Here is a 115343-nt window from a genome sequence, read left to right as displayed (position 1 = left end):
TTTTAATGCTGTCCACGGCCTCGACCTTGTCGGCAATATCCATCGCGTGGATATAAAGAATCCGATTATCTTCCGATACTTCAACGACAAGTGTTCCTGGTGTCAGGGTAATTAGATTCGATAGTATCGTAATTTCCCAATCCTTGGTCAGCACGGTTTCAAATGCAAATATGCCGGGTCTCATATCCAGGTTCGGTTTAAGCACGGCCTTAAGGACGCTAATGTTGGAAAGTATGAGTTCCCTTGCGAATATGAGCAGCAATATAAAGACGGCATTCACCCTTTTCAAGTAAAAACGATCATTGAAAAAATGACGGAAGACGAACATGATGCCGAGCCCCAATATATATCCGATGATAAAAGTGCTCCCGTTAAACTCATTTTTCAAAAACATCCAGATAACCGCAAGGAACACATTCAGTAAAATTTGGAATGACATCAGGCACTACTCCTTTAAAACCGCTTTGTTATAGATTTCGGGATTCATTAATGAATCTACAGCTTGCGTTATGAATGGGTATATTGATTCTGTTCCTACTCCGAATAAAACGGAAATGATGACAAGGAGTACGGCAGGAACCAGCATTTTATTTACCGTTTTATTAGTTAAGGCATAATCAGCTTTTGGAGTTCCCCAAAAGCCATTCATGAATATTTTCATGACGGAATATAGGACCATCAAGCTCGAAAGCAAGACAACGGCCATTCCTAAGTAGGCCCCATTTTCTGCTGCTCCCTGAAGAATCAGGAGCTTGCCGGCAAAACCGCTGAACGGCGGAATTCCCGCCAATGATATGGCAGCTATGAAGAAGGTCCATGCGACGGCCGGGTATTGCTTGATCAGGCCGCCCATGTTCCGTAGATCATCCGATCCGCTGATTTTGATCATGATGCCAACCAGCAGGAAGAGTGCAGCCTTGATCAGCATGTCATGAATGATATATAGAATGGATCCCGATAAAGCCTGTTCATTCATGACGGAGATGCCGAATAGGATAACCCCGACTGCGATGATGATATTGTAAATGATGATTTTTTTTACATCCCAATAGGCTACCGCACCAATGACACCGATGATGATGGTCAAGATAGCAAGTATCGCAAGGAAAGTATGGGTGAAATCCTGGTCATGATAAAACATGAGTGTATAGGTCCTGAAGATGGAATAGATCCCGACCTTTGTCAGCAATGCCCCGAATAGGGCCATCACTGGAATGGGCGGAGCATAATAGGAACCTGGAAGCCATTGGAAGAGCGGGAAAATGGCTCCCTTCAAACCGAATACGATCAGAAACCCAATCGCTATCACCGAGATGATACCAGGCTGGTTGACTTCCGCTATCCTCTGGCTGATGTCAGCCATGTTCAATGTGCCTAGAACTGAATAAAGATACGCCACCATAATGACGAAAAAGGAAGAGGATAGTACATTGACGATGATATACTTCAATGATTCCCTCAGCTGGATTTTCGTACCTCCCAGTACCAGCAGCACGTAGGAAGCCATCAGCATGACTTCGAAAAATACGAATAGATTGAAAAGATCCCCCGTTAGGAAGGCACCGTTCACTCCAATCAGTAAAAATTGAAATACAGGATAATAATAATGTCTTTCACGTTCTTCCCCTATGGAGTAAAACGAGTAAAGCAGTATTGCAAATCCAATGACATTCGTGGTCAGTACGAGCAGCGAAGAAAGCATATCTGCGACGATCACGATCCCGAATGGCGCATCCCAGCTGCCGACACCTAAAGTCAGGATCCCTTGAGTATGGACCGTAAATACTAGATATAGGGAAATCACAATCCCGATAAGAGAGGAAGTAAGGGATATCCCTCTTTGCAGCTTGATTTTTTTGGCAAAGAAAATGAGAAGGATGCCTGTGAAAAGCGGCCATAAAACAGGCAGGAAAGTAAGATTATTCATTAGCTTCCGTACCTCTCATTTCTTCCATGTCATCCGTACCGAGTTCCTGGTAGGTCCGATAAGCAAGTACCAGCAGAAATGATGTGACTCCGAAACTGATGACGATCGCCGTCAAGATAAGCGCTTGCGGAAGCGGGTCGACATAGGATGCAGCTTCATCACTTAGCAATGGAACGGAACCGCCTTTCAAACCGCCCATCGTCAAAATCAAAAGGTGGGCGCCGTGACTTAGAAGCCCTGTACCGATTATGATTCTTAATATGCTTTTGGAAAGCATTAAATAGGTCGCACACATAAATAGTATTCCAATGACAATGGCCATTAAAAGTTCCATTATTCACTCTCCCCTATCGTTTGAATAATGGTCATCGTTACACCAACAACCACAAGATAAACACCAAGATCAAAAAGTACCGCGGTATGAAGCGAGATATGCCCAAGAAGCGGTAAATCAACATAATGATAAACATGTGTCATGAGGGGCACCCCGAACACCAGCCCGCCGGCCACGGTCAGGCTTGATATGAACAAGCCTGACCCGATCATTAATTTATAGTCAATCGGCAAGATGCCGGTGACGGTTTTAATGTCGAAAGCGAGCAACAGCAGGACTATGGCGGCTGAAGTCATTAAACCGCCGACAAACCCGCCACCTGGCGAATAATGCCCGCCTAAAAAGATGGCCACCGCAAACAGCAAGATAACAAAGGCGGCGACTTTCGTAACCGTTTGGAGAATCAGGTCATTTTGCTTCATGATTTATCTTTCCCCCCTGTCAAACGCAATTTGATCATCGCGAATATCCCGAGCGCAGCGATGGAAAGGACACTGATTTCAAACATCGTATCAAGTCCGCGGAAGTCAACGAGAATGACATTTACGACGTTTTTCCCGCCTGCTTCCTTATAAGCATTTTCAAGATAGTAACTGGAGATGGAATCAAATAGTTTATTGCTATGTGCCGATAAGGCAATCAATGTCACGATGACTCCTACACCAATGGATATCAGGGCATTATTCAACTTGAATGTCATCCGTTCTTCCTTTCTGCTTGCCATTAACGGAAGGTGGAAGAAACAGAGCAAAAACAGCGATACCGAAATCGTTTCGATGACTAGTTGAGTCAAGGCTAAATCCGGTGCCCGCAGCAAAACGAAAAATAGGGAAATCGTATAACCGACGGCTCCTAAGATGATAATGGAAGTTAAACGGGATTTTGCAAACAGAATGGCGATCGAGCCAATCACGATGATCGCAGCTAATATCAATTCATATATGCCGATCGGGGCAAAATTCCCTGTATCCAATTTAAATGCATCCTTCCGATAGAGCGAAAAGCCCAAGGAAAGAATGAAGAAAAGGAAGATTGAAAGCAGATAAGTCCGAATCGAACCTGTCATTAACACTTTCATGACGATGGAAGCTGAGCGTTCGAGCCCTCTAACCCCGTTATCATACAACGCATTCAGGGATATACGTTCAGGAATCCACTGGGTGATCTTTTGCCACTTCGGAAGCGTTTTGTATAAAAGGATTCCAAATGCTATGATGCCGATGGTCATCCATACTTCAGGTTGGAATCCATGCCAGAAGGCGATATGGACTTGGAAGTCCGGTCCCGCCAAGCTTGGCTGTATGCCGGCTACCGCAGGTTTAATGATTGATGAAGATAGCAAGTTTGGAAAAATACCGAAAACGATGACCAACGAAGCAAGGATGATCGGGGATATCAGCATCCCGATCGGCGCCTCGTGGGGCTTCTTGTCCAATAGTTGTAACTGAAGTTTGCCTGTAAAGGGTTTGAGCACGACGATCATGCTATAAATAAAAGTGAATACACTGGCTACCCATGCCACCACAGGGAACAGGACCCCCCATGTCTCCATATTGAAGATATTCAATTCCAATACATTCACCATGCTGGCCAAGAACATTTCCTTGCTCAAAAAACCATTGAAGGGCGGAAGTCCAGCCATTGAAAAAGCACCTATGACAGCGACGGTGAAAGTGATCGGCATCAACTGCATCAATCCGCCTAGCTTTCTGATATCACGTGTACCGGTTTCATGATCAATGATGCCTGCAACCATGAAAAGGCTGCCTTTGAAGGTCGCATGATTAATCAAGTGGAATACTGCTGCAACAGTAGCTGCCAAGTATATATTTTCCCCTAAAGATTCATAGTGAAGGGCCGCCGCACCAAGTCCCAAAAGCGACATGATCAATCCGAGCTGACTGATGGTGGAAAAAGCGAGAATCCCCTTTAAATCAGTCTGCTTGATAGCAGAGAATGAACCCCAGAACAGGGTGATCAATCCGGCGATCGAAACGAGCCAGAACCATAATCCTGATTCTGCAAAAACAGGGCTTAATCGGGCAACCAAATAAATTCCGGCCTTGACCATTGTGGCGGAATGAAGGTAAGCACTGACCGGTGTCGGGGCTTCCATAGCGTCAGGAAGCCAGATATGGAAAGGAAACTGTGCGGATTTAGTGAACGCGCCAAGCAGCACAAGCAAAAGTGCAGGAACGAAGAGCGAGTGGTCCATAAGTTCCCCGCTTTGGGCAATCAATTCACGTATGCTGAATGTGTTCCCCATAACGGAAAGGAGAATGATGCCACCAAGCATGCTTAAGCCTCCAAGCACAGTGATCAGCAGGGATTTCTGCGCTCCATAACGTGAACGCTCCCTTTCATTCCAATATCCTATCAATAGAAAAGATGATAAACTCGTGAATTCCCAAAACGAATAAAGGACAATTAGGTTATCGGATAGGACGACACCAAGCATTGCTCCCATGAAAAGTAAAAGGAAGACGTAAAATTGGTTCAGCTTTTCTTTCTCTTTCGATAAATAGAAAATTGAATACAGAACGACGAGTGAACCTATACCTGTAATGAGCAAGGCGAACAAAAGCCCTAGTCCATCTACATAGAAATCAACATGAATTCCGAGAGAAGGAATCCATGTTGCCCTTTCCATAATGATATCCCCTTGTTTGGTCAAGGAAATGAACCTTGAAAAATAGGTGAAAAGGAGAATCGGTAAAATCAAAACAAACCATCCTGTATGTATTTGTCGAAATAGTTTGTACAATATCGGTACAATAAGTGCTAATAGAAACGGTGATAATACCGCCCAATGAAGTAAAGACATAAACTCCCCCCTTTTTTAAAACGAAGTCAGTCGTCTTATTATGCTTTTTTCGCGCAATCCTAGACGTTAGGAAATCTTCGTTGAATATGTATTTTATTATCGAATGCTTGTCTCGCTTAAAAGTATAACGCAATTTATGTGGGTTTGCATGGCATTAAAAACGGTGAAGGCCAACTTGAATGATGTTTTATATATAGGTAGAAAAGGAGGGGAAACCGACCTGAAAAATTTATTGAAAAAAGTTTTTCCAGGGTGAATTAGTAGAGTATCCATTGTGAAATGATGGATTATCTTGCATAATATAGGATAAAAGACGCGTGGATGGAGAAATCATGAAAAACACATATTTACTTAGCTATTTACCAATCATTTCAATTCTACTATTCAGCCTCTCCTTTGCCATTTATGGGGAAATGCAAATGCTCTCTTTATTTGGGAATTTGGGAATCTACCAAGGGATGCTGGAGTTTTTTTCTGAAACGGGCATTAAGCTGGCGCTGCTGATCGTATTGCTCTTATTATTCTTTATGGTTTTTGCCGCATTGAAGCTGATCTCAGATACGATATTGGAGCTGTCTTTATTATTCTTTTCCAAGGATTCTGAAGGTAAAGCCCTGAACAGTTTAAGAAAGGGGTCTGTCATATATGTGATTGGCGGTGCCTGTTCATTGTTCAGTGTTCAGTTCATCATCGGGCTTGGGTCCATCTTTATCGCAACGAATGTCGTTGCTTTAATTTATTTTGTCAATAAGTTAAGCCCGAGCCTGAACTTGTCGAGGTTAGTTGGATTGGTTTTCTTTCCAATCTTCGTTTGGACGGCACTGATTTCAATAGTCACTTATGCAGGATTGAAGCTTTATAACAGCGTCATTGCAAGCATTCCCATATAGCCATAAAAAAGAAGGTGCCATTGCGGCACCTTCTTTTTTCACTCGGCAGTCTGGCTGATATCTTTCCAAATCAATACATGGGGTGTATGTGAATAAATGGATTGTAGATTGGATGGCTTGTCCCTTCCAATCCAAACCCCCGTTGTATAGTTTGCTGTCAGGCCGACAAACCACATGTCTTTCACATCATTGGTCGTACCGGTTTTACCGCCGACATATTCTGTAGGAAAGTAGGCTTTGCGGGCTGTCCCGGAAATGATCGTTTCATGGAGCAGCTGCCGCATCTTGGCTACGGTGCTTTGGCTCCAAATCTCCTTGGGGCGCTCTTTCCATTTATAAAGGACTTTACCTTCTTGATCGGTGACTTTAATAATGGCGCGGGCCGGCTGATAGTTTCCGTCATTGAAGGAAGTATAGGCATTTGTCAGTTCAAGGGGACTCATGCCATATTCGAATCCGCCTATGGCCGAACTCGTATGGTGGTCTTTTTTGCTCACCTTTTTAAAGTCTAAAGCATCGAGGTACTTGAAACTCGTTTCCACCCCCGTCTTTTCAAAAATTCTAATGGCAGGTGTATTATAGGACTGAGCGAAGGCAGTTCTTAGTGTGACCATCCCATAGCTGTCACCGCTATAATTCTTTGGACAATAGCTATTGCTGCAATAGCTTGCACCGCTAACTAGCTGATTGATGTCAGCATCCGTTTCCTCCAAATAGGGAGCATAATCGAGAAGCGGCTTAATGGCTGATCCTGGCTGCCTATAGCTTTGGTATGCACGGTTGAAAGAATTTTTTTTATAATCTTTTCCCCCAATCAAAGAGACAAGCTCGTGCGTATGATGCTGTATAACCACTAAAGCTCCCTCGATATCATTGACACCGATTTTTGATTGTAAGGCAGTCTTTGACTGTGATTGCAGCTTGGTATCGAGTGCGGTATGGATGGTTACACCGGAATTCAAAAGCTTTTTGACCTTTTTATCCAGCTCAGCTTCCGCTTTCTTACGGATGGCGACTTCAGGGCTTTGCAGAGATTTATCAAGACCCTCGGAGGATGCCACCAGGTTTTTCAATTCCTGATGAACATATGTCACATAATCGGGATATAAGTCGACCGGGGTGGACAAGTCTAATTTAATCGTACTTTTGATAAGCTTCTCGTACTCGGCCTGTTCTAAATCACCTTCGGCCACCATTTGTTTCAGTAATCTTTCCTGGCGCTTTTTCGTCGCATCGAAATGTTTAAGAGGGTTATAGTTTTCCGGATTATTAGGGATTGCGGCCAGGAAGGCAAGTTCCGCCTTGGATAACTCTTCAGTAGCTTTACTGAAATAATATTGGGAAGCAGCTTCGATTCCATAAGCTCCATTACTAAAATATATGGCATTCAAATACAGCTCCATGATTTCCGGTTTTGATTTTTTTCGCTCTATCTGATAGGCGTAAATGAGTTCACTGAGTTTTCGGTTATACGTCCTATCATGTGAAAGATAAACATTCCTGGCCAGTTGCTGGGTAATGGTACTGCCGCCTTGTTCGATTGTTTTATTTTGCGAATTGATAAGAAGCGCCCTGCTTATGCCGGATAGGTCAACGCCTGCATGATCATAAAATTTCTGATCCTCTGTAACGATGAATAGATTTTCCAGGAATAGGGGGATGTCTTCAAGTTTAAGGTAAGTCCGTTTCTCACCAGTGGAAATTTCACTGATGACCTTTCCATTTGCGGCCTTTATGTAACTATCCTGAGCCAGTTCTATCGATTCAATGGGAATTCGCTCGTCGAGTACATGATAGGGAGATTGCGCTAAGGACCACTCCTGATAGGAAAGGAAAATGAAAAGGATCAAGACGGGAATCAAGAGGGAAATCGTGATATAACCAAGATACGTGCGCATAGTTCAACTTCCTAACTAATATATTTTTAGTATGTCCTAGGATTGAAGGAATGAAAAAATGGTACTTTTGATTCATTCATCCATCATAATCCAAATAAGGTAGACAATAAAGAGTTTTGGATAAATTAGGTATGACGGCAATAGCTATCCGGATGGTGTGTTACGAAAAACTTTCTAAATCTTCTGTTATAATAGTCTATGAGAAAAAAAACCATTTTTTGTTTATATGTTGATGTCACGAATATGAAGGGGGTCATAAAAATGGAGGAACAACAGCAATATGTATTCATTGATTTTGAATTTACGATGCCGGAAGGAAAAGCCAACCCAGTAGGGTTTTATCCGGAAATCATTGAGGTGGGCTTAGTCACCGTCATTAATGAGACCATTCAGGAACAATTCTCATCTTTTGTTAACCCAATGAAATTTCCAGTCTTAACGGGAAGATGCAAAAAGTTCTTGAACATTACCCAGGATCAGGTGGACCAGGGGATTTCATTTGAAGAGTTGGTTAATTTATTGAAGAAAATAGATGAGAAGCACCCGACGACGATTGTTACCTGGGGAAATATGGATATGAAGGTACTTCGCCAGAACTGTCAGAAAGCAGGATTGGATTTCCCTTTTTCAGGGAAACAAAGTGATCTGTGCCTGGAGTATAAACGCTTTTTCGGGGATCAAAATCAAACCGGGCTTTGGAAGGCTGTACAGGCCTATGGCAAAGAAGGGACAGGCAAGCATCACCGGGCGCTGGATGATGCGATTACGACATATAATATCTTTAAGTTAGTGGAGAAAGATAAAAGTTATATGAAAAATCATGAACCGACGACAATTGGCGATCGCATTGATTTATCAAAAGTATTGAATCATTTAGCGTTATAAAAGCCAAATCATATACTACTGATTTGGCTTTTATCATGCTTTATTTAAAATAATCCGTCTCTAGATCTTCAAGCAACTGTAAGCTTTTATCATTCCATTCTGTTTGGACTTCGCTTAAAGTGCCTTTCATTTTCTCAACAGCTTCTCTTAAGGATTCCTTATACTCAGGAATCTCCTCATTAAAGTTCCTGACCATATTCTTTGGTACATTGGTTTGCTCCCGGTAAGCTAGAGCACGCCGCTGATGGAACATGGACACTTCCGTTTGCTTCGGGTTATGAAGATCTCCCTGCATGGGATGCTTCAAGACAGCCAACACTTTAACAAGATATGCAGCAGGTCTGATATCGGTGACTTCCCCGATGTATTTTCCAGTTTTATATATGGCGGTAACCTTATCGCCGATTTTAAAATCCTGTTCTGACATTTCCCTACCACCTTTCTTTTAACTTCCTTCATGATACATAAGAACGACGATTTTTCACAGCGAATTTGTTCAATTTCGTAAAGATGCTTTTTTTATGAAAATCGTGTAAAGTGTACAAATGAAGATGAAAAATGGTGTTTCATGCCATTTAATTTTAAAAAGAAAGAGGTTATGAACAATGACAAACTTTCCACAATTAACAAGTGAAGTTTTGGAAAATGAAAAAGCGGTCATCATGCAAACGACGATGGGCGATATTAAAATTAAACTATTCCCTGAACTGGCTCCGAAGACAGTGGAGAATTTCTTGACACATGCTGAAAACGGTTATTACGAAGGAATCATCTTTCACCGTGTCATCAAGGATTTCATGCTACAAGGCGGAGATCCGACAGGCACTGGAATGGGTGGAGAAAGTATCTGGGGAACTCCATTTGAGGACGAGTTCTCCATGCAATTATTCAATTTGCGCGGAGCTCTTTCCATGGCAAATGCAGGCCCGGGAACAAACGGCAGCCAATTCTTCGTCGTACAAGCCCAGCATGTAGACAGCAGGATGGGTGAGCAAATGAAGCAAGCCGGTTATCCGGAAGAAATCATCAGTGCTTATATGGAGCAAGGCGGCACACCATGGCTGGATCATAAACACTCTGTCTTTGGACAAGTGGTCGAAGGCATGGACGTTGTTGATACGATTGCTAACGTAGAGACAGTTGCGGGAGACAAGCCTGCAGTGGACGTGGTCATAAAAGGGATCACCATTTTATAAATAAAAGAGAAGCGAGGGGCTCAGTGCCTCTCTTTTTTTTCGGGGTTTAGTGGATTAAGCCCACTAGTGGATTGTTCTGGTAATTGATATAATGGGATAATGCAGTTTAATTCCCTATCAGGAAGGATGTATCGGATGGATTTTCTCAATCATGCTTTACTAGGTTTGTTTCTTTACTTTCCGGAAGACAAGACTGAATATATCTCAGCTGGTATAACTTGCTTCATTTTTTTAGTGGCAGCCGTTTTTACGATGAGGGCAATTATAAGATATTCAAAGAAGGAAGAAATGAAAACGAAGCAATTCGAAGATGAGGTCACCAAAAGGAACCAGCGTTTAAAGGATGATACCATCTCTTGAACCCGGAAGATGCCGTGCATCACTAGGGTGCCCCGTTTTTGAATATTGATTATCTGAATATGAATGGTATTATGTTTTGTTAGAAGGGCGTAAAGAATTAAATGTTCCCTTATCAGCATAAGCATTTTATACTATAAGCATAGAGAGAAATTTTGGGGGCGTAATTGGTTATGCAAATCGTAGCTAAAAGAATGATTGCGGCAGATACGGTCAAGGATTTTTTCATTCAGCACTGGGAGACGACCCAAGTCGTTTTTTCAAGAGGCTTGTTTCATTATGCGGAACTTGAGGGCTTTGGGGTAATGGACGAGAATGAAAAAATCACGGGGTTGGGAACTTACAAATTATCCGACCATGTATGTCAGATCATCTCTTTGAACAGTGAGCATGAGAATCAAGGTGTTGGCTCATCATTGCTTTATGTGATGGAAAATATCGCTAAGGAAAAAAATTGCCATACTATTAAAGCGATTACAACGAACGATAATTTAAAGGCATTGAAGTTTTTTCAAAAGCGTGGTTATGTCATATCGGAAGTCGTTAAAAATGCCGTGGAAGAATCACGGAAAATCAAGCCGGAGATTCCATTTTACAGTTTTGATGGAATTCCGATCCGAGACGAGATAATACTGGAGAAATACTTATAAAAAGGTGTAATTCACCTGGATATTGATAGGGGGAATAGGGATGTTCAAGAAAATGGCGGCAGATGCCCTTGGTCTTAGTGATATTGGAAGTGTGATTAGTCCTGCTGATTATGACAAGGTAGATGCAGATGACTATATCATGCATGAAGATGGGGAAAAAATTTATTTCCTGATTAAATCAAAAACGGATGAGTACTGTTTCACGAATCAAGCGTTCATACATTTGGACGGCACTAGTGCGATAAGCAAAAAGCGTACACTTACAAGATATAGCTACAGCCAGTATACTATATCAAATGCCACGCTTGAAACCGCAGGGACCGTGGATTTGGATGCGGAAATTAAATTTTCGATCGGTGCAAAGACTTTCTCCATTGATGTTCATAAGAAATTCATAGAAGAATTAAAGGACTTGTTCAAATCACTCGTGAAAATATCGGAAATTTGCCATGAGAATGAGTTTGCCCTTCAATATGCCCAACAAAGCGTAAACCTTGCTTCTTCCACTTTGAACCAGGTTCGCACTGATGGAAGCCAAATGGCTGCAAGCTTCAAGGAAATTAATTCCGCAGCTTTCGAATGGTTGATGGATAGCCGGAAAAAGTACCATGTGAAAGATTTTGGCTTTGTTTTTGAAAAATATATCAATAATTAAAAAAGAAGGCGAACACAGTATGATGTGTCCGCCTTCTTTTTTAATTGTTCAAATCACTCAAGCCAGGGCTATGTTCATTTGGCATATCCGGCATTTCAGGTACCGGGAATCCTTTTGGCGGCTCTGTAACAGCAAGGTTTCCGCCATTTCGGCTCGGTGTTTCCCCTTTGAAAATATCGCCGATTTGAGTTGGGTCCAATCTGAAATTGAATTGGGCATTATGGTAGCCTAAATCCACATATTTGCGGCATTCAGGATATTTGTTCAAATCATAATTAGGTACAGGGAAGATTTTCCCCCAGTCGACCCCAAGTGTTTCCAATGCCTTGGCAAATGCATTTTGGTGGGCATTGTCGCGAACCATTAAAAATGCCAGTGTTTCGCGCATTGTTTTATTGGAACTCATTTCATAAATCCTGGACTTTTGCAGGACACCAGTAGATTCAAGCATGACATTGTTCAAAAGGTTTGCCACAAGATTACCGTGATCATAAACCCATGATCCATTCCATGGATTGCCGCCAGCATCGACAGGTAGGGAAGCTTTTGCTCCGATGATGAAATGGTGAGGGTTTGCGCCGCCTTTGATGACTTCATCCAATGGGGCGCCGTCGGTAGCGACATCTCCAGGCATATCCCCGCCAGCACCATTCAGCAGCTGGTTGATGGTTGATTGGACAAGTTCAACGTGGCTGATTTCTTCCAAGAAAACACCACGGAGTAAATCACGATATTGTTTAGCCTTGCCACGGAAATTGGCGCTTTGGAAAGAATACTGCATCATCGTCCGCATTTCACCGAATTGCCCTCCAAGTGTTTCCTGAAGTACTTTTGCTGCATTCGGATCAGGCTTATCGGGAACGATCATATTGATTAAATCTTCCTTATAGAAATACAAATGGAAGTCCTCCTTGAAATTAAAATTTCTAATTTAGCTTCTGTTATCTGAATTAAATTATTCCTAAGGTAAAAAGTACCTTTATGGAATGGCGGGAAGAGAGAAATACTAGAGGGAAGAACGATTTGAAAGGATGTTGCACATGCTATCCAATCAGCAGCTTAAAGAATTTCAACAGCAATTGCAGCAAACGAAGCAAGAGTTGGAAGAGCGATTAAATGATTCAGGCAACTATGATTTAAGAAGAAGCCTGGAGGATTCGACTGGTGAGTTATCGAGTTACGATAATCATCCCGGAGATGAAGGAACCGAGTTATATGAACGGGAAAAGGATTTGGCCCTTTCCGAGCATGATCGGGATGAAATAAGGGATATTGAAAGGGCGCTTTCTGCCATCAAGACAGGTGATTATGGAAAATGCCAGGTTTGTTCAAAGGAAATACCTCTTGAACGTTTGAACGCCATCCCTACTACGACTTATTGTGTCGAGCATACCCCATCACAGGAAACTTCGGACAATCGGCCGGTCGAAGAGGAAGTTTTGGGACCGCCGTTTGGAAGGTTTGATTTTGACGACCGTCACGAATCGGTTGCGTACGACGCGGAGGATTCTTGGCAGGATGTTGCCAGTTATGGAACATCTGAATCGCCTTCCGATTTTGTAAATCCGCCAAACGATTATGAAGATATGTATGTGGAGTCCGAGGAAAATGTCGGCTATGTCGAAAATTATGAAAATTTCGTTGGTGTGGATATATACGGTAAAGAGATAACGGTTTATCCGAACTCGCAATATGAAGAATTGAAGGAAGAACTTTTTGAAGAAAATATCCAAACCTCATTTGGGGATTTGCCCCGATATGAGCATGATCCTTATGTGGGTGAAGAAAAAGATTGAAAAAGAAGAACCAGGATTCTAAGCCTGGTTCTTTTTTTATTTAAGAAAAAGCCAATTTCAAACGGTTTAGCCCATCCATCAGAACGCTGCGTGAACAACCGAGATTCATTCTGACGAAACCTTCTCCGCCAGGTCCGTATTTAGAACCAGGCTCCAATGCGAGCTTCCCTTGATGGATAAGTCGATCCTTGATTTCCTTGTCGGTCAATCCAAGGTCACGGCAGTCAATCCATAAAAGGTAAGAGGCATCCGGATGCATGACATGCAGTGAAGGAATTTCGGCTGCAATGAATTCCTCTGCCACTTTTATATTCTCCTCAATGTAGCCAATCATGTCTTCAAGCCATTCCAAGCCCTCCCGATACGCAGCTTCCATTGCTGTTAAGGCAAAGATGTTAAGACCATGGAAGGCCAGTTTCGTTTGAGCCTTTTGCAAAAGCTTCTGCAATTTTTCATTACTTGTGATCAGGAATGAAGCCTGAAGGCCGGCAATATTGAATGTTTTGCTTGGCGCCATCAATGTAACGGTTATGTCCGCTAATTTTTCTGAAAGCGAGCCGATCGGATAATGCTTTGATGTTGTATGGAATAAATCAGCATGTATCTCATCACTGACGATGACTACATCATATTTTTCACATAGCTCCCCGATCCGTAAGAGTTCATCCTTTGTCCAAACGCGTCCGCCGGGGTTATGCGGACTGCAAAAAAGGAATAGTTTCACTCCGCTTTTCAGCTTGTCCTCAAAATCAGTGAAATCGATCTCAAAGCGGTCATTTTCAATGATAAGGGGACTATTGACCACTTCCCGGTCATTATTTTTGATCATATCAAAAAATGGTGTATAAACGGGAGATTGTAACAATATTTTATCGCCCGGGTTCGTGAATGCTTGGATCGTTGTACCGATTGCGGAAACTACGCCGGAGCTGAATGAAATCCAATCTTTATCGATTTGCCAGGAGTGCCGGTCTCTAAGCCAGCTTTGAATTTCAGTGAAGACCGTTTCAGAAGGGACGGTATAACCGAAAATCGGATGATTCAAGCGTTCCATCAATGCCTTTTGAATGCCCTCAGGAGATGGGAAGTCCAAATCGGCAACCCACATTGGCAGAACATCCTCGCGACCATATAAGGATGTGAGGAAGTTTTTATCCCATTTTGCAGACCCTGAATTTTCCCTGTTGATTTGTTCTTCAAATATTGACTTGTTCAAAATATCCACCACCGAATAAAATTTGTCGTCTTCGCGAAAAGCCTGTTGTTATGATACTATGATATCATGTTCTTTGAAAATATTGAGCAGGTGATGATTTTATGGATACACAGCAAATGAATTTAGCATTGGTTGCCGTTTTGCAAGAATGGGACCCTTTCAAGATAGGATGGGATCTATATGAGCCGGAAATTGCCGATACGGTCGTAGCAATCCGGAATATAGATGATCCAAAGGAACTGGCGGAAAAGATAAAATCCATTTACGAGTTCTCGTTCGATGAATCCGTTCAGATGGATAAGTGCCTGGAAATTGCTCAAAAGCTGCTGATCATTAAGAATGATGCCAGCTGTTCGATCTAAAGGTGACAAAGGGTGTACCCAGAAATCAGGGGCACCTTTTTTACGGTTTTTTTTGCTCTTTACTCGAGAGTTTTGCTGTTTTACTCGTGAGTTTACGTTGGGGTGGCCACCCCAAGAAACCCCTTAATTAGTTGATACACTTCTTCCGGTTTCTCCTCTGGAAGAAGGTGCCCGGAATCCTCAATGACAACAAGCTCGGAATTAGGAAGGTCTTCATGGAGCCTTTCGCCAATACTCAAAGGCACCACTCGGTCATGCCTTCCCCAAATAAGCAGGCATGGCGTATGAATACCACTAAGGTCCTCCTTCAACAAATCGATTTCCTTATCTCGAAGCATCCTCCCCAATGCCCGGAAAATATCATGCTTCTTAATGAATGGCCCTAGGTATCCCTGCCGCATTTCATCGTCAATCATCGCCGGGTCATGGACGACATTTTTCAAGTTCTTTTCGATACCTGACTTTTGCAGATACCGTTTTATCCCGTATGAAAAGAAAGGCAGGTAACTGACCATCTTCATTTTTTCCGAATAGCCGGGCTGATAGCCTGAACCGGCAAGTAGAATGGCATGGTCTGCAAGATCAGGATATGACTTGATGAGCTGCAGGGAAATCTGCCCGCCCATGGAATGGCCGATGATACTGAATTTCCTGATGCCTTTTCCCTCCAAGAATAGAACGACGGATTTAGCGATGTTTCGGAATGAATATATATATCGATAATCTTTTCCGCTTTGCCCGAATGGCGGGAGGTCGATGGAGATCACATTGTATTCCTTGATTAAATAGGGGACTAATTTACGGAAACTGAAGCTCGATGACAAAAATCCGTGAAGCAGGACAAGGGTGGGGAGAGAATCATCGATTCGGTCATATTCAAAATAGATTTCGATATCACCCACCCGTTCGACACCTTTGATTGTATGACTTTCCAAAAAAAGCTCCTCCTCCGTTATTGGTCAATGATAAAAACCCATGTTAACCTGAATATTCCAAAAAAGGTCCTTTAATACTGTTGCATAACAGTAATTGTAATAATAACGATGAAAAAATACAATTACTATAACAGGTCACCAGCCAATTTTGATATAATAGTGTAAGTTTATCCTGACAGCATAGGACTTATTAAATTATATTGTCATATAGGTTTTTTAAAAAGTCTAATAAGGTAATTCGTGAGACTATCTGCCAGCCAAACCATCACAGCTAAATTAGTGAATTCCAAAAGGGGGGTTTTCCAATGCACTTGAATGAAGAGGAATTGGAAGTCTTGAGAATCATTGAAAATAACAGCCGGATTGATCTGAAGGATTTGGCTAAAATGACCGATCAATCAGAATCGGACATTGAAATAACATTGAAGAAATTAGAAGATATGCGGGTCATTGTACGTTACTTAACAGTCATTAACTGGGCTAAAGTGGATGAATACCATGGTGTCACAGCGATGATCGATGTAAAAGTCACTCCAAAACGCGGCGTCGGTTTCGATGATGTTGCAAAAAGGATTTACAAGTTCAAAGAAGTCGAGTCCGTTTATTTAATGTCTGGGGCTTATGATCTTTCAGTCATTGTCGAAGGACGTTCGATGAACGAAGTGGCAAGCTTTGTTTCGGAAAAACTTTCGACACTGGATTCCGTCATTTCTACGACGACTCACTTCATTATGAAAAAGTACAAGCATGATGGCACCATTTTTGATCAAACTGAAGAAGATAAGCGGATAGTGGTGTCACCATGATTAAAACGAGTTATGTTTCAAAAACGATTGCAGAGCTTAAACCATCAGGCATCCGCCGCTTTTTCGACTTGGCAGCCAATTTGGAAGGGGTCGTCTCGCTTGGTGTGGGTGAACCGGATTTCGTTACATCTTGGGCAGTAAGGGAAGCGGCGATCAACTCCTTGGAGGAAGGATATACCTCATATACGGCCAATGCCGGATTATTTGAATTAAGGTCGGAAATCAGCCGGTATATGGAGAAGCAGTTCCATGTTTCGTATAGACCGGACGATCAAATCATTGTCACGGTTGGAGCAAGCCAGGCCCTGGATATTGCCCTGAGGACCATCTTGAATCCAGGTGAAGAAGTCGTTGTCGTCGAACCTTGTTTCGTCGCCTATGCACCGCTTGTGACCATGGCAGGGGGAATACCGGTCACAGTCCAAACATCCAAGGAAGAAGACTTTAAGTTGACTCCCCAACAACTCGAAGCGGCTATCACACCTAAAACGAAGGCCGTTTTAATCTGTTCACCGAATAACCCGACGGGAACCCAGCTTGGGCAGGAAGAATTAGTGATGCTTGCTGACATCGTTAAAAAGCATGACTTGCTGGTGATTTCCGATGAAATCTATGCCGAACTTGCTTATGATGAGGAATTCACTTCTTTTGCTGCCATTGACGGCATGCTTGAGCGGACAATCGTCATCAATGGGTTTTCGAAAGGGTTTGCGATGACTGGATGGCGTCTTGGGTTCGTTTGTGCACCTAAGGAAATTTCGGAAGCGATGCTTAAGCTTCACCAATATGCGATGATGTGTGCGCCGACCGTTGCGCAGCATGCTGCATTGGAAGCGTTAAGGAACGGTATGCAGGATGTGGAAGAAATGCGTCGCAGTTATCGGAGAAGACGAAATTATATCGTGAAATCATTTAACGATATGGGGTTGGATTGCCATAATCCTGGCGGGGCTTTTTATGCTTTTCCATCAATCGAGAAGACGGGGATGACTTCGATGGAATTTGCTGAAAAACTTCTGACGGAAGAACTTGTTGCCGTTGTACCGGGAGATGTGTTCGGGGAAAGCGGTGAAGGCCATATCCGCTGTTCTTATGCATCCTCGATGGAACAGCTTCAAGAGGCGCTTCGAAGAATGGAACGTTTCATGAAGAATCATTGTCAATAAAAGCAAAAAAATAGGGATCCGGCCTTTAGCAGCCGGATCCCTTTCCATAGGGGGAATTAGAAAAAAGAGTTAATCTAATGGATTAACATAGAAAGTGTTAATCATAGTATATCCAGTACCCTGAAAAAAAATACACATACTACGACCCATTTTTTGAATTAAGCTTGTGTATTATATAAAGTATGCATAACTTTCAGAATTTGTTCTTCGCTAAAGTCCTTAGCTGTTCTTAGAATGAGCTCCGCTTTTTTGGTTCCGATTTCTTCAATCAGTTTTTTTATGTCCTCGTCGATACCAGCTGGGTTACCGGTTTGGGCATCTTTCAGGAATTCTGAAGCCGGAATGTCAAGAACGGTGGAAAGCCGTAAAATGGTTTGTGTATCAGGAACCGATTCACCTGATTCATACTTTTCGATTTTCTTCGTGCCGATGCGCAATTTCAAAGCCAGTTCCTGTTGAGTGAGGTTGTGATCTTCTCGGTATTGCCGGATATTCTTCGCGATATTTGACATGGTCAGACACTCCTTTTTCAGGAAATATATTTTTATTATGTAATTATTTTACCATATTATTACTTAGGGGAAGTAACGGAATATGTAGGTTTTGTGAAAAAAATGCCGCATCGATAAATATCGAAACGGCATGTTGAATGTTAAATGAGATTAGTTGACTTAAGGAATACGAGTATGATCATAATCGGCACGATGTAGCGAATCAGGAAGTACCAAAGTTTAAAAAGTGATCGTCCGGAATCAGCGCCTGATTCGAACTCCTTTTGTACCTCGATCCTTTTCATTTGATAGCCGATGAAAAGGGATATGAACAAGGCGCCGACTGGCAGCGCGATATTGCTTGTCAGATAATCAGCGAAATCAAATATGGATAAATTGAAAATCTTCACATCCGAAAGCACCCCGAATGATAATGCGCTTGGAATCCCAATTAAGAAAACTGTGATACCAGCTATCCAAGAAGCCTTCTTACGCTTTGCAGCATCACCCTTTATCATGGCGGCAACGACGATTTCGAGAATGGAGAATGCCGTCGTAAGGGTGGCAAATAATAATAATATGAAGAAAATGAACATGAAGATCCCACCAAGAGCCATTTCATTGAAAACGGCTGGCAACACGACAAATACCAGTCCAGGCCCGCTCGAAGGGCTGAAGCCTAGTGCAAAAACAGCAGGGAAGATGACTAAACCAGCCAGCAAGGAAATGAAGATATTCAGTCCAACTACCGAAAAGGCCGATTTTGTAATATCTTCTTTTTTGCTTAAATAGGACGCGTAGGTTACCATCACGGAAACACCGACACTTAGTGCAAAGAAGGATTGGCCCAGTGCCAATAGGATCGTTTCCCCTGTTAATGCGGAAAAGTCCGGCTTCAAGAAGAATTTAACACCCTCCATCGCTCCATCCAGAGTCAAGGAACGGATAAGAAGAATGATGAAAAGGATGAACAAGGAAGGCATCATATATTTATTCGCTTTTTCAATTCCCTTGGAAACGCCGCCTTGCACGACCCAAATGGTAAAGACCATGAATAATAACTGAGCGATGACCGTTTCATAAGGATTACTGATTATCTTATTGAAGAAGTTTCCATATTCTTCTTGAGTCAAGTTTGAGAGGGAACCTGTAAAGCTTCTCGCTAAATAAGAGATGATCCAGCCTCCAACAACACTGAAGAAGGAAAGCAGAATGATGGAAGCGACGACACCGCCATATCCGATCAATGCCCAAGGCTTCCCCGGGGCGATATGTTTATATGCGCTAATGGCATCTTTCTGTGCATTGCGGCCAATCGTGAATTCCGCTATTAATATCGGTGCACCGATAAGCAGGGTGAATAAAATGAAGAGTAGGAAAAAGACCCCTCCTCCATTTAGCCCAGTCATATATGGGAGCTTCCAAATGGCACCCAATCCAATAGCGGATCCCGCGGCTGCCAGGATGAACCCGAGTTTTGAAGTCCATTGATCTTGTTTTGACATGATGGAAAATCTCCTTTAGATGTAAAAAAAATATCTAGCTGCATATTACTAAATTTTTAAAACATTTTCTCATCTTACTATGATTATGCGGAATTGAATAGTGTTTTAATATTACAATCTTTAGAAAAATAAGTGAATAAATTAAGGGAAATAGAGGTTATTTGCAAATTATTAGGATAAGTTATAAATAAAGATCTTATAATATTTATTATTTCCAAAAAACAAACATTTTTAATGAGTAAAATCCTAAAAAGTATGGTATACTTAACTTTGATTATTTTCCAATTATGTGATATAATTTTTTATTGCGTGAAAAGACGAAAAAATATATATAAAATAGGAGTGTTACCATGTCTGAAAAATTCGAAATTGGTGCGGTAGTTGCTGGTAAAGTAACTGGTATTCAACCATACGGTGCATTTGTTGCTCTAGACGATTCAACTCAAGGTTTAGTTCATATTTCTGAAATTACTCACGGCTTCGTTAAAGATATCAACGAACATTTAAAAGTGGGCGATGAAGTGAAAGTTAAAGTACTTTCCATCGATTCAGCTGCTGGAAAAATCGGCTTATCGATCCGCGCTACAGAAGAAGCTCCTGAGCGTACTGAAGCTCCGAAAAAAGCTCCGAAAAAACGCCAAGCATCTGTTAAAGCGACATCTCACATCGAATCTACTGAAGGTTTCAACACATTGAAAGACAAACTTCAAGAGTGGATTGAACAATCTCAACGCGAAGACTTAATCAAAAAATAATTTTTTTTGAACCGGCCGATCCTTAGATCAGCCGGTTTTTTTTGTCCATTGTCATGGCTGGTAGCGGGGCATATGAATGAAATAAAGCCGGGTCATGTGTTTATCCATGGTCCGGCTTTATTTTATCGAACAGAGACATTGTCCATTGTCATGATCTCAACGAGTCGGTTTGGTTTCAGGCTCTCTGGAAATTTCAGGACTTGGTTTGAAGAGAAGACCAAGATTAATGAGACCGGCAATTCCAACCAATCCATAAACGATACGGGCCAATCCAGCATCTTGCCCTCCGAAAATCGAAGCGACTAAGTCAAATTGGAAAAAACCTATTAAACCCCAGTTGATTGCCCCAATTATTGTAAGAACAAGTGCAGTTCTTTGTATTCCACTCATTGTACAGCCTCCTTTTTTTGAAAAAATCAGTTCTTTACTTATCATGCTTTTCCATCATGTAAATATACATCTACTCAAAAGTTGCGGGCGGATATTTTGTATTTAAATGGAACATTGGTCATAATGAATAAAAGAAAAACTAGCACTTGGCACTGTCGACAATTCAAAAACGGAGTCAATGTGTCATAAAGGAGAGATATCCATTGGAGAATTTCACTTATAAAAATCCTACTAAAGTAATCTTCGGGAAAGGTCAGCTTGAAAGCCTTAAAGCTGAAATTCCTGCGTATGGCGATAAAGTCTTACTTGTATACGGCGGGGGAAGCATAAAGAAAAATGGCTTATATGAAAAAGTGGTCAATGTCTTGAAAGAAATCGATGCAGAGGTGCACGAACTTTCCGGAGTTGAACCGAATCCACGCATCTCAACAGTCCGTAAAGGTGTTGACCTTTGTAAAGAATATGGTATCGACTTTGTCCTTGCCGTTGGAGGAGGAAGCGTCATAGACGCTACAAAGGCCATCGTTGCAGGTGCTAAATATGAGGGAGATCCATGGGATCTTGTCATCAAGAAGGCGCCAGTCGAAGAGGCCCTTCCATTCGGAACGGTACTGACTTTAGCTGCAACCGGCTCTGAAGCGAATTCCGGATCTGTCATAACAAACTGGGAAACGAAAGAGAAATATGGATGGGGAAGTCCGTTGGTATTTCCGCAATTCTCCATTTTGGATCCTGAAAACACTTTTTCGGTACCGAAAGATCAAACGGTATACGGAATGGTCGATATGATGTCACATGTATTCGAAACGTACTTCCATCCGGAAACGCATGCGCCGCTTCAAGACCGTTTTTGTGAATCGCTGTTATCGACGGTGATTGAAACCGCCCCTAAGTTATTGGAAAACCTGGAAGATTACGAGCACCGGGCCACTATCCTATATGCTGGAAATCTAGCCTTGAATGGGTCGCTTGGGGTTGGTTACAGCGGTGATTGGGCAACGCATAACATTGAACATGCCGTTTCAGCTGTTTATGACATCCCGCATGCAGGAGGATTGGCCATCTTATTCCCTAATTGGATGAAGCATGTGCTCCATGAAAATGTCGCACGCTTTAAACAAGTTGCAGTCCGTGTTTTCCATGTAGATCCGGAAGGTAAAACGGATGAGGAGGCGGCCCTTGAAGGCATTGGAAGACTTAGGACATTTTGGAGCAGCTTAGGGGCGCCGACCAATCTTTCGGACTATGGCATCGATGACTCACAATTGGAAGTCATGGCTGATAAAGCGATGAACAGAGGGGAGTTTGGACGATTCAAAGTCCTGAACCGTGAAGATGTCCTTGCCATTTTACGGGCTTCATTATAAAAAAGTGATATGATCCTTTCTCCCGCCTTGCCAGGTGGGAGATTACTTTATAGTCATAATTCGTTATTTACTTGATCGATTTCTTGATTATGAGAATTACATCAGATAAAGTGAAAGGGAAACTAAAGAATCCAAGGAGGAATTTGAATGGCCCATATTCGTTTCGATTATTCAAAAGCCCTGCCGTTTTTCGGGGAGCATGAGATTACCTATTTACAGGATGCTGTAAAAGTGGCACACCATTCCCTGCATGAGCAGACAGGGGCAGGCAATGAATATCTTGGCTGGCTTGATTTACCCGCCAATTATGATAAAGAAGAGTTTTCAAGGATCAAGGAAGCGGCAGCGAAAATAAAAGAAGATTCAGATGTGTTGCTGGTTATCGGTATCGGCGGATCATACCTGGGAGCACGAGCGGCAGTTGAAATGCTTCAACATAGTTTTTATAACATTTTACCGTCGGATAAAAGAAATGCACCGCAAATTTTATTTGTGGGTAATAATATAAGCTCTACATATATGCAGGACGTAATGGACCTATTGGAAAATAGGGATTTCTCGATCAATGTCATCTCTAAATCCGGTACGACCACGGAGCCTGCACTGGCATTCAGGATTTTCCGGAAACTGCTGGAGCAAAAATACGGTGTTGAAGAAGCTAAGAGCCGCATTTATGCGACCACTGATAAAGAAAAGGGCGCATTAAAAACGGTAGCAACGGAGGAAGGTTTCCAAACTTTCGTCATTCCTGATGATGTTGGCGGACGTTACTCGGTCTTAACGGCTGTAGGTCTGCTTCCGATTGCGGTCAGCGGGGCGGATCTCGATCAAATCATGGAGGGAGCCGAGCGTGCTAGGACGGACTTCAGTTCTTCCGAGCTAGGTGAGAATCAGGCATACCAATATGCGGCGGTTCGGAATATCCTTTACAATAAAGGGAAAACGATTGAAATGCTGATAAACTATGAGCCTGGACTTCAATACTTCTCTGAGTGGTGGAAACAATTATTTGGAGAAAGTGAAGGAAAGGATCAAAAAGGGATATTCCCTTCATCGGCCAACTTTTCGACTGACCTGCATTCATTAGGGCAGTATGTTCAGGAAGGACGGCGTGACCTTTTTGAAACAGTCATCAAAGTGGACAAGGCCCGTCATGAAATCTTGATTGAAGAAGCGGAAAATGATTTGGATGGCCTGAATTACCTTACAGGTGAATCGGTGCAATTCGTGAATAATAAAGCATTTGAGGGTACGCTGTTAGCCCATACGGACGGTGGCGTTCCAAACCTGATCGTAACGGTTCCGCAACTCGATGCTTATACTTTTGGCTACCTTGTATATTTCTTCGAGAAAGCTTGTGCGATGAGCGGATACTTATTGGGTGTAAATCCATTTGATCAGCCTGGAGTGGAAGCCTATAAGGTGAACATGTTTGCTCTTTTAGGCAAGCCTGGATATGAAAAGAAAAAAGCTGAGCTCGAACAGCGCTTATAATAAAAAAGGCATCAAGCTGGAATTGCATCCAGATGATGCCTTTTTTTCTGTTTGAAAAGCAAAAGCAGTGTCAGGTGAAGAGAAGGAAACTTCACAAAAGCGTAAGGATAGCTTGGAACGCCCATTCCTTTTTCCAATTGAAGGAACAATAAGGCCAGGTTTTTTTTATGGCACTTTGGTTAAGCTAATAGAAAATTAGCGAAAGAGGTTTTATACAATGATTAAAATTTCTTCTCAATTGGAAGGGAAAACATTCGGTTTGTTCGATCTGGAGACAAAGTTAAAACCGGAAGGATATGTGATAGGCGGAGGATGGGATTATGACCACGGGTCTTTTGATTATAAGATTGATGACAGTGATGGCTACCAATTCTTACGGGTCCCTTTCAAGGCTGTTGATGGTTCACTCGATCAGGACGGGGTAATGGTCGAACTCTTACAGCCGTTTTTGTTATCTCATAAGTACGAGGACGGGATTGATGATGAAGGAAATATTGGAAACCTCTCCGCTTCCTTCAATCAGTTTGCCGAGCCTGAAAATCCGGATGCCGAATTTCCGGAAAACTATATCTCATTAGGAAAGACGCTTGTCCGGGATTTAGAAAAGCTTTTATTACATTAATCATCAATGATGAGCAGGGTGTCATCACGTTGTATGATTACATCTCCGGGGGGCTTGATTAAGGTCTTGCCTCCTGAAATGATGCCGACCAATAAAATGTCTTGATCGAATAGCTTAACGTTCAGCTGTTTGAACGTCAATTCCACCCATTCATCCTGGATGGGCAGCTGTTTGAGGCTCAATCCATCCCGCTCATTTTGTTCTCTGGCTTCCGTTATGATCCCCTTCGATAAGCAATCCTGCATATATTCACTCGCGAATTTATTCGTTTCGACTATACCGTCCGCTCCAGCCCGTAAAGCATTTTCCTTTTGTTCATGCGTCAATATTTCCACAAGACAATACACATGCGGATTCAGCCCTTTGACGGCCAGTAACGTTAAAATCGAGAACATATCCGTTTGCAGCTCGTCTTGCTTAAGGTCAGCCGTAATAAGGACGCGTATGGCTTGTGTAATATTGGCTTTCTGCAAAACGGAATCCAATGTTGCTTTTCCTTGGATAAAGTGGATATTGGTTCTTGGAAGCGGGTGCTTTTGCAGTGTATCATCGATAAGGACAATGGATTGATGGTGCTTACGATCATGAATGTTTTGGATGATTCTCTTGGAACGGCCATTCCAGCCCACAATGATAATATGTCCGCCGCCGCCGAATACTTTCTTTCCTGTTAGAAATTGCTGTTCATTGGATATGGAAATTTTAGCGATGTACGCAAAATAAGAAGTAATCAGGCCGGCCCCTGACAAAATGAGGACCATCCCAATGATTTTGCCAAGATTGGTCACGGGAGTGAAATCTCCATAGCCGACCGTTGACATCGTCACGATTGCCCACCAGATGCCATCAAGTAAGGTGGGGAATCTCTTTGGCTCCACAATGTGGATCAAGACCCCGAATGAAAGTAAAAATAATGCGATGATAGAAAGCAATCTGATGAAACGCGGAAATCTGGGAACGGTGCTGATGTATGGACCGATTCGAATCATTTTTTTCACACCCTTTGAGCTGTTCCTTATAGTATGGTCAAAAAAGGCTTGGCTCATAAGGGTCCGGACAGACAAACTTTGAAAGATGAATATCGGCATCTTGCCTATCGAATTACGATAAATGATAAAAGCCCTCCGGAAGATGTCGGAAGGCTTTTGGTGCTGAGTCACGTATCCTGAATGGACTTCATGCTCGATGATTGATAATATGCCCGTTTGAGCTTCGGTATTCCTATATCTTTTGTTATACCCTTCTCCGTACGTTGAAGTTATCACTGATGAGCAGCCAGTTTTGGGGGAAGGCTAAGCCGAGCTTCCAATAACTCATTCCCCTTAAGTTCAATTCTTTGAGTAAATCGAATTTTGCCTGAATCGATCTGGCATCTTCAAACCACACCTCATGCTTCCTATCCTCAATATCGGTATAATTGAAGTGCGGGGCCTGTGCGGTTTCATCATACTCGATGGAAACATCATTGTCCGCCGCAATCTGGATGGCCTGCTGCGGACTCACGGCCCTGGCAGTGGATCCCTGTACAAAAGGCAGGGTCCAATCATAGCCATATAGATTTTGCCCCATCATGATCTTGTTGGAAGGAATATCGGTGACGGCATATTCGAGAACATCCCGAACAGGTCCAATTGGTGACACTGCCATTGGGGGTCCGCCGCTATATCCCCATTCATATGTCATAATGATGACAAAGTCGACGATTTCACCATGTGCTTTATAGTCATGGGCCTCATACCAACGGCCTTTTTGCTCAGCACTTGTTTTAGGGGCCAGTGCCGTGGAAATGAACCATCCTTCCTTCTTGAAGCGATCCCTGGCTTTTCGGAGAAATTGATTATAGGCTTCTCTGTCGGCTGGGCGTAAATACTCAAAGTCAAAGTGGATATCGCGGAAACCATATTTCTTTGCCGTTGTAACGATATTGTTCAGGAACTTATTCTGAACGGAAGTATTCGTTAAGATGATTCGCCCGAGCTCATCGCTGAATTGGTCATTCTCCTGATTCGTGATCACCATCATCAGGACATTTTTATTTTCTCTGGCGATGGCAGGGAATTCATTGAGCAATGGCTCTTTTAAGGAGCCGTCTCGTAGCGCCTGGAAGCTAAAAGGGGCTAAGTAGGTTAAATAGGGTGCGGCTTCCCTGGCGGCCGTTTCAAGGGCCGGTGCAACCGTCGTACCCCTCGGCTCGACATAGCCGTTGAATTCGGCGGTCCTTTTCCTCCGAGCCGGAATATAGAGCCGGTATCCAACGGATAGGATTTGATTTTCGGAAATGCCATTTATATTTGCCAATTCTTGAACAGGGACATCAACCCTTTGGGAAATGGAATAAAGACTATCACCCGGTTGAACGAAATAATAACTGCCGACGATTGGAATGACAAGGGCCTGCCCCGAAACAAGATTATTTGGGTTAGGGATCTTATTTGATTCAACGAGCCTGTCAACGGTTACGCTGTATGTCTGGGCGATGCCATATAACGTCTGGCCTGGCCTAACCACATGTATTTGCAATTCTTTTCCCTCCTACTGAAAGTTTCCTAACAGTTTATGAGCATAAAATGGAATTCATGATAAAGAGCTAAGGATTGTGAGAAACACAGATGAAAAAATACAATAAATTGGCAATAATAATTTAAGCCTAAAATGCTAATTAATATAAGTAGGAGGTGAAAACACATGGCAAACAACAATAACAGCAATCAACTAGTAGTAGCTGGTGCAGAGCAAGCTCTACAACAAATGAAGAATGAAATCGCTAGTGAATTTGGTGTAAACCTAGGTGCTGACACTACTTCTCGCGCTAACGGATCTGTTGGTGGGGAAATCACAAAACGTTTAGTGCAAATGGCTGAGCAACAATTAGGCGGATATTCTCGTTAATTAACTGAATAAAAATGGATTAGAAAGAGAAGGAGCATCGCTCCTTCTCTTTCGCATTGTTCAGCTAGTTGCCTGCCTTGCCTTTAAAATCTTGATTGCCCTTTCAGGGAAATCGGTCATGATGACGTCGACACCCAACTCTGCGAGCCTGACGATGTCGGCTTCATCATTGGCGACCCAAGGACGGATTTTATATCCAAGCTTTTTCGCTTTTTCATTAACTGCTGGAGTCAGGCTGTTTTTATCTGGATGGAAACCCAATTCTTTTTTATCACGTAAGATTTCTTCGAAGTTTTCAGGAAGCCCCTCGAACAATAATGCACGTTCAAGGTCTGGGGCAAGCATCTTCACTTTTTCAATGGATTGATGGTTGAAGGAAGAGAGGATCACCCGATTTTCCATTCCATATTGACGAATTGAATCAATGATCTTCTGTTCAATTCCTTTGTAAGCGAGTTTATCCGTTTTGATTTCGACATTCATCAATAAAGCATTTCCCATAGCCCAGTCGAAAACGTCCATTAAAAAAGGAATCCGCTCCCCAAGGAATTCATTGGAAAATTTGCTCCCGGCATCAGCCGTTTTCAGTTTTTGTGCCGAATGATCTTTTACATAACCAGTAAGGGTGGTCGTTCGATCAAGTGTTTCGTCATGGATGATGACCAATTCCCCGTCAGAACTGAGGTGGACATCGAACTCGATCCCCTCGGCCCCGATTTCTGCCGCCTTTTGAAATGCTGCCATGGTATTTTCAGGATGCGTACCCTTGGACCCTCTATGGGCGAAAATCAATATGTTTTGCAAAATCATCACTTCCCCTTTAAACTTTATCTTGAACCCTATCATACATGTACGCTTGAATTGTTTCAGCAATGTTTAATAGACAATATTTTAAACAACGAGTAAAATACATATGATATTTCCATAAATAGGTGTTCGAATTATGAGGTGAATAAAATGAATATGTGGGAAATTTTTGTTGCAGTTATCCTTGGTCTTGTAGAAGGATTAACTGAATTTGCTCCTGTATCGTCTACAGGGCATATGATTATCGTTGATGATTTATGGCTGAATTCGAAAGAACTTTTCGGGAGTGAAGTGGCCAATGCCTTCAAGGTGGTCATCCAGCTTGGTTCGATACTCGCCGTTGTCGTGCTCTTCTGGGGACGATTCATGGACTTGCTTGGTTTAAGGAAGCTGAAAGGCACATCGGCTGTGAACGGCCAAAAGCTTAACCTATTGCAGATCATTGTCGGATTGTTGCCGGCGGGCGTTTTAGGTCTATTATTCGAAGATTATATTGATGATCATTTATTTACGATGAAGACGGTTATCGTCGGATTGTTCTTAGGCGCATTTTTGATGATTGCTGCGGATAAATTCCGTCCAAAGCTGACTGCAGAGACGGTTGACCAAATCACTTATAAACAGGCCTTTGGTGTAGGGTTAATTCAATGTTTGTCACTATGGCCGGGATTCTCACGTTCAGGCTCGACCATTTCAGGTGGAGTGCTTTTGGGTATGAGCTATCGGGCGGCTTCCGATTTCACATTCATCATGGCAGTGCCGATCATGGCTGGTGCCAGCTTGTTGAAAATCGTGAAATACTGGGAAAGCTTCACACCTGAAGTTCTGCCGTTCTTTATTGCAGGTTTCATCAGTGCATTTATCTTTGCATTATTCTGTATCCGCTTCTTCTTGATTTTAATCAATAAAGTTAAATTGACTCCTTTTGCCATTTACCGGATCGTCTTGGCGGTTGTGCTTCTATTCATTATTTGGTAATACGAAATGAAGCTTGAAAGAGGAGAGGGACCACCCCGTCGATGCGGGGTGGTTTTTTTGTGTGTCCGAAAATAGGCAGGATTCCCATGGAATTCATAACGAATGATAATTGGGTTTTTGAGTTTTTAATTCGTTATTATTGAGTTTAATATCAATAATTCCTTTTATAATAAAAAAATATTCGGTTTTTAGTGTAGTTCCAGACATAATTAGTAAAAAAAATATAAATGTAATAAAGCTCCCTGAGCGTAATGGTACCAACGTGTTTGAGTATTTTTTGTAATATTCAAATGATTACATAAACTATTTCCATATAATTTATATGATATAATTTTAGTATAAATAAAGTACATGTGTACACCTGGGGAGGACAACATGGGAAATGACCAATTGAAGAAAACGATTGGCTTTTGGGTTGGAACATCTATTGTAGTTGGAACAGTTATCGGTTCTGGTATTTTTATGAGACCTGGTGACGTGCTTGAGTTAAGCGGTAATTCAACCATGGCTTTGTTAGCTTGGCTGATAGGCGGTCTGATTACCCTTGCAAGCGGGTTGACGATTGCAGAAGTGAGTACACGGATTCCTAAAACGGGCGGCTTATATGTCTATATGGAAGAAGTGTACGGTAAAGCATGGGGATTCCTATGCGGCTGGGTTCAGACATTGGTATACGGACCTGCAGTCATGGGCGCACTCAGTTTATACTTCGGGTTATTAGTTGCAGGAATATTTAAGATCGCTTCAAGCTACTCTTTGGCGATAGGGATTCTTACGATCGTATTCATAGCAGGCATGAACTTGCTGGGTACAAAATACGGCGGTATCATCCAAACCTTATCAACCGTTGCTAAATTGATCCCAATTATTTTCATAGCGGTGTTCGGTATCGTACAAGGTGATATGCCTGTATTCAATGTCGATAGCGAAAGTTCAATGAAAATCAGTATGGCCGGTGCGATTTTGGCTACGCTCTGGGCGTATGATGGCTGGATGAATGTCGGCTTCATGGCAGGGGAAATGAAAAATCCGCAGAAAACGCTGCCGCGGGCAATCATAACGGGATTGGTCGTGGTCATGGTCGCTTACTTGGGTGTGAATCTTGCCATGCTTTCTGTATTGGGGGCGGAGGGAGTCATAGCGCATGGTACGAATGCAGCGAATGTTGCGGCAACGCTTTTATTCGGTGAATTTGGCGGGAAATTGATATCGATCGGAATTGCGATTTCAATCTTCGGTTGCTTGAACGGAAAGCTTTTGACCTTTCCACGCATTACCTTGGCGATGGCGACTGATAAAATGATGCCAGGCCATAAACAAATCGGAAAAATATCGCCCAAGTTCAAAACGCCTATAAATGCGACGGTATTGCAAGTGATCATTGCAATCATCATGATGGTTGCAACAGACCCTGACAAACTTACCAATATGGCCGTATTCTCTGTCTTCTGTTTTTATGGATTAGCTTTCTTTGCGGTCTTCATCTTACGCAGGAAAGATCCGGATGCAAAAACGTATAAAGTGCCGTTTTACCCATTCATCCCCATCGTGGCGATTGCTGGCGCAATATACATTGTTTTAAGCACATTAATCCAAACACCTTTAAATGCCCTGTACTCGGTGATCATCCTCATTATAGGTATGCCAGTGTATTGGCTCCTTAATAAAAGTGAGCGGGATGGTAAACGTTCATATTAATGAAAAACCCTTCACTGCGTGCAGTGGAGGGTTTTTGTGATTAGCTGGAACATAACTTTCCCTTTGGACAAAAGTGACGAAATAGACAACTCGGGAAGTTCGTATTAACATAGGGGGAAAGTTAAATAGTGAAGGGTCTGAACAAAAGTGAATTATATCGAGCCTGCTGGTAAATCATTCAGGAAAACAATCTTGGCTTTATTTCTTGGTAGCTTTGTAACGTTTGCGGATCTGTATAGTACCCAACCGGTCATTCCAGTTTTCGCAAAGCAATTCGGAGTCTCTCCTGCAATGGCAAGCCTTACATTATCTTTCGCAACAGGAACGCTTGCACTCTGTTTATTGCTTGTTTCTTTTTTCTCAGAAAATATCGATAGGAAAAAAATAATGGGGACGGCGCTCACCTTGTCTGCATTGTTATCCATATGTGTCAGCTTCATCCAGGATGATCTATACATCCTAATTGCGATACGGGCGATTCAAGGAGCCGTGCTTGCAGGTTTCCCGGCAATTGCGATGGCCTATATCAATGAAGAATTTCATCCGAAAAGCCTTGGCTATGTGATGGGAATCTATGTGAGCGGTTCGAGTATCGGGGGATTGGCTGGCAGGCTGATTGTCGGCGTGCTGACCGACCATTTCTCGTGGAACATAGCGATTGGAAGCCTTGGGGCTTTAAGTTTAATCATCAGTCTGGCCTTTTGGTGGATGCTTCCGCCTTCACAGCATGCCGTCCGCGCAGGAGTCTCTTTGTCGAGAATCAAAACCTCCCTGATCAATAACTTAAGGAATAGCGGACTAGTACTCTTATTCGGCATGGCCTTCCTATTAATGGGCTCGTTCGTTACCGTTTATAACTTTGTGGGTATACCTTTAATGGGACCGCCATATCATTTATCACAAACATTGATTGGCTTCATTTTCATAATCTATCTTGTGGGGACATTTAGTTCAACATGGATGGGAAAGCTCGCCGATCAATATACTCGAAGGATTGTACTTCTTACCGGAATCGCTATTATGCTGATGGGCGCCCTTTTAACCCTATTGGATCCGCTTTTGCTGAAAATAATGGGGCTTGCACTGTTTACATTTGGCTTTTTTGGAGCACATTCAATTGCGAGCAGCTGGGTCGGAAGCTTGGCTGATAAGAGTGAAAAGGCACAAGCATCCGCTTTATATCTCCTGTTTTACTATGCGGGATCAAGTATAGTGGGGGCATCAGGCGGTATATTCCTGATGAAGTTCGGCTGGGGTGGGGTCATCTCGGCTGTCTCGATCCTGATCATCCTGGCTGCCGCTTGTGTGGTGATGGTTGAAAAGAGAATCGTTAAATAAAATGATCTTTTCTATCATGTTTTTTCGGAATGCTGAATATAATCTAGTGAAAATGGATATTGAATAATAGATTGATAAGAGAAGAGGGTAATAGATAGAGTGAATCGAAAAGCAGTAATTCTCATTGGGTTAATAGCCGTTTTAATTATATTATTCGTTGTATACTTAACAAGTCCGGGCAGATTGGAAAAGGTGGAGATTGTTGAAAAATACTATCCTCATTTCTCCGATGGCAAGGCAGTCGGTTTTAAGACGAACGAAGTCATTGATGTTACGGAAACCGAAGAGGGATCCAATTGCGCAATGAAATTCAGCAATGGGAAAACGTTGGAAATTGATTGTGACCGTTATTTAACATACAAAATTGATGAAACAGTCTATATTACCACTGAAGGAAACCATGTGAAGGAAATCCGGAGAAAAAGGTAGTGGCTTTTCAATAGTTAATGACGGGAGAGCTGAGATTGCTTAATACAACAAACTCAGCACTTTTATTTTATCCAATGAAAAAACCCAGACCATTTTGGACTGGGTTTTTTCATTTTTTATCTTTGCTTTTACTTTTAGCCTTTTTATTACGCCGTAGTACATCCAAGATTCTGCGGCTGTTATTTTTACTGTTTATGAGTTCTACTAAATCGCTCATGTTTTCAGATTCGAAGTCTTGTTGATCTTTTTTCATGATAATCCCTCCAAGTCATATATCATAATACCCTTATAAAAAAAAGGGTAAACGTCTATTATCATATTGGTAATAGAAGGATTTTATATCCTTAACCATTAATTATTTGATAAAATGTGATAAAAGCCCTGTATGGGAGGTCTACATGGAAGAATTAAGAATGATCGGTGAAAAAATTGAAAAATTTAAATATATCTTAGTGGAGCATATCGAGTTGTTTGAAGAAGAGGAACCGCTCTATGATTTTGAAACCAGTAAAGAGGTACGGTCAAAGCTTATTCAAATTCATGCAGATGCCTTGATTCATGGAAAGGCACAGGCAATGGAAAGTATGAAAATAACGGGTATGGAAATAGGTAAGCGCATCGTGGATATGGGCATTCCTTTAGATAAGAATATTGAGGAAGCTCAAGCGATGCGTAACCTTTTCTGGAGTTTCATTGAAGAAGAAGTAAGCAATCGCTATTACTCGATTGAAATTCTGCTAAAGGCAAGCTCGATAATTGATGCAATCCTGGACCAGTTCATACACTGTGTGAGTATCAGTTACGTGAATCATTATAAAGAAATGGCGAAAATGGCAAACGATTCTTTGCAGAAGATAAAAGAAAACCAAGAAGTCATGGAAGAATTGTCCACCCCGATCGTTCAGACCGTATTAAAGGATGTGCTGCTCCTACCGTTGATCGGACGAATTGACGATTGGAGAATGGAGTCGATGCAATCGACGGTACTGCAAAAATGTGCAGATCTGCATGCGGAAGTACTGATCATGGATTTCTCCGGAATTAACTTTACGAAGGAAAGCAATATGCTCTCCCTGTTGGATCAATTAGTGGGGGCACTGGCGTTGATGGGTACGGAAACGATGTTTGTCGGCTTTAACCCTGATGCCGTGAAAGAGATCGTCAAACTTGATTTCGCAAATCAGGTAAAAGCCTTCCTATCATTCAGGCAGGCACTGGAATATCTGTTTAAACAAAGAGGGCTGGCTCTTCAGCCAGTATGATGGAGGTACCCTATTTTAGGGTATCTTTTTCTATGTCATGTAGTTCCCAGGAAGCTTTCATACTTTATCGTCCATCGATATTTCTTCATGATATAGTTAATGGCGTAAGGGCATGTTGATTTTCATTTAAGTAAAGTGAATAATGTAAAGCGTGTAAGGAAGGTGGACGAAGAGTGTTTTTTAAGAAAAATGAAGAACCTGATCATAACGAAAAATGGTATTGTGTAGGAATCATGACGGATAAAGGGTTGGAGGACGAAGAATATGATATTTTGTCCAAACGCATCCTCGAATCGGTCCAAAATGTCTCGGTCATATCGGACTTGGTAAGGGCCGAATGGGATCGGGATAAATTGCGAGCCTTGAACGAGCGTTTTCGGGACCCCTCATTTTCCGACCCATGTTTTATCATTAATGAATTCATACCAGAGGATATAAAAAAGGAAAGAAAACTTCTCGAGAAAACTCATAAATGGAAGAGGCTACTTGGTCTTCTTTCCGTGATTGAATACATGGAAGCCGAGACGAAGGCGGCCCATGACTTTGATAAAGCTCTCTTTTATACAGACGATGCAGATAAAGTCATTGAATACATTATTGCAAATAGCTAGAATTCCCTGCCACATCGATACATTGTATCGGTGTTTTTGCATTTGATTTAATGTTTATCGGAGCAATTTCGCGGTAGAAATTCGACCTTGCCCAGGAAAAATTCGTCCTTGAACCTTTCCAGCCTTACTGAAATAAAAAGAGAGAATGTAATGATGTTGGTAGGAAAGATGGGTGGAAACGCGGAATATCTTAAATAGAAAGAAAGAGAGTTTTATGGGGAGAGAGAGGGAGATGAATCGATGGAAGTTGCCGTACCTCAGCAAAAGCCAAAACGGAAGTGGAGAAAGCGGGTGCTATGGAGTTTTGGAATCATGATGATACTTTTGCTGTCTGTCTTGATTGCTGCAAATGTATTTCTTTCAAGATCCTTGCCGGAAACGAAGGGGGAAATATCGCTTCCAGGTCTTTTGAAACCGGTTACGGTGGTGAGGGATTCAAGTGGGGTCCCGCATATCAACGCAGCGAATGAACATGATTTGTATTTAGCCCAAGGGTATATCCAAGCACAGGATCGTTTATTTCAAATGGATTTAAGCAGGCGTCAGGCTTCAGGAAGATTGAGTGAAGTGATTGGTGAGAAAACCGTCAAAAACGATAAGTATTTCCGTACACTTGGGTTGAGGCGGGCGGCTGAAGCCTCTTATGCAGCGTATTCAAGTGACGGGAAAGATGCCTTGGATGTGTTTGCCGAGGGAGTAAATCTTTATATCAATGAATTGAAGGAGAATGGGAAATGGCCGGCGGAGTTCACTCTGCTTGGATACGAACCAGAGCCGTGGACACCCGTCGATTCGCTGACCATCGGTAAATATATGGCCTTTGATTTAGGCGGGAACTGGGAGGATCAGGCGTTTAGGCAGTATTTGCTGCAAACGTTCCCCAAGGAAAAAGCATATGATTTATTCCCTAATTATCCAAAGAGCGCTCCATATATCATCAGCAAGGAAGAACTGGATATTGAAAAAAGTTTTGCCGGGGCCGTTATTCCTTATGAATTCAACGGCAGCAATAACTGGGTAGTTTCAGGCAAGAAAACGGATTCCGGTCAGCCGTTATTGGCCGATGACCCCCATCTGGGATTAGCTACACCGTCCGTTTGGTATCAAATGCACTTGGAGGCCCCGTCGGTCAATGTGAGCGGTGTTATTTTTGCCGGGATTCCGGGAATCATCCTCGGTCATAACGAAAAGGTGGCTTGGGGTGTGACCAATACCGGTCCGGATGTACAGGATCTGTATATTGAGAGGAGAAACCCGGAAAACGAGAAAGAATTCTCCTACAAAGGCAACTGGGAAAAAGCTGAAATCTTGGACGAACCCATAAAGGTGAAGGGTGGTAAAACACTCGACTATAAAGTGACGGTTACCCGCCATGGACCGGTTGTCTCCGAGTTTGCTGGGAAAAGCGGAAAAGATACCGTGCTTGCATTAAGGTGGACGGCACTTGATCCATCTGCCGAGCTTGAAGCGGTACTGAATATGAATAAAGCGGGAAGCTGGAAAGAATTCGAAAAGGCCCTCTTGCAATTCGAAACGCCGGCCCAGAATTTTGTCTTTGCCTCAGTCGACGGGACCATTGCCTATAAGGCGAATGGGAAAATCCCAATCAGGAAAAAAGGCGATAGTATGCTGCCTGTACCTGGCTGGACGGATGAATTTGAGTGGAAAGGCTATATCCCCTTTGATGAACTTCCAAAAACGGTGAATCCGGAAGAGGGATTCATTTCGACAGCGAATAATAAAGTCATCTCAGATGATTATCCTTACCACATCAGTAATAACTGGGCACAGCCGTACCGTCAGATGAGGATACAGGAGTTTTTAAAAGCCAATAAAAAGCTTACGGCCGAGGATATGCAAAGCCTGCAGATGGATACAGTGAATTTGCAAGCTAAGGAGTTTGTTCCTCAATTCGTGGAGGTATTGAAAGGTCCATCTGGGAAAAAGGAAGACCAGGCACTAACGATTCTGAAAAAATGGAATCATATTGATTCCGTTGATGAAGCGGCACCGATGATCTTTAATGTCTGGATGCGAAAAATAGGTGATGTTCTGCTTAAGGAAGAAATACCGGAGGAAACCCTCAACCTCTTTAATGGAAGGCGGTCGGCCGTCGATGAACTACTAAGGCGGGCACTGGACGGTAAGCCGGGCCCTTGGATTGATGAGGCGGGCGGACTTGAGCAGGTGCTTGCCAAGTCGCTGCAGGAGACATTAACGGAACTGGGAGAATCACAAGGTGACGATATAGCTGATTGGGAATGGGGAGACTATCATCAGGTCAGGTTTAACCACCCGCTCTCGAGTGTCGCCCCATTAAATTATGTATTTAACAGCGGCGGCGGAATGCCGGTAGGCGGCAGCAGTGTCACCGTACAGGCGGCGGCATTTTTAGATGATGGAACCGTTAATCATGGCGGGTCCTGGAGATTTGTCATCGACCTGGCCGATATGAATCAAGGATATCACCTTGTTGGCCCTGGTCAATCAGGTAACGTGAAAAGTGAGTGGTACCACGATCAGCTTGACGATTGGGCAGAAGGTACTTATCATAAAACCACTTTAGACGACCCAAAAGGTGATACGCTGACATTGAAACCATCATACTGATATTCAGAAAAAAGTACCAAGCCCAGCATCCTTGCTCTGGACTTGGTACTTTTTCATTGTTTTTGCTTAGTAAGGAATTCTGCAAGAAACTCCTCAAAATTAGGGGCCTCGATTGCTGCGATTTTTTCATATGATTCAATGATCTTAAGTTTAATTTCTTGCTCCAGATCATTCCGGTCTTGATAGTTCGTGTTTTTTAACGATTTTTTTATTTTAGGATTCAAAGAGTCGATTAGATCCATTAATTCTTCTTTTGACAGTTTTTTATCCACAATGGCTTTTCTCCTTTCTAACATATACCTCATCCATATAGTGCTTTCGAAGTTTTTTTAGAGCTTGTTTACGGATGCTTGAGATATTCTGTGGCGACTCATGGAAATAGGCAGCAATTTCCTTGTTGGATAGGCCGTAGGAAAAGTTCATGGTCAGCACCAGGTTTTGTTTGGCTGTTAACTTCTGCAAGGCTTTTATCATCTCTTCATCACTTATGTGTGAAGCGAGTTCATTCGTTTCCCCCATCTTTTCAAGGTGAACGTCCAAAGTGCCGATTAGATCGATCAATCCGCCAGTATCCCTTGGTGTCGCATCAAGTACCATTCGATAGCGTTCCCGCTGCTTCCGTGCCCTTTTATCAAAGTCAACAGAGAAAAAGTAAATTAAGGAGCACATGTATTTGTATACTTTAGCCCGGTAATAGAAAATTTTGAAAGTCTCGTTGAGATGGCAAATGTTGTGGGGAGAAGGGGAATCAAGAGTTTCAGTGAAAATCTTTAAATGCTCTGGGTTCTGTAAAAATACTTGAATGATCGGTTGCTCAAAGAAAGATGAGTACTGTTGCTGCAGAAACTCCAATGAATGAGAAAAAAAATGAGAAGTTAATTGGTTCATTGTTATCCCTCCTTTAATTAATAAAGTGATAGACAAGGGGAATAAATCAATTATATACGAACATTCGTTCTTTTTTCCATGAATCAATAGTGCTAGATTGATTTTTTTAAACAAGTTTCACTTTAGATATCAGATACAAGAAAAGGGGTGAAGAGGATGATGATTGAGGATGCTACTATGTGGGTTTCATTAGTTAGTGAATTTGGCTATCCACTCGTCGTTTCTATGTTTTTGCTCTTCCGCTTCGGTAAACAATTAAAAGAACTGACAACGGACGTAGAGAACTTAAAAAAGTCCGCTCATAAAACGAAAAAACGATAACCTCAGGACGTATGTGCCAGGTGATAAACACCGAATTTCGGATTCTATTCTAATAAGGGTCCGGAATTCGGGATAAAAAGAAATCGGTACTATCTGAAAATCAAGACTGTATTACATCCCTCCCTAAAACTCAAATAAAAAAATGATAAACCATTATTTGGAATATAGCACAAAATAGGTAAAAAATAATCCTCAAATGGAATCATTTTACTACTATAATTCATCCGTCAATGGAATTAGATAGGAAATCCTCCCCTCGTACGATTTTAGTTTTATGGATTAAAGTGAAAATACTTTTAAAAAAACAACATTCATCAATAAACTTATAGAAGTATGCGGCATCCGAGTAAAAGGGTGCTGCTTTTCTTATTGTTTGGTAATAAACTGATAATATGGAAAAGGGGTGGGGAAAATGAAGAGTCAACAGCTAGAAGATATTCGGATCCTGCAGCATGAATGTGAACTGGAAGGTTTTACTTTAAAGCTGAACTGGGAAACGCTTCGCAGTCGAAATGGTGTGAATAAGAATGACTTTTTTCACTATGAAGGATTGAAGCTTGTTGGTTTTCTCGGTCTATACGATTTTGGAAACAAAGTGGAGATGTGCGGAATGGTGCATCCTGATTACCGTAGGCAAGGCGTTTTTACAAAGCTGATGGAAGAGGCCATAAGGAGTGCCGCGGAGCGCAACTATAAGTTGATTCTCTTGAACTCACCTGCTCAATCCCATTCAGGGACAGGATTTTTGAAGCAGCTCAATTGTGAGTTTGCTTTTTCTGAGTTTCAAATGAAATGGTCCGAAACGGTGCTTGATGATTATGATGATGCAGTCGTTCGCCCTTCGCGGAGAGGGGATGAGGAAACGGAAATTCAGCTGGATATTCAATGTTTCCAATTTACGAAACAAGAGGCGAAGGATTATTATCAGCGCATCCTCAATGAGGATACTCTGAAAACCATGATGATTGAAAAGGGTGGCCGAGCGGTCGGTAAGATCCGTGTTGATCACTCTGGCCGGGAAGCTTGGATTTATGGATTTTCCATTTTGCCAAAATACCAGGGAAAAGGACTTGGCAGAAAGGCATTGAAAAAGGTCGTAGCCGAACAATGCCAGCTGGGATATGATATTTTTCTCGAGGTAGAGGCGACTAATGAGCATGCTTTAAGACTCTATGAATCTTGTGGATTCAAAACCATTCAAAGACAGGATTATTATCAATACAAAGGCTGAAGGATACTTCGATGACATTAAGTGTGAGGGGGATGGGGTGGATGTTGATCTTATTCAATTATAATTGGCAGGTCCGAAATGAGTGGCTCAAGTGGTGCCGGTCCTTACCGAATGAGGAGCTGAAACGGCAGCGCATAGGAGGGCTGGGGAATATATTGAGGACACTCGCCCATATTATCGATGTCGAATGCAGCTGGATCAGGGCCATACAAGGGAAGCCTGATGTCGCGATCGATTTGGAAGCTTATGATACGATCGAAAAAGTGGAGGATTTATCTATCCGTTATCATTCTGAGGTCATTGACTATTTGAACTCGCATTCCATTGAAGATGAGAATGGAATGATTCAACCAGCTTGGATGGAGGGGACATACGAAAAAGGCAGGATACTGCGCCATCTGATAGCGCACGAAATTCACCATATAGGCCAGCTATCCATCTGGTCGAGGGAGATGGGCATCGATCCGGTATCCGCCAGTTTAATAGATCGGGATTTATAGGCTTTATGTTTTAAAAACTGGTAATGCAATTTGCTTTACCAGTTTTTTATTTTAAAGGAATTCCGCAGGTTTTTTCAAAAAAAAAGGGATTATGGAAGGAGGACAAGCAGGGAATCCATATTGGATATAATGGTCGCTTCACAGGAAAACTCCTTGGTCTGGATGGGACAGGTCAATTCATGATATAAGGAATTTTTCGTCTTAACGCAGTAGGTTATAACATATTAAATAAAAAGGATTAGCGTATTAGCTTAATCCTTTTTATTTATTTGTCATATATATTAATATTTACGCACTCAAACTTTTGTTAATTTTGGCTTTTGTGTCGCTGGTTTAATGTATTTAGTTAATAACCAGCGTGAGATTGGTCCAACAATCAGTAACTGTGATGGTAGCGCCACGATAAAGTTTAGACCAACTGTTTTAAGGTAAGCTATGAAGATTGAACCCTCAATCCCAATCATTAAACTAGTTAAAATAAGCCCATATACTGACATAATAAGGACCATTACAGGGACCATGCAAAAGGCAATTGCAATAATAAAGTTGGATTCTTTCGATTTATCATAAGGCAGTGATAATGCAAGTTTACGCGCCTTCGGTTCAACTATTGACTCTGCAATAAAAGCGACGATAAATGTTACCGCAAATTGAATTACTGCACCCCCTACGGTAAACGATGACAAGCCGTGTAAAGCTGTGTTGTAAACTGACATAATAAGGACCATACCAAAACACATAAAAAGTCCAAAGATTATGCCTTCCTTTTTATTACTAGGCAAATAAAAACATCCTTTCTTTTAAGCGTAAATGTAATTATATATGCCGAAAAATTTTTACATAAGTGACATTTTTATGACTTTTATTTTGAGTTACGTTAAATTACACTTTTGTTTTGATGAAACCTTGTTTATAGAGGCTTGGCAAAAAAACGAATGAGAAAAATCAATAGATGAAGAAAACGATAAAGAATAGTAACGAATTTAATTTGTTTCAATGGTTTAGATGATTTATTGGATTCTTCAGTAAGCATTTCATTAAGCAGGTTGGCTCATGTGCATGGGCCAGCCTTTATATATATTTGAAGGAAAAAAGGTCCGTGTTCACTGAATGGAAATAGGTAAAAAGTACCGTTTATTCAAAATTAGTAATATTAAGGTAAATTTTGGCGTTTATTCAACAAAATCATGATATATTATTCTAGCATTTTACAAAAATAGAAGGGTTGTGAAGTATGTCGTTCAAAATGCATGTTAATAAGATGCTCGCCCCGATTCTTGCTGTGAGTTTGATTACAGCCCCATTTGCCGTGCCGGGGGAGACATCCGCCAAAGAGTCTAATAAGAAACCGGCCAAGACTGAACCATTTACGATTTCAGCTCCTACTGTTAATTACTCAAAAGGCACCAAAGCGACTGTAACGGTCACACCGAAAAAAGGGAACAAAGGAAATGAAACCGTTGTCTTTCAATTAATGAATGGGACGAAGGTCATTTCACAGTCAGCCATTGAGGCGGATATTAAATCGGCCCAAAAGTTCTCTGCGTACTTCAACTCGTACAAATCGGGTTATTGGATCAAAGTATCGGTTGTCTCCAAGTATAACGGCAATACGAGTAACTTCGGCAACAGCCTGGCAGCCTCCGTTTCGGATGCACCTTTTGAACTAAGGATCATGGAAACGACAGATATACACACTAATCTGGTGAGCTATGATTATTATAAGGATGCCGTATCGGACTCTGTCGGCTTTTCCCGCACGGCTTCTTTAATCAAACAGGCACGAAAAGAAGTGAAAAATAGCGTTTTAGTGGATAACGGCGACCTTATTCAAGGGACGCCGCTAGGTACGTACAAAGCGAAAATAGCGCCGCTGAAAAAGGGTGAAGTCCATCCTGTCTACAAAGCGATGAACTTGCTAGACTATGATGTGGCCACATTCGGCAATCATGAATTCAATTATGGTTTAGCTTATTTGGAAGAGGCCATCAATGATGCGAACTTCCCTTATGTCAATGCCAATGTTTATAAAAAAGATAAAGACAATGATTCAAAGAATGATAAAAATAAATATACTCCTTATAAAATCGTCACAAAGAAAGTAAAGGACATCAATGGAAAAGAAAAATCAGTAAAAATAGGCTACATTGGATTTGCCCCTCCGCAAATCATGGATTGGGATAAAACGAACCTTGAAGGTAAGGTCATTACAAAAGAAATCATCACGACTGCAAAAAAATATGTACCTGAAATGAAGAAAAAGGGCGCGGATGTCATCGTGGCGCTCACGCATTCCGGATTTAATGGCGATACCAAGAATACCGAGGATGTCATCTATTCATTAAGCAAGGTATCCGGCATCGATGCCATCACTTTCTCCCACACGCATAAGGTCTTTCCGGCACAAGATGAGGCTTCTTTAGACAGCCTATTCAAAGATAGCCAAGGAAAAGTCCTTAAAGGCGTGGATAATAAAAAGGGTACCATCAATGGTGTACCAGCCGTTCAAGCAGGATATGGCGGCAGTAATCTCGGGATCATCGATCTTGATATCCAGAATATCAAGGGGAAATGGAAAGTCGTCAATTCCGATTCATCAACACGTGCAATCAACGATAAAATAACAGGAAAAAAAGCTGCTGAAGATGCATCTGTCGTCAAAGCCGTGAAGAAGGATCACGAAGGAACGATCAAGTATGTCAACACGCCAATTGGAACGACTACAGCTCCAATTCATAGTTACTTCGCCCTTGTGCAAGACGATCCTTCCGTACAGGTCGTGACGAGCGCACAGAAATGGTATGTAGAAAAATACATCCAAAGCAACCGTCCTGAATACAAGGACTTGCCGATTCTCTCTGTAGGAGCCCCTTTCAAAGCGGGTCGCAATGGAGTCGAGGAATTCACCGAAATCAAGGAAGGCGGACTGACCATTCGCAGCGCCGGTGATTTATATTTATACGATAATACCTTGAAGGCAATCAAGATCAAAGGGTCAGTTGTTAAAGAGTGGCTAGAAATGTCTGCCGGGAAATATAATACAATCGATCCTGCCAAGTCTGAGGAACAGGAGCTGCTTAATGGAAAGTTTGCCGTTTATAACTTTGATGTGATTGACGGCGTTACGTATCAAATCGATGTCACCAAAGCTCCGCGCTATGATGAAAAAGGGATAAAAGTGTCGGATTCAAGCAGGATTGCAGATTTGAAATATAATGGTGAACCAGTGGACCCGAATCAAGATTTCATCGTAGTGACGAATAATTACCGTGCTTCGGGCGGGGGGAACTTCCCGGGAGTCAAGGGCAGCGAATATGTAGTTGACTCTGCGGATGAAAATCGCCAGATCTTGATGGATTACATCACACAAGAGGGTGAGATCAATCCAACTGCTGATAATAACTGGTCGATTGCCCCGATTTCAGGTAAGGTGGACGTTACTTTCACCTCATCACCTAAAGGTGCGGAATATTTAAATGAAGACAGCCCGATTTCCTATACAGGCAAAAAGGATGATAAAGGCTTTGGCATTTACAAATATAATTTGGGAAAAGAAAACGTTAAGGTGCAACTGCTCGGGATCAATGATCTTCACGGCCAGCTTGATACCACTTCCGATTTTGGCGGTATCAAACAAGGGCGTGCCGATTATTTAGCTGCGCACTTGAAGCAGCGTAAAGCTGAAAACCCTGAAAATACACTTTTACTTTCGGCAGGGGATGCTGTAGGTGCAAGTGCACCCGTTTCTTCTTTGATCCAGGACAAACCGACGCTTCAGTTTTTGAATGATATGAAATTCGATGTCGGAACTGTCGGGAACCATGAGTTCGACAAAGGGGTAGAAACCCTGATGGCTCAAATCAATGGCGGAAAGTCGCCAACATCCGATGTGGTATTCGATAAATTGAACTTTCCATATGTAGTTGCCAATGTCGTATATAAAGACACGAAAAAACCGATTTTGGACCCTTACGTCATAAAAAAGGTCGGCGGGGTTGATATTGGGTTCATAGGTGTAGTCACGAATGCCACACCTCAAAAAGTAAGTCCGGATGGCATTAAGAATGTAGAATTCATAGAACAGGCACCTGCCGTAAATAAGGCGGTTAATGAGTTGAAAGAAAGAGGCGTCAAATCGATAGTGATCATCTCACATGACCCAGGCACTGAAAAGGAAGGGGTCATTACAGGAGAAGTGGCTGATCTTGCTAATGCTGTGAATGATGAAGTAGATGTGATCTTAGCAGGAGATAATCATGCGAAGGTCAACAACTATGTGGATAATAAATTGATTGTACAAGCTTACTCTTATGGAACGGCTTTTGAAGATGTGGATTTGGAAATCGATCCAAACACAAAGGATATTGTTAAAAAGTCAGCTGAGATTGTCACGGTTACACAAGATGGCATCACACCGGATGCCGGGACGACGAAATTCATTAACGACTATCTAGACATGTTCCCCGAGTTGAAAGCCCCGCTTGGGACAACGGATGAGAAAATTTTAAGAACCAATGCGTATACGCAGGAAACGGGCCTTGGGAATTTAATTGCCGATTCCATGAAGGCAGATTTGAATTCCGATTTTGCCTTCATGAATCCAGGCGGAATTCGTGCAGATATTCCAAAGGGGGAAGTCACTTTTTCCGATTTAGCGAAAATCCAGCCGTTCGGAAATGTATTGGTTAAGCTGGAACTGACTGGAGCGGAAGTGAAAACGCTGCTTCAACAGCAATGGATCGTTGAAGGATCTCCGAAAACCTTGCAAATTTCTGGACTGAGCTATACAGCCGACTTCAGTAAACCTGTCACGGAACGCGTCACCTTATTGGAGAAAGCGGACGGAACACCTATCAAGGATACCGAAACTTACACGGTGGCCGTCAATGATTTCATGGCAAGCGGCGGTGATAACTATACCGTCCTGAAAGGAAAAGAGCGTGTGTTTGGACACGCTGACCTGGAAGCATTCGTTAACTATGTAAAAGAAACCTTTAAAGGCGGAAAGATCACGGCAGAAATTGAAGGCAGGATTACGAATATCAATAATTAATATAGGTTTACTCGTGAAAACTGAGCATTTACTCGTGAGTTTTCAATATTTACTCGTGAAACCTAAAAGAGAGCGCTCCTTAATACAAGGGGCGCTTCCTTTTTTGTGATTAATTATTCCTGAAGATGGAAAAGTTCAATCCCAATGCAAAGGTGACCCAAGCAATATAGGGAACCATCGCTAAACCGGATGTACGGTCTATTTTATAAAACTCGAATGCCGTTAATGTAATCAAGGTCAGCAGTGCAGCCATTTCAATAAAAGCTGTTCCGCGCAAGCCCCATTTGAAGAATAAAAAAGACCATAAGAAATTCAACCCTAGTTGAGTATCATAGAGGCGTTCAGCGGACTTCGATTCTTTTTCTTTGGATGCAATGCGATATTTCGCTATTCCCATGATTGTATAAAGGCTGGTCCAAGCAACGGGGAAAGTCCAGGAAGGAGGAGCAAAAGCAGGTTTCTTGAGTTTGTCATAAATTTCTTTTGAATTCCTTGTGGCGAATATCCCCACAAGTGAGCCTCCGACCACAGGTACCAATACACTTTTAGCTAATTTTCCGTAGTTCATAAAGCGATCCTCTTCTTTCTTCATTATTTGTATGTTCTTATACCTTTACCTTCTCATCTGAAAATAAAACATCCCCTTTAATCAAGAAGTGTAACTTTCTTCCAAACTTTACGTCGGTACTATTAAGAAAAGGGGGAATACCGATGAACCGTAAAATAGTGATGTTTATGTTCAGTTTGTTCCTTTTACTTGCTGGATGCAGCAGTAATGAAAAAAATGATTCTGCTTCTGAATCACATGATGAAAAGGCGGAAAGTAAAATGGACGCTTCAATTTCCGGGAATATGGTGCAACAGGAAGAAGCAGCGGAAAAGGAAGGGGTGACGGATGAAAGAAAGGTCATCCATCAAGCCCAGCTTGAGTTGAAGGTGAAGAACCTCGAAAAGGCACAAATGAAGATTGAGAATAAGGTGGCTGAATATGGCGGATATGTTGTCGAGTCCAATGTATACAGGGAAGATGAAGAACTGGTGGAAGGAACGATCACTGTTCGGGTCCCTGAAGCCCATTTTCAGGATTTTCTAGCCGATAGCGAGGGTGAGGCTTCAGAAGTGGTCGGAAGGAATGTGACAGGACAGGATGTAACGGAGCAATATGTAGATTTAAAAGCAAGATTGAAGTCAAAGAGAGCAGTAGAGGAAAGGTTGCTTGCATTCATGAAGGATGCTGAGAAGACCGAAGATTTGTTGAAAATATCATCCGATCTTGCCGTGGTTCAAGAAGAAATAGAGCAGCTGACCGGGCAAATGAAGTATCTTGAGAACCAGACCTCATATTCGACGGTTACCATCACGTTATCACAGGACCGGATAGTTGTGCCGGGCATTGATAATAAGGAATTGAATACATGGGAAAGAACGAAGAAACAACTTGCAACAAGTGCGAATCTATTACTTAAAGCGGGTTCAGGAATCATTGTTTTTATAATAGGAAACTTGCCTATCCTCATTATTTTAGGCGGAGTTGGTGCAGCGGTCCATTGGGTGATCATAAGAAGGGGTAAAAGGTGAAGGAAGAAAGAGAGGGTGCCAATTAGATTGGCACCCTCTGACATTTATCTTTTCCGTTTATGCAAGCCGGTCACATAATACAGGGCTACCAACAGTAAGATCCAAATCGGACCAACGATTAGAGCGATTCTTGTATCTGCTGAAAAACCGAGTACTACCATTACGAATACTAAAAAGGCTAAAGTTAAGTAAGAAGTGAATGGGAAAAGAGGCATTTTGTAAGACAAGCCTTGTTTTTCTCCCTGACTCATTTTCCGTCTAGACATGATCTGTGTGACAAGTATGGTTCCCCATGTCCAGAGTGCACCGAATGTAGCGACACTTGTGACGTAAGTGAAAACTTTATCGGCTTCCATGTAGTTAAGGTAAACACCGAAAAGAAGCACGATAGCCGAAACGATAATGGCAACGCCAGGAACGCCTGACTTTGTTGTACGTTCGAAACTTTTTGGTGATTCACCTTGCTGCGCTAGGTTGAATAACATTCTTCCTGTACTGAAGATCCCGCTGTTACAAGATGAAAGGGCTGCTGTCAGTACGACAAACTGAATGATTCCTGCTGCGCCTGGAATACCGATTTTATCAAACATCATAACGAATGGACTGTTTTCCCCATTCATTTCATCCCATGGAGTGATTGATAAAATGACTGTCAGAGCTAAAACGTAAAAAAGTAAAATCCGATAAAAAACCGTATCGATGGCTCTTTTTAAAGATTTTTCAGGGTTTTTAACTTCACCTGCGGTAACACCGAGCATTTCAATTCCCAAATAGGCGAACATGACCATTTGGAACGAGAGGATGACACCAGAAATTCCATTCGGGAAAAATCCTCCATTTTCAACAAGGTTGCCGAATCCGACTGCGATTCCGCCATTCCCCAGTCCAAAGATGATCATTCCAAAGCCAAGGACGATCATAAGGATGATCGTTACGATTTTAATAAGGGCGAACCAAAACTCCAATTCACCGTAAGCTTTTACAGCAAGAAAGTTAATCGTTGTCATGATGGCTAGTGCGGCTAACGCCCAAGCCCATTGCGGAGTATCAGGGAACCAAAACTGCATATAGATTCCGACTGCAGTAATTTCAGCCATACAAGTGGCGATCCAAACGAACCAGTAATTCCATCCGGTTATATATCCGGCAAGAGGACCGACAAATTCGCTTGCGTAGCGACTGAAAGAGCCTGCGACTGGATTTTTTATCGCCATTTCACCTAGTGCACGCATGATAAGATAGATCATAAGTCCGCCAATGGCATAAGAAATGATGATGGCTGGACCAGCTAATTTAATCGCAGATGCCGAGCCGAGAAATAATCCGACTCCAATGGCTGCGCCAAGAGACATTAATGCGATATGTCTTTCTTCCAAACCTCTATGTAGTTGAGATTCTTTGGAGTTTTGCATAATTTTCCCCTTTTCTATGTTGGAGTTTAATTTTCTCTATCTAGCATTTTATCACTAGTAGAGGAGAATACATATTATTTATTGATTTTTCACATAATATTACAACTAAATAATATATTTTAATAGGAAGAATGTAAAGCAAAAAATGAAAACGCTTACTACGAAAGTGATCCTTTAATTTTTCATCGTATAATAATCTTTCGAAACTAATTATAATGCTATACAAACAAAATAAAATTATGTGATTTTTCTAAAAATTTAGACATTTAACAGTGGACAAGCTGTCCCAAAAATAAGGAACAGCTTGTTCGTTTCATCATTGCCACATGGCGGAGGCCCATTCAGGATGTTCAATGAAAGGGTTGCGATTATGCTAATATTGATTATAAGTGATCTCATTTCGGTTACGCTCGAAGGCATCTACAGGATCCTGTTCATTCCACTCCGGTAAGAAGCCATTCCATTCCATGAATCGATTGATACTTATTTCCTGAGAAGTCGATTTGATTTGTATAGTTATGGGGAAAGTATTGTCAAAAAAGAGAAAACAGCTAGTGATGCTTAGCGAAATTTAGGGGAATAGCCCGGGAAATATCGAAGGCTGTTATGAAAATGAAAATGATACGAAAAACCGTCACCATTCGACTTACTGTTTCAGTATATAGATCCTAAAGTATGAAACCGTCAGTATGCTACTGACGGTTTTTTTTACTCTGTTTTATAAGAAGACTTTGAATGAAACTCAATAACAATGATCCGATTAAAGCTCCCCAAAAAGAATTTATTACAAAGCCACTGACGGCATAGGAAGTGATTTGGAATGTGAAGGCATTGATAATGAAAGAAAACAACCCGAACGTCAGGATGGTGATCGGCAATGTGATAAGCTGGAGAATGGGCCTAACCAGCAAGTTCATGATTGATAATATAAAAACCGCCAGCAAGGCTGTTCCGTAAGATTTAATCGTGATGGAGTCGAGAAGCCAGTCAATAACGAGCAATACCAGCCCGTTGATAAGAAAACGCATAATTATGTTCATGAAAAACTCCTCCTGAAGTCACCTTAACTACAAGTCATTATACTAAAATTTCATGAATTTCAGTTATATGTTTGCAGAATTGTCACAAAAAAAGAGGAATACGATATGTATTCCCCAAGATTGGAAAAAGGTCCATTTAAGGGTCTTAGAGCAGTTTATCTTTAAAAAAAGTCCAGTTGATTGGAACGGAAGGTACGAGACTCCTGCGGAAAGCGAGTGCCGTAGAGGAAATTAACGTTCCTATTTTACAAACCCTCAAAAAGAACGTTTCAGCTAGTTTTCTTCAATCCATTGAGGATTTAATAAAATAGTAAAAAACCATTTAGTATAACTTAGTTTTGTTGTGAAACCATGGTTTGGGATAAGACCATTCCGAACCCCATTTGTCTTCTTTTTCTATTTAATTGTTGGCAATGATCTTTTCGAATTCACTTAGTTCCAATGTGTTTTTCAATTTTGGATTGGTGTTTAAGGAAAGCAGGGCACTTTCAATTAGAAAGGTTCGCGGTTCAACGTTTTGTAATAATTCCTCTTGGATAAAGTGAATCAATTTTAGGTTTTTAACCCGTTCTGCTTCATCATCTTGGCATAGCCTTAGAATCATCTTTTTTAGGTCGTTTGCAGAGTGCAGGAGTGCAGTATGAAAATCCTGCTGTGAATGGAAGCACTCTGGCAGCCATTGCTTAATGAGATCGGGTTCCAAAAGCTGTGCATTTGACTGGCTGACATCTTCGAAAATCGATTTAATCCTATCGACGCAATAACGGATAATTTCAGTAGGGTTGAAATCTGGCTCTTTAGCCAAAGCATTAAAATGAATCGTTTGATGCATCATTCCCGAGTAAAGAATGGCACAGTCCAAAATATAGGGTTTTTTATCAGCACCGAAAATGTCCAGAAACCGTTTTGATAGCCAATGGATATGCTGGAATTTAGCATGTGTGATGAAGTTCTTAAGTTCGGTATCATTTGAAATCATTACTTCTTCATATAAGAAAAAGATTTTATTGTTTTTGTTGGAGTGCATTTGTAATTCTGATTGTTTGATGAAAATCTCAATATCTGCAAGGTTTTGCCCAATAAGCAATTCATTCCGCTCTTTTTCGAATTTTTCTTGCGAAGTTAGGAAGACTGCCTTAAGCAATTCGCTTTTAGAAGAAAAATAGTTATAAAATGTTCCTTTTGAAATGCCGCTATAATCTAAAATATCCTGAATGGAAGTTGCTTGATATCCCTTTTCAATAAATAATTGGTGTGCATATTTAACTACCAATTGCTTGCGCTCATTCATATATATCACCCTTACTCTTATTGGACGGTCATTTTAACGTAATAGTATCTTATTTTCTATACGAACACAAACCAACACAAACCAGTATGTTTACAATTTCTCTAGCAAAATAAGGGGGAAGGCCATGTACTGGAAGAGGTCTGCTGAAATAAAGGTCCACAAAAGCAATGAAAATTCGGTTTCTATGCATCCTTATATTATAAAGGCAGATGAAGTGAACAAAGTCACAGGAGAACACTTAGGTTTGTTATAAGATAAATAGAAGGAGATGGGTGAAGTAGCGCAAAGTATCTATGAATATTCGGCATCATTATCGATTACTAACCCATTGGTAGGAGAAATGATAAAATCACTCGGTGTGAAGGAATATTGGTTATAAGGGTCGTATACCATTATTAGGAATGTGATTATGGCAATATGCTGACCCTTCAACGGTTTATATCACTATACTTTTCCATATGTTGGGGGTTAGTGAAGTCATAATATAAATAAAAAAACAATGGATTGATTATTATATTAAAATTATTATAAATAAGTATTGATTTTTTTCTGAGAAGCTTTATCATTATATACATAAATAATAATGAAAAGGTGGTTCAATTATGACAAATAAGAAAAACCTTACTACAAGCTGGGGAGCACCAGTTGGAGATAATCAAAACTCGATCACTGCCGGCGAACGCGGCCCGGTGCTCATTCAAGATGTACACTTATTGGAAAAACTAGCCCACTTCAACCGTGAACGTGTGCCTGAACGTGTAGTTCATGCGAAGGGTGCCGGTGCATTCGGAACTTTCGAAGTAACGAACGACCTTTCTCAGTACACGAAAGCTAAACTTTTCAATGGTGTGGGCAAGAAGACAGATCTTTTTATCCGTTTCTCCACAGTTGCAGGTGAATTGGGTTCTGCTGATACAGTCCGTGACCCGCGTGGATTTGCTGTTAAATTCTACACGGAAGAAGGAAACTACGATATCGTCGGTAATAATACGCCTGTATTCTTTATTCGCGATGCGATTAAGTTCCCCGACTTCATCCATACACAAAAAAGAGATCCTAGAACACATTTGAAAAACCCTACGGCTGTTTGGGATTTCTGGTCACATTCACCGGAATCGCTGCACCAAGTGACGATCCTGATGTCCGATCGGGGCATTCCTGCTACACTCCGTCATACACATGGTTTCGGAAGCCACACATTTAAATGGGTGAATGCTGAAGGAAAAGGCGTTTGGGTGAAATACCACTTCAAAACAGAACAGGGCATCAAAAACCTTGATGTGGATCTAGCTGCAAAACTAGCAGGTGAAAACCCTGATTACCATACGGAAGATCTTTTCAATGCCATTGAAAAAGGGGACTTCCCTGCATGGAAATTGTATGTTCAGATCATGCCTTTGGAAGATGCGGATACATACCGTTTCGATCCATTCGATGTGACGAAGGTATGGTCTCAAAAAGATTATCCGCTGATCGAGCTTGGTCGTATGGTATTGAACAGAAATCCTGAAAACTACTTTGCTGAAGTGGAGCAAGCCACGTTCTCACCAGGAACATTCGTACCGGGAATTGAAGCTTCCCCAGACAAGATGCTTCAAGGACGCCTATTCGCATATGGAGATGCACACCGTTACCGTGTGGGCTCGAATCACAACCAACTTCCGGTTAACCGTCCGAAAGTGGAAGCGAATAACTATCAGCGTGATGGCTTCATGCGTGCTGATGACAATGGCAAGGGATCTGTTTATTATGAGCCGAATAGTTTTGGAGGCCCTGCCGAATCAACAGAAAATAAAGTCACTCCTTTCGAGGTGACTGGGCAAGCTGCACAAGTCGGTCATAATAGTGATGATCACTACACCCAAGCAGGTGACTTATACCGTCTATTAAGTGCCGAAGAGAAAACCCGCCTTGTTGACACGATCGTGGGCGCAATGAAACCTGTGGAATTGGAAGAAATCAAGCTTCGTCAAATCGGCCATTTTTACAAAGCCGATCCGGAATACGGAACGCGCATAGCCGAAGGTTTAGGTTTACCTGTACCGCAAGAAGCGTAAAATATGGGACTACCAATCTAGTGAAATGCAAACAGGCATCCATTCATGAATGGATGCCTGTTTTGGTTTATGCATGGCTCCATTATATAAATGACACCCGACAAGTTCGGTAAGAATATATAGTTATAAATGGTTTGTAAAAAAGTCATGCTGTCAGATTAATTGGGGGCAAGTTACTTAAATTATCGGTAAAGGGTGGAATTTATGGCTAGTAAAAAAAATCGGGTGTTAGTAGGCAGTCCGATTTACCAGAAACCAGATATTTTACAAAAGTTCCTGCTCTCACTTAAAAGGCTGGATGTGGAGGGACTGGAGCTTGGCATTTTCTTCATTGATGACAATGAAGATGAGCGATCAAGCAAAATGCTCGAGGGTTTCAGTCAGGAGCGGAGCAATGTCAAAATACTGGCATCCAATCAAAGCGATGTATACGTGTGTAATGGCATTACCCATTACTGGAATGAAAATCTGGTATGGAAGGTCGCTGATTTCAAAAATATGATGATCGAACACGCGATTAAGGAAGACTATGATTATTTATTTCTTATCGACTCGGACCTCTTGCTATACCCTCTGACCATCAAGCAGCTTATTTCTGCCAAAAAGGATATCATCTCTAATATTTTCTGGACAAAATGGCAGCCTGATGCCGAAGAACGGCCTCAAGTATGGTTATATGATGAATACACCCAATGGGAGATATCACGCGGTCAACCGTTGGCGGATTCGGAGATCACCACACGTTATCAGTCGTACATCCGACAGATGAGAACACCTGGTGTTCATAAAGTTGGGGGATTGGGTGCCTGTACACTCATCTGCCAAAAAGCGTTGAAAGCAGGTGTGAATTTTAAAATGATCGAGAATCTATCATTTTGGGGTGAAGACCGGCATTTTTGCATTCGTGCCGCAGCTTTAGGATTTTCCATGTACGTTGATACCCACTTGCCCGCTTATCATATATACAGGGATTCGGACTTGGACGGTGCGATGGAATTTCTTGATCGGACGGATAATAAGAGGGAAGCTTCAGGGGTATCCAGTCCCAAATTAACGCTGAGCATGGTCATCAAAAATGAAAGTGACCGTTATCTAAGGAAGGTTTTAGAGGAAGTTCGTGATTATATTGATGAAGCCGTGATTATTGATGATGGCAGCACGGACGATTCCGCAGAGGTTTGTTTAGAAGTATTGAGGGGGATGCCGGTAAGCATCATCAGGAATGATGTCTCCAAGTTCTCCAATGAAATAGAACTTCGTAAACAGCAATGGTCGGAGACGGTGAAGTCGAATCCCGAGTGGATTTTAAATCTTGACGCTGACGAAATGTTTGAAAAAAGATTCAAAGAGGTAGTCAAGCAGCTGATAAGTGATCAAGAAGTCGATGTATATTGCTTCCGGTTATATGACTTTTGGAATGAAACCCATTACAGGGAGGATGATCGCTGGTGCGCACACCGGTATTACCGGCCGTTCCTTGTCAGGTATCGGGAGGGGTTTGAATGCAAATGGAACGATAGGCCGCAGCATTGTGGGAGATTTGCAGAAAATGTCTTTGAATTGCCTCACAAGTTATCCGACATTCGCTTAAAGCATTTGGGCTGGGTCAAAGAAGAAGATCGGATAGCGAAATTCAAAAGATATCAGGAATTGGACCCTGACGGTAGGTATGGAAATACTGAGCAATATCTAAGCATTCTGGATGATGCCCCCAATTTGGTTCGTTTTGAGGAGTGACTTTTCTATGGGGGGAGGGTGCGTTGCGTTGGCAATAATTAAATCAAATCAGCATACATTTGCTTAAGAGGAGGTGCAGTATGGACGTTTTTGTGCGGAAGAATGATTCCTTGTGGTATTATAGCCAATTATTCAAGGTGAATTACCAACTTATCATTGATTCCAATAGTGGGATTGATCCACTTGCACTTATGATTGGCCAACAAATCAAAATTCCTGGCTTTACGACGACCGGCTATAGTATTAAGCAAGGCGATTCGTTATGGGCAATTGCAAGATCACGTAATCTTTCATTGGATGCCCTATTTTTGGCTAACCCCAATCTCAACCCGAATGCCCTGCAAGTCGGTCAGACAATTTCTGTGCCATTAAGGATTACTTGGAGGCTTATTCAAGGAAATCGGGAATATGATTATGAGACGATGATGACCGATGTAAGACGTTTGAAAACTATCTATCCATTTATTAAAACCTCCCCCATCGGGGACTCGGTGCTTGAAAGGGATATCCCCGAAGTGTTGATTGGGAATGGTAACAAACGAGTTCACTACAATGGTTCCTTTCATGCGAATGAGTGGATAACGACGCCTGTGATCATGACCTTTTTAAATGATTATTTACTCGCAATCACGAATCAGGCTGACATCCGCGGTCTATCTCTGTTTCCTTTTTATCAACAGACGATGCTGTCGATCGTCCCAATGGTGAATCCGGACGGAGTGGAGTTGGTTCTTAAAGGCCCGCCTGCAGATGAGTCGTTGAGACGACGGCTCTTGGAATGGAATAACGGAAGCGAAGACTTCTCTGGCTGGAAGGCAAATATTAACGGGGTGGATCTGAATGATCAATTTCCCGCCAAATGGGAACTGGAAAAAGAACGCAATAATGTAACGGAGCCAGGTCCGGCAAATTATCCCGGGGAAGGGCCACTTACACAGCCGGAAGCCATTGCAATGTCTGAGTTGACAAGAAAACGTGACTTTGGCAAAGTCCTTGCGTTCCATACCCAAGGAGAGGTCATTTATTGGGGTTTTGAAGGGTTGGAACCGCCCGAATCGGAAACGATAGTCAATGAGTTTGCGAGGGTCAGTGGATATGAGCCTGTCAAATCTGCCAATAGTTACGCAGGGTATAAGGATTGGTTCATTCAGGATTGGCGCAGGCCGGGGTTTACCGTGGAGCTGGGCAAAGGAACGAATCCCCTCCCTATATCACAGTTCGATGAGATTTATCAGAAGTCGCTTGGGATTTTCTTGGCAGGGTTATATATGTGAATTTTGACCAAATGAAAAAGCTCAACTCCGTTACCATGGGGAAGAGCTTTTTAGTCTTATACACCATTAGACTTGAAACGATGAGGGCTGCTGCAAAAAATAAGTAAAGTTATGCTTTACTTATCGATTGCATGATTAACTCGCTTTTTAGCCTAAAATTAACGGACATTCTCCATGTCCCAGTAATATTGCAGCCCCTACCAAAAGGAATACTAATAGTTTTGCGGTAAAGAAGATTAACTTCCTTAGCGCTAGTATTGGCCCCACCTACGCCAGATACTTTGACGGCCACGCATGCCATCCAACCTAATTTCATTATAATAGAAAGCGCTTACATTTTCAAAAATAATCGTATTGCAAATTTCGACATTCGCATAAATTGTCCCTTACCAGTAGGAGGAGAATTGGCGTATTACTGATAAGGGGCCTATAAGATTCAGGTTAATCTGCAATGAACTCCTGCAACTTTTTAGTTAGTCCGCCACTGCCAAATTTAATGAACTTTGTCTTTCCGGCTGCTTGTGCAGGGGGAGCAGCAAATTCCAAAAAGGCTAAAAGGTTGATCCTTCGGTAAAGTATATGGTCAATGCCATATTGATAGAACCAATTATCGATTGCATTGTAAACCCCTCTATTTAGGGCATATTGCTGCCGGCACCATTCGAAAAATAATCTGTCGGGCAGATTGATGTACTTCATATCCTCAAAGCGGCCATTTTTCTTCTCATTCAAAATAGGGAAAATGGGCTTCACCGATTCCTTTTGCATAGTGTATTTCCTCCCTTATTGATAAAAACGAAAAGGCTCCCTATTCATGTTGAATAGGGAGCCTCCAGTGAACTGGTCAGCTTATATATTTTCATCCAGCATAAAGCTTATTATTCCTATTTGTCAAGTGTGGTTTTAGAAAAACTCAAATTAAATAATTTTTTTAATGTTTTTGGTGTAATACAAATGAAAATACGAATAAATATTTATTTTTATTCGTTTATAGTTCGTATATAATGATTTTGAGGAATTAAGGAGGAGAGACTGAATGTATAAATCAAAAAAGATTTTATTATTGGGCTCAGGTGAATTGGGGAAAGAGGTCATACTTGAAGCACAGCGGCTTGGTGTGGAGACCGTTGCTGTAGACCGCTATGAACATGCCCCTGCCATGCAAGTCGCTCATCGCAGTTATGTGATCGATATGCTGGATGCGGAACAACTAAGGGAAGTTGTAGAAAAAGAACAACCCGATTTGATTGTGCCGGAAATCGAGGCCATCGCTACATCCGAATTAGTAAAGTTGGAAGAGGAAGGCTTTCATGTCATTCCGACGGCAAGAGCGGCTAAATTGACTATGGATCGTGAAGGAATCAGGAGATTGGCTTCTGAAACTCTGGAGATTCCGACAGCAGCCTACAAATTCGCCGATACATATGAAGAATTTGTCCAAGCTGCCAAGGAAGTTGGCTTTCCAAATGTCGTTAAACCGCTGATGAGTTCTTCAGGTAAAGGGCAAAGTGTGTGCCGCACGGAAGGTGATCTGGAGGATTGCTGGAAAATCGCGATGGAAGGCGGCCGGGTTCAAAATGGCCGGGTGATCATTGAAGAATTTATCCGTTTTGATTCGGAAATCACGCTGCTTACTGTTCGGGCTGTAAATGGTACCATGTTTTGTGCTCCAATCGGCCATATTCAGCAGGGCGGGGATTATATTGAATCCTGGCAGCCGCATAATATGACAGAAGCGCAAATAATGGAAGCGAAAAAAATTGCGCATGCCATTACTGATGAACTTGGTGGGTACGGATTATTCGGGGTTGAGCTTTTCCTCTCAGGGGATAAAGTCTATTTCAGTGAAGTTTCCCCACGTCCGCATGATACGGGGCTAGTGACATTAGTGACTCAGAATTTGTCCGAGTTTGCCCTTCATATTCGGGCGATTCTAGGATTCCCCATCCCGGAAATAAAGCTGATCAGCCCAGGTGCCAGCCGTCCATTAAAAGCTCAAGAAGAGTTATCGGAATATTCTATAGTTGGTGTTGAAAAGGCTTTGGCTTTACCTAATACACAAGTGCGCCTTTTCGGAAAACCTGTTACAAAGGCAGGCAGAAGGGTGGCAGTCGCCTTGTCATCTGCCGATTCAATCGAGGTGGCGAGAGTGAATGCGGCCCGTGCTTTGGAATGTTTAGCTGTAGAGAAATAATAGTGAAAAACCTACAGTTTTTTTCTTTTTAACGCGTTTAATTTGAACTGTCTACCAAGCCTCCTCGCCTTAAGCACCTTTGGTGTCTTCTTTAATTAAGTAGAAGTTTTGTAAAACAGTAAAAAACCATGAAGTATAAACTAGTCTTAAACAGTTCGGGATGAGACCAGTCTACAGTTTTTCTTTAAAAACGATTCCAGTTGATTGGAACGGAAGGTGCGAGACTCCTGCGGGAAAAGCGAGTCCAGGGGATCCCCCACAGGCGCAAAGAGCGCCGAGGGGGATCCCCGACCGTCCGGGGAAAGCGAGTGCCCTACGTTTCAATCAACGTTCCAGGTGATTTAAGAAATTTGCTCCCTTTCCGTCCCTAAACTTAGTTTCTTCGAATTTGTCTACAGTCTGACTCTGAAGCATCCTGATTGGATGCTTTATTTTCTTTTCCCCTTAAGCATTTTTAAAATCCTAACCACCGATTTGAAGACGTGGATCGTAAAGTACCCTGTTCAAAATCATTTACCCACGTTGGTGTTAACCAAATCTTTTTCATTCCTCTAAAGCCTGTAATATGCCCCCACTACTGATGATTTTCCTGAATAACCAACAACTTCATAAAAGTGCATACAATTTCGTGACATTGCTGTCTTTACCTTGTCTTAACAATTATCCTGCTGCTTTTTTACATAGCCTTGACATTGAGTTCATTTTCTTCACCTATAGTTAAATTAAATAGAAAAGATTACGGGAGGTCATTCATTTGAATAGCACATGGAGTAAAAAGGTTTTACCGATTACACTCGTTTCGGCATTAGCATTTGGAAGTTTATCATGGTCCGCTGCGGATCATGTTTCGGCAAAGGGTAACCCAAAAAAAGAACCGGAAATCAAGAACGTGATTTTCCTGATCGGTGACGGCATGGGTGTTTCCTATACCTCCGCTTACCGGTATTTAAAAGATAACCCGGGTACGAAGGCGGCAGAACGGACCGAGTTTGATAAGTACTTGGTTGGCCAGCAGATGACTTACCCAGAAGACTCTGCACAAAATATAACGGATTCAGCTTCAGCCGCAACGGCAATGTCTGCAGGGGTGAAGACTTATAACGCTGCCATTGCAGTGGATAATGATAAATCCGAAGTCAAAACGGTATTGGAAGCAGCAAAGGAAAAAGGAAAAGCGACGGGATTGGTTGCCACTTCAGAAATCACTCATGCTACACCTGCATCTTTTGGCGCCCATGATGAAAATCGGAAAAACATGAATTCAATTGCAGACGATTATTATAATGATTTAATCAGGGGCAAACATAAAATTGACGTCCTATTGGGCGGTGGTAAGTCCAATTTTGTCCGGCCTGAAGTCAATTTGGCGAAAGCCTTCGAAAAAGACGGTTACAGTTATGTGACTGATAAAAATCAAATGCTTAAGGACAAAAATGAACAGGTTCTTGGTTTATTCGCTTCTGAAGGACTCCCGAAAATGATTGACCGCCCAAGTGAAACACCTTCTTTGGCAGACATGACAAGTTCGGCGATCCAGCGTTTGAATAAAGATAAAGATGGATTCTTCCTTATGGTCGAGGGAAGCCAGGTCGATTGGGCCGGACATGATAATGATATCGTAGGTGCAATGAGTGAAATGGAAGACTTTGAAAAAGCATACAAAGCAGCCATGGAATTTGCGAAGAAAGACAAACATACATTAGTGGTGGCTACTGCGGATCACTCTACAGGAGGATTCTCGATCGGAGCCAAAGGAATATATAACTGGTACGGTGAACCGATCAAGGCAGCCAAACGCACCCCTGACTTCATGGCGGATGCCATTGTCAAAGGAGCCGATGTTGAAAAGACGTTAAAGCAATATATTAACCAAAATGAAGTGAAGCTAACTGATGATGAAATCAAAACGGTAACAGAAGCTGCAAAATCAAAAAATGTGACGAACGTCGATAATGCCATCGAAGCTATATTCGATAACCGGACCAATACTGCCTGGACTACTGGGGGACATACGGGTGAAGATGTTCCGGTCTACGCATACGGCCCATATAAAGAACGTTTTGCCGGGCAGGTCGATAACACGGATCAGGCCAAAATCATCTTTGATCTATTAAAGAAGTAATTACACTTCAGGGAGGGATTCAATGAACAGACTGATGATTGGTGCCCTGTTATTAACCGCATTTGGCGCTCTTAATACACAACCAGCTTACGAAGAAGAAACTACAGCTAAAGATAAAACAGAGGAAATTGCACGACCACTGGAAAAAAAGGATGTCTATGTTCCGAATCCACAGCTTCCTGATGATATAAACTTGAACCAGATCGGTCAGAATGTTTCGGATGCCAAAGGCGAATTAACTTTGAAGGCCTATAAAAAGGTTAATGAAACGCTCAATGTTGGCCCGATCGAGGTTAAAGTTAAAGAAATGAAAGTGATGCATGCCACTCCGGATTACAGCATGATTGATTTCTTCCACGGGTATACGCATGATGAAGATTTCGATATCGTAAAAGTGAACGTGGAAATCAAAAACAATTCGGATAAAAAAATTAAGTTTTCCCCAGTTGCTTTCCTTGAAACGGACAGGGGAGAACATCTGACATGGGAAGATGAGATCTACTTGGAAGAACTTACTGGTGAAATAGAAGGAAACGGTTCAAAAAGCGGAAACATTGGTTTCATTCTAAATGATGGAGACATATTGGGCATATCCCTCATGACAAGTGATGCGGTGGATGAAGAAGGGGAAGTCCTTGCAAAAGGCAAGTCAGCTGAATTCGCTTTTTAAAGAATATGTATAAATGGCTTGGAAAAATAAAATACTAGAACAAGTGATGGGGATTACTATCACTGAACGGAATATCCAAATCCTAATGATGAGGTGACACAGAATGAGCTATAAAGATCAATTAGATCCACATTCTCAAAAGTTTCACCATAATTGGACAAGACCTAAGCGTTCAAAATCTCAAGTTAATGGCCACACGCAAGAATCACAAACAAACATTATACTAAGAAGCAATGCAAAGGCTCACAGGTGGTAAAGGATATTTCCGACAAAGAAGGAGGCTCCCAGCGAGTCTTCTTCTTTATATTTAATCCAAAATCGTCTAAACCGATCAAGGCATTCATGGCTTTTCACTGATAATTATGATACCATTTACCTTTAAGATTGAAGTAATGAGCATGGCGTGAAACTGGAGTTTCGATTCCGATTGAAAGTTTCACTTTATACAAATAGAGGACGTGAATTGTAATGATTAAAATTGAAATCCCTGCAGCGGATATAAGCATCAAACAAAGAAAGCAAGTTATAGAAGGAGACGAAGCTGTCATTCCTGAAATTTACGGGTTTATCGATTTTCATTTGATTCCCCGTGATAAAGGCGGCATCATCTTGTTTTACAATGAGAATGATGAACTGATTTTTGTCGGTAAAGCCCGTAAATTAAGACCAAGGGTCAAGAAGCATTTTGAGGATAATGTTTCTCCGATTAAAGAGCATCGTAATGAAGTCAAGAAAATTGACATTCTTTTAGTCGAAGACGCTATGGAACGTGAAATCTATGAAACGTACATGATCAATAAGCTTCATGCTAAATACAACGTCGACAAAGTGTTTTATAAATAAGAAACACCTATGAAAAGCTGACTGCATATGCACTCAGCTTTTTTGTGTTTATATATGTACAGAAATAATTTCGTACATTTACAGCAGCTACATGTTAGGTTAACAATGTTGGTTTATATTTAGAGTATTCCAATACATTCTCAGGAGGAAGCTATTGAAGAAAATACTTTGTAAAAAGGTGTTAGTTATCTCGATCGGGACAGTGATTGCCTTTGGGAATTTAACGTGGTCCATGTCACAAGCTTCTAAGCTGGCGAAACAGAGAGAGATTGAAACTTTTGAACAAAAGACAGTAACATCTTCAGGGTGGGAAATGGCGGAATAAGCTCAGTAACCAATAATTTTTTTCGAATTACAACAAAGAAAAATGTATTGGATATTGGGATGTTGTTGATGAACAGCAGCTTGCAATAAGGAAGTACAATGAATGATAAAACTGCAATGGAGGTTCATTACACATGATGTTATGTGTGATTGGGCTTCCATTTGATTTTTGTTTTTAGTTTCATTAAGAATGTCAGTACCTTTCATTTATCCGTGATTGCACATGCTGCAGGTGTCGGAGCAATAGTGATTACATTTGTTTTAGAAAAAGTTTTCGGAGGCAATTTTGAAAAAAACTTGCAAATAGTAATGATTACGTTTTATTATTAGAGAGTGTTTTTATATGAGTGATGGCTTCGGTGTTTAAATCGTAATCATTTTGATTTACGAATAGAAAAGAAATCAGGTAAAGGAGTGGTATGGATGGAGATGAAGAAAATTCCGGTTACGGTATTGAGTGGATACCTTGGGGCCGGAAAGACGACGCTTTTGAATCATATTCTTGAAAATCGGAATGACCTGAAGGTTGCCGTCATCGTTAATGATATGAGTGAAATCAATATTGATGCTTCGCTGGTCAAACAGGGAGGGTTTACCCGGACCGATGAAAAACTGGTGGAAATGCAGAATGGCTGCATTTGCTGTACGCTTCGTGAGGATTTGATGATTGAAGTGGAGAAATTGGCGAAACAAGGGGACATTGATTACATCGTGATTGAATCGACCGGGATAAGCGAACCGGTACCTGTAGCCCAGACCTTCACCTATGTTGATGAAGGAATGGGAATTGATTTATCGTTATATTGCCGGCTTGATACGATGGTCACCGTTGTTGATGGGTATAACTTTTGGCAAGACTTCACTTCCGGAGAAACACTTATTGACAGGATGCAGGCAACTGATGCTGCCGATGGCAGGGAAGTGGTCGATCTACTAATAGATCAGATAGAGTTCGCCAATGTCATCCTGTTAAATAAAATCGATTTAATGGATGATGACGCTGTTGAGGAATTAAAGGCGGTTCTTCATAAAATGAATGCGGATGCAAGGATCATTGAAACAAATCATTCCAAGGTGCCGCTAAAGGATGTATTGAATACACATTTATTTGATTTTGAAGAGGCAAGCCAAGGAGCGGGCTGGATAAAGGAATTGAATGAAGAGCATATCCCAGAGACCCTGGAGTATGGGATTTCATCCTTCGTTTACAGAAGGAAAATACCGTTTCATCCCGAGAGGCTGATGGAGTGGTTAGAAAATTGGCCCGTACAAGTGGTGAGGGCAAAGGGCTTCCTTTGGCTGGCATCGAGAAATGATACGGCAGGCTTGCTATCGCAGGCAGGACCGTCATTAACTTTACAAGCCGCCGGTAATTGGATCGCAGCATACCCTGAGGAAGAACAGCGCCAAATTTTAAAGGAAGCGCCTGAATTATTGGAACGGTGGAATGAAGTATACGGTGACAGGATGACGGAATTGGTGATGATTGGCATTCAAATAAATCAACAGAAAATAGAAGCTGAATTAGATCAATGCTTATTGACGGAAAAAGAGTTGCTACAGGATTGGTCTTTGTATGAAGATCGATTGCCTGCATTTACGGAAAGCGTTCATTAAAAACTTTAGGAGGAAATAAAAATGAGAGTAAACATTACGTTAGCATGCACAGAATCAGGGGACCGCAATTATATCACAACGAAAAACAAGCGGAATAACCCGGACAGGATCGAATTGAAGAAGTACTGCCCGCGATTAAAGAAACACACGCTTCACCGTGAAACGAAGTAATTTTGAGGTTTAAATCGTAATGATTATGTTTTATTGAAGAGGATGGATATAAAAGGAGGGAAGTTCATGTTGGAATGGATCATAATTGGCGGAGGCATTCAAGGTATCACGATGGCTGCATTTTTACTTAAGTCAGGAAAAACCACAGTGGACCAGCTGGCGATTGTTGATAGAAATGAAGAACCATTGGCAAGATGGAAGCATTGTACGGAAGTCATTTCAATGCCATATTTACGTTCTCCTTCCGTCCACCATCTGGATGTGAATCCATTCAGCCTTCAGAAGTATGAGAAAAAGGAAGACTGGAACAAATTGAAATGGGACCGATTTCGAGGAATATATCGGGAGCAAGACAGGCAGCGGAACGAATTGTGAATAGTCTATAGATTTTATAAAATCAAGATTTTTAAAAAAGGAGAATTAAAATGGCGAAAAAATCCAAGGTGATAAAAGCGGAAAAACAGCTGGTAATGGTCGAAAAGTATGCAAAACTTAGAAAGGAATTGAAGGAGAAAGGGGATTATGACGCATTGGCCAAACTCCCTCGTGACTCTTCGCCGACAAGAGTTCACAATCGTTGTGGAGTGACGGGAAGGCCCCGTGGATATATGCGCAAATTCAACATGTCACGTATCGTTTTTAGGGAACTTGCTCATAAAGGGCAACTTCCGGGTGTCAAAAAGTCAAGCTGGTGAAGCGGGGAGTTCTAAATCATTTATTAGAAAAGGAGCCCTTGTTAATCAAGGGCTCCTCAGTTTGGCGACAAAAGGGGTATGGAGTCCGAATAAAGGGCAGTGTAGTGCTTTTTCCTTGTTTATACGGATGAAACCTCATTAGATTGAAGAAATTTGCGACACTCCTGCCGAATAACTGGCTAGCCGAGACCCCACAGCCGCTTGCGGTGAGGAGGCTTGGCAGACAGTCGGCGGAAAGGGAGCGGATTTCTTAAATCAACTGGGACTTTAATTAATTTGTTTACAGTCTGAGGAGCCCTTGTTAAAAACATGGGCTCCTTCCCATTCAAAAGTGTTGCTTACTTGACTGCCTTTAATGCTTGTTCAGATATATAGAAGTCTTTTCCGTTGTAAACGGTTATGGCATTTATTTCCTTTTGTTTAGTGGATTTAGGGGTCTTGCTGATAACGATATTCTTATTTGCAGGCAACTCTACTTTTTGCTGCCCCTTTTTCGCTACGAAAACCGGGTTATTCGGGTCTGTAACATCAATACGGGTTGAATATCCTTTTTTCTCAAAGGAATCTTTAGCATTCATGTATAGTTTATTCGATAATTTTTGTAAATCAAAGCCCATGAATTCGGCCATTTTTTTAGCGAGGTCTGTATTCTCCACTAATCCAGTCGGTTTTGAAGGGCCATAAGAATACAGGAATACGTCTTCCCCTGTATGACCGCCTGTTGTAAAGCCAATGTTGGCACGGTTAGCAAGCAGCTTTGTCATTTCAGTACCTATGTTTTTAGAAGAGGTAAGTTTTGCTGTTTCTTCAGAATTCAGATCATCAAGTCCATACAGTGCTGCAATTTCTTTTAGATTGGAATGATCTGGTTTTAACTTACTTAAAGCTCCTTCAACAGTCATCTTCGCTTTCTTTAATGGATCGATATAGGCTGATACGGGAGTTTCCGGGTAGGAGGAGTTCGTGTTTACGTTACCCATTGTAATTCCGCTGTTCCCATGGTCCGTTACAGCAATGACCATCGTGTTTCCGTCATTTTTTGCAAACTTAAGGGCTTCGTTCACGGCATCATCAAAAGCTAAAGTATCACTAATCATTCCAATCGTGTCGTTTCCGTGAGCAGCCCAGTCAATCTTGCTTCCTTCGACAAATAAGAAGAAGCCATCTTTATCTTTTTTCAAGGTTTTAAGGGCTTTGTTGGTCATTTCAGCCAAAGTGGGCTCACTTGGCTTTGTTGTTTCACGATCAAAATCATATGCCAGTGCACTTGGTGCAAAGCTGCCCCAAATTTTATTCGATTTAGAGTTTAACAGCTCGTCACGGGTTTCAACAAAATCATACTTGTCTTCATCAAGCACTTCCAAAAGGTTTTCTCCATCAATTCTTGCATTTTTTGTTTTACCAGGTAAAAGGGATTCCTTGCCCCCTCCCAAAACGACGTCAATCCCCTGATAAACCTGCTGTTCCGCAATATCACCATAATTGCTTCGATGTGTCACGTGAGCGGAGAAGCCTGCGGGTGTAGCATGCTGGATTTCAGATGTAGAAATGATTCCAGTAGCCTTTCCGGCTTGTTTCGCACCCTCCAAAACGTTAGCGACTGGTTTATGGGCATTTTTCGGATTAACCGGATCGAGCCCTGGAGAATTAACGACGGCTGGCAGGACACCGACAAATTTATCATTGGATTTATTTCCTGTCGCAAGCGCTGTTGCTGCAGGAGCTGAGTCTGTAATGGCCGATTCAGCAGAATATGTACGCATGCCGCCAGACAGCATTTCGTCCATGGCTAGATTACCGCCTTTATACCACCTTGAAAGGGTTGTGGCTCCTGTACTTGTCCCATCCATCACCATCATGATGACGTTTGTTGGTTCTTTTTTCTTGTCTTTGGCCTGAACATCTTCCTTCATAGTTGAAATACCCAGTGATGAAATGGCTACCGCGCCCGCTAACGTAATTCCTGCTACCTTTTTGCTCATTTTCCCCAAAATGCATACCTCCAAAAATATAATTACTTTTAGGATAAATGCAGAATATTAAGAAATTACTTCAGTTAAGTAAAGAAAGGTTTTTTATCTGTAAATTTTGCTAAAATATTGAAGAAGCGTTAAAAAAGCAGAAGTCTCTAAGACTCTGCTTTTTTAGTATGCTTTTTACCTTTGGAAAAATTCAATCCACTCTTTTTCCGGTCCATAAACGTAGAAATAGCGATAACCATTTGGAAGGGTGACGATTTCTTCATCAATCAGCTCGGTGTTATCCAAGCTTTTGATCCGGGCATATTCACCTTCGATATCATCCACGGTAATGGCAAAATGGTGGATCGTTGCTTCGGATGGCAGTGTGTCGCTATATCCCTGAATCAATTCTATTTCTGTTTCGTCAGACTCTTCGTAACCGAGGAATGCCAGTTCGATTACCCCATTAGTATGAGTCATGCGTGCTTTTAATTTTAATTCAAGCACATCTTGATAAAAGGCGATGGATTTTTCAAGATCTTTTACAACAACGCCAACGTGATCGACCCTCTTAACAGCCAAGAAATCTTCCTCCTTCATTAAATCCAGATTCAATTTGCTAATATTAGTATATATAAGATTATTCGGAATTAAATTACATTTTTATAGCCGTTTTTAGATGATTTTTTAAATGATGTTAATAAAGGGAAAGTATTGGTGAATAATGAAAAATGATAAATAGCTTATGGGATAATAGTTTTCTTCCATAATATCTATTGATTGATTCTTTTCATGTAAGAATGAAATTTAACATTTTCCAGGGCAAAAATTTGTTTCTAAATGGATTAGTAGATATACTATGGAAACAACTCCATTATTAATGGATATGAGAGGAGAGGTAGTATGGGAAAAATTCGTGAAGGTGAAATTTTCACCCTTACTGATGACAGTGATGAAGGTCATGAAGTTGAGGTTTTAGGTTCTTTGGATGTAGAAGGAACGGAATATGTTGCAGTAGGTTTGCTTGAAGATATTGAAGAGGATACAGATGAAGATATCGATATTTTCTTTTTCAGGGTCGAAGGCGAAGGTGAACTGCTCGATATCGAATCGGATGAAGAGTTCGAAAAGGTATCATTGGCGTTTGAATCGGCATTTGAATCTAAAGAATGACAAGATAAAAGGACTGCACAATGTGTGCGGCCTCAGTTTGCAGACAAAAAGGTTGCGGAATGACACCATTCCGCAACCTTTTTGAGTTAAGCGAGGGCCAGAAGGCAAATTGTACAAACCTTTAAAAAACTGTAGATAAACTCGAATTTCATCGAGTTTGTCTACAGTCCGAGACGCACATTATGTGCCGCCTTTTTTATATGTATAAAGAAAGTATTGGCCCCGCCTTCGCCAAATACCATGATAGCCACGCGTGCTATCCAGCCTTACTTAAGTATAGGGTTGTATTATTGATAGGACGTGTATCTCGTATGAAGATTTTGTTAATAAACGGAGTATTTTTCCATATGCGAGGCATAGGATAAAAAAAGTGGAGGTGATGGAATGGCCGTTGTAAAGCACACTGATGCCGATATAGCCTTATTGGCAAGATTGCTTAGGGCGGAAGGCGAGGGCGAAGGTGATCAGGGCATGTTGATGATCGGTAATGTAGGGGTCAATCGGATTAGATCGAATTGTTCCGATTTCAAAGGGCTGAGGACGATTCCAGACATGATCTATCAGGAGCATGCCTTTGAAGCTGTACAGAAGGGGTATTTTTATCAGCGGGCAAGGGACAGGGAAAAAAGACTTGCACGCCGGAGTGTAAATGGTGAAAGGATTTGGCCCTCGAAATTTAGCCTATGGTACTTCAGGCCACCGGGAGATTGTCCGGCAACCTGGTATAATCAGCCCCTGGTTGGACGTTTCAAGCTTCATTGCTTTTATGAACCAACAGGTACAGAATGTCCAAATATTTATAATACATTTTAAGAAAGAGGCTGAACCTTATGGGGGTTTGGCCTCTTTGTGCATCAATCCTTAACTTGGAAAAAGCATATGATAAAACTGGCAAATGATTTACTGATACTGTAAAATTGAGACTGTAAATTTCCGGATAAGAAAGGAATAAAAAAATTGATGAGTAAAAGGCTTATTAATTATGGACAAGGGCAAATGGGGGAACAGACGGAGGATAATACCGAGAGATTTAAGTCTTTCATGGAGAACAACCCGGACGCCATTTCCATTGTTGATCTGGAAGGAAAGACCCTTCAAGTGAATGCAGCTTTTGAAGTGTTTTTCGGTTGGACGAATGATGAGCTCATAGGCATGCCGTTTCCAATTATTCCGGATTTCTTGAAGGAGTCAGTCAATGAGTTGCATGACCAGATTAAGGCAGGGGTACAAAGTAAAGGCTTTGAAACGGTCAGGTTAAGGAAGGATGGCCAGTTAATCGATGTAAGCATTTCCCTGTTCAATATCCTTAATGATGAAAATGAGCCGAGTGCCCTCGTTTTCGTTTATCGGGACATCACGAATCAAAAACTTGCTGAAGCTGCCTTGAAGGAAAGTGAGCAAAGGTATCGAAGTTTAGTTGAAGTGTCACCTGAAGCGATTTTTGTACATCGCAATGGGATAATAGAGTACATGAATCCCATGGGGGCAAAAATGCTTGGGATGGATAGTGTCGAAGATATTATCGGTAAATCGGTTTTTCAGTTCGTTCACCTGGAGTCCCGGGAAAGTGTACAAAAAAGAATCGAGATCATGAGGGACGATCATCAGGCTGTTGGTTTACTGGAACAAATGTTCATCCGACTTGACGGACAAGTATTTTATGGAGAAACACTCGGTCTTCCGATTATATATAAAGGTCAACCCGCCATACAGGTATTTTGCAGGGATATTACGGAGCGTAAAAAGACCGAAGAGCTGCTCTGTAAATCCAATATGTTATCGGCGGTAGGACAGATGGCTGCGGGCATCGCACATGAAATAAGAAATCCATTAACTACGGTCAAAGGATTTTTACAATTATTAAGGGAAGATCCTGAGCAAAAGGACTATCTTGAAATGATGGTCAGTGAAGTAGAAAAAATCGAAAACCTAGCCAATGAGTTTTTAAGTTTAGCAGAGCCTGAAGCGAAGGTTTGTGAATTCATTCAGCTTAACGATATATTGGATAGTGTAATTACGTTAGCTGAGTTTCAAGCGATATTGAATGATGTCGAAATCATCAAGGAATATAATACGGATTCGGCATCTGTCTTTGGTGAACCGAATCAGTTAAAACAAGTATTCACGAATGTCGTCAATAATGCGATAGAAGCCATGCCGAATGGCGGCAAACTTCATATAGAGTTAAACCATGAAGGTGACTCTGCAATGATCCGGTTCATTGATCAAGGCTGCGGAATCTCAAATGAGCGCATGAAGCATCTAGGCCAGCCTTTTTATAGCACTTCTGAAAAAGGAACAGGGTTTGGGCTCATGGTCAGCACTAAAATCATCCATGAGCATAACGGGGAAATTCATTTCAGCAGCGAAGTGGGAGAAGGGACGATTGTAGATATCAGTCTCCCTATCAATGAAAGTTCACAATGAAAAGTGACGAGAAGCCATGCTCTCGTCACTTTTTGGATTATAGCTTAACGATCGTTCTGCCTCTTGCTTCCCCTTTTAATAGGGTAGGAAGGACGTCAGGCAATTCTTCAAGTGTAATTTCCTGTTGAATGAGCTGTTCTAAATGCTCGAGTTTAAAATCGGTGGCAAGACGATGCCAAACTTTCAATCTTGTATCCATCGGGCAATTGACCGAATCGATCCCAAGAAGATTAACCCCTCTTAGGATGAAAGGAAAGACGGTGGAAGGAAGGCTTGTACCAGCTGTCAATCCACTGACCGCCACAGCCCCGCCATACTTGATTTGGCTAAGGACCGATGCTAACGGTTCACCGCCGACGGGATCTACCGCGCCGCTCCACTTTTGCTTGCCCAGTGCCCGCAGCTTGCCATCATATACATCTTCTCGTGATACAATGGTCGCCGCACCGATTTTCTTCAAGTATCCATGTTCCGATTCTTTTCCTGTACTCGCCTCAACGGAATAGCCAAGTTTGGAAAGGATCGAGACAGCGAAACTGCCAACCCCGCCAGTTGCACCAGTGACGAGAACGCTCCCTTGCTCAGGAGTGAGGTTATTTTCCTCCAATCGCAGAACCGATAGTGCTGCAGTGAAACCGGCCGTTCCGATGATCATCGCCTCTTTCATTGTAAGGCCATCAGGTAACGGGACGATCCACTCTGCAGGAACACGAGCAAACTGACTATAGCCTCCTGATTGGGAAACGCCAATCCCATAGGAGGTCGCAATGACTTCGTCTCCTTCTTTAAAGCGGGAATCCTCAGATGAAACGACAACACCAGCCATATCAATGCCCGGAACGATCGGATAGCTGCTGACGATGTTTCCGTTCGGAATGGCTGCAAGGCTATCTTTATAGTTCACACCGGAATAATGAACGCGGATGAGCACTTCGCCTTGAGGTAGATCATCAAGTGATAGTTTCTGAATGTTAACGGTGAATTGATCATCTTGCTTGTTCACGACTAAAGCATCAAATTGCTGAATCATGGTACGTTCCCCCTTATAATAATGAATCTACCCCATTATAAAAGAAAAAATATAGGAATGTATAATGATACAATTCGAAATAAGTAGCGCTTGCTTTTCTTTCTGCTTCTAAAAGTGGTACTATAAGATTTGATTCAGTTCATATTAAAGGAGATGTTTTACATGGCTAAAAAAGGATACATACTTATGGCAAATGGGGAAAAAATCGAATTCGACCTTTTCCCGAACGAAGCACCGAACACAGTGGCTAACTTCGAAAACTTGGCAAACACAGGATTTTATAATGGTGTGGTCTTTCACCGTGTAATCCCTGGTTTCGTAAGCCAAGGCGGAGATCCAACAGGTACAGGCGCAGGCGGAAGCGGCACGCAAATCAAATGTGAAACAGAAGGAAACCCTCACAAACATGAGGCTGGAAGCCTCTCAATGGCACATGCCGGAAAAGATACAGGCTCAAGCCAATTCTTTATCGTGCACGAACCACAACCACATCTTAACGGTGTTCACACAGTATTCGGTAAAGTGACATCTGGATTAGAAACAGCCAAAGCTATGAAAAATGGCGATAAAATGGAAAAAGTCGAAGTTTTTGACGCTGAATGATGAAGCGAAAAGAGGGGGCATTATGCTCCCTCTTTTTTTTGCACCGTTCATGAAAAAACAGGGGAAATATAGACTCATTTTGGTGTGATGCTTTCAGTGAAACGATATTTGACCTCTGTCAAGGTTTCTGAAATATCCCATAATCTTTTTGAAGTTTCTTCATTATATAAGGTATCGATGATATCGTCTTTTCTAGGAAAGCCTTTTCTGCTCTTCTTTCCATCGGGTCCGATGTACTCCCCGCCTGTTAATGTAGGTTCCGTTGCGGCATAAAGGGTAGGCAATGCTCCCATACTTGCCGGCTGGGTGATGGTTTTCGAAAGAAAGTGCACGATTCTATTTATGGGTTTGCCAGATCCGCGTGACATGAGATTAGTATGGGAAAGGCCAGGATGACAGGCAACACTGATCTGACTTGCACCATGCTGGGTGAATTTGTTCTGTAATTCGCGGGCGAAGAGTAGATTGGCCAGCTTGCTTTGCCCATAGTATTTCATTGGTTTATAACCGTTTTCACCATTTAAGTTTTCGAAGTCTATATATCCATTGATGGCGGCCAAGCTGCTCAATGTGACCACACGCGATTTTGGCGTAGAAAGGATTAGCGGAAGAAGGAGACCTGTCAAAGCAAAATGACCGAGATGATTGCTGCCGAATTGCAGCTCGAAACCATCCTTCGTATTACTGTATGGCGGAATCATCACACCTGCATTATTGATGAGGACGGAGAGTGAGTCATAGTTTTCCTGAAATGAATCAGCAAAATGCCGAATGCTGCTTAAATCACTTAAATCCAGCTGCATCACGCGTACATTTGCCTTAGGGTGGACCCCTAAGATTCTATCGACCGCCTTTTCTCCCTTTGAAGCATTCCGGACAGCAAGGATGATTTCTGCCCCCTTACCCGCCAGTGCAAAAGCCGCTTCGAAGCCAAGCCCACTATTGGCACCAGTAATCACAATGGTTTGCCCTGATGCATCTGCCATTTCTTCGCCATTCCACTTTTCAATCATCCAACCACACCTTTCCACACAGTCTATACCTATCATATACCCAAATAATTCCTATATGTCACATACTGTGGCGGGAATCAGGTGCTGAATTCTATTTTTTTAAAATTAGCCGCCCATTAAGTAATCCATTATATTTTTCATGATCAGAATGACGGTTACTATGATAAATAATACTCTTACATAGGCCACTCCCTTTTTAATAGCAAATTTAGAACCGGCCAACGCTCCTGCTATCATGGAGATCCCCATCGGTATTCCATAGGAAAAATTGACGGTATCAAGGAATATGAACATGATCAGTGCTGCCAAATTACTTCCGAAGTTCAAAAATTTTGCATTTCCTGCAGAGTGCAAAAAATCAAAGCCAATCATTAAAAAGGCAAACAAAATGAAAGATCCCGTTCCAGCCCCCAAAAATCCATCATAAAAACCAATCGCAAATATAGCGAACGCAAATAGTGCAGCCTTTTGCCATGTGAGTTTATGGTAAGTCGATTTCTGGCCCCAGTCCTTTTTAAAAAAGGTATAAATGGCAATAGCTATTAATAGAACCAAGATCATTGGCTTTAATAATTCAGGCGAGACGAAATTGACAACCCAAGCTCCTAGCAGGGAACCTATGAAAATCAATGGGAAAAGTTTGGAAACCAATTTGAAATCAACCTTACCTGAGCGAATGAAGGCAATGGTACTTGTTAAAGACCCCATGGAACTTGCTAACTTATTCGTTGCGATCGCTGCTGACGGGGAAAGTCCTGAAAATAATAAAGCGGGTATCGAAACCAAGCCGCCGCCGCCGACCACAGAATCAATGAATGCTGCCAAAAATCCGAAAAACATCAGCAGCAAAAGTGTTGAAATTTGTATATCTTCCATCTAAGAAGCCTCCGTATCAATGGCATTCAGGCTGGATTGCTTGTTTTGCAGAAGCCATAAGCCGTTTTTATTAGTCACTATTTAGATAGTAACTAATCGAAACCATTCTGTAAATAAGAATATTATGAGTCATACCAATTTGAATTCGAAATAGATTTCGATAAGAGATTTGGTATGATAGGCATATAACTTACTAAAAGCACTAGGAGGTACTATGCAAGATATCATTCAAAAACTACAGTCTCTCGGGTTTAGTCAATATGAAGCAAAGGCTTATGTTTCTTTGGTTCGCCAAGGCCCAGCCAGTGCCTATCAAGTAAGCAAGGAATCAGGAATTCCGAGGGCCCGCATCTATGAGATATTAAATGGACTGCAAGAAGAAGGAATCGTCTTAAAAGAGGAAATCAATGACTCGATAAAATATTCACCGCTGCCAGTCGATGTTTTTTTGGAATCGGTTCAATCAAAATGGAACAATACCTATCAATCCATCAGCCATACACTAAAGCAATTCGAGAAAATCGAACCGATGTCCGACAATCGTGTAATGACGCTTAAGGGTGAAGGGCACATCCTATCCTTCTGCCGTACTTTGATTCACAAAGCCGAGAAAAGGGTGGTGGTTTCCTTATGGGACGAGATGTATGAAAAACTTGAACAAGAGCTAAAAGGGGTCGCCGCGCATTGCACTCTCAAGGGGATTGCATTTCAGGTTGAAAACCCATTATCAGGTATAGATATACATCGCAAAACTAGCTATGTGGAAAATATCGGAGAAAACAAATGGTTCATCTTATCCATCGATGGCAAGGAGACGATTTACGGCCCTTCGCCCGAAACGAGGGAAACGGCGTTCTACACAGATGATCCCATTCATATCAATTTTCTCGAAAATTACATTTGGCATGATATCCTCGTTAACCGGTTGGTTAAAAAGGATGAAGAAGATGCAGAGAAATGGATTTCAAGTGAAAGAGACCGTTTTTTCTCCCTATAAGATTGAAAAAAGCTGATAACCCCATATGCAGGGGATATCAGCTTTTTTATTTTTGTAACGAAGTCATTCGGATAAAAGGGTTTTAGGAAACCTAATGGCCGTGGGCAAGCTGGATTTATCTCGATAAGACCTGTAAGACACAATCGGATGATTATGCGCTTGAACATCCAACTGGAGAACCTGTGAGCTTTTCATTTCCAAATAGTACGTAACGTCTTCTTTTTGTAAATGATAAAAAGAAAAAGGTATACCTAAAAGGTTTTTCCTGATTAGTTTTGTTTCAGGCTGATTGATGATGTGCTCACTCAATTCCGCTATCGTAACAGAAGTTGATCCTGTAAAGGCCGTTATTTTTTCTTTTGCATAATCGACTGCATGACTGAAGGTGACGGCAATATTCTTCAAGATTCCGTTCATGGGGGCATCTCCTTTTATTTAGGCTATGTTTTGTAGTATGGTACGCAGCTAATGCTTTATTCAAAAAAATCAGCAATGATGATATAGAATTGTCACTTTATGAACATGATTAAGATGTGTACAGCGAAATCAATAAAAGGGCTATCAAGGAAGGACAGAGAAAATGTCAATGAAGGTCAAAGCATGAAGAATAAAAAAAATATATATTGGGGTCTTTTCCTCATCGCAATCCTCGGTTTTACAGTGGTGTTCATTCAGTTGAATATGGATGTGAATTACAGAGCGGAAAAAGGGAAAGAAGCAGGTTCGGATAACCATGAGAGAATAGAAAAATTGCTGAAAAAAATGACGCTTGAAGAAAAAATCGGACAGCTTATGATGGTCGGTTTCAAGGGAACCGAAAAGAGCAGTGAAATTACGGAGCTTATCGAACAAAAACATATAGGGGGCGTCATTTATTTTGATCGCAATATGAAATCCCCTAAACAAGTGGCCAGGTTATCCAATTCGCTTCAGCAAATGGCCAATCAAAGTACCCATTCACTCCCGTTGATGGTTGCCATCGATCAGGAAGGAGGGGACATCATTCGGATGAAGGAACGGGTATCGCCCCTCCCTGCACAACAGGACCTTGGAAATAATGCATCCGTTACAGACGTGTACAAAGTGGCCAAATTGAATGGTACAGAACTGGGCTCCATGGGGATTAACATTAATTTTGCCCCTGTTCTTGATCTATCGAAAACGGATAAGCGTTCATTGGGACAAGATCCGGAAAAGGTGTATCAATACGGAAAGAAAGCCATTCAAGGCTTGAACGATGTATCGATAACTGGTGCATTGAAGCACTTTCCTGGAAACGGACGCAGCGAAATCGATCCACATGTCGAAACATCATCCGTGGAGGCAAACCAACTTGATCTGGAAAATTCTGATATTTATCCTTTCAAGCAAATCATAAGTGAACTGGATAACCAAAATTTTTTCGTGATGGTGACCCACATTAAATATCCAGCCTATGATAAAGAAAAACCAGCAAGCCTTTCTAAAATCATCATCGAAGACCTGCTTCGGGGGAAACTCAAATATGAAGGACTTGTCGTTACAGATGATTTGGAAATGGGTGCTGTGAACAAGTATTTCTCTTATGAAGAGATGGGGAAGCAGGCAATTCTTGCAGGAGCTGACTTATTACTTGTCTGTCATGAATATGCCCATGAGCTTGAGGTATATAACGGATTACTGCGAGCAGTAAAAGCAGGGGAAGTTCCAATGGATAGAATTGACGAGTCAGTGAAAAGAGTGCTGACATATAAACTTTACAATATGAAGCAAACGAAAGCTGATCCGGATGAAGCTGAAAAAGTCGTGAAAAATCCCGAAAGCCTAAAGTTTATCGAAAGCCTGAGCAAGGATAAATAAAAGCGGAATCGCTCTCCCAAGTATGCTTTTGTTTAAATCAGTCCATAGAGGGAATACTATATAGGACTAACTTGAAGGAGGAAACTAACATGCCATCAAACAAAATGCTTGGAACCGTCCTGATAGGAGCAGCTGCATTTTTAATGCGCAATAAGAAAACCCGTGAAAAAACGATGAGTCAAATAAGATCCCTAGCTACACCCGAAACCATTGGTAAGGTTAAGGGCCAATTCCAATCAATAACCAAAACAAAATCAAGTAACCCATCCGTACGTTAAGGTGAAATGACCCCATTAAGTTATTCTTAATGGGGCTTTATTTATTGCGTATGATCCTTTTAAAATCCAGCAGTGAATTCATCAAGCCGGTGAAAGGAAAAAGGAAAAGCACTTATACTTTCGAAAAACCTTGGACAGGTTTTAAAAAGTACAAGTGCTTTCATGAATGATCAATGATCATTCAGCTTCATCTTCACCATCATTTTCTTTATTGAACCAAAGCGGATCCTCATTATCGACTTCACCATTATAATTAATCAGGATTTCTTCTCCTGCCTTTATGTCGGTGTAAGCAAAGAAATCAAAAGTATGATTCTTGAAGTTTATGTCATACGTAGCGTTGGGTGTATAAGAATGATTAAACAGCATGCCATAGCCTAAAAGCATGGCAGTATGGTTTATTCCATATTCAAACGCATAGTCAGCCAGCAATGTCTTCTCTATGAAAACATGCTCCTCGTTTGGATATGCAATGACAGGTGCCTCATGCAAAAGCTCACCTTTTTTAATATCTCGTGTTGCGAATACGCCTCTATTGAACTCACCATCACTGAGTGTGGAAGTTTTAACTTCAATCATGTTCGTCACCTACTTGTTCTATTCAATATAGTCCAGATTATCTAAGCTTGACAGTTAATAAGAAGAAAAGCAACTATTTTACGGAATTAATCATTTTTAGCAAACGACAAGATTGTTTTTATTGACGTTCTCCCCGTACCAAAGGACGGAATTCCACACAATAAGGCCGAAAGAAGGCAGCGAACTGCTGAAATGATCGGGGTAGCCCCGCATAAGAAAAAACACCTCCGCTAGAGGTGATGCTAGGGAGGTGTTTATCATAAAGGTGAATCTCTTAATTCACACCGACAGCTGTAAAGGCATTTTTGACGGCCGTGACTTCTGCACTGCTTGAACCGTATAAATCAGAGGCCGATTGTATGACCGCCGCTCTGGCTTGTGAAAAAGTTGACGAGGAAGTTAAATATGTTGTATTTGCCCTGTAAAAGATGGTTCCTAGTTTATCGATGCCGATTCCGGATACACTCACGCCATGGTGGGTTCCGCCTGCAGAGATTAAATAAGCTGCCTTATTAATGATTCCGCTGTTCGTGTGGACTCCGCCATTATCACCCGTTCCTGTATAACGGTTCGAATAATGGTCAGGGTCACCATTCAATGTTGGATTAGCCATCGAGCGGAGTGCATCACCGGAAATGTTAGGTGTGTAAATATCTTCCCCGACCAAATAATCGGCTTTGGCACTTTGATTCTTAAATTCCACAACGGTGCCAAAAATATCAGATATCGCTTCATTCAAAGCACCGGATTCATATTGATAGGTAAGGTTCGATTCCGAGGAAGTGACGGCATGAGTCAGTTCATGCGCAACGACATCGAGCCCGCCGGACAATGGGATGAACGTCGTGCCATCTCCATCACCGTAAACCATTTGGGTGCCATCCCAGAAAGCATTATTGTATCTTGAGCCATAATGGACGGTTGATTTCAGGATGGTTCCATTACCATCATAGGAGTTCCGGCCAAATGTGGATTTGTAATAATCATAGGTTTTACCCGCATAATAATGGGCATCCACCGCAGCTTTATCGGCAGAAGCAGTAAATGCATTTGTTGTGTTTGAAAAGAGTGTACCAGGCAATCTTGAACGGTTATTGGCATTATACGTGTAGATGCCTTTACCGCGTGTATTGTCTTGTAAGTAGTATTGACCGTTGGATAAGGTAGTGTTCAGCGACACGGTATTGTTTAAGACGCCAGTGCCCGTTCCGACGGAGTTGGTCCCCGTTACTTCATCCAGTGTATTATATTTATTCAGGATTTTACCCGTTTTGACTGAAATGAAATAATTATGATTTCCTGGTTCCGGACTTAAGAATTTCAAATTGACTTTATATACATAATCGGCCTTGCCTTCATTTGCATATACATATAGGTCAGATTCAGGTGATTGTTCGTAGGCAGGTGTGAACCCTAGATCCGCTTCAGCTATTTTGATAGCTTGGGATTCACTGATGCCTTTTTTAGCCTTTTTCCCTAATTTCGTGTTTAGATTGGCTTCAACCGTACCGGACACGACGGTCAATACACCTTTAGCGTCAATCAATACTGCTTGTGTGGAATTCCATACAGGTACGCCTTTATAGGTTTGTTGCAATCTAAGGACGGTATTGCCCAGTTCATCCTTGCTTTCTTTCTCGATCGTGAAGGAGTCTTTCGCCTTTTGCTTTTCTAGCTTGTAAGACTTTTTGTTTTCATCAAAAAAGGTAAGAATGATATCTTCTGCCGTTTGCTTTGAGGGATCCGTAAGTTTCCCAGACTTGTATTCTAGCGAATCCTTATGCTTATTGTACTTTTCAACACTTAACACATTTTTTGCTGCTAAAGCTTCTTGATTGGGAATAGCAGAAAATAATAGACCGATGGATAGTGCAGTTCCTAAAAATACCTTACCTTTCATAACACTCAACTCCTTCATGAGAATACCTCATTTTTACATCGTTTCATAATTATTATCAAATGGAGAAAACTCGCAAAAAATATGACATTTAAAGGAATAAAATGGAGAAAAATGGATTTTTATAGAAATATTCTTTGAATATATTCTTTTAGTAATATTTGGAATGTATTTAAATTAAACCAAATGAATAAATGTGCAAAAAAACATGGCATAATGTGCAAAAAAACATGGCGTAAAGTGCAAAAAAATTTGTCTATTTAAGGCGATTTTTTTGATGATTTGTTGAATATTGCGTTTTATAAACTTGGCATGAAAATTGCATATATTCAGAAAAGGAATTCGAATTGTAAATTAGGTCTATTTGAAAGTCTATGAAATAGGAAAATTTATTAAATGGATTTCTCCATATATGAAAGCGCTTATATAGAAAGGGATGAAAATTTATGATACCAAAACAAGAACATGACATCTTGCATCCTCCACAGCAAGAAGGACAAGAACTAAAGCGCGGTTTAAAATCCCGCCATTTAACGATGATTTCCATTGGCGGGGCTATTGGCACCGGGCTGTTCCTCAGCAGCGGGGCAGCCATTCATACAGCTGGACCAGGCGGTGCATTACTTGCTTATGCCTTAGTTGGGGCAATGGTGTACTTTGTGATGACGAGCTTAGGGGAACTGGCAGCATTCATGCCGACAAGCGGCTCATTCAGTACCTATGGATCGAAATTCGTCGATCCGGCATTTGGGTTTGCTTTGGGATGGACTTATTGGTTCAATTGGTCGATGACGATAGCGGCAGAGTTGGCGGCCTCGACAATGATCATGAAATTCTGGTTTCCGAATAGTCCATCATTGTTGTGGAGTTCATCATTCTTGGTGCTCATTTTCCTATTGAACTATTTATCCGTTAAAGGATATGGTGAAGGGGAATACTGGTTTTCCTTCATAAAAGTCACGGCCATCGTTATTTTTATAATCGTCGGGCTGCTAATGATCGTCGGCATTATGGGCGGCGAAGCGGTAGGCTTTAAAAACTTCACCGTCGATGAGGCCCCTTTCCCGGGTGGGTTCATGGGTGTCTTCATTGTATTCATAGCGGCTGGCTTTTCTTTTCAAGGTACTGAAATTGTCGGTGTGGCTGCCGGTGAGAGTGAAGATCCAGCAAGGAATATACCGAAGGCCATTAAAAGTGTATTCTGGAGAATCCTGCTCTTTTACGTATTTGCAATCTTCGTAATAGGACTGCTTATCCCTTATACGAACCCAAGTTTACAAGGCGATAACGTCATGGTAAGTCCATTCACGCTCATTTTTGAAAAAGCTGGAGTGGCCTTTGCTGCTTCGCTTATGAATGCAGTCATTTTAACAGCGGTATTATCAGCAGGTAACTCCAGTCTATATGCATCAACGCGTATGTTATATTCAATGGCAAAAGATGGGCAAGCACCGCGTATTTTTGCAAAACTTAATAAACGCGGAGTACCGGTTGCAGGAATGATTTTGACATGTTCCATCGGCATGTTAGCCTTTTTAGCCTCCGTATTCGGTGATGGTAAAGTGTATATTTGGTTAATGAATGCCATTGGAATTACAGGATTCATCTTTTGGCTGGGCATTTCCATCAGCCATTACCGTTTCCGAAAAGCATTCATCGCTCAAGGCCATTCATTGGAGAAGCTGCCATATAAGGCATTATGGTTCCCGATAGGTCCGATCTTTGCCATATTAATTGGCATGATCGTCATCCTGTCCCAAAATATCCAAGCCTTTTTCTCAGACCAGATCGATTGGGGCAGTGTTATAGCTGCATATCTGGGAATCCCGCTTTTCCTTGGTCTATGGTTTGGCTATAAACTAACAAGAAAAACTAAATTCGTTAAACTTGATGAAGTCGAATTTGACTTTGACAAAAAATATGAATGAACAACCTTAAAGTGAAATCAGCCGGACAATGCAGTATTGAATTGTCCGGCTTTTACTTGTTAGGCTCATTATCAAAAAGCTAGGAAGCCGATTCCTAGCTTTTTATTTTTGTTAAATGGAAATTTATACATATCCGATGAGAGGTGTTATATGATAATCGTAATCTCTGCTAAATTGAATTTACAGAACGACGCGGAAAACTTTTAATATTTTCAATGGAAAGGGAAGGTGCACGGCTGATGACCTTATTGACTCATTTAAAAGTATTGGACTTTTCAACGTTACTGCCAGGCCCATTTGCCACTTTGATGCTAGCGGATTTAGGAGCGGATGTTTTGAAGGTAGAGAGGCCGGGAGCAAAGGATTCATGGGGTGTGAACCAATATCTTAACAGATCGAAGAAGTCGATCACACTGGATTTAAAACAATCTGAGTCAATCGAATCCGTAAAAAACCTAGTGAAGGAATACGATATCGTCATTGAACAATTCCGTCCAGGTGTAATGGAACGTCTGGGACTGGGGTATGAGGCATTAAAATCGATCAATCCAAAGCTGATTTACTGTTCCATCACGGGCTTCGGCCAGACTGGTCCCTATAAAGACCGACCGGGACATGATATCAATTATATTTCGATTGCAGGCTTATCAGGCTATTCCGGTACGAAAAAGGGCGGACCGGCAAAAAACGGAACCCAAATAGCAGATCTTGCCGGAGGCTCATTGCATGCTGTTATCGGTATATTATCTGCAGTCATTCACAGGGAAAGAACGGGATTCGGCCAAGCCATCGACATCAGCATGACCGATTGCAGCTTTGCCTTGAATGCCATATCCGCACCTTTGAATTTACAAGGGGGCCTCGAGCTTGAACCAGAAAAACTGATGTTGAACGGAGGGTCATTTTATGACTTTTACGAAACGAAAGATGGACGTCATTTTTCGGTAGGAAGCCTTGAGCCCCCTTTTCGAAAAGCATTATGTGAAGCGATCGGTGCACCCGAATTATATGAACTGAGCATGAATAGCGATGAAGAAAGCGGAATCAGGTTTAAAACGGCCATCCGACTTGCTTTCCTTGAAAGAGATTTTCAAGAATGGCAGGGAATATTCGCTGATTTCGAGGCCTGCGCAGAACCAGTGCTGACCTTCACCGAAGCGGCCGAACACCCCCAATTGAAGGAGAGGGGAATGATCGTCGAGGTACCTGACGGAAAAGGAAATGTCCAGAAGCAAATCGCCTGTCCAATCAAAACATCGGTTTTCACCCCTGAATATAAACATGCTGGCTTGAGGCCAGGACAAAACAACGCAGAAATTCTTCGCACCCCCAATCGTTAAATAAAGATGTAAAGGCTATCACTTTTCCGAGTTTTTTGGAAGGTGATAGCCTGTTTTTTTTGAATGCCGGAAAAGGCATGAGGAAGGTCGAATTAATCGGTGGAAGGCCGAATAAAGCAGGAGATAGGTCGGATTAATTGATGAAAGGTCGAATAAAGCAGGAGATAGGTCGAATTAATCGGTGGAAGGCCGGATTAAGCAGAAGAGGACAAATTATCCTCCTATCAGTTGTGGAAAGCAACATATTAACACTGTGAAAATTTACTAGTTATAACTAGTGTGGGCAGGGTATCAGAGTAGCATCCTGATAATGCTCTGGTAAGGAGGGTTGATTAAACATGTTTGGTCTCTCTGATATCATTAAATTTCTATTTTCCTTTTTTTTGATCATGCCGATCGTTACGCTGATACATTTGAGCGGGCATATTTTCTTTGTTACGATCTTTGGGGGATCAGAAAAGAAAATCTTGATCGGTTGTGGTAATAAACTTTTTGCCTTTCGGAACATAGAGGTGAGGAAATATTATTTTTGGAATGGGACTTGCGAGTTCAAGGGATTGAAACATGATAATCGATTGACGAATACGCTTATATATTTAGGCGGATCTATTTTTAATTTGGTCAGCATGCTGATCATATATAGCTTAGTGTATCAGAATATCCTGGACAGCTCGGTAATCTGGTATCAATTTATCTATTTTTCTTTCTATATTATGTTTTTCTCCTTGTTTCCGATGTATTTCGCGGACGGATCGCCTAGTGACGGGAAGGCTGCGGAATTGGCCTTGAGGAACAAGCTGGAAGATAGGGTGACGGATGATATATTTGTGAAAAAAATGGATGATGATGATAGCTGCAAGTAAAAAGGGGACGTGCTGGTGGCCGTTCTTTTTTTTGTGACCTTTCCTTAGTACGTAATTACTGAAAAAAGGCATCTGTATACATCCTAAAAGGTTGTATCAGATGCCTGATGATTTAATGGTTAAAATGGATATTCACGATATTGCGTTTGAAGGGAAATCCATTTCGTAACAGTGAATTCTTCGACAATCCATGGGCTTCCGAATCTGCCTAAACCACTCATTTTGTTCCCGCCGAATGGTATGTTCGTTCCATCATTAACGGTTTGATCATTGATGTGTGTCATTCCGCTGTCGATTTGCAACCCCAAGCGTTCGCCCTTATCCAGATCAGAAGTGAAGATAGCCGAGCTTAAACCATAAATGGTGTCATTGGCGATATCAATGGCTTCTTCATCTGTTTCTGTTTGAATGATGGACACGACAGGGGAAAACATTTCTGTTTGTGCAATTTTATCCGAGTTCTGTACATCCCGGAAAATAGTTGGTGTCAGTACATTGCCAATGCGTTCTCCCTCAAGTGCTACATTGACCCCAGCAGCTTTAGTTTCCTCGATGATTTGTTGTACCTTTTCTAATTGACGCTCGTTCACAAGTGGTCCAATGATTGTTTTAGGATCTAATTGGTCACCAAATGGAAGAGCTTTTGCACGTTCAACGAATTTTGCAGTAAATTCTTCGTAAAGGTCTTTATGCACGATTATGCGGTTAATGCACATACAAATCTGTCCTTGGTGAATGTACTTCCCAAAAATTGCAGCATCAACGGCACGGTCCACATCTGCATCAGATAATACAATGAAAGGATTATTACCGCCGAGCTCCAGCGCAACTCGTTTTAGGTTTTTCCCTGCAATGGCCCCGATGTGCTGTCCTACAGGAGTAGAACCTGTGAAGCTGATTAATTTGGGGATCGGGTTTGTCAGCATGCCATCACCGATTTCTTCCAGGTCAGTTAGGATCATATTAAAGACGCCTTTTGGAAGACCGGCATATTCAAATGCTGCAGCAATGATGATTCCTCCAGCAAATCCAACTTGAACGTCCGGTTTGTGAACGACTGCATTTCCTAATGCAATGGCTGGTGCGATGGTTCTCATTGACAAGTTCATCGGAAAGTTAAACGGAGATATTGAAGAAATAACTCCTAGTGGCAGTCGATGTATATGATTGACTTTATGATCTATAGCTGACGGAACCTCATGCATTTGATATATTTCATCCACCATGTTAGTAGATTCTTCGACTATTTCCATAGTAAGCTGAAATTCAACATTTGCTTTAATAAGCGATCCACCCGTTTCACGGGAAATCATTTCAACGATTTCATTCCGGTTTTCCTGTAGGAATTCACCAACTTTAAGCAGGACCTGACGACGTTTTTCAGCTGATGTTTTTGCCCAACCTTTTTGAGCATTTTTTGCTATTTCAAATGATTCTTCGAGCTGTTTTGATGTAGCCAAGCTCACATTTGAAATCACGGCATTATTGTATGGGTTTAAAATATTATATCTGCGTTGACTTGAGCCTTCCATCCATTCCCCATTGATGAAGCTTTTGTTTAGATCCTTGAATTTCTCCATTTTGAACACCCCTTTATATTGTAAACAAATATATTTTACTGCTGTTTGTATCATATTTAAAATATCTATATAATTAAGTTTATATACGCTTTACATATATATTAGAGGTGCCAAAATGGATATTAGACAATTACGATATTTTCTTATTCTTGCAGAAGAAGGCCAGGTTTCCCGTGCAGCAAAAAAATTGAATATGTCACAGCCGCCATTAAGCCAGCAGCTCCGCCTTATGGAAGAAGAATTAGGGACTACTTTACTTGAGCGAAAAAGGAATGGTAAAAGTATGGAATTGACCGAAGCTGGGAGGGTACTTTACGAGAAGGCTAAGAATATGCTGCAATATTTCGAGGACTCCTTGCTCGAAGTGAAGGAAACGGGTGAGGGAATTAAAGGTACCCTTTCAGTAGGTTCCGTACTTGCCTATATGTCTTATTTACCTGATAAAATTAATGATTTTAAGAAAAAATATCCTTCCGTTTCCTTTAAAATATTCGCAGGAGATCCATATGAAATAAGTAATTATTTGGAGAATCAGGATATTGAACTTGCTATTGTTCATTTACCTGTCGAGATGAAGGGTCTTTCCATTTTGAACATAGGACAAGTGCCGAATGTTTTTGTTGTACCTGAGGATTGGGACAGTTTCACTTCAAAGAGTAGGGTTCATTTAAAGGATATTGAAAATATCCCATTGCTTTTAGTGCATAGGGAAAAAGGACAAGGGATTTACGAAGAAATTATCGAGGAATTTAAAAAGCGGGAAATACAGCCAAATATTTTATGCGAATGCCATGATGTAAATGTTCTGCTCTCTCTGGTTTCAGCTGGAGTTGGGGCGAGTATTGTTCCGAAATCAGCTGTTTCACCTCATATTATAAAAGGAGTGAAAGTGTTGGATATTATCGATTCTTCAATTCAATCGAATATAGCTTTGGTTTTTAGACAAGATCGTTATCTTTCCAAAACGGCAAAACATTTTATTGAGCTGTTTTGAAGAAAAGCTAGGCCTGCCTAATGCCTAGCTTTTACGTTACATTTAAAGATGAATCATTCCCACACTTCTTTTGCTACATCAACGACGAATTTCAGCTTTTCCCATTGCTGTTCTTCGGTTAGCTTGTTGCCGTGATGGGTGGAGGCGAAGCCGCATTGAGGGCTTAAGCATAATTGTTCGAGAGCAACGAAGTGCGAGGCTTCTTTAATGCGTGCCTTAACAGCTTCCTTGTCTTCGATTTCCCCATTTTTTGAAGTGACGACCCCCAGTACAACCTGTGCACCGCCATTTGGAATGTATTCCAATGGTTTGAAATCCCCTGAGCGTTGATCATCATATTCCAAGAAGAATCCATCCACTTTTTCTTTTGCCAATAAAGTTGGAGCGATACGGGCATAGCTTCCTTCAAACGCCCAAGTCGACTGATAGTTTCCGCGACATAGGTGGGTAGTGACGACAAGGTCTTCTGGTTTGCCTTCCAATGCTCCATTAATGACACGAAGTGCAAGATCAATTAACTGTTCCCTCGTATATTTTCCATCTTTGAACTGGAAATCTGGAGCTGAAAGTCTGGCAATATATACATCATCCAATTGAAGATAACGCACACCTGCTTCATAAAAGGCTTTCAAAGCATGCTGATACGCCTTGATGATATCATTTGCATAATCTTCAATATCAGGGTAGATGTCTTCATTATGAATACCTGCAGCAAATAACTGATTCGGACTGGGAATCGTTTGCTTAGCAACGGCACGACCGTTCACGATTTTGTTCAATTCAATGAAATCACTAATGAAGGGATGTTCAGGATTGAATGAAACCTTCCCGGTATTGCGAACGTTATATCTCTCTGTTTCCACACCATCGAATGTGAGACCTTTTTCAGTCACATATCCCTCGATGCCATTTAAATGTTCGAGGAAGTCAAAGTGCCACCATGTTCGTCTGAACTCGCCGTCCGTAACAGCCTCTAATCCAACTTCAATTTGTTTATCGACAATCCGTTTGATTTCTTCGGTTTCAATTTCACGAAGGCGCTCTGCTGAAAGGGTACCCTCCCTAAATTGCTTTCTGGCAATATGTAAACGTTCCGGTCTTAATAAACTTCCGACGTGATCGGCCCTGAATGGTGCTTTCGTTAATGTGATTGACATGTTGCATTCCTTCTTTCCTTTTAAAAATAAAAAACCTCTTCTTAAAAAATAAGAAGAGGTTTTGGCAACAAAGCTATATACTCTTCTTATCTTCAAGTTTTTACACTTCTGGAATTAGCACAGTACATGAATAGTCTGTTGCTGAGGCATCAAAGGGCCAGTCCCTCCACCTCTCTGGATAAGAGTTGTCTATTAAATTAACTATGACTATACAGGTAGTTTTTATAAAGGTCAAGCGCTGGAGGTTGAATATTTAGAATATACCGTTTATTACTCGGTTCCTGGCATGATCATTTTCTGTATTCGGCTTTTTATACCACTTTTTAGATCAGGTTTAGACGTGGTTTTTTAAAATAACGATTAGTAGGGAAGACTGAAAAAAACAAATAAAATAATTAAACCTACTTGATTAATGAGTATTTATGTTTTATTGTTAAATTGCATAAAGAAAAGAGAATAAAATTGGATTATCCAATTGGTCAACCAAAGGATACTGAATTGTTGTTCATTACAACATTTCTGTGTCCTTTTTTGTTCGGAAAAAATTGTGATAATACAGGCATAAGCAGTGCCTAGGAGAAGATTCATTGGAGAGTGGAAACATGAAAACAACAAATATGAAATCATGCTGTACTGTATTAAAAAGACGGAATTTTCTTTCAATTGAAACTGACCTTGATTCGATCCCGACAAACAAAAACGATTTCTATAATATGTCTTTGATACAAGCAGGTGAATTTTTACTAGGATCAAGTGATGAAGATAGTTCAAGAGAAGATGGTGAATATCCACCACGAACAGTAAAGATTGAGTCCTTTTACATGGACCGATACGCCGTAACAAATGAACAATTCTATTGTTTTATAAAGGATACCGGTTATGTAACAGATGCGGAGAAATATGGATGGTCTTTTGTTTTTAACTTGTTTGTCAACAAACGAATGGAACGGGATATGGTGGGGGCAGCCGAAAAAACACCTTGGTGGATAGCTGTTCGAAATGCTTGCTGGAAGCATCCGGAAGGGACGGATTCCTCAATCGTGAATCGCTTTCACCATCCGGTCGTCCATGTGTCATGGAATGATGCCAAAGCGTTTTGTAGATGGGCTGGAAAAAGACTTCCGACAGAAGCGGAATGGGAATATGCTGCTGCCAGTGGAGTGGTAAATCGTAAATATCCTTGGGGGGATGAGTTGCACCAAGGGGGAAAGCATCACTGTAATATTTGGCAAGGCAATTTTCCAAACGAAAATTTGGGAGAAGACGGATTTTTAGGAACGGCTCCTGTTGATACATTTGAACCGAATGATTTTGGCCTTTATAACATGTCGGGGAATGTGTGGGAATGGTGCGAGGATACATTTTCAATTCAACATGGAAGTGAAGTCCTCGATCCCGATCCTTTTGCAAAACTGATAAAAGGCGGATCCTATCTATGCCATCGATCATATTGTAATCGTTATAGGATTTCAGCCCGTACTTATAATATGATTGACAGCTCTACAGGGCATATGGGTTTTAGATGTGTTGCCAACTTAAAAAAATAAGTGCCATAGGGGATATGAACATGAAAAATTTGAGGTCTTTATTGGTTGTTATTTCGATGTTAAACATTTTATTTATCGCTGGATGTTCCTCATCTCCTTCAGAAGATGCTGGTGCACCTAACAGTGACGTTATAAGGATGGCTATTGATACTGCAGCAGGTGGTTCACTTCAATTCAGGGCGGCAGAGATACAGGGATACTTCTCAAATTACGGCGTAGAAGCAAAGCTTACCAATTTTGCCATGGGAATTGACACGGTTAATGCTGTATTAACAGAACAAGCTGATACTGGAATAGCTGCAGATTACGCCTTGTTAAACTCGTTAGGTAAAGGGGATATGGTGATTTTAGGAACACTTACAAGAGGGAAAGAGGATTCCTCCAAGGAAACCCAGCTACTTGTTAAAGGGGATATTGAATCGGCAAGTGATTTAAAAGGGAAAAAGTTAGGAGTTTCAAAAGGAACTGTCTATGAATATGTGTGGGCTAAATACTTAGAAGCTAATAAAATCAATGAAAAAGATATCACATATGTTCCATACAGTACGCCTGACGAAGCGATTATTGGAATGAAAAAAGGCGATATTGATGCTGTTTGGGTTAGTGGTGCACTTACAGATACATTTAAGGAAATTGATGAAGTAAATCAACTTGATAATTTGGTTGGTGCAGGAGTGACGATTGATAGCTACCTTCTTGCAAAAAGATCATTTGTTGAAAAAAATCCAAAATCTCTTGAACATGCATTGAAAGCCTTATCTGAAGGAGTTGACTATGTGGATGGCCATAAAGGGGAAACTGCAAAACTGGCATTCGAACAGCTGAAAATACCAGAAGAAGATGCACTTAAGGATCTAGAAAGAACAAATTATGTTTTAGGATTTACAAAGGAAGATGCCGTTCACCTCGAGGATATGAGAGTATGGCTTGAAGAAAAAGGAATATTACAAGATTCGTATGAATTGAAAGAAAAATTAGCTCTTGAGCCATTAAAAAAAGCATTGCCTGAATCCGTCACTTACTAGAAAAATGCAGCCATATCTGTCGTTGATATTCTCGTTTATGACATGGTTCAGGATGTGCTGCATCAAAGTTTTTTCTGTCAATTAAAAGGAGTGAAGTGATATGAGTACAGTAATTGACGAAGTAATGAAGTCACCTATTGCGATTTCAATTTCCGATTTATCGAAATCCTTCAATGAAAATAGTCATTACGTCCTTGAGAATATAGATTTGACGATAAAAAGCGGTGAGTTCTTTATCTTACTTGGGCCAAGCGGATGCGGAAAGTCCACTTTATTGAGCATGATTGCTGGATTCATTGAAAAAACTTCCGGGAAACTTATCGTGGACCGAGAGGAGGTAAACAATACCGGAAGCAATCGAGGTGTTGTTTTCCAACAAGCAGATGCAGCTCTATTTCCATGGCTGACTGTTAAGGAAAATGTCGAATTCGGATTGAAAATGAAGAAAACACCTAAATCGAATCGTGAAGAGAAATCTTCTTATTTCATTGAACTTGTTGGCTTAAAGGGTCATGAAGGGAAGTTCCCTAAAGAGCTTTCTGGAGGGATGAAACAGCGCGTGCAATTAGCAAGGGTATTAGCTAATGATCCTGACATCTTATTAATGGATGAACCTTTCGGGGCACTCGATGCAATGACCCGAAGAACGATGCAAAAAGAATTGATTCGAATTTGGAAAGAAACAAATAAAACGGTCATCTTTGTAACACATGATATTCAGGAAGCATTATTACTAGGTAATCGCATTGGTGTCATGTCTGTTGGTCCATCCTCCCGAATTACGGATATATATGATATTCCCTTGCCATATCCAAGAATGTTCACCGATAAAGAATTCAATCTTTTTTATCAAAACATTCAAGCACATTTTGATTGATAGGAGATAAAAACATGAGTGTATTGGGACAGGAAATCATAAAAAAAGAGGCATCTCAACCTTGGAAAAAGAAGAAGGTTCCTGCCTTCTTTAAGAAATTAGTGAAAAGTGGAATGAGCGCCTGGGCTATCGTTCTTTTGATTTGGAGCATGGCTGCAAGCTTCTCTGACCCTCAATTTTTACCGAGTCCCCTAGCCGTTTGGCAAGGTGCCATCGATCTTAGTAAGGATGGTTCCCTGTTTTTATATATGTGGGTAAGTTTTTTAAGGGTCATTACAGGTTGGACGTTAGGTAATATCGTGGCAATCCCGATTGGGTTATTAGTAGGGCGCGTTCAGGTTATCCGAGCACTATTTGACCCCATAATCAATTTTGTTCGCTTTATCCCCCCCCTGGCATTTATTACGTTATTCATGCTTTGGTTTGGAATTGGTGAGCAATCGAAAATCTTTCTGATTATGTATGCAACTTTCTTTATTGTCGTAATCAATACAATGACTGGTGTATTGGCGATAGAAGAAGATAAACTTCGTTCAGCGAGAAGTATGGGGGCATCGGAATTACAAATCATGTTCCATGTCATTATACCTGCGTCCCTCCCATATATCTTCACTGGAGCAAAATTGGCGATGGGATCCTCATTTATGGCCATTGTTGGTGCAGAGATGGTTGCGGCAAATGAAGGAATCGGGTACATGATCTGGAATGCACGATTGTACTTTAAAACGGATTGGATTTTCGTTGGTCTAGTCATACTTGGCTTGATGGGATTCATTATGGACCGAGTGTTTACCCAATTTGGAAAAATCGTATTGAAGAGATATGACGTTGTAAAAAAATAAGGGATGAGGTATGAAAATGAGTACGTATCAAGATGAAACATTTCTAGGTAAAATAGCTAAAACAGTAGAAGAATCGACTCCATGGTGGCCTGATACTTCAAAGACCTCAGATAAGAAACCAAACGTTGTGGTCATTCTCTTGGATGATCTTGGATTTTCGCAATTAGGATGCTATGGGTCTTCTATTTCAACACCCAATATTGATCGTTTGGCTTCCGAAGGGCTTGTCTATAACAACTTTCATACAACCGCGATTTGCTCTCCGACCAGGGCGGCCTTATTAACAGGAAGGAATCCCCATTCTGCAGGTGTATCCTTTGTAGCTGAATATGATAGCGGCTTTCCGCACAGCCGTGGGAAGGTTAGAAAAGATAGTGCCTTACTAAGTGAAGTGCTTGTGGAAAACGGTTATAACACATTTGCCGTGGGGAAATGGCATCTAACTCCCGGAAAAGAGCATACGAATACGGGCCCCTTCGATAACTGGCCGCTCGGACGGGGATTCGAAAGATTTTATGGTTTTTTACCAGGAGCTACGAATCAATGGAACCCGGATTTAGTGGAAGACAACCATCGGATCCGCCAACCCAAAAAGGCAGAGGATGGATACCATATTACAGAGGATTTAACGGAGAAAGCAATCTCGTATATTAAAGATCAAACATCTGAAACTCCAAATAAACCATTCTTCACTTATTTGGCATATGGGGCACCTCATGCACCACACCATGCGCCTAAAGAATTTATCGATCATTATAAAGGTAAATTCGATGAGGGGTGGGATGCGATTCGTGAGCAATGGTTCGAACGTCAAAAAGAGTTGGGTATTGTCCCTGAAAATGCAATATTACCAGAACGGAATCACGATGTTAAAGCATGGGATGCGCTGTCTGCAGATGAGAGGAAACTGTATGCACGTCTTCAAGAAGCATTTGCCGGCTTTTTGGAACATACTGATTATCACATCGGTCGCTTCGTTTCATTTCTGAAAGAAATCAATCGCTTGGATGACACTATATTCATTTTGCTTTCCGATAATGGTGCATGTGCTATGGGTGGAGAGGAAGGTACTGTTAATTCCTGGCATGGTGCAACGGAAACGTTAGAATCCAAACTGACCCGTCTGGACGAAATCGGCGGACCGATGGCGAATAATCATTATCCGAAAGGTTGGGCTTTTGCGGGCAACACGCCTCTTAAATGGTATAAATCATATGTCCATGAAGGCGGGATAAGAGATCCTCTAATTATCAGATATCCACGGAAAATCAAACATCCCGGAACGATTCGTACACAATATCATCATGTAACGGATATCGTCCCTACCATTTTAGAGTTACTGGAAATAGATATGCCTGAACAGGTCAAAGGAGTCAAACAGCAGCCTGTTCATGGAACAAGCATGCTTTACACATTAGATAGTGAAGAAAGAACCCATAAGGAAACCCAATATTACGAAATGATAGGGAATCGTGGGATTTGGCATAATGGCTGGAAAGCCGTTGCCGCCCATACTCCTAATGGTGACTTTGAGAATGACAAGTGGGAATTATATCATTCAGACGAAGACTTCACGGAATTGAACAATTTAGCTTCGATTTATCCCCAGAAGCTTAAAGAGCTAATTGACCTATGGTGGAAAGAAGCAAAAAAATATGGTGTGCTGCCTTTAGATGGCCGCTCATTAGATAAGAAACTTGAAGGCATGATCAAGCTGAAACCTCAATCTTCTGAGCCTGCTTTCAAAGTGTTTTATCCATCAAGTGTCCCTTTTCGGGGTTCGGTTGCACCGGATTTAAGAAACAAAAACTTTGAAATCACAGCAGAAGTACTTATGGATTCAGGAACGGAAGGCGTCATTTTTGCACACGGTGAAAATAGCGGAGGGATCAGCATCTTCATTAAGGAAGGGAAACTGCATTTTTATTTTAACCATAAAAATGTTAAAAAGTATCTCGTTCGTTCTGAGGGAAGTCTGGAAGCAGGATATCAACAACTTAAGGTCGAACATGAAATATTGAAAAGCAATCAAGGAGAAATCCGCTTATATTCAAATGATATACTTATTGGAAAGGGAATTATTGGAGATATTGATTCCATTGGATTCTTTGATGGGCTACTTCATATTGGACATAATGAATCAAGCTATATTACCCCTCATTATAAAGAGCCATTTTCACTAGTTGATCGACTCAAAAAGGTGAGTATCCATACCGAAAAATATCAAAGAAACCTAAAGGAAATCATAAAAAAAGAATTAGCGATCGAATAACCTATAGGGAAAAGAGCCGGCCATTCATTTTGAGTGACTGGCTCTTTGTTTTGTTAAATTCGTCAACCTGTTATGAATAAGTATTGGCAACCTCTCCGTTTGGTAAAAATTTATTATATGATCAGGAAGATGAATGTTAACTGCATCGGGAAACCCGGCATATGCTATAACCGACGTTTTATATGCATGGCAGGAGGGGAATGCAAGGATGAGTCCATTCAAAAGTGGCATACCGATAACGGTAACTGAAGCCATGGTAGAGAGAATCATAAAAATGAAATCATCTGGTCTGGATATTAAAGTCGAGATTACGCCGAAGCATATTGTGCTTTCCGGAACGATGGAAGTGAAAAAAATGATGTTTAAGAAAAACGTAGCTTTCCGGATTACATTAAAACCGGTTCATGTGGAAAAAAGAACGATTTCATTTGAATTAGTGGAAATGGAACCAGTTGACAGGAATTTCATCAACCAAAGGATATTTAACAGACCGCCATTTTTTGAATTTGAAAAAAGAAAGATCAAAATGAATGTTAATGCTTGGAATATCGTGAGAAAAATTCCGGTTGGCACAATTAAATCGTATGAACTTGTCGAAGGTGCATTGAAAATGAAACTTTCTTTATGAGTTAAGGGATATTTTACATACAACCTTATCCGCAAACTATAAAGGGAGTGAAGGGTATGTTAGTGTTATGGTGAGATTGGTCATGAAAAAAATGTGATTGATAAATCAAGCTCTTTAAAATATACTAAATAACTTGAAGTTTTGAGTTTTTCTGGGAATGAGGAGGATAATGATGGATCAAAAGATTTTGCCTGCTTCAGCAAACATGAAGGATTTTGAAAGATTTCTAGAAAGTTCCTATGAAATAGGTGTGTTTCTTGATTTGCATATATCACAATTGAAAAATGTAAGTATGATGGCAAAACAACATAATAAGAAAATGATTTATCATGTCGATTTGATCCATGGCATAAGAAGTGATGAGTACGCGACAGAATTCATTTGTCAGGAATATAACCCCTATGGGCTGATTTCGACTAAATCAAGCGTTATATTGAAGGCGAAGCAAAAGGGGGTCATTGCCATCCAGCGAATCTTTTTAATAGACTCACATGCGCTTGAGAAAAGTTATAAGCTGGTGCAGAAAACCAAGCCGGATTATATCGAAGTATTGCCGGGCGCCATGCCATGGATGATAAAAGAAGTGAAGGAACGATTGCAGACACCGATTTTTGCAGGTGGCCTCATACGTACTTCGGATGAAGTCCTGAATGCCCTTGATGCCGGCGCCTCGTCAATCACCACTTCAAAAACTGAATTATGGGATATCGTCTAATAGGGAAAAATTGAAAAAATTACAGAAAAATAGATTAATTTTTCACAAAATATTGACAGCGTTTTCATAACCTAGTATATTTTACAGTACAAGTTAATATATGTGACGGAGACTAGGAGATTCACAACAGATCTATTCATAATTTATTTATGAAGATAGTTCTGCTGTGGATCTCCTTTTATTTGTTGGCAAGGTTTAATAATTTAACAGGGGAGGGGTTTTATCATGACTCCATTTTGGGGAGAAGTGTTAGGCACGATGATATTAGTTGTATTCGGAGCAGGTATTGGGGCTGGTTCATCCTTAAAGGGTTCCTATGCAAAGGATGCCGGATGGATCGTTATCACGATTGCGTGGGGGTTGGCCGTTACCATGGGGGTTTTTGCAGTAGGGTCCATAAGCGGGGCGCATTTAAACCCGGCTGTCACAGTAGGTTTTGCCATTATTGGAGAATTTCCTTGGAGTGATGTGCCCGGTTACATCGTTGCCCAAATGATTGGCGCAATCCTGGGCGCGACTCTAGTATTCCTGCACTATTTGCCACACTGGAAAGCTACGGATGATCCAGGAGCGAAGCTTGGTGTGTTCGCGACTTCACCTGCGATCCCGCACACATTTTCAAATCTATTAAGTGAGATGATTGGAACTTTCATCCTTGTTCTTGGATTATTATTTATAGGTGCCAATGATTTTACAGAGGGCCTAAACCCATTTGCAGTCGGGTTATTGATTGTCGTGATTGGGATGTCTCTTGGCGGAACGACAGGATACGCCATTAACCCGGCCCGCGATCTGGGGCCGCGCATCGCTCACTTTTTGCTGCCGATACCCGGTAAAGGCAATTCCAATTGGGGCTATTCATGGATTCCGGTCATTGGACCGATAGTTGGGGGTTCACTTGGTGCCGTTTGTTATAAAGCATTCTTTATGGGGGAAATAACAGCAGGATTTTGGTCTGTTTTGGGTGCAAGCCTGGTACTATTGATATTAGCCTATGCTTTTGGTAAAAAACAGTCACATGAATTGGAAAGCAGAAATATCGCCAGTTAAATTAAAAGGAGGGGCATACACAATGGAAAAATACATTTTATCATTAGATCAGGGAACAACTAGTTCGCGGGCGATTTTATTTAACGAAAAGGGGGAAATCGTCCATTCCTCCCAAAAGGAATTCACGCAGCATTTCCCTAAACCAGGCTGGGTCGAGCATAACGCCAATGAGATTTGGGGATCGATCTTGGCGGTGATTGCCGGTGTACTATCTGAATCGGGTGTAAAGCCAGAGCAAATTGCCGGTATCGGGATCACTAATCAGCGTGAAACGGCAGTCGTTTGGGATAAGGAAACAGGTACCCCTGTTTATAATGCGATTGTATGGCAGTCCAGGCAAACAAGTGAAATCTGTGATGATTTGAAGGAAAAGGGACTTAATGATCTATTCCGGGATAAAACGGGATTGTTGATAGATGCCTATTTTTCCGGAACGAAAGTGAAATGGATCCTCGATAATGTAGAAGGGGCACGACAAAAGGCGGATGAAGGAAAGCTGTTATTCGGTACCATCGATACTTGGCTGATCTGGAAGCTATCAGGAGGCAAGGCTCATGTAACGGACTATTCCAATGCATCCCGGACATTGATGTACAATATCCATGAACTGAAATGGGATGAAGAACTGCTCGAGATATTGACTGTTCCAAAGTCGATGCTGCCGGAAGTGAGGCCTTCCTCTGAGGAGTATGCACGTACGATCGAATATCATTTCTTCGGCCAATCGATTCCGATTGCAGGGGCAGCCGGTGACCAGCAGGCAGCATTATTCGGCCAAGCCTGCTTTAATGAAGGAATGGCTAAAAATACGTATGGAACAGGCTGTTTCATGCTCATGAATACAGGAGCCAAGGCCGTCAGCTCCGAACACGGACTATTGACGACCCTTGCTTGGGGATTGAATGGGAAGGTCGAATATGCACTGGAAGGCAGTATATTCGTAGCTGGCTCCGCCATCCAATGGCTGCGCGATGGACTGCGGATGCTGCATGATGCCAAGGACAGCGAAGCCTATGCAAAACGGGTGGAAAGTACGGATGGAGTATATGTGGTACCGGCTTTTGTAGGACTTGGAACTCCATATTGGGACAGCGAAGTGCGGGGAGCCGTTTTTGGTTTGACGCGCGGCACATCCAAAGAGCATTTCATTCGTGCCACACTTGAATCACTTGCGTATCAAACGAAGGATGTCCTTGATGCAATGGAGGCGGATTCAGGAATCGAGCTGCAGACATTAAGAGTGGATGGCGGGGCAGTCAAGAATGACTTCTTGATGCAATTCCAAAGCGACTTATTACGTGTGCCCGTCGAGAGGCCTACCATAAACGAAACTACAGCATTAGGTGCTGCATACTTAGCTGGCCTTGCTGTCGGGTATTGGAAGGATCAAGAAGAAATCTCCCGGCAATGGGCGGTAGATAAAACCTTTAAACCATCCATGGAAGAGCAAGATAGTGAAAAATTATATGAAGGCTGGAAAAAAGCTGTACATGCCGCTATGGCGTTTAAATAAAAAACAAGATGTATTCTTTCTCAAATGAGCTGGAGTATGCTATAATGAAATCAAGTTAATAACTCGGCCGGAGAACAGGAGAGACCATGAATGCGTTATCGTTAATTCGATAATGTGCATTTATGGTCTCTTTTTTTGTTTTTAATGGCAGATTAGGGATATTAATATCTATATAAACTATGCGAACAAATGAACCAATTGAATATAAGTACCAAAATTTACGAATTCACGAGTAAACAGTGTGAATTCACGAGTATAAGTGCAGTACTCACGAGTAAAAGTGCAGAATTCACGAGTAAACCGCACGAATTCACCAGTAAACGCAGAATTCATACAAAAAACAATAGAATGCAATGCTTAAAGGAGGAGTCAGGGATGAGGTTTTCAAATGTATATCGGAAAGAAACGATCGAACTTTTGAAAAAAGAGAAATATGATGTGGTTGTCATTGGTGGGGGAATTACCGGTGCAGGGATTGCCCTGGATGCAGCGACCCGTGGAATGAAAGTGGCTTTGGTTGAAATGCAGGACTTTGCAGCAGGTACTTCAAGCCGCTCGACAAAACTTGTTCATGGCGGATTGCGGTATTTGAAGCAATTTGAAATAAAAATGGTTGCCGAGGTTGGTAAAGAGCGAGAAATCGTTTATGAAAATGGACCGCATGTGACCACACCGGAATGGATGCTGTTACCGATGCACAAAGGTGGCACCTTCGGGAAATTCAGTACCTCCATTGGACTTCGGGTATATGATTTCCTTGCTGGGGTTAAAAAAGCTGAACGCAGGAAAATGCTTTCTGCGGATGAAACACTAAAAAGGGAGCCACTCGTCAAGAAAGCGGGACTGAAGGGCGGAGGCTACTATGTTGAATATCGGACAGATGATGCACGTCTTACGATTGAAGTCATGAAGGCGGCTGTCGATAAAGGAGCAACACCGATAAATTATACAAAAGTAGAAAAATTGTTATATGAAAATGGTAAGGTGAACGGCGTCCAAGTTGCCGATTTACTTTCAGGTGATGCTTATGAAATATACGCAGACAAAGTCATTAATGCAGCGGGACCGTGGGTGGATTCCATTCGTGAGAAGGACCAATCGAAACAAGGGAAAACGCTGAAGTTATCCAAGGGTGTTCATGTGGTCATCGACCAATCGAAGTTCCCGTTGAAGCAGGCGCTTTATTTTGATACGCCTGATGGCCGGATGATTTTTGCCATCCCGAGAGCCGGTAAAGCTTATGTAGGAACTACGGACACTTTTTATGATGGTGATCCTGCTGTGCCGACTGTTACTTCCGAAGACCGTGCCTATCTATTAAAGTCCATACATTATATGTTTCCGGAAGTGAACATTACGGATGATGATATCGAATCTAGCTGGGCTGGGGTAAGGCCGTTGATTCTTGAAGAAGGAAAAGATCCTTCTGAGATATCAAGGAAAGATGAAATATGGGAGTCCGATTCTGGCCTTATCACGATTGCGGGAGGGAAATTGACCGGTTATCGCAAAATGGCCAAAACGACGGTTGACCTTTTGGCAGGGAAGCTTGCCCAGCAATACAATAAAACTTACCCAGCCAGCAGCACTAAAGGCATGCCGATTTCCGGAGGGGATGTCGGGGGATCAAGCAACTTCTCCGATTATATCAAGCAACATATTCAAATGGGAGTTGACTCAGGACTAGATGTTAAGGACTCCGAAAATATATTGGCCATGTACGGGTCCAACGCATCTGTGTTATTCGATATCGCAAAAAGCGAAGGAGACGGAGGAGTAAGCAGTGGCCTTCCAAAGAAATTGTTCGTACAGCTGAAATACGCACTAGATCATGAAATGGCCGCAACTCCAGTGGATTTCTTCTTCCGCAGGACGGGGACGCTATTATTCGATATAGATTTAGTCCAAACGCATAAACATGCAGTGATCGATTATATGGCTGGATATTTTGGATGGACGGAATCAACAAAAATGGAAAGAACCAATCAATTGGAACAGGAAATATTGGGTGCGATTAAAGTATCTTGACCAATATGCAAAAAAACATGACGCCGGCGGAATCGCTGGCGTTTTTTTCATTAGCCCTTTTCTTCTTTCTCTCATCATCTTGGCGGCACACCGAATAGTGGAAGAACCATTGAAACTCTGGGTCTTAGCAAACTATCAAAAGAGGAAATCATGGATTTCGTTCGTACTGGGCCGCCTAAAGTTTCCGTATAAGGTGAGTCCAGAAAAATCGTACTAACCCTTTAGAAAGACGATAGGTGAAACATGTATAAGGAGAGAAGAATACGGCAGACCTAGCCGCGTTTCTTCTCTCCTTAGCTTATTTAATCTCCCGGACCCAAAAATTGGCGATGCTCTTTAAGATCTCTGCTTTATAAGCTGTAAATCGATGTATAGCTGCATTCTCGAATGAAAGTCATCAAAATCGATGGAGGTGAGATCGGTTATTTGATTCAATCTATATTTCAATGTGTTGGTATGAATATATAGCTGTTCAGCTGTCGGTTTGATCCGGCAATTGTTCAACAGATATATTTCCAGTGTTTGAAGGAGTTTGGTCTGGCTTTCCTGGTCCTTCTTTTGAAGAAGCTCTAAATCCGTATTGATATAATTCGTTTTAGTATGATGGTTGGAGATCATTTCGAGGTAACGGAAAATCCCAAGCTTGCTATATTGGAAGGGAAGCTGTTCAGGTTCACCGATGAACTTGGCTGCGTTGATAACTTCCAGGGCTTCGAGATAGGATTTTCTTAATTGAAGAATCGAAGAATACTCATTTCCGATTCCCGGGAAGACCTTTTTGTCATTAAATTGGGAAAGAACGGTGTTGGTTAAATCATTGGCGCTATCGGTAAGCAGGTCTTTCCCTTTTCCGTTGCTGCCAATCAAAACGATGATCTTCAATTGGTTTGTGAATACATGGGTAAAATGATTTAATGCATTGGCGAATAGACTTACAGTATCAGCTAATTCATCGAAATGTTCCGCATCGGATTGAGCGATTGTAAAGACATTGACAAGGAAAGTTTCCGGAATGAGAAGACTCATATTGGCGGCTTCCCATTTTATTTGATTTTCCGTTTGATAGACTTCGTCTATGACCTTTTGATAAAATTCATTTTTTTCTTCATCTTTTTTCATGTTTATCTGTTTTTTCTGATAAAGGAGCTTGCCGATATGATGGGAAACTTCATGTAAAAATTCTAAATCGGATTCAGTCATCATTTCCGTTTCTTGGACCCAAATGAATCCGAAGACCTGTCCTTTGTGAACGGCGCTTACAACGACTCTTTGATTTAAACCGATTTCCTCCATTTGTTTCACCCTAAATGGATGCTCCACGGTTTTAAGCTGTTCGACAATGCCCTCATCCATGAATTTTTCCAGAATTGGAATCGGCCAATGCTTTGTGAAGATGGTTTGCCGATTGGCTTGGTCGAAGTGTTCGATATAATATGAACTATATGCCAGCAATAAAAATTGGTCATTTTCGATGACGACTGGTTTTTTTAAATAAGTGCTGACCATATCCGTTATATCGTTGATGTTTGTGATAGTCAGAATTTTTTCTAATGACATATATGGCCCCCTGTTATTTTTTGAAGTATATGACAACTTAGTTTAATAATACTTTTAAACGGATGATGTGTATAGGGGGAAGAAAAAAGAAGGAACGGTATATGAAAAATACCGTTCCTTTTAGGGGTTTTATTTTTGTTTTAAAGTTTTTTCAAATTCTTCGAATTTCTCTTCTACTTCTTTTGATGGTTTCGCTGTTAGAAGACTGACCACGATGATGGCAATCAAGCTTGCTCCAAAACCAGGAATCATTTCATACATCATATCGGATAATCCTGCCATCGACCAGAAAATTACAGTAGCGGCACCAACGATCATCCCGGCTAAAGCGCCCCATCTTGTCATTCGCTTCCAGCAGAGGCTCAGTATGACCAATGGACCGAATGAAGATCCGAATCCAGCCCATGCATACCCGACAAGTCCAAGGATCGTGTCATTCTGTTCCCAAGAGAGAATGAGCGCTATGACGGATATGGTCAGTACGGAAAGCCTGCCCAGGAAAACAAGCTCTTTATCTGAAGCGGAACGACGGAAGAAAGTTTTGTACATATCCTCCGTTAAAGAGCTGGCCGTAACCAAAAGCTGCGAAGAAATCGTGCTCATGATAGCTGCCAGTATCGCTGAAATCAAGAAACCAGTGATAAGAGGGTGGAATAGTATTTCCCCTAACTCTATGAAAATCGTTTCAGGATCAGCTAACTTCAGGTTGTTCTGATGGAAATACGTGATACCGATGAATCCAGTCAGCATGGCACCGATACTGGAGAAAATCATCCAGCCCATTCCGATAGTACGGGCTTTCTTGATTTCTTTAATAGAACTGATCGCCATAAAGCGGACAATGATATGCGGCTGTCCGAAGTAACCCAGTCCCCAAGCAAATAATGAGATGATGCCTAAAAAGCTTGTCCCCGTGAAAATATTCAATAGAGCTGGATCAATGGAACGTGGCGTATCTATGGAAGGACCGAAACCGCCAACATGGAAAAGGGTGACGATCGGTACAAGAACCAAGGCGACAACCATGATGATCCCTTGAACAAAGTCTGTCCAGCTTACTGCCAGGAATCCACCGAATAAAGTATAGGCAACGGTGACGCCTGTTAAGATCCATAGACCTGTATGGTAATCAAGGCCGAATGTACTTTGGAATAAGACTCCGCCGGATACCATTCCGGAAGAAACGTAAAAGGTAAAGAATACGAGGATAACTAAAGCCGAAATGAGCCTTAAGATCTGTGAGCCCTCGCCAAAACGATTTTCCAGGAAAGCGGGGATCGTAATCGAGTTATTGGCGACTTCCGTATAGGTTCTCAATCTAGGTGCAACATACAGCCAGTTCATATAGGCTCCTAATGTGAGACCGATTACAATCCAGATTGAACTTAGTCCTGTTGCGAACATGGCACCAGGCATACCCATTAAAAGCCAACCGCTCATATCAGCGGCACCGGCGCTTAATGCAGTGACGGCAGGTCCAAGACCCCGGTCGCCCAGCATATAATCATTTAAATTGGAAGTCCTTTTGTAAGCGAAGTAACCGATGAGAAGCATGCCAGCCATGTAAATGCTGATCGAAATTATTAATGCGTAATCCATAAAAGACTCCCTTCGTGATGAAATATATAATTTTTTGTTTTAAAAGAGGAAGCAACCTATTTGTCACTTCCTCCATTTAACTTCATTTTGGTTTCCGTATCAAGAATGAAAGATACGAAAACCATAGGGGTTTCAAATCATCTTCAAATAGCTCAATGGAACATTATCAGAATGTTTCGGATGTTGTTTTTGCTTGCATATGAAGCTGCAAGTAGTCCGGTCCGCCAGCCTTGGAATCAGTTCCTGACATGTTGAACCCGCCGAATGGCTGATAACCTACGATTGCACCAGTACAGCCGCGGTTGAAATACAAGTTCCCGACATGGAACTCTTCGCGTGCTTTTTCCATGTTAAGGCGATTTGTCGTAATGACAGCCCCAGTCAAACCATATTCAGTGTTATTGGCAATCTCAAGAGCTTCGTTAAAGTCCTTCGCTTTTGTGAAGGCAACGACTGGTCCGAAGATTTCTTCTTGCATCAAGCGGGCTTGCGGATCGACATCAGCAACGATTGTCGGTTGAACGAAGTAGCCTGTAGAGCTATCTCCTTCTCCTCCAGTCAGAATGCGTCCTTCTTGGTTCCCGATTTCAATATAGCTCATGATTTTGTCAAAAGCAGCTTGATCGATAACTGGACCCATGAAATGGTTTTCTACAGGATTACCAACTGTAAGTTGTTTTGTTAATTCAACAGCGCGATCTAATACTTGATCGTATACATCTTCTACGATGACAGCACGTGAACAAGCAGAACATTTTTGTCCAGAGAAGCCAAATGCAGATTTCACGATCGATTGAGCGGCCAATTCAAGATCTGCCTCTTTGTCGACAACGATAGTATCTTTTCCGCCCATTTCAGCAATGACACGCTTCAGCCAAATTTGGCCTTCGTTCACTTCTGAAGCACGTTTGTAAATACGCAGACCTACATCACGTGAACCTGTAAAGGAAATGAAACGTGTTTTTGGATGATCAACCAGGTAGTCGCCCACTTCGGCTCCGCTTCCTGGAACGAAATTCAACACACCTGCCGGAAGGCCTGCTTCAAGCATCACTTCAACGAATTTAGCTGCAACGATAGGAGTAGTCGAAGCTGGTTTCAACAGGATTGTGTTACCAGTGACGATAGCGGCAACAGCTGTACCTGCCATGATAGCGAATGGGAAGTTCCAAGGAGAAATGATGATGCCTACCCCTAATGGAATATAATCATAGCGGTTAAATTCTCCCGGACGGCTTTGAACAGGCACACCATCTTTAAGAGTCAGCATTTGACGGGCATAGAATTCTAGGAAATCGATTGCTTCCGCTGTATCCGCATCAGCCTCATTCCAAGGTTTTCCCGCTTCTTTTGTCAATAACGCAGAGAATTCATGCTTGCGTCTGCGAATGATGGCAGCCGCTTTGAACAAAACGTCAGCGCGGATTTCAGGTTTCACTTTTTTCCAGCTTTCAAAAGCGGTAACAGCTTCCTGCATGGCTTTTTCAGCAAGATCCCTATTCGCTTTCGATACTCGGCCGATGACCTCTTGCTTATCTGCAGGGTTATATGAAACGATTTTCTCATCAGTCGTCACTTTCTCTGCCCCGATATAAAGAGGGTAGTCTTGCCCTAAGTAGCCCTCAACGGTTTGAAGTGCTTCCTGATAAGCTTTTTTGTTTTCCTCGTTTGTAAAATCGACAAATGGTTCGTGTTTATATGAAATCATTGATAATCACACCTTTTAATAGATTTTTTGTAGCAATTAATAATGTTGAATGTATATTTAGCTTCTGACCATCCCTTTGAAGGCAAAGGCAATATTGGATGGCCTTTCTGCAAGCCTTCTCATGAAGTATCCATACCAATCCAGACCATATGGTACATAGACGCGCATTTTGTAACCTTGCTTGACCAATTCATATTGAGTTTTGTTTCTCATGCCATAAAGCATTTGGAATTCGAATTGTGTATTTGGAATGTTGTGCCTCTTAGCCAACTCTTTTGTATACTCGATGATTTTGTCATCATGTGAGGCGATGGCCGTATAATTACCGTTAAGAAGACTTTGCTTGATCAACTTTTTATAGTTTTCATCTACATCATCCTTTTCGGGAAAAGCAACCTCGGGAGATTCCTTGTAGGCACCCTTTACGAGACGCAGGAATGGCTTATATTGGGCAAGGTCCTCCAAATCTTTCTCTGTGCGGAATAAATATGCTTGCAGAACAGTACTTATGCAGCTGTATTTTTCCTTGAACTGCCTGAATATATCGATTGTCGCCTGACAGCGAACTTCATCTTCCATATCGATCGTGACCATGACTTTATGTTTTTCGGCTGTATCAAGAATTTTCGTCATATTCTCAATCACGAGTTTATGATCGATATCAAGTCCCAAGGAAGTCATCTTCAGAGAAACCTGTGAATCAAGTTTTTCCCTGCTGATCATTTCGATGGTTTCGATGCATTCTGCCGTACGTTCCAGGGTCACTTCCTTGGAATCAACGAATTCCCCAAGATGGTCGACTGTAACCGACAAGCCGCTATTATTAAGTTGTTTAATGAATTTAATGGAACTTTGGAAATCAGTTCCTCCAATGATCTTTCCAGCAGCAAAATTTCCTCCGCTTTTTTTAGCAATATTATTAAGCAGATTATTTTTAGATAAAAATAAGAAAAAGTCCCTTGTAATGGCTTCCATATAAAGCGCACCCCCTAAGAAGATGTATTTCAATAAATTAAGCTTACGGTTTTTCGACAATATTCTCAATGTTCTTAAAAAACAATAATTCTGTCATTTGTTTGTCGGTTTTGGACAAATGAAAAGGTTTACAATTTTTCTTGAATGTTCGAATGATACGAAGGTTTATTTTTAAACCTTTATAGAAACGCTAGAAATAAAGCCTTTATCAGGAAGCGATGATGTGAAAGACATCAATGAATGCGTGTAAAAGTGGCAGCTCGACCATAATCATCCAATGCGTTATAATGAACCTTATTTAACAGAATCGGTCAATGCTCGAAGAAAAAACGATAAATGAAGCTTTCAGAAGTAAAATGGATGTAAAACCGTAAAATTAAGTCGCTTCGGCAAGCCGGGGAGGATAAGGAATGGATGCTGTACTTGAAGAACTTAGAGAAACATCAGGATTGATAATAGGATTAATAATAGCCCTGATAATTATGGGGCTGATCGGTTATGCCCTTACGAATGTACATGAATCCATTGTGTCACCTGTGGTTCAGTTCATAAAGAAAATGGTTAGTCGAAAATAGCACAAGCGCAATACATATTTGTCGCTTTTAAACAATCCCTGCAGGGTTTGTCTAAAAGCGACAAAAGAGCCGCAAGCTAAAAGCATATTATCCGAGAATGATGAAAATCCCCCGCTTCTAATGGAAGTGGGGGATTTTCATGTGTTCAAGAACAAGAAAAAAACCTTGCAGTATAGGGTTTACACGTATAGAGCATAGGGGGGGCAAACAATTGGACTTCAGGCTGCCAGAGATGGGTTAGATTAAATCGATGGATCAGTTTCTATTCCGACTTGAAATCCGGATCATCATAATGGTGGGCAACCCAGCCGGAAGCATCAATAAACAATCGAACGGCCACTACTTGACGGTTTTCCAATAAAGTAAAGAAGTGGGGGATGTTAACGGGAACAGAAATCACATCTCCAGCAGATAATTCTACGTCGAAATAACCAGAATCACCCTTGATAGTAAAGATGCCATTTCCTGCAGTGATGGCACGAACTTCATCTTCGGTATGAACATGTACTTGTTCAAATTTCTTTAGAAGCTCGTCTAAATTAGGAGTGGCATCGGATAATGCAACAATATCCCATTCTTTATAGCCACGTCGATTTGCAAGGGATTTAATTTCCGCATCAAAGACGTTAAGAATTTCTTCTTTTTTCTCGTCGGAAAGTATAAATTCATCACAAAGATGCTTGGGTAATTTTTTCATATCCCAATGTTCGTAAAGGACTCCTTGTTCATCCAAAAATCTTTTAACCTCTTGTTCTTCTGTTAATCTTTTATTGGTAGTACGCATGCGAATTGTTGCCATCGTAAAATTCTCCTTTTTGAAAATTTTAAAAAGTTTGGTTGAATTTTTTCAGAAAAAACATTTTAATTTGATATTCAAATAGAAATTCAAATGCCTCTAAATGACGCTTAGCAGTAAATTCACTATCTCCCCATACATAGATTCCATGGTTGCGGATTAATACACCTGGTACCCCGGGTTGGATAACTCCGCCGATTTCTTCTGCTAATTTAGGAATGGAAGCATAGTTTTCTACAATTGGAACTGTTATGGAAGCATCTTCTTTCCAAATATCAAATGCTTTAATGATTTCATGTTTTGTGAAGGTAACTTTTCCTTGATCGCCATAAAGATCTGAAATGAGATTATTGTAAATAGTGTGGACATGGAAAACAGCTTCACAATTAGGGATTAATTGATAAATAGCAGTATGAATCAAGGTCTCGGCAGAAGGTTTTAAGTTGGTAGGAAACACAAGATTCCCATGCGAATCAATTAAAATAAAATCTTCTGGAGTATCAATCGATTTGTCTTTCCCGCTAGATGTTATTGCTATAATAGGTTGATCAAGCTCTAACGAAGAGTTTTTTACACGAATGGACAGGTTCCCGCTGGTTGCCGGAAACCACCCTCTTTCCGATAGGCTTCCTTTAATTGTTTGTAATGTTTTAAAGGCCTTTTCGATTGATTCGAGGGTGATTTTTTCAAAATCCTTTTTAGCTATGGGTCTTCACCACACTTATTGGTAATTTGGTTTAAATTTTAATCACATCAAAAAATGATTCAAATTCTTTACAAGGAAGAGACTGCTCTTTGCATTTTTGTAAAAGAAAATCTCGTGCAATAACAAGTTCCAGCCAATTTGGCAATCGCCAAATCTGTGATACTATCTCCAATTACAACTTTCATATAATCGGTAGTTGAAAGCGAACGAAATATAGTAGGTTTACAAATTCCACAGTCTTTGTTGCAGTTTGAATCACAAGAAAAGGGCCATATGATTTTGATTTGTTTGTCATTAAAATCACTGGCATTGCAATAGATATCATATTTGGGGATAGGGTAACGATAAAATAGGGAGAACGAAATATCAATTCCGCTTGTTGCCTCCTGAATTCGTTCCTCTTCGGCAAGAAACACTATTCGACCATATGCCTCTCCATGCTTACAAAATCCAATTCCCGGACCCAGGGCAACTTTTACATTTTTTCAATATCGTATCAGCAAATTTCTTATTGGCAGCCAGGCGAAGTAGGATCCTTTAGGAGCTGGAGCATGCCGATTGAATTTTTTAGCTCTTCAAAAAGGCATTATCGTAATTCGTAAGTATCCACAAGCTCTTGAACGCCTTCTTGTGAGAAGGTCAGGGATGCCTTGTCCAAAATTAATAACAACATACCCCGCATTAATAAGCCCTTACACTTTTCCGAATAATAGAGAAAAATTGATTTGGCAGGCGATTCTTTAGGTTGGTTGCTTTGATTATAAAATTGTTATTTTGAATATTAATCACCCCTCTCTTAAAAACAACATATGATGACATAACCCTTTTAGTGAGTAAATACAAAAAAAACAATTGTTTAACTTACTTATACTAGTGTTGTTGCACACACCTAGTTGAATTTACTCAGGAAAAGAGCTCTTAGAAAGGGGAGAGGGGATTAATGACAAATTTAAATTATCATATACTTAGTGAGCTAGAAACAATGCAATATATTAAAAAGATTCCGGGTTTATTTTCGGAGAATGCTCAACTAATTTGCAAGGAAATGGGGGATGGGAATCTAAATTTAGTATTTCGTATAGCGGAACAAGATTCGTCGGAAAAAAGTGTAATTATAAAACAAGCACTTCCTTATGCGCGCGTAGTTGGGGAGTCTTGGCCATTAACATTAGACAGGTCACGTATTGAGAGTGAAGCATTGATGATGCAAAATGGAATTTGTCCTGGTTCAGTTCCAAAAGTTTATCATTATGATAAAGTATTGGCGTTAACTGTCATGGAGGATTTATCTACACATATCATAATGCGTAAAGGCCTAATTGCCCGTAATCGTTATCCTTATTTTGCAAAACACATTGGTGCTTTTCTAGCTAGAACTCTGTTTTTAACTTCCGATTTAGCGTTAGATCCTGAATGTAAAAAGCAAAAAGTAATTCAGTTTATAAATCCTGAAATGTGCAAAATTACAGAAGATCTTGTGTTTACTGATCCATATTACGATGCAAAAACGAATCAATTCAACCCGCTAATTAAGGCAGTCGTAGAAGAAATTTGGAGTCATGACCGGCTTAAACTTGAAATCATGAAGTTAAAGGAAGGATTTCTCACTCGTACTCAAGCACTTATCCATGGAGATTTTCATACAGGCAGCATTATGATCACGGAAAAGGACACGAAAGTGATTGATCCAGAGTTCGCCTTTTATGGACCGATGGGTTTTGATGTTGGAGCTGTGATTGCTAATCTATTACTCAACTATTGCTCTCATGAAGGACATACTCTCATTCAAAAGGAACGGATTGAATACCAAGAGTATTTATTAAATACAGTAGAGGAAATTTGGACAACCTTTGAAGAAGAATTTAGAACTTTGTGGAAGGAAAAAGCAAGCGGTTCTTACGTGTCCATACAGGGATATGAAGATGATTATTTGCTGCGTTTGCTTCAGGATTCTTTTGGATACGCGGGGTGTGAAATGATGCGTCGAGTGGTTGGTTTAGCTCATGTTCCTGATTTGGAAAGTATAAATGATCCCAAATTAAGAGCAAAAGGAGAAAGATTAGCCCTCGCCATTGGGCAACAGCTGGTATTGGAACGGGAAACAGCCGGGAAAATTTGCGACCTAACATCCTTAATCAAAAAAGTTAGAAATCGGGAGGTGGATCAGGATTAATAAGTTTATTCAATCCATTCAATGAAAAATGATCAATGTTTTATCCTGATAAAGCAGGTCAATATATGTGTAAACAAAAATTAAAATGAAGGTTGTTTTTTACAATTAGGATGGCGATTTACTGGTAGATACAGTAGATCATTTTTTTTAATAAGCTTACTCGCATGGAAATTCAAGTGTTTAAATCTTTGATTATGTTTTCCGATGAGAGGCCAATAACAACAGACGAAGTAATGCCTATCACGTTCATCGAACGAGAGGGTACACAGCCCCGGATTAAATTAACGAAGACTGGCGATGTTGGCTGGGTACCTTCCAAAGCAGTACGCAAGATAAGCGGGGAATAAGACAAAGCCCTGACCCTTGATGTTTGGGCTTTATATTCGTTCATAAATCAAAATAATCATCTGCCTTTGCGTCAGCCTCTATACTTCGAACCGCCTTCATGATTTTCTTTAAAACTCCGGCTGACGGCACATACTTAGGGTCGCTGCAAACTCTGCTTATCGTATTGCGTGAGATACCGGACGCACTTACAAACTCCTCTTGTGTATATCCGTGCTTATCTATTAATTTACCGACCTTGCTCCGCGGCTTACTCTTCCCGAATCTAAACATTTTGATAACCTCCTAGAATTATTTACTAGCAGTCTCGTCCAACTTTCACAAAAATATACGCATAGTTTCGCAAATATTTGGTATACAAACGGTTGGTCGGAGCAAACGAGATTTAAAAAGTGGTTCCTGTTGTCTTTCTAAAAAGTTATATAGGATGTATGATGTTCTTTGAATTTATTTCCATTTAAAATATAATGATAAATGGGTTATTGTAAGCGAACACTGACTGAATAATTTAAGGATACGGTTAATTCTTGTGTGAATTAGGAGGAAATCATGGGAAGAATAGTTCATTTCGAAATTCATGTGAATGACATGGAACGGGCAAAGAAGTTTTATGGAGAGGTATTCGGATGGTCATTTCAAGACTGGAGTGAATATGCAGGAGTGCCTTACTTTGGAGCAGTAACTGGCAATGAGAATGAACATGGGATCGATGGTGCTTTGATGCAGCGTCATAGTGCTCCGCCGGAAACACACCAAACGTTAAATGCATTTGCCTGTACCATGGGAGTGGAAAATTACGATTTAACGGAAGCTAAAATTATTGAGAATGGCGGCAAGGTCGCATTGCCCAAATTTGCCCTGCCCGGAATGGCATGGCAAGGATACTATATTGATACCGAAGGCAATACTTTTGGAATTCACCAACCCGATGTGAATGCAAAATAGAGTTGATAATAGGTGAATTAAAACATGAAATCACAAGAAACGGCAGCCATGCTTGAAAATGTACGCAATATCTGTCTTGCGCTGCCCGAAGCTGTTGAACATATTGACGGATTCGGTCACAACACTTTTAAAATCAATGGGAAATCCTTCGTGATTTCAGGTGAAAGCGAGAAAGGATTCAGCTTGTCGTTCAAGTCAGATAGAGAAACTCAAGAATTATTGCTACAGAAAGAGAATTTTTTCAAAACTCCATATATAGGACATCACGGTTGGGTCTCTATTCAAAGTCCGGATGGGGAAGACTGGGATGAATTGACCTATCTAATTCAAGAAGCCTATTTACGTGCGGCACCGAAGCGATTGGTTAAGAAATGCCATGAGTTGCATAAAAAGTGAAGAAAGGCGGACGATCTGCCTTTCTTTATTTTTTCGTTCTTTAACCAGCTTTACAGATACTGATGACAAAAATCACGACCTCATCCATACACACATAATTTATGATTGCATTGGAGTGACCAAGAAAGTTTTTGTAAAAGGGACTCCAGAATTTGCAAAGAGTGATTATTTTATCTCATTAGAGAAATTTTAAAATTAATTTAGAGTGTTTCTACAATAGATTTATGCTTATATAAAATAAGGGAGCTATCTTCAAAAATCACGAGTATCAATTAAGATTTCATTGACGGAAAGGTGTATGGTTGAAGTGAATGTTGAATCATTTTTTTCTGAAAACATTAAAGCGGCACTTAAGAATGATCCGCCCGGTGCATGGATGCCAAATCTGCCGGATGGCTGTATTCGCTTGAGTTCAGGCTATCCTGATCCTGCACTCGTTCCTGCTGGGGAGCTCAAGGCAGCTGTAGCAAAACTTCTTGATGAGGAGCAGGATTTGCCGCTCCATTATCTTGGAAGTCCACGAATTGCAAAACTGAAGCAGCAAATCCAGAAAAGATTGGCAGAGCGTGGAATTTTGATTTTAGAAGAACAGCTTTTGATTACATCAGGAGCTTGCCAGGGGATTGATCTCATTGCCCGCATTCTCCTTGATGATAAAGCGGTTGTAGCGGTAGAGTCTCCCACTTATATGGAGGCTTTAGAAATTTTTCAAAACTATACGAAGCATATTATCAGTATACCTATAGATGAACAGGGGATCCAAACATACCGATTAAAAGAAATACTGGATCAAAGGAAGCGTACAGGTCTAACCCTCCCGCGTTTTCTTTATACTATCCCAAGCTTTCAAAATCCAACTGGCACGACTATGACAATTGAGCGCCGAAAGCATTTATTGGAGCTTTCCATCGAGTTTGATTTTCTCATTCTAGAGGATGATGCGTACGGAGAATTATCCTTCGATAAAAATCCGGTGCCAATAAAATCCATTGATGAACGCGGGCGGGTCCTCCACGTTGGGTCCTTATCCAAGGTTGTTGCGCCAGGAATGCGGATTGGATGGATAGCGGGAGAAAGTGAATTCATTAAGGTTTTAGAGTGGTTTAAAAAAGATTTAGACCATCCATTTGCTCAAAGTACAATGGCTGTATACTTAGAAAACGCCGATTTTGATAAACGGCTCGACCTACTAAAAGATGTGTATCGTTCTAAATGTAATGCGTTAATCCGTTCGATGGAACAATTTCTTCCAGAATCCGTTTCATGGTATGTACCAGATGGTGGTTACTTTGTATGGGTGAGAATTCCAGGTGTGGATACGTCGCATTTGTTATCACAGGCTCTTGCTGAGGGTATTTCATATGTTCCAGGGAAATACTTTTTCTTGGATCAAAACGATGGAACCGAGTTTCTCCGGCTTTCGTTCAGTTATCCCAATGAGAAAGAAATAATCGAGGGAGTTCGAAGACTAGGACAGCTTATCGCATCTTTTTTGAATAGATTGTCCTGAAGGAATGTTAGTTGATTAATCTATAAGTTATTTCGATGCTTTTTTGAAAATGGATTTGAATGAGCCTACTTCCTTAAAGGAGGTAGGCACTTTGTTAATGAGAGGATTCTTTAACTCCTTCGCGATGATTTTATCTTAAATTGTTTAAGCACCGTAGATAAAGCCCACTGCTGAAGCACACAACCTAAAATGTGTATATGTAGATTGTGATTATTCATATGGTCACAATGAAGTATTTTTTTAAGCCAAAGAAAAAAACCCTTGCTACGCAAGGGTTTTCGGATATGGAGCATAGCGGGATCGAACCGCTGACCTCTACGCTGCCAGCGTAGCGCTCTCCCAGCTGAGCTAATGCCCCGAGTTGAGGTACAATAACTATTTTATCGGATTTTAGCGAAAAGTCAATATAAAATATGAGATTTTTGCAAAAATGATAAAAAAACCGTTTGAGGGTAATCAAACGGTTTTTTAATTATGCATTTTCGATTTCTACTCTTTCAATCTCCTTAAGGTTGGAAACAGTGTAATACACTTCCGATGTTCTGACTTTATGATCGACCAGCACTTTAAGTGTCAAAAGGTGATTGTCATTTGCGACATCTTTGATTCTAAGGTTTTTGATGAATATTTTTTCGTCTTTGATTTTTTTCAATACGACGGCAATGTCATCTTTATTTTGTACGACCAGCTGCAGAAAGATTTCTTTTTGCCGTAACTTCATCGGTCCTAGCCAGGTGACGATTGCGGGCACCAATTCGACACTTATGATCAATAGGATGACGCCTGCAATGGCCTCGAGGAAAAATCCAGCTCCAACGGCGATTCCGATTCCTGCAGCTCCCCAGATGATGGCGGCTGTCGTTAAACCGGATATGCTGTTGTTGTCCCGCCGGAGAATGACGCCAGCACCGATAAAGCCTACGCCAGAAACGATTTGGGCAGCTAGACGCAAGGGATCCATTGTGATATTTACGTCATCGCTCCCTGGGAACTTATAAGCGGATTCCATGGAAACGATCGTTAATAAACAGCTCACGATTGAAATGACCAGGCTTGTTTTTAATCCTACGGGTTTTCGCTTCATTTCTCGCTCGAGTCCGATAATTAGTCCAAGTAGAGCTGAAATTCCCAATTTGATAAGGATTTGCAGTTCCGATTGAGGGTCGAATGTCCATTCCATTTTTTTCACCACTTCCGAATTATTATCGAAGAATAAGATCGTCTGTTGCCATATACCCGTTTTTCAAAAAAAACTACCCTAATGATTTTAACATAGTAAAATAGAGTTCAATGAAATGTAATTCCATTTGAAAGGAGGAATTTGAGTGCAAATGCCAAAAGTGAATCCCTATGTAGCGTTGGCAATCGGTGTGGCATCCGTATCGTTTTCGGCCATCCTTGTTAAATTGGCCACCGCTCCATCGGGTGTTATCGCTTTTTACCGTTTATTATTTACCGTCTTACTTATGTTGCCGTTTTTCTTGATGAAATACCGTCATGAACTTAAATTCATTGAAAAAAAGGATTGGCTATATTCGATTGCGGCAGGAGTGTTTTTGGCTTTTCATTTTATTTTATGGTTTGAATCGCTTAATTACACGTCGGTCGCGAGTTCAACTGTGCTTGTCACCCTCCAGCCTTTATTCGCTTTTGCCGGAGCTTACCTGTTTTTTAAAGAAAGATTTTCAATGAAGGCGATATTGAGCGGCATCATTGCAATAGCAGGTAGCCTCGTCATTAGCTGGGGCGATTTGAGAATTAGTGGTATGGCGCTTTGGGGAGATATTCTTTCGCTTATCGCATGTGCGCTGGTAACCGGTTATTTACTGTTTGGTCAAAATGTTCGAAAACGTATCTCTTCTATAACATATACATTTGTCGTGTATGCAATCAGTGCTGTTGCATTGTTTTTCTATGTGATCTTCAAGGGAGAGGCATTGGCGCCTTACCCTGCTTCCGATTGGGTTTATTTCGTTTTGCTTGCGATTTTCCCGACTTTATTAGGTCATTCTTTATTCAATTGGTCACTAAAGTGGTTAAGCACTTCGACGCTTTCGATGGGAATCTTACTTGAACCGGTGGGGGCTACAATTCTGGCTTACTTCATATTAGATGAACCGATACTCTGGACTCAGGTCCTGGGAGGCACCATCATATTGGGTGGTTTGATGATGTTCTTAAAAGATGAAAAGAAAAGCAAGGTACATGAAGAAGCGCAAGTTTCCGTATAAAAGCAGTAAGTCTCCCGACTTACTGCTTTTATTTAATAGGGGTGAAACAAATAGGTGATCCGTGTGAAAACCAAAGCGAAAGTAAAACTGAATAAAAACGTCGTACCATTCACCTTGCCTTTTTCTCTGCTGAACTTGATGGCTTCATAATAAGCGGTACTGAATAAGTAAAGGGTCATACTGTAGGAAATGAGTAATCCGATTAATGGCAGATTCATTGCTTCACCTCATGGAAAAAGATATCTATATATGACTATTTGTGTTTCTTTGGAAATATGCTTCGTTTATTCATAAACCATTGAGCTTGGTCCAGAAAGCAGGGATAAGGGTGTGTTGGTGTAAAGGATATATAGAAGAAAATAGGTAAAACGTTTTTTTTTGAAAAAGTTTTAAAAAACGTATTGCAAACATTTTTTGTACATGGTATATTATTTCTTGTCGCTAAGACAGCAACTTAAACAGCTAACAAGCTGTGAAAAACATTTTAAAAAAAGTTGTTGACGAAACGTGACGGAATGTGTTACATTATAGAGGTCGCTTCTAAGAGAAACGACAACAAATTGCTCTTTGAAAACTGAACAAAACAAAGCGCCAACGTTAAATTTTAAGTGAGCACACACTATCAAAAAAGCAA

At 41.3% G+C, this 115343-nt stretch carries 113 protein-coding genes, 1 tRNA gene, 1 pseudogene and 1 riboswitch (1 of these 116 running past the window's edge); of the genes and pseudogenes, 69 read left to right on the top strand and 46 right to left on the bottom strand.

From position 1 onward, the window contains the following. The 5 genes in view from ACYP5M_RS13445 to ACYP5M_RS13425 are tightly spaced (at most 6 nt apart) and all read right to left on the bottom strand, a layout consistent with a single transcriptional unit that may run on beyond the window. Nucleotides 1–439, bottom strand: the 5' portion of a protein-coding gene (locus ACYP5M_RS13445; RefSeq protein WP_101223618.1) for a Na+/H+ antiporter subunit E. Its footprint begins 38 nt before the window's first position; 439 of the gene's 477 nt are visible here — the first part of the coding sequence; it begins with the start codon at nucleotides 437–439; the stop codon falls past the left edge of the window. Between the two features lie 6 nt (nucleotides 440–445). After that, nucleotides 446–1927, bottom strand: a complete 1482-nt coding sequence (locus ACYP5M_RS13440; protein ID WP_402943792.1) for a Na+/H+ antiporter subunit D — start codon at nucleotides 1925–1927, stop codon at nucleotides 446–448. Next, nucleotides 1920–2261, bottom strand: a complete 342-nt coding sequence (locus tag ACYP5M_RS13435; protein WP_076368129.1) for a Na(+)/H(+) antiporter subunit C — start codon at nucleotides 2259–2261, stop codon at nucleotides 1920–1922. Before ACYP5M_RS13435 ends, ACYP5M_RS13440 begins: the two co-directional genes overlap by 8 nt. After that, complete coding sequence (locus ACYP5M_RS13430) at nucleotides 2261–2683, bottom strand: Na(+)/H(+) antiporter subunit B (protein WP_098371445.1); 423 nt, start codon at nucleotides 2681–2683, stop codon at nucleotides 2261–2263. Before ACYP5M_RS13430 ends, ACYP5M_RS13435 begins: the two co-directional genes overlap by 1 nt. Beyond that, complete coding sequence (locus ACYP5M_RS13425) at nucleotides 2680–5085, bottom strand: Na+/H+ antiporter subunit A (RefSeq protein ID WP_452444649.1); 2406 nt, start codon at nucleotides 5083–5085, stop codon at nucleotides 2680–2682. Before ACYP5M_RS13425 ends, ACYP5M_RS13430 begins: the two co-directional genes overlap by 4 nt. Before the next feature lie 332 nt (nucleotides 5086–5417). Here ACYP5M_RS13425 and ACYP5M_RS13420 point away from each other — a divergent pair, with 332 nt between their 5' ends. Further along, a complete protein-coding gene (locus ACYP5M_RS13420; protein ID WP_434168037.1) occupies nucleotides 5418–5975 on the top strand; it encodes a DUF5366 family protein in 558 nt (185 codons plus the stop codon). Between the two features lie 38 nt (nucleotides 5976–6013). Here ACYP5M_RS13420 and ACYP5M_RS13415 read toward each other — a convergent pair whose 3' ends face one another. Then, a complete protein-coding gene (locus ACYP5M_RS13415) occupies nucleotides 6014–7873 on the bottom strand; it encodes a transglycosylase domain-containing protein (RefSeq protein WP_452444648.1) in 1860 nt (619 codons plus the stop codon). A gap of 261 nt (nucleotides 7874–8134) precedes the next feature. Here ACYP5M_RS13415 and kapD point away from each other — a divergent pair, with 261 nt between their 5' ends. Further along, the gene (gene kapD / locus ACYP5M_RS13410) at nucleotides 8135–8758 is read left to right on the top strand and encodes a 3'-5' exonuclease KapD (protein WP_260358701.1); all 624 of its coding nucleotides are present in this window, start codon (nucleotides 8135–8137) and stop codon (nucleotides 8756–8758) included. A gap of 40 nt (nucleotides 8759–8798) precedes the next feature. Here kapD and ACYP5M_RS13405 read toward each other — a convergent pair whose 3' ends face one another. After that, nucleotides 8799–9185: a kinase-associated lipoprotein KapB gene (locus tag ACYP5M_RS13405; protein ID WP_101223613.1), complete on the bottom strand. Its 387-nt coding sequence runs from the start codon at nucleotides 9183–9185 to the stop codon at nucleotides 8799–8801. A gap of 178 nt (nucleotides 9186–9363) precedes the next feature. Between ACYP5M_RS13405 and ACYP5M_RS13400 the strand changes: the two genes are divergently transcribed. From ACYP5M_RS13400 to ACYP5M_RS13385, 4 genes are all read left to right on the top strand, one after another. Beyond that, the gene (locus tag ACYP5M_RS13400; RefSeq protein WP_098371439.1) at nucleotides 9364–9954 is read left to right on the top strand and encodes a peptidylprolyl isomerase; all 591 of its coding nucleotides are present in this window, start codon (nucleotides 9364–9366) and stop codon (nucleotides 9952–9954) included. A gap of 135 nt (nucleotides 9955–10089) precedes the next feature. Continuing rightward, nucleotides 10090–10314, top strand: a complete 225-nt coding sequence (locus ACYP5M_RS13395; RefSeq protein WP_101223612.1) for a hypothetical protein — start codon at nucleotides 10090–10092, stop codon at nucleotides 10312–10314. 170 nt (nucleotides 10315–10484) lie between these two features. Beyond that, a complete protein-coding gene (locus ACYP5M_RS13390; protein WP_101223611.1) occupies nucleotides 10485–10961 on the top strand; it encodes a GNAT family N-acetyltransferase in 477 nt (158 codons plus the stop codon). Between the two features lie 40 nt (nucleotides 10962–11001). After that, nucleotides 11002–11616 (top strand): PH domain-containing protein, encoded by a 615-nt coding sequence (locus ACYP5M_RS13385; protein WP_048687662.1) that lies wholly within the window; start codon nucleotides 11002–11004, stop codon nucleotides 11614–11616. A 40-nt stretch (nucleotides 11617–11656) separates the two neighbouring features. Here ACYP5M_RS13385 and ACYP5M_RS13380 read toward each other — a convergent pair whose 3' ends face one another. Continuing rightward, nucleotides 11657–12514: a manganese catalase family protein gene (locus ACYP5M_RS13380; protein ID WP_230176213.1), complete on the bottom strand. Its 858-nt coding sequence runs from the start codon at nucleotides 12512–12514 to the stop codon at nucleotides 11657–11659. 142 nt (nucleotides 12515–12656) lie between these two features. Here ACYP5M_RS13380 and ACYP5M_RS13375 point away from each other — a divergent pair, with 142 nt between their 5' ends. Further along, nucleotides 12657–13412: a TraR/DksA C4-type zinc finger protein gene (locus ACYP5M_RS13375; protein ID WP_434168035.1), complete on the top strand. Its 756-nt coding sequence runs from the start codon at nucleotides 12657–12659 to the stop codon at nucleotides 13410–13412. Nucleotides 13413–13452: 40 nt separating this feature from the next. Here ACYP5M_RS13375 and ACYP5M_RS13370 read toward each other — a convergent pair whose 3' ends face one another. Next, a complete protein-coding gene (locus tag ACYP5M_RS13370; protein WP_452444715.1) occupies nucleotides 13453–14637 on the bottom strand; it encodes a MalY/PatB family protein in 1185 nt (394 codons plus the stop codon). A 92-nt stretch (nucleotides 14638–14729) separates the two neighbouring features. Here ACYP5M_RS13370 and ACYP5M_RS13365 point away from each other — a divergent pair, with 92 nt between their 5' ends. Continuing rightward, nucleotides 14730–14990, top strand: a complete 261-nt coding sequence (locus ACYP5M_RS13365) for a DUF1871 family protein (RefSeq protein WP_101223607.1) — start codon at nucleotides 14730–14732, stop codon at nucleotides 14988–14990. A gap of 92 nt (nucleotides 14991–15082) precedes the next feature. Here ACYP5M_RS13365 and ACYP5M_RS13360 read toward each other — a convergent pair whose 3' ends face one another. Next, nucleotides 15083–15925: an alpha/beta fold hydrolase gene (locus ACYP5M_RS13360; RefSeq protein ID WP_434168033.1), complete on the bottom strand. Its 843-nt coding sequence runs from the start codon at nucleotides 15923–15925 to the stop codon at nucleotides 15083–15085. Between the two features lie 305 nt (nucleotides 15926–16230). Here ACYP5M_RS13360 and ACYP5M_RS13355 point away from each other — a divergent pair, with 305 nt between their 5' ends. Then, on the top strand, nucleotides 16231–16731 hold the full coding sequence (locus tag ACYP5M_RS13355; protein ID WP_101223605.1) for an Lrp/AsnC family transcriptional regulator: 501 nt from the start codon (nucleotides 16231–16233) through the stop codon (nucleotides 16729–16731). Beyond that, complete coding sequence (locus tag ACYP5M_RS13350) at nucleotides 16728–17897, top strand: aminotransferase (RefSeq protein WP_434168032.1); 1170 nt, start codon at nucleotides 16728–16730, stop codon at nucleotides 17895–17897. Before ACYP5M_RS13355 ends, ACYP5M_RS13350 begins: the two co-directional genes overlap by 4 nt. 158 nt (nucleotides 17898–18055) lie before the next feature. Here ACYP5M_RS13350 and ACYP5M_RS13345 read toward each other — a convergent pair whose 3' ends face one another. Both ACYP5M_RS13345 and ACYP5M_RS13340 read right to left on the bottom strand, forming a co-directional pair. Beyond that, nucleotides 18056–18409, bottom strand: coding sequence for a helix-turn-helix domain-containing protein (locus tag ACYP5M_RS13345; RefSeq protein WP_260358697.1), 354 nt, complete (start codon nucleotides 18407–18409; stop codon nucleotides 18056–18058). A gap of 140 nt (nucleotides 18410–18549) precedes the next feature. Continuing rightward, nucleotides 18550–19893 (bottom strand): sodium-dependent transporter, encoded by a 1344-nt coding sequence (locus ACYP5M_RS13340; protein WP_260358696.1) that lies wholly within the window; start codon nucleotides 19891–19893, stop codon nucleotides 18550–18552. A gap of 350 nt (nucleotides 19894–20243) precedes the next feature. Between ACYP5M_RS13340 and yugI the strand changes: the two genes are divergently transcribed. Further along, nucleotides 20244–20648 (top strand): S1 domain-containing post-transcriptional regulator GSP13, encoded by a 405-nt coding sequence (gene yugI, locus ACYP5M_RS13335; RefSeq protein ID WP_063234086.1) that lies wholly within the window; start codon nucleotides 20244–20246, stop codon nucleotides 20646–20648. A 156-nt stretch (nucleotides 20649–20804) separates the two neighbouring features. Here the strand turns inward: yugI and ACYP5M_RS13330 are convergent, their stop codons facing one another. Next, nucleotides 20805–21038, bottom strand: a complete 234-nt coding sequence (locus ACYP5M_RS13330) for a DUF378 domain-containing protein (protein WP_063234087.1) — start codon at nucleotides 21036–21038, stop codon at nucleotides 20805–20807. Nucleotides 21039–21241: 203 nt separating this feature from the next. On the opposite strand from ACYP5M_RS13330, the gene ACYP5M_RS13325 reads away from it, so the two are divergent. From ACYP5M_RS13325 to ACYP5M_RS13315, 3 genes are all read left to right on the top strand, one after another. Then, entirely contained in the window at nucleotides 21242–22405 is a 1164-nt protein-coding gene (locus tag ACYP5M_RS13325) for an iron-containing alcohol dehydrogenase (RefSeq protein ID WP_434168031.1), read from the top strand. Nucleotides 22406–22552: 147 nt separating this feature from the next. Continuing rightward, nucleotides 22553–23899 (top strand): glucose-6-phosphate isomerase, encoded by a 1347-nt coding sequence (locus ACYP5M_RS13320; protein ID WP_459735157.1) that lies wholly within the window; start codon nucleotides 22553–22555, stop codon nucleotides 23897–23899. A gap of 217 nt (nucleotides 23900–24116) precedes the next feature. Continuing rightward, entirely contained in the window at nucleotides 24117–24521 is a 405-nt protein-coding gene (locus tag ACYP5M_RS13315) for a YugN-like family protein (RefSeq protein WP_133351323.1), read from the top strand. Here the strand turns inward: ACYP5M_RS13315 and ACYP5M_RS13310 are convergent. Beyond that, nucleotides 24518–25786 (bottom strand): potassium channel family protein, encoded by a 1269-nt coding sequence (locus tag ACYP5M_RS13310; RefSeq protein WP_459735156.1) that lies wholly within the window; start codon nucleotides 25784–25786, stop codon nucleotides 24518–24520. The two genes, ACYP5M_RS13315 and ACYP5M_RS13310, sit on opposite strands and share 4 nt — an antisense overlap. Next, complete coding sequence (locus tag ACYP5M_RS13305; RefSeq protein WP_101223597.1) at nucleotides 25755–27041, bottom strand: glycosyl hydrolase family 18 protein; 1287 nt, start codon at nucleotides 27039–27041, stop codon at nucleotides 25755–25757. The genes ACYP5M_RS13310 and ACYP5M_RS13305 overlap by 32 nt, the downstream gene beginning before the upstream one ends. A gap of 165 nt (nucleotides 27042–27206) precedes the next feature. Here ACYP5M_RS13305 and ACYP5M_RS13300 point away from each other — a divergent pair, with 165 nt between their 5' ends. Next, on the top strand, nucleotides 27207–27410 hold the full coding sequence (locus ACYP5M_RS13300) for an alpha/beta-type small acid-soluble spore protein (RefSeq protein ID WP_057278019.1): 204 nt from the start codon (nucleotides 27207–27209) through the stop codon (nucleotides 27408–27410). Between the two features lie 60 nt (nucleotides 27411–27470). Here ACYP5M_RS13300 and ACYP5M_RS13295 read toward each other — a convergent pair whose 3' ends face one another. Further along, nucleotides 27471–28220 carry a glycerophosphodiester phosphodiesterase gene (locus ACYP5M_RS13295; RefSeq protein WP_434168028.1) on the bottom strand — a complete coding sequence of 250 codons (750 nt, stop codon included), beginning with the start codon at nucleotides 28218–28220 and terminating at the stop codon, nucleotides 27471–27473. Between the two features lie 147 nt (nucleotides 28221–28367). On the opposite strand from ACYP5M_RS13295, the gene ACYP5M_RS13290 reads away from it, so the two are divergent. The 4 genes from ACYP5M_RS13290 to ACYP5M_RS13275 all read left to right on the top strand — a co-directional run bounded on the left by ACYP5M_RS13290 (nucleotide 28368) and on the right by ACYP5M_RS13275 (nucleotide 32660). Continuing rightward, nucleotides 28368–29195, top strand: a complete 828-nt coding sequence (locus tag ACYP5M_RS13290) for an undecaprenyl-diphosphate phosphatase (protein ID WP_101223595.1) — start codon at nucleotides 28368–28370, stop codon at nucleotides 29193–29195. 375 nt (nucleotides 29196–29570) lie between these two features. Then, nucleotides 29571–30893, top strand: a complete 1323-nt coding sequence (locus ACYP5M_RS13285) for an APC family permease (RefSeq protein WP_434168027.1) — start codon at nucleotides 29571–29573, stop codon at nucleotides 30891–30893. A 147-nt stretch (nucleotides 30894–31040) separates the two neighbouring features. Continuing rightward, complete coding sequence (locus ACYP5M_RS13280; RefSeq protein WP_230176222.1) at nucleotides 31041–32231, top strand: MFS transporter; 1191 nt, start codon at nucleotides 31041–31043, stop codon at nucleotides 32229–32231. 99 nt (nucleotides 32232–32330) lie between these two features. After that, the gene (locus ACYP5M_RS13275) at nucleotides 32331–32660 is read left to right on the top strand and encodes a hypothetical protein (protein ID WP_101223592.1); all 330 of its coding nucleotides are present in this window, start codon (nucleotides 32331–32333) and stop codon (nucleotides 32658–32660) included. Nucleotides 32661–32769: 109 nt separating this feature from the next. Here ACYP5M_RS13275 and ACYP5M_RS13270 read toward each other — a convergent pair whose 3' ends face one another. After that, nucleotides 32770–32913, bottom strand: a complete 144-nt coding sequence (locus ACYP5M_RS13270) for a hypothetical protein (RefSeq protein ID WP_157831056.1) — start codon at nucleotides 32911–32913, stop codon at nucleotides 32770–32772. Between the two features lie 145 nt (nucleotides 32914–33058). Between ACYP5M_RS13270 and ACYP5M_RS13265 the strand changes: the two genes are divergently transcribed. From ACYP5M_RS13265 to ACYP5M_RS13255, 3 genes are all read left to right on the top strand, one after another. Further along, on the top strand, nucleotides 33059–33922 hold the full coding sequence (locus tag ACYP5M_RS13265; RefSeq protein ID WP_434168026.1) for an STAS domain-containing protein: 864 nt from the start codon (nucleotides 33059–33061) through the stop codon (nucleotides 33920–33922). A gap of 173 nt (nucleotides 33923–34095) precedes the next feature. Beyond that, entirely contained in the window at nucleotides 34096–34533 is a 438-nt protein-coding gene (locus ACYP5M_RS13260) for a hypothetical protein (RefSeq protein WP_434168025.1), read from the top strand. Between the two features lie 240 nt (nucleotides 34534–34773). Further along, entirely contained in the window at nucleotides 34774–37143 is a 2370-nt protein-coding gene (locus ACYP5M_RS13255; protein ID WP_434168024.1) for a penicillin acylase family protein, read from the top strand. Nucleotides 37144–37196: 53 nt separating this feature from the next. On the opposite strand, the gene ACYP5M_RS13250 is transcribed toward ACYP5M_RS13255, so the two are convergent. Then, nucleotides 37197–37415: a hypothetical protein gene (locus ACYP5M_RS13250; protein ID WP_101223589.1), complete on the bottom strand. Its 219-nt coding sequence runs from the start codon at nucleotides 37413–37415 to the stop codon at nucleotides 37197–37199. Further along, entirely contained in the window at nucleotides 37408–38031 is a 624-nt protein-coding gene (locus tag ACYP5M_RS13245) for a sigma-70 family RNA polymerase sigma factor (RefSeq protein ID WP_434168023.1), read from the bottom strand. The genes ACYP5M_RS13250 and ACYP5M_RS13245 overlap by 8 nt, the downstream gene beginning before the upstream one ends. A 156-nt stretch (nucleotides 38032–38187) precedes the next feature. Between ACYP5M_RS13245 and ACYP5M_RS13240 the strand changes: the two genes are divergently transcribed. The 3 genes from ACYP5M_RS13240 (at nucleotide 38188) to ACYP5M_RS13230 (ending at nucleotide 40083) form a co-directional block, all read left to right on the top strand. Further along, nucleotides 38188–38352: a YvrJ family protein gene (locus ACYP5M_RS13240; RefSeq protein ID WP_434168022.1), complete on the top strand. Its 165-nt coding sequence runs from the start codon at nucleotides 38188–38190 to the stop codon at nucleotides 38350–38352. 412 nt (nucleotides 38353–38764) lie between these two features. Beyond that, nucleotides 38765–39583 carry a GNAT family N-acetyltransferase gene (locus ACYP5M_RS13235; protein ID WP_459735155.1) on the top strand — a complete coding sequence of 273 codons (819 nt, stop codon included), beginning with the start codon at nucleotides 38765–38767 and terminating at the stop codon, nucleotides 39581–39583. 41 nt (nucleotides 39584–39624) lie between these two features. Further along, the gene (locus tag ACYP5M_RS13230) at nucleotides 39625–40083 is read left to right on the top strand and encodes a DinB family protein (protein ID WP_459735154.1); all 459 of its coding nucleotides are present in this window, start codon (nucleotides 39625–39627) and stop codon (nucleotides 40081–40083) included. A 296-nt stretch (nucleotides 40084–40379) separates the two neighbouring features. On the opposite strand, the gene ACYP5M_RS13225 is transcribed toward ACYP5M_RS13230, so the two are convergent. Next, the gene (locus ACYP5M_RS13225; protein ID WP_434168019.1) at nucleotides 40380–40865 is read right to left on the bottom strand and encodes a DUF2798 domain-containing protein; all 486 of its coding nucleotides are present in this window, start codon (nucleotides 40863–40865) and stop codon (nucleotides 40380–40382) included. A 452-nt stretch (nucleotides 40866–41317) separates the two neighbouring features. Here ACYP5M_RS13225 and ACYP5M_RS13220 point away from each other — a divergent pair, with 452 nt between their 5' ends. Continuing rightward, a complete protein-coding gene (locus ACYP5M_RS13220; protein WP_459735153.1) occupies nucleotides 41318–45136 on the top strand; it encodes a bifunctional 2',3'-cyclic-nucleotide 2'-phosphodiesterase/3'-nucleotidase in 3819 nt (1272 codons plus the stop codon). Between the two features lie 109 nt (nucleotides 45137–45245). Here the strand turns inward: ACYP5M_RS13220 and ACYP5M_RS13215 are convergent, their stop codons facing one another. Then, nucleotides 45246–45704 carry a TspO/MBR family protein gene (locus ACYP5M_RS13215; protein ID WP_232782953.1) on the bottom strand — a complete coding sequence of 153 codons (459 nt, stop codon included), beginning with the start codon at nucleotides 45702–45704 and terminating at the stop codon, nucleotides 45246–45248. A gap of 143 nt (nucleotides 45705–45847) precedes the next feature. On the opposite strand from ACYP5M_RS13215, the gene ACYP5M_RS13210 reads away from it, so the two are divergent. Further along, a complete protein-coding gene (locus tag ACYP5M_RS13210) occupies nucleotides 45848–46714 on the top strand; it encodes a DUF4349 domain-containing protein (protein ID WP_434168017.1) in 867 nt (288 codons plus the stop codon). A gap of 44 nt (nucleotides 46715–46758) precedes the next feature. Here ACYP5M_RS13210 and ACYP5M_RS13205 read toward each other — a convergent pair whose 3' ends face one another. The 4 genes and pseudogenes from ACYP5M_RS13205 to ACYP5M_RS13190 form a co-directional block, all read right to left on the bottom strand. Beyond that, a complete protein-coding gene (locus tag ACYP5M_RS13205) occupies nucleotides 46759–48126 on the bottom strand; it encodes an amino acid permease (protein ID WP_101223582.1) in 1368 nt (455 codons plus the stop codon). 373 nt (nucleotides 48127–48499) lie between these two features. Continuing rightward, nucleotides 48500–48577 (bottom strand): annotated as a pseudogene (locus tag ACYP5M_RS13200) (ribonuclease); the annotation flags it as partial. Nucleotides 48578–48818: 241 nt separating this feature from the next. Next, nucleotides 48819–49166, bottom strand: a complete 348-nt coding sequence (locus ACYP5M_RS13195) for a phage holin family protein (RefSeq protein ID WP_101223581.1) — start codon at nucleotides 49164–49166, stop codon at nucleotides 48819–48821. 400 nt (nucleotides 49167–49566) lie between these two features. Further along, entirely contained in the window at nucleotides 49567–50457 is an 891-nt protein-coding gene (locus tag ACYP5M_RS13190) for a TetR/AcrR family transcriptional regulator (protein ID WP_101223580.1), read from the bottom strand. A 124-nt stretch (nucleotides 50458–50581) separates the two neighbouring features. On the opposite strand from ACYP5M_RS13190, the gene ACYP5M_RS13185 reads away from it, so the two are divergent. The 4 genes from ACYP5M_RS13185 (at nucleotide 50582) to ACYP5M_RS13170 (ending at nucleotide 55525) form a co-directional block, all read left to right on the top strand. Continuing rightward, nucleotides 50582–50710 (top strand): hypothetical protein, encoded by a 129-nt coding sequence (locus ACYP5M_RS13185; RefSeq protein ID WP_434168016.1) that lies wholly within the window; start codon nucleotides 50582–50584, stop codon nucleotides 50708–50710. A gap of 349 nt (nucleotides 50711–51059) precedes the next feature. Then, nucleotides 51060–52514 carry a catalase KatA gene (katA, locus tag ACYP5M_RS13180; RefSeq protein ID WP_101223579.1) on the top strand — a complete coding sequence of 485 codons (1455 nt, stop codon included), beginning with the start codon at nucleotides 51060–51062 and terminating at the stop codon, nucleotides 52512–52514. Between the two features lie 204 nt (nucleotides 52515–52718). Continuing rightward, nucleotides 52719–54251 carry a glycosyltransferase gene (locus ACYP5M_RS13175; RefSeq protein WP_459735152.1) on the top strand — a complete coding sequence of 511 codons (1533 nt, stop codon included), beginning with the start codon at nucleotides 52719–52721 and terminating at the stop codon, nucleotides 54249–54251. 80 nt (nucleotides 54252–54331) lie between these two features. After that, complete coding sequence (locus tag ACYP5M_RS13170; protein WP_459735151.1) at nucleotides 54332–55525, top strand: M14 family metallopeptidase; 1194 nt, start codon at nucleotides 54332–54334, stop codon at nucleotides 55523–55525. Between the two features lie 441 nt (nucleotides 55526–55966). On the opposite strand, the gene ACYP5M_RS13165 is transcribed toward ACYP5M_RS13170, so the two are convergent. Then, entirely contained in the window at nucleotides 55967–56293 is a 327-nt protein-coding gene (locus tag ACYP5M_RS13165; RefSeq protein WP_434168013.1) for a hypothetical protein, read from the bottom strand. Between the two features lie 268 nt (nucleotides 56294–56561). Here ACYP5M_RS13165 and purT point away from each other — a divergent pair, with 268 nt between their 5' ends. From purT to rpsN, 10 genes are all read left to right on the top strand, one after another. Then, on the top strand, nucleotides 56562–57719 hold the full coding sequence (purT, locus tag ACYP5M_RS13160; protein WP_434168012.1) for a phosphoribosylglycinamide formyltransferase 2: 1158 nt from the start codon (nucleotides 56562–56564) through the stop codon (nucleotides 57717–57719). 754 nt (nucleotides 57720–58473) lie between these two features. Continuing rightward, nucleotides 58474–59841 (top strand): alkaline phosphatase, encoded by a 1368-nt coding sequence (locus ACYP5M_RS13155; RefSeq protein WP_459735150.1) that lies wholly within the window; start codon nucleotides 58474–58476, stop codon nucleotides 59839–59841. A gap of 22 nt (nucleotides 59842–59863) precedes the next feature. After that, complete coding sequence (locus ACYP5M_RS13150) at nucleotides 59864–60511, top strand: DUF4352 domain-containing protein (RefSeq protein ID WP_230176236.1); 648 nt, start codon at nucleotides 59864–59866, stop codon at nucleotides 60509–60511. A gap of 103 nt (nucleotides 60512–60614) precedes the next feature. Beyond that, nucleotides 60615–60767, top strand: coding sequence for a YpzG family protein (locus ACYP5M_RS13145; RefSeq protein WP_072272311.1), 153 nt, complete (start codon nucleotides 60615–60617; stop codon nucleotides 60765–60767). A 206-nt stretch (nucleotides 60768–60973) separates the two neighbouring features. After that, nucleotides 60974–61354 carry a nucleotide excision repair endonuclease gene (locus ACYP5M_RS13140; RefSeq protein WP_170946990.1) on the top strand — a complete coding sequence of 127 codons (381 nt, stop codon included), beginning with the start codon at nucleotides 60974–60976 and terminating at the stop codon, nucleotides 61352–61354. 154 nt (nucleotides 61355–61508) lie between these two features. Beyond that, on the top strand, nucleotides 61509–61679 hold the full coding sequence (locus ACYP5M_RS13135) for a hypothetical protein (protein ID WP_156500230.1): 171 nt from the start codon (nucleotides 61509–61511) through the stop codon (nucleotides 61677–61679). 422 nt (nucleotides 61680–62101) lie between these two features. After that, nucleotides 62102–63295: a GTP-binding protein gene (locus ACYP5M_RS13130; RefSeq protein ID WP_459735149.1), complete on the top strand. Its 1194-nt coding sequence runs from the start codon at nucleotides 62102–62104 to the stop codon at nucleotides 63293–63295. Nucleotides 63296–63316: 21 nt separating this feature from the next. After that, nucleotides 63317–63466: a 50S ribosomal protein L33 gene (gene rpmG, locus ACYP5M_RS13125; RefSeq protein WP_034310390.1), complete on the top strand. Its 150-nt coding sequence runs from the start codon at nucleotides 63317–63319 to the stop codon at nucleotides 63464–63466. 66 nt (nucleotides 63467–63532) lie between these two features. After that, nucleotides 63533–63841: a hypothetical protein gene (locus tag ACYP5M_RS13120; RefSeq protein ID WP_434168007.1), complete on the top strand. Its 309-nt coding sequence runs from the start codon at nucleotides 63533–63535 to the stop codon at nucleotides 63839–63841. A gap of 50 nt (nucleotides 63842–63891) precedes the next feature. Next, nucleotides 63892–64161, top strand: a complete 270-nt coding sequence (gene rpsN, locus ACYP5M_RS13115) for a 30S ribosomal protein S14 (protein ID WP_402943918.1) — start codon at nucleotides 63892–63894, stop codon at nucleotides 64159–64161. A gap of 338 nt (nucleotides 64162–64499) precedes the next feature. Here the strand turns inward: rpsN and ACYP5M_RS13110 are convergent, their stop codons facing one another. Next, a complete protein-coding gene (locus ACYP5M_RS13110; RefSeq protein WP_434168006.1) occupies nucleotides 64500–66152 on the bottom strand; it encodes an alkaline phosphatase in 1653 nt (550 codons plus the stop codon). Nucleotides 66153–66317: 165 nt separating this feature from the next. After that, the gene (locus ACYP5M_RS13105; RefSeq protein ID WP_101223570.1) at nucleotides 66318–66722 is read right to left on the bottom strand and encodes a VOC family protein; all 405 of its coding nucleotides are present in this window, start codon (nucleotides 66720–66722) and stop codon (nucleotides 66318–66320) included. Nucleotides 66723–67025: 303 nt separating this feature from the next. Here ACYP5M_RS13105 and ACYP5M_RS13100 point away from each other — a divergent pair, with 303 nt between their 5' ends. From ACYP5M_RS13100 to ACYP5M_RS13090, 3 genes are all read left to right on the top strand, one after another. Then, a complete protein-coding gene (locus ACYP5M_RS13100) occupies nucleotides 67026–67295 on the top strand; it encodes a DUF1292 domain-containing protein (RefSeq protein ID WP_101223569.1) in 270 nt (89 codons plus the stop codon). 384 nt (nucleotides 67296–67679) lie between these two features. Beyond that, the gene (locus ACYP5M_RS13095) at nucleotides 67680–68108 is read left to right on the top strand and encodes a cell wall hydrolase (protein WP_063234126.1); all 429 of its coding nucleotides are present in this window, start codon (nucleotides 67680–67682) and stop codon (nucleotides 68106–68108) included. A 147-nt stretch (nucleotides 68109–68255) separates the two neighbouring features. Next, entirely contained in the window at nucleotides 68256–69722 is a 1467-nt protein-coding gene (locus ACYP5M_RS13090; protein WP_434168005.1) for a PAS domain-containing sensor histidine kinase, read from the top strand. 37 nt (nucleotides 69723–69759) lie between these two features. On the opposite strand, the gene ACYP5M_RS13085 is transcribed toward ACYP5M_RS13090, so the two are convergent. Further along, a complete protein-coding gene (locus ACYP5M_RS13085; RefSeq protein ID WP_101223567.1) occupies nucleotides 69760–70752 on the bottom strand; it encodes an NADPH:quinone oxidoreductase family protein in 993 nt (330 codons plus the stop codon). A gap of 162 nt (nucleotides 70753–70914) precedes the next feature. Between ACYP5M_RS13085 and ACYP5M_RS13080 the strand changes: the two genes are divergently transcribed. After that, entirely contained in the window at nucleotides 70915–71355 is a 441-nt protein-coding gene (locus ACYP5M_RS13080) for a peptidylprolyl isomerase (RefSeq protein WP_095679904.1), read from the top strand. A gap of 74 nt (nucleotides 71356–71429) precedes the next feature. Here ACYP5M_RS13080 and ACYP5M_RS13075 read toward each other — a convergent pair whose 3' ends face one another. Together ACYP5M_RS13075 and ACYP5M_RS13070 are read right to left on the bottom strand one after the other, a co-directional pair. Continuing rightward, on the bottom strand, nucleotides 71430–72368 hold the full coding sequence (locus tag ACYP5M_RS13075; protein WP_434168004.1) for an oxidoreductase: 939 nt from the start codon (nucleotides 72366–72368) through the stop codon (nucleotides 71430–71432). Nucleotides 72369–72473: 105 nt separating this feature from the next. Then, the gene (locus ACYP5M_RS13070; protein ID WP_459735148.1) at nucleotides 72474–73244 is read right to left on the bottom strand and encodes a sulfite exporter TauE/SafE family protein; all 771 of its coding nucleotides are present in this window, start codon (nucleotides 73242–73244) and stop codon (nucleotides 72474–72476) included. Between the two features lie 214 nt (nucleotides 73245–73458). On the opposite strand from ACYP5M_RS13070, the gene ACYP5M_RS13065 reads away from it, so the two are divergent. Next, nucleotides 73459–74241 carry a TrmB family transcriptional regulator gene (locus ACYP5M_RS13065; RefSeq protein WP_101223564.1) on the top strand — a complete coding sequence of 261 codons (783 nt, stop codon included), beginning with the start codon at nucleotides 73459–73461 and terminating at the stop codon, nucleotides 74239–74241. A gap of 63 nt (nucleotides 74242–74304) precedes the next feature. Here the strand turns inward: ACYP5M_RS13065 and ACYP5M_RS13060 are convergent, their stop codons facing one another. Next, nucleotides 74305–74658: a hypothetical protein gene (locus ACYP5M_RS13060; protein WP_101223563.1), complete on the bottom strand. Its 354-nt coding sequence runs from the start codon at nucleotides 74656–74658 to the stop codon at nucleotides 74305–74307. Between the two features lie 183 nt (nucleotides 74659–74841). Here ACYP5M_RS13060 and nagZ point away from each other — a divergent pair, with 183 nt between their 5' ends. Together nagZ and ACYP5M_RS13050 are read left to right on the top strand one after the other, a co-directional pair. Then, on the top strand, nucleotides 74842–76080 hold the full coding sequence (gene nagZ, locus ACYP5M_RS13055) for a beta-N-acetylhexosaminidase (RefSeq protein WP_452444639.1): 1239 nt from the start codon (nucleotides 74842–74844) through the stop codon (nucleotides 76078–76080). 89 nt (nucleotides 76081–76169) lie between these two features. Continuing rightward, entirely contained in the window at nucleotides 76170–76358 is a 189-nt protein-coding gene (locus ACYP5M_RS13050; protein WP_434168002.1) for a hypothetical protein, read from the top strand. A 177-nt stretch (nucleotides 76359–76535) separates the two neighbouring features. On the opposite strand, the gene ACYP5M_RS13045 is transcribed toward ACYP5M_RS13050, so the two are convergent. Together ACYP5M_RS13045 and ACYP5M_RS13040 are read right to left on the bottom strand one after the other, a co-directional pair. Continuing rightward, on the bottom strand, nucleotides 76536–76937 hold the full coding sequence (locus tag ACYP5M_RS13045) for an SET domain-containing protein (RefSeq protein ID WP_034310428.1): 402 nt from the start codon (nucleotides 76935–76937) through the stop codon (nucleotides 76536–76538). Between the two features lie 274 nt (nucleotides 76938–77211). Further along, complete coding sequence (locus ACYP5M_RS13040) at nucleotides 77212–78837, bottom strand: M4 family metallopeptidase (protein WP_260358667.1); 1626 nt, start codon at nucleotides 78835–78837, stop codon at nucleotides 77212–77214. A gap of 443 nt (nucleotides 78838–79280) precedes the next feature. On the opposite strand from ACYP5M_RS13040, the gene ACYP5M_RS13035 reads away from it, so the two are divergent. From ACYP5M_RS13035 to ACYP5M_RS13025, 3 genes are all read left to right on the top strand, one after another. Then, complete coding sequence (locus ACYP5M_RS13035) at nucleotides 79281–80762, top strand: amino acid permease (protein WP_459735147.1); 1482 nt, start codon at nucleotides 79281–79283, stop codon at nucleotides 80760–80762. A 239-nt stretch (nucleotides 80763–81001) separates the two neighbouring features. After that, complete coding sequence (locus ACYP5M_RS13030) at nucleotides 81002–82102, top strand: CaiB/BaiF CoA transferase family protein (protein WP_260358666.1); 1101 nt, start codon at nucleotides 81002–81004, stop codon at nucleotides 82100–82102. Between the two features lie 338 nt (nucleotides 82103–82440). After that, the gene (locus ACYP5M_RS13025; protein ID WP_191930761.1) at nucleotides 82441–82965 is read left to right on the top strand and encodes a hypothetical protein; all 525 of its coding nucleotides are present in this window, start codon (nucleotides 82441–82443) and stop codon (nucleotides 82963–82965) included. 119 nt (nucleotides 82966–83084) lie between these two features. Here the strand turns inward: ACYP5M_RS13025 and ACYP5M_RS13020 are convergent, their stop codons facing one another. Next, nucleotides 83085–84545: an aldehyde dehydrogenase family protein gene (locus tag ACYP5M_RS13020; protein WP_459735146.1), complete on the bottom strand. Its 1461-nt coding sequence runs from the start codon at nucleotides 84543–84545 to the stop codon at nucleotides 83085–83087. Nucleotides 84546–84660: 115 nt separating this feature from the next. Here ACYP5M_RS13020 and ACYP5M_RS13015 point away from each other — a divergent pair, with 115 nt between their 5' ends. Further along, the gene (locus tag ACYP5M_RS13015; RefSeq protein ID WP_459735145.1) at nucleotides 84661–85539 is read left to right on the top strand and encodes a LysR family transcriptional regulator; all 879 of its coding nucleotides are present in this window, start codon (nucleotides 84661–84663) and stop codon (nucleotides 85537–85539) included. Nucleotides 85540–85592: 53 nt separating this feature from the next. Here ACYP5M_RS13015 and ACYP5M_RS13010 read toward each other — a convergent pair whose 3' ends face one another. Further along, entirely contained in the window at nucleotides 85593–86696 is a 1104-nt protein-coding gene (locus ACYP5M_RS13010; RefSeq protein ID WP_434167997.1) for a 5-methyltetrahydropteroyltriglutamate--homocysteine S-methyltransferase, read from the bottom strand. 83 nt (nucleotides 86697–86779) lie between these two features. Further along, nucleotides 86780–86881: riboswitch (SAM riboswitch) on the bottom strand. A gap of 417 nt (nucleotides 86882–87298) precedes the next feature. On the opposite strand from ACYP5M_RS13010, the gene ACYP5M_RS13005 reads away from it, so the two are divergent. The 10 genes from ACYP5M_RS13005 (at nucleotide 87299) to ACYP5M_RS12960 (ending at nucleotide 99193) form a co-directional block, all read left to right on the top strand. Then, nucleotides 87299–88243, top strand: a complete 945-nt coding sequence (locus ACYP5M_RS13005; protein ID WP_434167996.1) for a formylglycine-generating enzyme family protein — start codon at nucleotides 87299–87301, stop codon at nucleotides 88241–88243. 20 nt (nucleotides 88244–88263) lie between these two features. Then, on the top strand, nucleotides 88264–89268 hold the full coding sequence (locus ACYP5M_RS13000; RefSeq protein ID WP_459735144.1) for an ABC transporter substrate-binding protein: 1005 nt from the start codon (nucleotides 88264–88266) through the stop codon (nucleotides 89266–89268). 100 nt (nucleotides 89269–89368) lie between these two features. Beyond that, the gene (locus ACYP5M_RS12995) at nucleotides 89369–90145 is read left to right on the top strand and encodes an ABC transporter ATP-binding protein (RefSeq protein ID WP_452444637.1); all 777 of its coding nucleotides are present in this window, start codon (nucleotides 89369–89371) and stop codon (nucleotides 90143–90145) included. A gap of 14 nt (nucleotides 90146–90159) precedes the next feature. Beyond that, nucleotides 90160–90987 carry an ABC transporter permease gene (locus ACYP5M_RS12990; protein WP_452444636.1) on the top strand — a complete coding sequence of 276 codons (828 nt, stop codon included), beginning with the start codon at nucleotides 90160–90162 and terminating at the stop codon, nucleotides 90985–90987. 16 nt (nucleotides 90988–91003) lie between these two features. After that, nucleotides 91004–93259 (top strand): arylsulfatase, encoded by a 2256-nt coding sequence (locus tag ACYP5M_RS12985; RefSeq protein WP_434167992.1) that lies wholly within the window; start codon nucleotides 91004–91006, stop codon nucleotides 93257–93259. Between the two features lie 208 nt (nucleotides 93260–93467). After that, nucleotides 93468–93887 (top strand): hypothetical protein, encoded by a 420-nt coding sequence (locus ACYP5M_RS12980; protein ID WP_459735143.1) that lies wholly within the window; start codon nucleotides 93468–93470, stop codon nucleotides 93885–93887. Nucleotides 93888–94059: 172 nt separating this feature from the next. Then, nucleotides 94060–94602, top strand: a complete 543-nt coding sequence (locus tag ACYP5M_RS12975) for a glycerol-3-phosphate responsive antiterminator (RefSeq protein ID WP_452444634.1) — start codon at nucleotides 94060–94062, stop codon at nucleotides 94600–94602. 225 nt (nucleotides 94603–94827) lie between these two features. Next, nucleotides 94828–95652 carry an MIP/aquaporin family protein gene (locus ACYP5M_RS12970; RefSeq protein WP_230176249.1) on the top strand — a complete coding sequence of 275 codons (825 nt, stop codon included), beginning with the start codon at nucleotides 94828–94830 and terminating at the stop codon, nucleotides 95650–95652. A gap of 22 nt (nucleotides 95653–95674) precedes the next feature. After that, entirely contained in the window at nucleotides 95675–97165 is a 1491-nt protein-coding gene (gene glpK / locus ACYP5M_RS12965; RefSeq protein WP_230176250.1) for a glycerol kinase GlpK, read from the top strand. A 375-nt stretch (nucleotides 97166–97540) separates the two neighbouring features. After that, nucleotides 97541–99193, top strand: a complete 1653-nt coding sequence (locus tag ACYP5M_RS12960; RefSeq protein WP_459735142.1) for a glycerol-3-phosphate dehydrogenase/oxidase — start codon at nucleotides 97541–97543, stop codon at nucleotides 99191–99193. Nucleotides 99194–99529: 336 nt separating this feature from the next. Here ACYP5M_RS12960 and ACYP5M_RS12955 read toward each other — a convergent pair whose 3' ends face one another. From ACYP5M_RS12955 to ACYP5M_RS12940, 4 genes are all read right to left on the bottom strand, one after another. After that, nucleotides 99530–100750 (bottom strand): PucR family transcriptional regulator, encoded by a 1221-nt coding sequence (locus ACYP5M_RS12955; protein WP_434167989.1) that lies wholly within the window; start codon nucleotides 100748–100750, stop codon nucleotides 99530–99532. A gap of 129 nt (nucleotides 100751–100879) precedes the next feature. Beyond that, the gene (gene putP, locus ACYP5M_RS12950; RefSeq protein ID WP_342603298.1) at nucleotides 100880–102349 is read right to left on the bottom strand and encodes a sodium/proline symporter PutP; all 1470 of its coding nucleotides are present in this window, start codon (nucleotides 102347–102349) and stop codon (nucleotides 100880–100882) included. A 166-nt stretch (nucleotides 102350–102515) separates the two neighbouring features. Further along, the gene (gene pruA / locus ACYP5M_RS12945; RefSeq protein WP_230176253.1) at nucleotides 102516–104057 is read right to left on the bottom strand and encodes an L-glutamate gamma-semialdehyde dehydrogenase; all 1542 of its coding nucleotides are present in this window, start codon (nucleotides 104055–104057) and stop codon (nucleotides 102516–102518) included. Between the two features lie 57 nt (nucleotides 104058–104114). Beyond that, the gene (locus tag ACYP5M_RS12940; protein WP_137019574.1) at nucleotides 104115–105032 is read right to left on the bottom strand and encodes a proline dehydrogenase family protein; all 918 of its coding nucleotides are present in this window, start codon (nucleotides 105030–105032) and stop codon (nucleotides 104115–104117) included. Nucleotides 105033–105442: 410 nt separating this feature from the next. Here ACYP5M_RS12940 and ACYP5M_RS12935 point away from each other — a divergent pair, with 410 nt between their 5' ends. After that, the gene (locus tag ACYP5M_RS12935) at nucleotides 105443–105607 is read left to right on the top strand and encodes a hypothetical protein (RefSeq protein WP_230176254.1); all 165 of its coding nucleotides are present in this window, start codon (nucleotides 105443–105445) and stop codon (nucleotides 105605–105607) included. 262 nt (nucleotides 105608–105869) lie between these two features. Here the strand turns inward: ACYP5M_RS12935 and ACYP5M_RS12930 are convergent, their stop codons facing one another. Together ACYP5M_RS12930 and ACYP5M_RS12925 are read right to left on the bottom strand one after the other, a co-directional pair. Next, on the bottom strand, nucleotides 105870–106406 hold the full coding sequence (locus ACYP5M_RS12930) for a cupin domain-containing protein (RefSeq protein ID WP_101223542.1): 537 nt from the start codon (nucleotides 106404–106406) through the stop codon (nucleotides 105870–105872). 25 nt (nucleotides 106407–106431) lie between these two features. Continuing rightward, entirely contained in the window at nucleotides 106432–107070 is a 639-nt protein-coding gene (locus ACYP5M_RS12925; protein ID WP_397315661.1) for a methylthioribulose 1-phosphate dehydratase, read from the bottom strand. A 979-nt stretch (nucleotides 107071–108049) separates the two neighbouring features. Between ACYP5M_RS12925 and mtnK the strand changes: the two genes are divergently transcribed. Both mtnK and ACYP5M_RS12915 read left to right on the top strand, forming a co-directional pair. Beyond that, nucleotides 108050–109282 carry an S-methyl-5-thioribose kinase gene (gene mtnK / locus ACYP5M_RS12920; protein WP_434167988.1) on the top strand — a complete coding sequence of 411 codons (1233 nt, stop codon included), beginning with the start codon at nucleotides 108050–108052 and terminating at the stop codon, nucleotides 109280–109282. Between the two features lie 188 nt (nucleotides 109283–109470). Then, a complete protein-coding gene (locus tag ACYP5M_RS12915; protein WP_434167987.1) occupies nucleotides 109471–109629 on the top strand; it encodes a hypothetical protein in 159 nt (52 codons plus the stop codon). Nucleotides 109630–109669: 40 nt separating this feature from the next. On the opposite strand, the gene ACYP5M_RS12910 is transcribed toward ACYP5M_RS12915, so the two are convergent. Beyond that, nucleotides 109670–109900 carry a helix-turn-helix domain-containing protein gene (locus ACYP5M_RS12910; RefSeq protein ID WP_101223539.1) on the bottom strand — a complete coding sequence of 77 codons (231 nt, stop codon included), beginning with the start codon at nucleotides 109898–109900 and terminating at the stop codon, nucleotides 109670–109672. Nucleotides 109901–110176: 276 nt separating this feature from the next. On the opposite strand from ACYP5M_RS12910, the gene ACYP5M_RS12905 reads away from it, so the two are divergent. From ACYP5M_RS12905 to ACYP5M_RS12895, 3 genes are all read left to right on the top strand, one after another. Further along, nucleotides 110177–110572: a VOC family protein gene (locus ACYP5M_RS12905; RefSeq protein ID WP_101223538.1), complete on the top strand. Its 396-nt coding sequence runs from the start codon at nucleotides 110177–110179 to the stop codon at nucleotides 110570–110572. Between the two features lie 24 nt (nucleotides 110573–110596). Continuing rightward, nucleotides 110597–110968 carry an MmcQ/YjbR family DNA-binding protein gene (locus ACYP5M_RS12900; RefSeq protein ID WP_434167986.1) on the top strand — a complete coding sequence of 124 codons (372 nt, stop codon included), beginning with the start codon at nucleotides 110597–110599 and terminating at the stop codon, nucleotides 110966–110968. A 307-nt stretch (nucleotides 110969–111275) separates the two neighbouring features. After that, the gene (locus tag ACYP5M_RS12895) at nucleotides 111276–112478 is read left to right on the top strand and encodes an aminotransferase-like domain-containing protein (RefSeq protein ID WP_434167985.1); all 1203 of its coding nucleotides are present in this window, start codon (nucleotides 111276–111278) and stop codon (nucleotides 112476–112478) included. Nucleotides 112479–112763: 285 nt separating this feature from the next. Here ACYP5M_RS12895 and ACYP5M_RS12890 read toward each other — a convergent pair. Together ACYP5M_RS12890 and ACYP5M_RS12885 are read right to left on the bottom strand one after the other, a co-directional pair. Then, a tRNA-Ala gene (locus ACYP5M_RS12890) sits at nucleotides 112764–112836 on the bottom strand. 114 nt (nucleotides 112837–112950) lie between these two features. Continuing rightward, nucleotides 112951–113658: an MgtC/SapB family protein gene (locus ACYP5M_RS12885; protein WP_101223535.1), complete on the bottom strand. Its 708-nt coding sequence runs from the start codon at nucleotides 113656–113658 to the stop codon at nucleotides 112951–112953. Between the two features lie 151 nt (nucleotides 113659–113809). On the opposite strand from ACYP5M_RS12885, the gene ACYP5M_RS12880 reads away from it, so the two are divergent. Then, entirely contained in the window at nucleotides 113810–114709 is a 900-nt protein-coding gene (locus ACYP5M_RS12880; RefSeq protein ID WP_397315660.1) for a DMT family transporter, read from the top strand. 32 nt (nucleotides 114710–114741) lie between these two features. On the opposite strand, the gene ACYP5M_RS12875 is transcribed toward ACYP5M_RS12880, so the two are convergent. Then, a complete protein-coding gene (locus ACYP5M_RS12875; RefSeq protein WP_101223533.1) occupies nucleotides 114742–114927 on the bottom strand; it encodes a hypothetical protein in 186 nt (61 codons plus the stop codon). Nucleotides 114928–115343: the final 416 nt, after the last annotated feature.

It is taken from the genome of Peribacillus sp. N1 (genome assembly GCF_054600815.1).
This window is presented reverse-complemented; position numbering and strand designations above follow the sequence as displayed.

Bases quoted from the DNA above. Each gene is read 5' to 3' on its own strand.
- ACYP5M_RS13440 (WP_402943792.1), bottom strand. From the start codon at position 1,927: ATGAATAATCTTACTTTCCTGCCTGTTTTATGGCCGCTTTTCACAGGC.
- ACYP5M_RS13435 (WP_076368129.1), bottom strand. From the start codon at position 2,261: ATGGAACTTTTAATGGCCATTGTCATTGGAATACTATTTATGTGTGCG.
- ACYP5M_RS13430 (WP_098371445.1), bottom strand. From the start codon at position 2,683: ATGAAGCAAAATGACCTGATTCTCCAAACGGTTACGAAAGTCGCCGCC.
- ACYP5M_RS13425 (WP_452444649.1), bottom strand. From the start codon at position 5,085: ATGTCTTTACTTCATTGGGCGGTATTATCACCGTTTCTATTAGCACTT.
- ACYP5M_RS13420 (WP_434168037.1), top strand. From the start codon at position 5,418: ATGAAAAACACATATTTACTTAGCTATTTACCAATCATTTCAATTCTA.
- ACYP5M_RS13415 (WP_452444648.1), bottom strand. From the start codon at position 7,873: ATGCGCACGTATCTTGGTTATATCACGATTTCCCTCTTGATTCCCGTC.
- kapD (WP_260358701.1), top strand. From the start codon at position 8,135: ATGGAGGAACAACAGCAATATGTATTCATTGATTTTGAATTTACGATG.
- ACYP5M_RS13405 (WP_101223613.1), bottom strand. From the start codon at position 9,185: ATGTCAGAACAGGATTTTAAAATCGGCGATAAGGTTACCGCCATATAT.
- ACYP5M_RS13400 (WP_098371439.1), top strand. From the start codon at position 9,364: ATGACAAACTTTCCACAATTAACAAGTGAAGTTTTGGAAAATGAAAAA.
- ACYP5M_RS13395 (WP_101223612.1), top strand. From the start codon at position 10,090: ATGGATTTTCTCAATCATGCTTTACTAGGTTTGTTTCTTTACTTTCCG.
- ACYP5M_RS13390 (WP_101223611.1), top strand. From the start codon at position 10,485: ATGCAAATCGTAGCTAAAAGAATGATTGCGGCAGATACGGTCAAGGAT.
- ACYP5M_RS13385 (WP_048687662.1), top strand. From the start codon at position 11,002: ATGTTCAAGAAAATGGCGGCAGATGCCCTTGGTCTTAGTGATATTGGA.
- ACYP5M_RS13375 (WP_434168035.1), top strand. From the start codon at position 12,657: ATGCTATCCAATCAGCAGCTTAAAGAATTTCAACAGCAATTGCAGCAA.
- ACYP5M_RS13365 (WP_101223607.1), top strand. From the start codon at position 14,730: ATGGATACACAGCAAATGAATTTAGCATTGGTTGCCGTTTTGCAAGAA.
- ACYP5M_RS13355 (WP_101223605.1), top strand. From the start codon at position 16,231: ATGCACTTGAATGAAGAGGAATTGGAAGTCTTGAGAATCATTGAAAAT.
- ACYP5M_RS13350 (WP_434168032.1), top strand. From the start codon at position 16,728: ATGATTAAAACGAGTTATGTTTCAAAAACGATTGCAGAGCTTAAACCA.
- ACYP5M_RS13345 (WP_260358697.1), bottom strand. From the start codon at position 18,409: ATGTCAAATATCGCGAAGAATATCCGGCAATACCGAGAAGATCACAAC.
- ACYP5M_RS13340 (WP_260358696.1), bottom strand. From the start codon at position 19,893: ATGTCAAAACAAGATCAATGGACTTCAAAACTCGGGTTCATCCTGGCA.
- yugI (WP_063234086.1), top strand. From the start codon at position 20,244: ATGTCTGAAAAATTCGAAATTGGTGCGGTAGTTGCTGGTAAAGTAACT.
- ACYP5M_RS13330 (WP_063234087.1), bottom strand. From the start codon at position 21,038: ATGAGTGGAATACAAAGAACTGCACTTGTTCTTACAATAATTGGGGCA.
- ACYP5M_RS13320 (WP_459735157.1), top strand. From the start codon at position 22,553: ATGGCCCATATTCGTTTCGATTATTCAAAAGCCCTGCCGTTTTTCGGG.
- ACYP5M_RS13315 (WP_133351323.1), top strand. From the start codon at position 24,117: ATGATTAAAATTTCTTCTCAATTGGAAGGGAAAACATTCGGTTTGTTC.
- ACYP5M_RS13300 (WP_057278019.1), top strand. From the start codon at position 27,207: ATGGCAAACAACAATAACAGCAATCAACTAGTAGTAGCTGGTGCAGAG.
- ACYP5M_RS13295 (WP_434168028.1), bottom strand. From the start codon at position 28,220: ATGATTTTGCAAAACATATTGATTTTCGCCCATAGAGGGTCCAAGGGT.
- ACYP5M_RS13290 (WP_101223595.1), top strand. From the start codon at position 28,368: ATGAATATGTGGGAAATTTTTGTTGCAGTTATCCTTGGTCTTGTAGAA.
- ACYP5M_RS13285 (WP_434168027.1), top strand. From the start codon at position 29,571: ATGGGAAATGACCAATTGAAGAAAACGATTGGCTTTTGGGTTGGAACA.
- ACYP5M_RS13270 (WP_157831056.1), bottom strand. From the start codon at position 32,913: ATGAAAAAAGATCAACAAGACTTCGAATCTGAAAACATGAGCGATTTA.
- ACYP5M_RS13265 (WP_434168026.1), top strand. From the start codon at position 33,059: ATGGAAGAATTAAGAATGATCGGTGAAAAAATTGAAAAATTTAAATAT.
- ACYP5M_RS13255 (WP_434168024.1), top strand. From the start codon at position 34,774: ATGGAAGTTGCCGTACCTCAGCAAAAGCCAAAACGGAAGTGGAGAAAG.
- ACYP5M_RS13245 (WP_434168023.1), bottom strand. From the start codon at position 38,031: ATGAACCAATTAACTTCTCATTTTTTTTCTCATTCATTGGAGTTTCTG.
- ACYP5M_RS13240 (WP_434168022.1), top strand. From the start codon at position 38,188: ATGATGATTGAGGATGCTACTATGTGGGTTTCATTAGTTAGTGAATTT.
- ACYP5M_RS13235 (WP_459735155.1), top strand. From the start codon at position 38,765: ATGAAGAGTCAACAGCTAGAAGATATTCGGATCCTGCAGCATGAATGT.
- ACYP5M_RS13230 (WP_459735154.1), top strand. From the start codon at position 39,625: ATGTTGATCTTATTCAATTATAATTGGCAGGTCCGAAATGAGTGGCTC.
- ACYP5M_RS13220 (WP_459735153.1), top strand. From the start codon at position 41,318: ATGTCGTTCAAAATGCATGTTAATAAGATGCTCGCCCCGATTCTTGCT.
- ACYP5M_RS13215 (WP_232782953.1), bottom strand. From the start codon at position 45,704: ATGAACTACGGAAAATTAGCTAAAAGTGTATTGGTACCTGTGGTCGGA.
- ACYP5M_RS13210 (WP_434168017.1), top strand. From the start codon at position 45,848: ATGAACCGTAAAATAGTGATGTTTATGTTCAGTTTGTTCCTTTTACTT.
- ACYP5M_RS13205 (WP_101223582.1), bottom strand. From the start codon at position 48,126: ATGCAAAACTCCAAAGAATCTCAACTACATAGAGGTTTGGAAGAAAGA.
- ACYP5M_RS13195 (WP_101223581.1), bottom strand. From the start codon at position 49,166: ATGAACATAATTATGCGTTTTCTTATCAACGGGCTGGTATTGCTCGTT.
- ACYP5M_RS13190 (WP_101223580.1), bottom strand. From the start codon at position 50,457: ATGAATGAGCGCAAGCAATTGGTAGTTAAATATGCACACCAATTATTT.
- ACYP5M_RS13185 (WP_434168016.1), top strand. From the start codon at position 50,582: ATGTACTGGAAGAGGTCTGCTGAAATAAAGGTCCACAAAAGCAATGAA.
- katA (WP_101223579.1), top strand. From the start codon at position 51,060: ATGACAAATAAGAAAAACCTTACTACAAGCTGGGGAGCACCAGTTGGA.
- ACYP5M_RS13175 (WP_459735152.1), top strand. From the start codon at position 52,719: ATGGCTAGTAAAAAAAATCGGGTGTTAGTAGGCAGTCCGATTTACCAG.
- ACYP5M_RS13170 (WP_459735151.1), top strand. From the start codon at position 54,332: ATGGACGTTTTTGTGCGGAAGAATGATTCCTTGTGGTATTATAGCCAA.
- ACYP5M_RS13165 (WP_434168013.1), bottom strand. From the start codon at position 56,293: ATGCAAAAGGAATCGGTGAAGCCCATTTTCCCTATTTTGAATGAGAAG.
- purT (WP_434168012.1), top strand. From the start codon at position 56,562: ATGTATAAATCAAAAAAGATTTTATTATTGGGCTCAGGTGAATTGGGG.
- ACYP5M_RS13150 (WP_230176236.1), top strand. From the start codon at position 59,864: ATGAACAGACTGATGATTGGTGCCCTGTTATTAACCGCATTTGGCGCT.
- ACYP5M_RS13145 (WP_072272311.1), top strand. From the start codon at position 60,615: ATGAGCTATAAAGATCAATTAGATCCACATTCTCAAAAGTTTCACCAT.
- ACYP5M_RS13130 (WP_459735149.1), top strand. From the start codon at position 62,102: ATGGAGATGAAGAAAATTCCGGTTACGGTATTGAGTGGATACCTTGGG.
- rpmG (WP_034310390.1), top strand. From the start codon at position 63,317: ATGAGAGTAAACATTACGTTAGCATGCACAGAATCAGGGGACCGCAAT.
- ACYP5M_RS13120 (WP_434168007.1), top strand. From the start codon at position 63,533: ATGTTGGAATGGATCATAATTGGCGGAGGCATTCAAGGTATCACGATG.
- rpsN (WP_402943918.1), top strand. From the start codon at position 63,892: ATGGCGAAAAAATCCAAGGTGATAAAAGCGGAAAAACAGCTGGTAATG.
- ACYP5M_RS13105 (WP_101223570.1), bottom strand. From the start codon at position 66,722: ATGAAGGAGGAAGATTTCTTGGCTGTTAAGAGGGTCGATCACGTTGGC.
- ACYP5M_RS13100 (WP_101223569.1), top strand. From the start codon at position 67,026: ATGGGAAAAATTCGTGAAGGTGAAATTTTCACCCTTACTGATGACAGT.
- ACYP5M_RS13095 (WP_063234126.1), top strand. From the start codon at position 67,680: ATGGCCGTTGTAAAGCACACTGATGCCGATATAGCCTTATTGGCAAGA.
- ACYP5M_RS13090 (WP_434168005.1), top strand. From the start codon at position 68,256: ATGAGTAAAAGGCTTATTAATTATGGACAAGGGCAAATGGGGGAACAG.
- ACYP5M_RS13085 (WP_101223567.1), bottom strand. From the start codon at position 70,752: ATGATTCAGCAATTTGATGCTTTAGTCGTGAACAAGCAAGATGATCAA.
- ACYP5M_RS13080 (WP_095679904.1), top strand. From the start codon at position 70,915: ATGGCTAAAAAAGGATACATACTTATGGCAAATGGGGAAAAAATCGAA.
- ACYP5M_RS13075 (WP_434168004.1), bottom strand. From the start codon at position 72,368: ATGATTGAAAAGTGGAATGGCGAAGAAATGGCAGATGCATCAGGGCAA.
- ACYP5M_RS13070 (WP_459735148.1), bottom strand. From the start codon at position 73,244: ATGGAAGATATACAAATTTCAACACTTTTGCTGCTGATGTTTTTCGGA.
- ACYP5M_RS13065 (WP_101223564.1), top strand. From the start codon at position 73,459: ATGCAAGATATCATTCAAAAACTACAGTCTCTCGGGTTTAGTCAATAT.
- ACYP5M_RS13060 (WP_101223563.1), bottom strand. From the start codon at position 74,658: ATGAACGGAATCTTGAAGAATATTGCCGTCACCTTCAGTCATGCAGTC.
- nagZ (WP_452444639.1), top strand. From the start codon at position 74,842: ATGAAGAATAAAAAAAATATATATTGGGGTCTTTTCCTCATCGCAATC.
- ACYP5M_RS13050 (WP_434168002.1), top strand. From the start codon at position 76,170: ATGCCATCAAACAAAATGCTTGGAACCGTCCTGATAGGAGCAGCTGCA.
- ACYP5M_RS13045 (WP_034310428.1), bottom strand. From the start codon at position 76,937: ATGATTGAAGTTAAAACTTCCACACTCAGTGATGGTGAGTTCAATAGA.
- ACYP5M_RS13040 (WP_260358667.1), bottom strand. From the start codon at position 78,837: ATGAAAGGTAAGGTATTTTTAGGAACTGCACTATCCATCGGTCTATTA.
- ACYP5M_RS13035 (WP_459735147.1), top strand. From the start codon at position 79,281: ATGATACCAAAACAAGAACATGACATCTTGCATCCTCCACAGCAAGAA.
- ACYP5M_RS13030 (WP_260358666.1), top strand. From the start codon at position 81,002: ATGACCTTATTGACTCATTTAAAAGTATTGGACTTTTCAACGTTACTG.
- ACYP5M_RS13025 (WP_191930761.1), top strand. From the start codon at position 82,441: ATGTTTGGTCTCTCTGATATCATTAAATTTCTATTTTCCTTTTTTTTG.
- ACYP5M_RS13020 (WP_459735146.1), bottom strand. From the start codon at position 84,545: ATGGAGAAATTCAAGGATCTAAACAAAAGCTTCATCAATGGGGAATGG.
- ACYP5M_RS13015 (WP_459735145.1), top strand. From the start codon at position 84,661: ATGGATATTAGACAATTACGATATTTTCTTATTCTTGCAGAAGAAGGC.
- ACYP5M_RS13010 (WP_434167997.1), bottom strand. From the start codon at position 86,696: ATGTCAATCACATTAACGAAAGCACCATTCAGGGCCGATCACGTCGGA.
- ACYP5M_RS13005 (WP_434167996.1), top strand. From the start codon at position 87,299: ATGAAAACAACAAATATGAAATCATGCTGTACTGTATTAAAAAGACGG.
- ACYP5M_RS13000 (WP_459735144.1), top strand. From the start codon at position 88,264: ATGAAAAATTTGAGGTCTTTATTGGTTGTTATTTCGATGTTAAACATT.
- ACYP5M_RS12995 (WP_452444637.1), top strand. From the start codon at position 89,369: ATGAGTACAGTAATTGACGAAGTAATGAAGTCACCTATTGCGATTTCA.
- ACYP5M_RS12990 (WP_452444636.1), top strand. From the start codon at position 90,160: ATGAGTGTATTGGGACAGGAAATCATAAAAAAAGAGGCATCTCAACCT.
- ACYP5M_RS12985 (WP_434167992.1), top strand. From the start codon at position 91,004: ATGAGTACGTATCAAGATGAAACATTTCTAGGTAAAATAGCTAAAACA.
- ACYP5M_RS12980 (WP_459735143.1), top strand. From the start codon at position 93,468: ATGAGTCCATTCAAAAGTGGCATACCGATAACGGTAACTGAAGCCATG.
- ACYP5M_RS12975 (WP_452444634.1), top strand. From the start codon at position 94,060: ATGGATCAAAAGATTTTGCCTGCTTCAGCAAACATGAAGGATTTTGAA.
- ACYP5M_RS12970 (WP_230176249.1), top strand. From the start codon at position 94,828: ATGACTCCATTTTGGGGAGAAGTGTTAGGCACGATGATATTAGTTGTA.
- glpK (WP_230176250.1), top strand. From the start codon at position 95,675: ATGGAAAAATACATTTTATCATTAGATCAGGGAACAACTAGTTCGCGG.
- ACYP5M_RS12960 (WP_459735142.1), top strand. From the start codon at position 97,541: ATGAGGTTTTCAAATGTATATCGGAAAGAAACGATCGAACTTTTGAAA.
- ACYP5M_RS12955 (WP_434167989.1), bottom strand. From the start codon at position 100,750: ATGTCATTAGAAAAAATTCTGACTATCACAAACATCAACGATATAACG.
- putP (WP_342603298.1), bottom strand. From the start codon at position 102,349: ATGGATTACGCATTAATAATTTCGATCAGCATTTACATGGCTGGCATG.
- pruA (WP_230176253.1), bottom strand. From the start codon at position 104,057: ATGATTTCATATAAACACGAACCATTTGTCGATTTTACAAACGAGGAA.
- ACYP5M_RS12940 (WP_137019574.1), bottom strand. From the start codon at position 105,032: ATGGAAGCCATTACAAGGGACTTTTTCTTATTTTTATCTAAAAATAAT.
- ACYP5M_RS12935 (WP_230176254.1), top strand. From the start codon at position 105,443: ATGGATGCTGTACTTGAAGAACTTAGAGAAACATCAGGATTGATAATA.
- ACYP5M_RS12930 (WP_101223542.1), bottom strand. From the start codon at position 106,406: ATGGCAACAATTCGCATGCGTACTACCAATAAAAGATTAACAGAAGAA.
- mtnK (WP_434167988.1), top strand. From the start codon at position 108,050: ATGACAAATTTAAATTATCATATACTTAGTGAGCTAGAAACAATGCAA.
- ACYP5M_RS12910 (WP_101223539.1), bottom strand. From the start codon at position 109,900: ATGTTTAGATTCGGGAAGAGTAAGCCGCGGAGCAAGGTCGGTAAATTA.
- ACYP5M_RS12905 (WP_101223538.1), top strand. From the start codon at position 110,177: ATGGGAAGAATAGTTCATTTCGAAATTCATGTGAATGACATGGAACGG.
- ACYP5M_RS12900 (WP_434167986.1), top strand. From the start codon at position 110,597: ATGAAATCACAAGAAACGGCAGCCATGCTTGAAAATGTACGCAATATC.
- ACYP5M_RS12885 (WP_101223535.1), bottom strand. From the start codon at position 113,658: ATGGAATGGACATTCGACCCTCAATCGGAACTGCAAATCCTTATCAAA.
- ACYP5M_RS12880 (WP_397315660.1), top strand. From the start codon at position 113,810: ATGCCAAAAGTGAATCCCTATGTAGCGTTGGCAATCGGTGTGGCATCC.
- ACYP5M_RS12875 (WP_101223533.1), bottom strand. From the start codon at position 114,927: ATGAATCTGCCATTAATCGGATTACTCATTTCCTACAGTATGACCCTT.